Source organism: Ruegeria sp. I1, from assembly GCF_056532675.1.
Genome location: NZ_JBQFNM010000007.1, coordinates 1 through 115,343 on the forward strand (window position 1 = coordinate 1; position 115,343 = coordinate 115,343).

99 protein-coding genes, 1 tRNA gene and 2 pseudogenes (1 of these 102 running past the window's edge) are annotated in these 115,343 nt (G+C 55.4%); 55 read left to right on the forward strand and 47 right to left on the reverse strand.

The genetic code is table 11. From position 1 onward, the window contains the following. From ACR0DH_RS13725 to ACR0DH_RS13735, 3 genes are all read left to right on the forward strand, one after another. A partial coding sequence (locus tag ACR0DH_RS13725; RefSeq protein ID WP_480550253.1) for a hypothetical protein occupies window positions 1-245 on the forward strand: 245 nt, incomplete at its 5' end. Between the two features lie 76 nt (window positions 246-321). Next, the gene (locus ACR0DH_RS13730; protein WP_480852406.1) at window positions 322-588 is read left to right on the forward strand and encodes a hypothetical protein; all 267 of its coding nucleotides are present in this window, start codon (window positions 322-324) and stop codon (window positions 586-588) included. 366 nt (window positions 589-954) lie between these two features. Continuing rightward, window positions 955-1,998, forward strand: coding sequence for a recombinase family protein (locus ACR0DH_RS13735; protein WP_480550251.1), 1,044 nt, complete (start codon window positions 955-957; stop codon window positions 1,996-1,998). Window positions 1,999-2,590: 592 nt separating this feature from the next. Here the strand turns inward: ACR0DH_RS13735 and ACR0DH_RS13740 are convergent. Genes ACR0DH_RS13740 through ACR0DH_RS13750 form a run of 3 tightly spaced genes read right to left on the reverse strand, consistent with a single transcriptional unit; the run spans window position 2,591 to window position 4,888 of the window. After that, window positions 2,591-2,968: a nuclear transport factor 2 family protein gene (locus tag ACR0DH_RS13740; protein WP_480550249.1), complete on the reverse strand. Its 378-nt coding sequence runs from the start codon at window positions 2,966-2,968 to the stop codon at window positions 2,591-2,593. A gap of 37 nt (window positions 2,969-3,005) precedes the next feature. Beyond that, window positions 3,006-3,938 carry a DMT family transporter gene (locus ACR0DH_RS13745; protein WP_480550247.1) on the reverse strand — a complete coding sequence of 311 codons (933 nt, stop codon included), beginning with the start codon at window positions 3,936-3,938 and terminating at the stop codon, window positions 3,006-3,008. Next, the gene (locus ACR0DH_RS13750) at window positions 3,938-4,888 is read right to left on the reverse strand and encodes a glutathione S-transferase family protein (protein WP_480550245.1); all 951 of its coding nucleotides are present in this window, start codon (window positions 4,886-4,888) and stop codon (window positions 3,938-3,940) included. The genes ACR0DH_RS13745 and ACR0DH_RS13750 overlap by 1 nt, the downstream gene beginning before the upstream one ends. Window positions 4,889-5,001: 113 nt before the next feature. Here ACR0DH_RS13750 and ACR0DH_RS13755 point away from each other — a divergent pair, with 113 nt between their 5' ends. After that, complete coding sequence (locus ACR0DH_RS13755) at window positions 5,002-5,931, forward strand: LysR family transcriptional regulator (RefSeq protein WP_480550243.1); 930 nt, start codon at window positions 5,002-5,004, stop codon at window positions 5,929-5,931. Here ACR0DH_RS13755 and ACR0DH_RS13760 read toward each other — a convergent pair. Then, window positions 5,915-6,151, reverse strand: coding sequence for a hypothetical protein (locus tag ACR0DH_RS13760; RefSeq protein ID WP_480550241.1), 237 nt, complete (start codon window positions 6,149-6,151; stop codon window positions 5,915-5,917). The genes ACR0DH_RS13755 and ACR0DH_RS13760 overlap by 17 nt on opposite strands. Before the next feature lie 8 nt (window positions 6,152-6,159). Next, window positions 6,160-6,297 (reverse strand): annotated as a pseudogene (locus ACR0DH_RS13765) (integrase core domain-containing protein); the annotation flags it as partial. On the opposite strand from ACR0DH_RS13765, the pseudogene ACR0DH_RS13770 reads away from it, so the two are divergent. After that, window positions 6,297-6,611: pseudogene (locus ACR0DH_RS13770) on the forward strand (fatty acid desaturase); the annotation flags it as partial. The pseudogenes ACR0DH_RS13765 and ACR0DH_RS13770 sit on opposite strands and share 1 nt — an antisense overlap. Here ACR0DH_RS13770 and ACR0DH_RS13775 read toward each other — a convergent pair. The 3 genes from ACR0DH_RS13775 to ACR0DH_RS13785 form a co-directional block, all read right to left on the reverse strand. Next, entirely contained in the window at window positions 6,603-6,851 is a 249-nt protein-coding gene (locus ACR0DH_RS13775) for a ParB N-terminal domain-containing protein (protein ID WP_480550239.1), read from the reverse strand. The pseudogene ACR0DH_RS13770 and the gene ACR0DH_RS13775 sit on opposite strands and share 9 nt — an antisense overlap. 74 nt (window positions 6,852-6,925) lie before the next feature. Next, on the reverse strand, window positions 6,926-7,615 hold the full coding sequence (locus ACR0DH_RS13780; RefSeq protein WP_480550237.1) for a hypothetical protein: 690 nt from the start codon (window positions 7,613-7,615) through the stop codon (window positions 6,926-6,928). A 2,288-nt stretch (window positions 7,616-9,903) separates the two neighbouring features. After that, window positions 9,904-10,503, reverse strand: coding sequence for a TetR/AcrR family transcriptional regulator (locus ACR0DH_RS13785; protein WP_480550235.1), 600 nt, complete (start codon window positions 10,501-10,503; stop codon window positions 9,904-9,906). Window positions 10,504-10,805: 302 nt separating this feature from the next. On the opposite strand from ACR0DH_RS13785, the gene ACR0DH_RS13790 reads away from it, so the two are divergent. From ACR0DH_RS13790 to ACR0DH_RS13810, 5 genes are all read left to right on the forward strand, one after another. Beyond that, window positions 10,806-11,567, forward strand: a complete 762-nt coding sequence (locus tag ACR0DH_RS13790; protein WP_480550233.1) for an alpha/beta fold hydrolase — start codon at window positions 10,806-10,808, stop codon at window positions 11,565-11,567. 194 nt (window positions 11,568-11,761) lie between these two features. Beyond that, window positions 11,762-12,511, forward strand: coding sequence for an alpha/beta hydrolase family protein (locus ACR0DH_RS13795; protein WP_480550231.1), 750 nt, complete (start codon window positions 11,762-11,764; stop codon window positions 12,509-12,511). Between the two features lie 19 nt (window positions 12,512-12,530). Beyond that, a complete protein-coding gene (locus ACR0DH_RS13800) occupies window positions 12,531-13,160 on the forward strand; it encodes a histidine phosphatase family protein (RefSeq protein ID WP_480550229.1) in 630 nt (209 codons plus the stop codon). Next, entirely contained in the window at window positions 13,157-13,888 is a 732-nt protein-coding gene (locus ACR0DH_RS13805) for an alpha/beta fold hydrolase (RefSeq protein WP_480550227.1), read from the forward strand. The genes ACR0DH_RS13800 and ACR0DH_RS13805 overlap by 4 nt, the downstream gene beginning before the upstream one ends. A 27-nt stretch (window positions 13,889-13,915) precedes the next feature. Beyond that, the gene (locus ACR0DH_RS13810) at window positions 13,916-14,284 is read left to right on the forward strand and encodes a VOC family protein (protein ID WP_480550225.1); all 369 of its coding nucleotides are present in this window, start codon (window positions 13,916-13,918) and stop codon (window positions 14,282-14,284) included. A 47-nt stretch (window positions 14,285-14,331) separates the two neighbouring features. Here the strand turns inward: ACR0DH_RS13810 and ACR0DH_RS13815 are convergent, their stop codons facing one another. From ACR0DH_RS13815 to ACR0DH_RS13830, 4 genes are read right to left on the reverse strand one after another with little or no spacing between them, the layout of a single operon-like run. After that, window positions 14,332-15,735 carry an amidase family protein gene (locus ACR0DH_RS13815; protein ID WP_480550224.1) on the reverse strand — a complete coding sequence of 468 codons (1,404 nt, stop codon included), beginning with the start codon at window positions 15,733-15,735 and terminating at the stop codon, window positions 14,332-14,334. Between the two features lie 42 nt (window positions 15,736-15,777). Beyond that, a complete protein-coding gene (locus ACR0DH_RS13820) occupies window positions 15,778-16,674 on the reverse strand; it encodes a helix-turn-helix domain-containing protein (RefSeq protein WP_480550222.1) in 897 nt (298 codons plus the stop codon). 3 nt (window positions 16,675-16,677) lie between these two features. Continuing rightward, window positions 16,678-17,340: a CatB-related O-acetyltransferase gene (locus ACR0DH_RS13825; RefSeq protein WP_480550220.1), complete on the reverse strand. Its 663-nt coding sequence runs from the start codon at window positions 17,338-17,340 to the stop codon at window positions 16,678-16,680. A gap of 50 nt (window positions 17,341-17,390) precedes the next feature. After that, a complete protein-coding gene (locus ACR0DH_RS13830; protein WP_480550218.1) occupies window positions 17,391-17,792 on the reverse strand; it encodes a nuclear transport factor 2 family protein in 402 nt (133 codons plus the stop codon). A gap of 886 nt (window positions 17,793-18,678) precedes the next feature. Here ACR0DH_RS13830 and ACR0DH_RS13835 point away from each other — a divergent pair. Together ACR0DH_RS13835 and ACR0DH_RS13840 are read left to right on the forward strand one after the other, a co-directional pair. After that, window positions 18,679-19,185, forward strand: coding sequence for a GFA family protein (locus tag ACR0DH_RS13835; RefSeq protein ID WP_475220212.1), 507 nt, complete (start codon window positions 18,679-18,681; stop codon window positions 19,183-19,185). A gap of 49 nt (window positions 19,186-19,234) precedes the next feature. Further along, window positions 19,235-19,624, forward strand: a complete 390-nt coding sequence (locus ACR0DH_RS13840; protein ID WP_480814524.1) for a GFA family protein — start codon at window positions 19,235-19,237, stop codon at window positions 19,622-19,624. Between the two features lie 45 nt (window positions 19,625-19,669). Here the strand turns inward: ACR0DH_RS13840 and ACR0DH_RS13845 are convergent, their stop codons facing one another. Continuing rightward, on the reverse strand, window positions 19,670-20,023 hold the full coding sequence (locus ACR0DH_RS13845) for a VOC family protein (RefSeq protein WP_480550215.1): 354 nt from the start codon (window positions 20,021-20,023) through the stop codon (window positions 19,670-19,672). 540 nt (window positions 20,024-20,563) lie between these two features. Between ACR0DH_RS13845 and ACR0DH_RS13850 the strand changes: the two genes are divergently transcribed. The 3 genes from ACR0DH_RS13850 to ACR0DH_RS13860 all read left to right on the forward strand — a co-directional run bounded on the left by ACR0DH_RS13850 (window position 20,564) and on the right by ACR0DH_RS13860 (window position 22,764). Continuing rightward, the gene (locus ACR0DH_RS13850; RefSeq protein ID WP_480550213.1) at window positions 20,564-21,913 is read left to right on the forward strand and encodes a site-specific DNA-methyltransferase; all 1,350 of its coding nucleotides are present in this window, start codon (window positions 20,564-20,566) and stop codon (window positions 21,911-21,913) included. Continuing rightward, entirely contained in the window at window positions 21,906-22,271 is a 366-nt protein-coding gene (locus ACR0DH_RS13855; protein WP_480550211.1) for a DUF5681 domain-containing protein, read from the forward strand. Before ACR0DH_RS13850 ends, ACR0DH_RS13855 begins: the two co-directional genes overlap by 8 nt. Window positions 22,272-22,359: 88 nt before the next feature. Beyond that, window positions 22,360-22,764, forward strand: a complete 405-nt coding sequence (locus tag ACR0DH_RS13860; protein ID WP_480550209.1) for a DUF5681 domain-containing protein — start codon at window positions 22,360-22,362, stop codon at window positions 22,762-22,764. A gap of 29 nt (window positions 22,765-22,793) precedes the next feature. On the opposite strand, the gene ACR0DH_RS13865 is transcribed toward ACR0DH_RS13860, so the two are convergent. Next, window positions 22,794-23,762, reverse strand: a complete 969-nt coding sequence (locus ACR0DH_RS13865; protein ID WP_480852415.1) for a restriction endonuclease — start codon at window positions 23,760-23,762, stop codon at window positions 22,794-22,796. A gap of 88 nt (window positions 23,763-23,850) precedes the next feature. On the opposite strand from ACR0DH_RS13865, the gene ACR0DH_RS13870 reads away from it, so the two are divergent. Then, window positions 23,851-24,054, forward strand: a complete 204-nt coding sequence (locus ACR0DH_RS13870) for a helix-turn-helix domain-containing protein (RefSeq protein ID WP_480550205.1) — start codon at window positions 23,851-23,853, stop codon at window positions 24,052-24,054. Between the two features lie 655 nt (window positions 24,055-24,709). Here ACR0DH_RS13870 and ACR0DH_RS13875 read toward each other — a convergent pair. From ACR0DH_RS13875 to ACR0DH_RS13890, 4 genes are all read right to left on the reverse strand, one after another. Continuing rightward, window positions 24,710-26,509 (reverse strand): NAD(P)-binding domain-containing protein, encoded by a 1,800-nt coding sequence (locus ACR0DH_RS13875; RefSeq protein WP_480550203.1) that lies wholly within the window; start codon window positions 26,507-26,509, stop codon window positions 24,710-24,712. Between the two features lie 148 nt (window positions 26,510-26,657). Beyond that, window positions 26,658-28,400 (reverse strand): sigma-54-dependent Fis family transcriptional regulator, encoded by a 1,743-nt coding sequence (locus tag ACR0DH_RS13880; RefSeq protein ID WP_480828226.1) that lies wholly within the window; start codon window positions 28,398-28,400, stop codon window positions 26,658-26,660. A gap of 374 nt (window positions 28,401-28,774) precedes the next feature. Then, window positions 28,775-29,179 carry a DoxX family protein gene (locus ACR0DH_RS13885; protein WP_480550199.1) on the reverse strand — a complete coding sequence of 135 codons (405 nt, stop codon included), beginning with the start codon at window positions 29,177-29,179 and terminating at the stop codon, window positions 28,775-28,777. A 3-nt stretch (window positions 29,180-29,182) separates the two neighbouring features. Continuing rightward, window positions 29,183-29,773: a hypothetical protein gene (locus ACR0DH_RS13890; RefSeq protein WP_480550197.1), complete on the reverse strand. Its 591-nt coding sequence runs from the start codon at window positions 29,771-29,773 to the stop codon at window positions 29,183-29,185. A 77-nt stretch (window positions 29,774-29,850) separates the two neighbouring features. Here ACR0DH_RS13890 and ACR0DH_RS13895 point away from each other — a divergent pair, with 77 nt between their 5' ends. Together ACR0DH_RS13895 and ACR0DH_RS13900 are read left to right on the forward strand one after the other, a co-directional pair. After that, window positions 29,851-30,300, forward strand: coding sequence for a MarR family winged helix-turn-helix transcriptional regulator (locus tag ACR0DH_RS13895; RefSeq protein ID WP_480550194.1), 450 nt, complete (start codon window positions 29,851-29,853; stop codon window positions 30,298-30,300). A 274-nt stretch (window positions 30,301-30,574) separates the two neighbouring features. Beyond that, on the forward strand, window positions 30,575-31,492 hold the full coding sequence (locus ACR0DH_RS13900) for a DMT family transporter (protein ID WP_480550193.1): 918 nt from the start codon (window positions 30,575-30,577) through the stop codon (window positions 31,490-31,492). A gap of 167 nt (window positions 31,493-31,659) precedes the next feature. On the opposite strand, the gene ACR0DH_RS13905 is transcribed toward ACR0DH_RS13900, so the two are convergent. Both ACR0DH_RS13905 and ACR0DH_RS13910 read right to left on the reverse strand, forming a co-directional pair. Beyond that, window positions 31,660-32,289, reverse strand: coding sequence for a LysE family translocator (locus ACR0DH_RS13905; RefSeq protein WP_480550191.1), 630 nt, complete (start codon window positions 32,287-32,289; stop codon window positions 31,660-31,662). A 17-nt stretch (window positions 32,290-32,306) separates the two neighbouring features. Next, the gene (locus tag ACR0DH_RS13910) at window positions 32,307-33,491 is read right to left on the reverse strand and encodes an MFS transporter (RefSeq protein WP_480550189.1); all 1,185 of its coding nucleotides are present in this window, start codon (window positions 33,489-33,491) and stop codon (window positions 32,307-32,309) included. A gap of 292 nt (window positions 33,492-33,783) precedes the next feature. Between ACR0DH_RS13910 and ACR0DH_RS13915 the strand changes: the two genes are divergently transcribed. Both ACR0DH_RS13915 and ACR0DH_RS13920 read left to right on the forward strand, forming a co-directional pair. After that, on the forward strand, window positions 33,784-34,803 hold the full coding sequence (locus tag ACR0DH_RS13915) for an IS110 family RNA-guided transposase (protein WP_480550187.1): 1,020 nt from the start codon (window positions 33,784-33,786) through the stop codon (window positions 34,801-34,803). A gap of 756 nt (window positions 34,804-35,559) precedes the next feature. Next, complete coding sequence (locus ACR0DH_RS13920; protein WP_480550185.1) at window positions 35,560-36,570, forward strand: hypothetical protein; 1,011 nt, start codon at window positions 35,560-35,562, stop codon at window positions 36,568-36,570. On the opposite strand, the gene ACR0DH_RS13925 is transcribed toward ACR0DH_RS13920, so the two are convergent. Further along, a complete protein-coding gene (locus tag ACR0DH_RS13925; protein ID WP_480550183.1) occupies window positions 36,521-38,098 on the reverse strand; it encodes a winged helix-turn-helix domain-containing tetratricopeptide repeat protein in 1,578 nt (525 codons plus the stop codon). The two genes, ACR0DH_RS13920 and ACR0DH_RS13925, sit on opposite strands and share 50 nt — an antisense overlap. Before the next feature lie 149 nt (window positions 38,099-38,247). On the opposite strand from ACR0DH_RS13925, the gene ACR0DH_RS13930 reads away from it, so the two are divergent. From ACR0DH_RS13930 to ACR0DH_RS13950, 5 genes are all read left to right on the forward strand, one after another. Continuing rightward, entirely contained in the window at window positions 38,248-39,180 is a 933-nt protein-coding gene (locus tag ACR0DH_RS13930; protein ID WP_480550181.1) for a homocysteine S-methyltransferase family protein, read from the forward strand. Window positions 39,181-39,295: 115 nt separating this feature from the next. Then, the gene (locus tag ACR0DH_RS13935) at window positions 39,296-39,970 is read left to right on the forward strand and encodes a hypothetical protein (RefSeq protein WP_480550179.1); all 675 of its coding nucleotides are present in this window, start codon (window positions 39,296-39,298) and stop codon (window positions 39,968-39,970) included. Between the two features lie 81 nt (window positions 39,971-40,051). Further along, window positions 40,052-40,663: a GNAT family N-acetyltransferase gene (locus ACR0DH_RS13940; RefSeq protein WP_480550177.1), complete on the forward strand. Its 612-nt coding sequence runs from the start codon at window positions 40,052-40,054 to the stop codon at window positions 40,661-40,663. A gap of 28 nt (window positions 40,664-40,691) precedes the next feature. Then, a complete protein-coding gene (locus tag ACR0DH_RS13945; protein WP_480550175.1) occupies window positions 40,692-42,158 on the forward strand; it encodes a cytochrome-c peroxidase in 1,467 nt (488 codons plus the stop codon). 398 nt (window positions 42,159-42,556) lie between these two features. After that, entirely contained in the window at window positions 42,557-42,952 is a 396-nt protein-coding gene (locus ACR0DH_RS13950) for a DUF1348 family protein (RefSeq protein ID WP_480550173.1), read from the forward strand. Between the two features lie 88 nt (window positions 42,953-43,040). Here ACR0DH_RS13950 and ACR0DH_RS13955 read toward each other — a convergent pair whose 3' ends face one another. Then, complete coding sequence (locus ACR0DH_RS13955) at window positions 43,041-43,958, reverse strand: LysR family transcriptional regulator (protein ID WP_480544862.1); 918 nt, start codon at window positions 43,956-43,958, stop codon at window positions 43,041-43,043. Window positions 43,959-44,009: 51 nt separating this feature from the next. On the opposite strand from ACR0DH_RS13955, the gene ACR0DH_RS13960 reads away from it, so the two are divergent. Both ACR0DH_RS13960 and ACR0DH_RS13965 read left to right on the forward strand, forming a co-directional pair. After that, window positions 44,010-44,924 carry an NAD(P)-dependent oxidoreductase gene (locus ACR0DH_RS13960; protein WP_480550171.1) on the forward strand — a complete coding sequence of 305 codons (915 nt, stop codon included), beginning with the start codon at window positions 44,010-44,012 and terminating at the stop codon, window positions 44,922-44,924. 213 nt (window positions 44,925-45,137) lie between these two features. Continuing rightward, complete coding sequence (locus ACR0DH_RS13965; RefSeq protein ID WP_480544860.1) at window positions 45,138-46,049, forward strand: homocysteine S-methyltransferase family protein; 912 nt, start codon at window positions 45,138-45,140, stop codon at window positions 46,047-46,049. 239 nt (window positions 46,050-46,288) lie between these two features. Here ACR0DH_RS13965 and ACR0DH_RS13970 read toward each other — a convergent pair whose 3' ends face one another. The 5 genes from ACR0DH_RS13970 to cuyA all read right to left on the reverse strand — a co-directional run bounded on the left by ACR0DH_RS13970 (window position 46,289) and on the right by cuyA (window position 51,679). Beyond that, complete coding sequence (locus ACR0DH_RS13970) at window positions 46,289-47,011, reverse strand: alpha/beta fold hydrolase (protein ID WP_480550169.1); 723 nt, start codon at window positions 47,009-47,011, stop codon at window positions 46,289-46,291. Further along, complete coding sequence (locus ACR0DH_RS13975; RefSeq protein ID WP_480550167.1) at window positions 47,008-48,552, reverse strand: ABC transporter permease subunit; 1,545 nt, start codon at window positions 48,550-48,552, stop codon at window positions 47,008-47,010. Before ACR0DH_RS13975 ends, ACR0DH_RS13970 begins: the two co-directional genes overlap by 4 nt. Beyond that, the gene (locus tag ACR0DH_RS13980) at window positions 48,549-49,604 is read right to left on the reverse strand and encodes a quaternary amine ABC transporter ATP-binding protein (RefSeq protein WP_480550165.1); all 1,056 of its coding nucleotides are present in this window, start codon (window positions 49,602-49,604) and stop codon (window positions 48,549-48,551) included. The genes ACR0DH_RS13975 and ACR0DH_RS13980 overlap by 4 nt, the downstream gene beginning before the upstream one ends. Window positions 49,605-49,673: 69 nt before the next feature. After that, a complete protein-coding gene (locus ACR0DH_RS13985) occupies window positions 49,674-50,633 on the reverse strand; it encodes an ABC transporter substrate-binding protein (protein ID WP_480550163.1) in 960 nt (319 codons plus the stop codon). Window positions 50,634-50,665: 32 nt separating this feature from the next. Beyond that, window positions 50,666-51,679, reverse strand: a complete 1,014-nt coding sequence (gene cuyA / locus ACR0DH_RS13990) for a D-cysteate sulfo-lyase (protein WP_480550263.1) — start codon at window positions 51,677-51,679, stop codon at window positions 50,666-50,668. Window positions 51,680-51,873: 194 nt separating this feature from the next. On the opposite strand from cuyA, the gene ACR0DH_RS13995 reads away from it, so the two are divergent. Beyond that, a complete protein-coding gene (locus ACR0DH_RS13995; protein ID WP_480550161.1) occupies window positions 51,874-52,776 on the forward strand; it encodes a LysR family transcriptional regulator in 903 nt (300 codons plus the stop codon). A 244-nt stretch (window positions 52,777-53,020) separates the two neighbouring features. Here ACR0DH_RS13995 and ACR0DH_RS14000 read toward each other — a convergent pair whose 3' ends face one another. Then, on the reverse strand, window positions 53,021-54,910 hold the full coding sequence (locus ACR0DH_RS14000) for an SLC13 family permease (RefSeq protein ID WP_480550159.1): 1,890 nt from the start codon (window positions 54,908-54,910) through the stop codon (window positions 53,021-53,023). 480 nt (window positions 54,911-55,390) lie between these two features. Here ACR0DH_RS14000 and ACR0DH_RS14005 point away from each other — a divergent pair, with 480 nt between their 5' ends. From ACR0DH_RS14005 to ACR0DH_RS14015, 3 genes are read left to right on the forward strand one after another with little or no spacing between them, the layout of a single operon-like run. Beyond that, window positions 55,391-55,648: a DUF3489 domain-containing protein gene (locus ACR0DH_RS14005; RefSeq protein ID WP_480884731.1), complete on the forward strand. Its 258-nt coding sequence runs from the start codon at window positions 55,391-55,393 to the stop codon at window positions 55,646-55,648. A gap of 4 nt (window positions 55,649-55,652) precedes the next feature. Then, window positions 55,653-56,066, forward strand: coding sequence for a DUF2924 domain-containing protein (locus ACR0DH_RS14010; RefSeq protein ID WP_480550156.1), 414 nt, complete (start codon window positions 55,653-55,655; stop codon window positions 56,064-56,066). Further along, window positions 56,066-57,694, forward strand: a complete 1,629-nt coding sequence (locus ACR0DH_RS14015) for a recombinase family protein (RefSeq protein ID WP_480550154.1) — start codon at window positions 56,066-56,068, stop codon at window positions 57,692-57,694. The genes ACR0DH_RS14010 and ACR0DH_RS14015 overlap by 1 nt, the downstream gene beginning before the upstream one ends. A 172-nt stretch (window positions 57,695-57,866) precedes the next feature. On the opposite strand, the gene ACR0DH_RS14020 is transcribed toward ACR0DH_RS14015, so the two are convergent. From ACR0DH_RS14020 to ACR0DH_RS14030, 3 genes are all read right to left on the reverse strand, one after another. Further along, a tRNA-Gln gene (locus ACR0DH_RS14020) sits at window positions 57,867-57,941 on the reverse strand. 95 nt (window positions 57,942-58,036) lie between these two features. After that, window positions 58,037-59,026, reverse strand: a complete 990-nt coding sequence (locus ACR0DH_RS14025; protein WP_480550152.1) for an NADPH:quinone reductase — start codon at window positions 59,024-59,026, stop codon at window positions 58,037-58,039. Between the two features lie 102 nt (window positions 59,027-59,128). Continuing rightward, window positions 59,129-59,632 (reverse strand): SH3 domain-containing protein, encoded by a 504-nt coding sequence (locus tag ACR0DH_RS14030; RefSeq protein WP_480550261.1) that lies wholly within the window; start codon window positions 59,630-59,632, stop codon window positions 59,129-59,131. 156 nt (window positions 59,633-59,788) lie between these two features. Between ACR0DH_RS14030 and ACR0DH_RS14035 the strand changes: the two genes are divergently transcribed. From ACR0DH_RS14035 to ACR0DH_RS14055, 5 genes are all read left to right on the forward strand, one after another. After that, the gene (locus tag ACR0DH_RS14035; RefSeq protein ID WP_480550150.1) at window positions 59,789-60,775 is read left to right on the forward strand and encodes a 2-hydroxyacid dehydrogenase; all 987 of its coding nucleotides are present in this window, start codon (window positions 59,789-59,791) and stop codon (window positions 60,773-60,775) included. Between the two features lie 18 nt (window positions 60,776-60,793). Next, window positions 60,794-61,183, forward strand: a complete 390-nt coding sequence (locus ACR0DH_RS14040; RefSeq protein ID WP_480550148.1) for a GFA family protein — start codon at window positions 60,794-60,796, stop codon at window positions 61,181-61,183. Between the two features lie 112 nt (window positions 61,184-61,295). Then, window positions 61,296-63,089, forward strand: a complete 1,794-nt coding sequence (gene ggt, locus ACR0DH_RS14045; protein WP_480550146.1) for a gamma-glutamyltransferase — start codon at window positions 61,296-61,298, stop codon at window positions 63,087-63,089. A gap of 80 nt (window positions 63,090-63,169) precedes the next feature. Next, window positions 63,170-64,576: an FAD-binding oxidoreductase gene (locus ACR0DH_RS14050; RefSeq protein ID WP_480550259.1), complete on the forward strand. Its 1,407-nt coding sequence runs from the start codon at window positions 63,170-63,172 to the stop codon at window positions 64,574-64,576. A gap of 169 nt (window positions 64,577-64,745) precedes the next feature. Beyond that, window positions 64,746-67,253, forward strand: coding sequence for a GcvT family protein (locus tag ACR0DH_RS14055; RefSeq protein ID WP_480550144.1), 2,508 nt, complete (start codon window positions 64,746-64,748; stop codon window positions 67,251-67,253). An 82-nt stretch (window positions 67,254-67,335) separates the two neighbouring features. Here the strand turns inward: ACR0DH_RS14055 and ACR0DH_RS14060 are convergent, their stop codons facing one another. Together ACR0DH_RS14060 and ACR0DH_RS14065 are read right to left on the reverse strand one after the other, a co-directional pair. Next, window positions 67,336-67,989 carry a DUF938 domain-containing protein gene (locus ACR0DH_RS14060; RefSeq protein WP_480544790.1) on the reverse strand — a complete coding sequence of 218 codons (654 nt, stop codon included), beginning with the start codon at window positions 67,987-67,989 and terminating at the stop codon, window positions 67,336-67,338. Continuing rightward, the gene (locus tag ACR0DH_RS14065; protein WP_480550142.1) at window positions 67,986-69,053 is read right to left on the reverse strand and encodes an NAD(P)/FAD-dependent oxidoreductase; all 1,068 of its coding nucleotides are present in this window, start codon (window positions 69,051-69,053) and stop codon (window positions 67,986-67,988) included. The genes ACR0DH_RS14060 and ACR0DH_RS14065 overlap by 4 nt, the downstream gene beginning before the upstream one ends. A gap of 186 nt (window positions 69,054-69,239) precedes the next feature. On the opposite strand from ACR0DH_RS14065, the gene ACR0DH_RS14070 reads away from it, so the two are divergent. From ACR0DH_RS14070 to ACR0DH_RS14080, 3 genes are all read left to right on the forward strand, one after another. Beyond that, window positions 69,240-69,638 (forward strand): hypothetical protein, encoded by a 399-nt coding sequence (locus tag ACR0DH_RS14070; RefSeq protein WP_480550257.1) that lies wholly within the window; start codon window positions 69,240-69,242, stop codon window positions 69,636-69,638. A gap of 3 nt (window positions 69,639-69,641) precedes the next feature. Continuing rightward, entirely contained in the window at window positions 69,642-70,874 is a 1,233-nt protein-coding gene (locus tag ACR0DH_RS14075) for an HlyD family secretion protein (protein WP_480544793.1), read from the forward strand. Between the two features lie 646 nt (window positions 70,875-71,520). Continuing rightward, the gene (locus ACR0DH_RS14080; RefSeq protein WP_480550140.1) at window positions 71,521-74,868 is read left to right on the forward strand and encodes a peroxidase family protein; all 3,348 of its coding nucleotides are present in this window, start codon (window positions 71,521-71,523) and stop codon (window positions 74,866-74,868) included. Window positions 74,869-74,936: 68 nt separating this feature from the next. Here the strand turns inward: ACR0DH_RS14080 and ACR0DH_RS14085 are convergent, their stop codons facing one another. Genes ACR0DH_RS14085 through ACR0DH_RS14100 form a run of 4 tightly spaced genes read right to left on the reverse strand, consistent with a single transcriptional unit; the run spans window position 74,937 to window position 79,387 of the window. Beyond that, entirely contained in the window at window positions 74,937-76,136 is a 1,200-nt protein-coding gene (locus tag ACR0DH_RS14085; RefSeq protein ID WP_480550138.1) for a catalase family protein, read from the reverse strand. Between the two features lie 9 nt (window positions 76,137-76,145). Continuing rightward, a complete protein-coding gene (locus ACR0DH_RS14090) occupies window positions 76,146-77,615 on the reverse strand; it encodes a Dyp-type peroxidase (RefSeq protein WP_480550136.1) in 1,470 nt (489 codons plus the stop codon). Continuing rightward, entirely contained in the window at window positions 77,612-78,913 is a 1,302-nt protein-coding gene (locus ACR0DH_RS14095; RefSeq protein WP_480550134.1) for a hypothetical protein, read from the reverse strand. Before ACR0DH_RS14095 ends, ACR0DH_RS14090 begins: the two co-directional genes overlap by 4 nt. Before the next feature lie 21 nt (window positions 78,914-78,934). Beyond that, window positions 78,935-79,387 (reverse strand): hypothetical protein, encoded by a 453-nt coding sequence (locus tag ACR0DH_RS14100; protein ID WP_480550132.1) that lies wholly within the window; start codon window positions 79,385-79,387, stop codon window positions 78,935-78,937. Between the two features lie 714 nt (window positions 79,388-80,101). Between ACR0DH_RS14100 and ACR0DH_RS14105 the strand changes: the two genes are divergently transcribed. The 8 genes from ACR0DH_RS14105 to ACR0DH_RS14140 all read left to right on the forward strand — a co-directional run bounded on the left by ACR0DH_RS14105 (window position 80,102) and on the right by ACR0DH_RS14140 (window position 92,090). Beyond that, a complete protein-coding gene (locus ACR0DH_RS14105; RefSeq protein ID WP_480550131.1) occupies window positions 80,102-81,229 on the forward strand; it encodes an efflux RND transporter periplasmic adaptor subunit in 1,128 nt (375 codons plus the stop codon). A 1-nt stretch (window position 81,230) separates the two neighbouring features. Further along, entirely contained in the window at window positions 81,231-84,374 is a 3,144-nt protein-coding gene (locus tag ACR0DH_RS14110; RefSeq protein ID WP_480550130.1) for an efflux RND transporter permease subunit, read from the forward strand. Window positions 84,375-84,539: 165 nt separating this feature from the next. Continuing rightward, a complete protein-coding gene (locus ACR0DH_RS14115) occupies window positions 84,540-86,150 on the forward strand; it encodes an FAD-dependent oxidoreductase (protein WP_480544885.1) in 1,611 nt (536 codons plus the stop codon). A gap of 298 nt (window positions 86,151-86,448) precedes the next feature. Next, window positions 86,449-87,801 carry an adenylate/guanylate cyclase domain-containing protein gene (locus ACR0DH_RS14120; protein WP_480550128.1) on the forward strand — a complete coding sequence of 451 codons (1,353 nt, stop codon included), beginning with the start codon at window positions 86,449-86,451 and terminating at the stop codon, window positions 87,799-87,801. A gap of 852 nt (window positions 87,802-88,653) precedes the next feature. Then, window positions 88,654-89,838, forward strand: a complete 1,185-nt coding sequence (locus ACR0DH_RS14125; RefSeq protein WP_480550127.1) for a ferredoxin reductase family protein — start codon at window positions 88,654-88,656, stop codon at window positions 89,836-89,838. Between the two features lie 337 nt (window positions 89,839-90,175). Beyond that, window positions 90,176-90,583 carry a c-type cytochrome gene (locus tag ACR0DH_RS14130; protein WP_480550125.1) on the forward strand — a complete coding sequence of 136 codons (408 nt, stop codon included), beginning with the start codon at window positions 90,176-90,178 and terminating at the stop codon, window positions 90,581-90,583. 202 nt (window positions 90,584-90,785) lie between these two features. Beyond that, window positions 90,786-91,193: a universal stress protein gene (locus tag ACR0DH_RS14135; RefSeq protein ID WP_480550123.1), complete on the forward strand. Its 408-nt coding sequence runs from the start codon at window positions 90,786-90,788 to the stop codon at window positions 91,191-91,193. Between the two features lie 372 nt (window positions 91,194-91,565). After that, window positions 91,566-92,090 (forward strand): flavodoxin domain-containing protein, encoded by a 525-nt coding sequence (locus ACR0DH_RS14140; RefSeq protein ID WP_480550121.1) that lies wholly within the window; start codon window positions 91,566-91,568, stop codon window positions 92,088-92,090. 13 nt (window positions 92,091-92,103) lie between these two features. Here the strand turns inward: ACR0DH_RS14140 and ACR0DH_RS14145 are convergent, their stop codons facing one another. Next, entirely contained in the window at window positions 92,104-94,851 is a 2,748-nt protein-coding gene (locus tag ACR0DH_RS14145) for a cation-transporting P-type ATPase (RefSeq protein WP_480550120.1), read from the reverse strand. A gap of 405 nt (window positions 94,852-95,256) precedes the next feature. Between ACR0DH_RS14145 and ACR0DH_RS14150 the strand changes: the two genes are divergently transcribed. Next, complete coding sequence (locus ACR0DH_RS14150) at window positions 95,257-95,634, forward strand: SnoaL-like domain-containing protein (protein WP_480544892.1); 378 nt, start codon at window positions 95,257-95,259, stop codon at window positions 95,632-95,634. Between the two features lie 186 nt (window positions 95,635-95,820). Further along, window positions 95,821-97,614, forward strand: a complete 1,794-nt coding sequence (locus ACR0DH_RS14155; protein WP_480550118.1) for a PHA/PHB synthase family protein — start codon at window positions 95,821-95,823, stop codon at window positions 97,612-97,614. Window positions 97,615-97,778: 164 nt separating this feature from the next. Here the strand turns inward: ACR0DH_RS14155 and ACR0DH_RS14160 are convergent, their stop codons facing one another. The 4 genes from ACR0DH_RS14160 to ACR0DH_RS14175 all read right to left on the reverse strand — a co-directional run bounded on the left by ACR0DH_RS14160 (window position 97,779) and on the right by ACR0DH_RS14175 (window position 103,164). Continuing rightward, on the reverse strand, window positions 97,779-98,207 hold the full coding sequence (locus ACR0DH_RS14160; protein WP_480550116.1) for a phasin family protein: 429 nt from the start codon (window positions 98,205-98,207) through the stop codon (window positions 97,779-97,781). Between the two features lie 143 nt (window positions 98,208-98,350). Beyond that, entirely contained in the window at window positions 98,351-99,475 is a 1,125-nt protein-coding gene (locus ACR0DH_RS14165; RefSeq protein ID WP_480550114.1) for an ABC transporter permease, read from the reverse strand. Further along, a complete protein-coding gene (rbbA, locus tag ACR0DH_RS14170; protein WP_480550112.1) occupies window positions 99,476-102,172 on the reverse strand; it encodes a ribosome-associated ATPase/putative transporter RbbA in 2,697 nt (898 codons plus the stop codon). Continuing rightward, complete coding sequence (locus ACR0DH_RS14175; protein WP_480544897.1) at window positions 102,169-103,164, reverse strand: HlyD family secretion protein; 996 nt, start codon at window positions 103,162-103,164, stop codon at window positions 102,169-102,171. Before ACR0DH_RS14175 ends, rbbA begins: the two co-directional genes overlap by 4 nt. 241 nt (window positions 103,165-103,405) lie before the next feature. On the opposite strand from ACR0DH_RS14175, the gene ACR0DH_RS14180 reads away from it, so the two are divergent. After that, window positions 103,406-103,783, forward strand: a complete 378-nt coding sequence (locus tag ACR0DH_RS14180) for an alcohol dehydrogenase catalytic domain-containing protein (protein WP_480545029.1) — start codon at window positions 103,406-103,408, stop codon at window positions 103,781-103,783. A gap of 192 nt (window positions 103,784-103,975) precedes the next feature. Here ACR0DH_RS14180 and ACR0DH_RS14185 read toward each other — a convergent pair whose 3' ends face one another. From ACR0DH_RS14185 to ACR0DH_RS14205, 5 genes are all read right to left on the reverse strand, one after another. Then, the gene (locus ACR0DH_RS14185; RefSeq protein WP_480550108.1) at window positions 103,976-104,647 is read right to left on the reverse strand and encodes a response regulator transcription factor; all 672 of its coding nucleotides are present in this window, start codon (window positions 104,645-104,647) and stop codon (window positions 103,976-103,978) included. A gap of 100 nt (window positions 104,648-104,747) precedes the next feature. Further along, window positions 104,748-106,331 carry a sensor histidine kinase gene (locus ACR0DH_RS14190; RefSeq protein ID WP_480550106.1) on the reverse strand — a complete coding sequence of 528 codons (1,584 nt, stop codon included), beginning with the start codon at window positions 106,329-106,331 and terminating at the stop codon, window positions 104,748-104,750. Window position 106,332: 1 nt separating this feature from the next. Further along, on the reverse strand, window positions 106,333-107,862 hold the full coding sequence (locus ACR0DH_RS14195) for an ABC transporter transmembrane domain-containing protein (protein ID WP_480550104.1): 1,530 nt from the start codon (window positions 107,860-107,862) through the stop codon (window positions 106,333-106,335). Next, on the reverse strand, window positions 107,859-108,923 hold the full coding sequence (locus ACR0DH_RS14200; protein WP_480544901.1) for a P-loop NTPase family protein: 1,065 nt from the start codon (window positions 108,921-108,923) through the stop codon (window positions 107,859-107,861). Before ACR0DH_RS14200 ends, ACR0DH_RS14195 begins: the two co-directional genes overlap by 4 nt. 233 nt (window positions 108,924-109,156) lie before the next feature. Continuing rightward, window positions 109,157-109,558 carry an EF-hand domain-containing protein gene (locus ACR0DH_RS14205; RefSeq protein WP_480550102.1) on the reverse strand — a complete coding sequence of 134 codons (402 nt, stop codon included), beginning with the start codon at window positions 109,556-109,558 and terminating at the stop codon, window positions 109,157-109,159. 989 nt (window positions 109,559-110,547) lie between these two features. Between ACR0DH_RS14205 and ACR0DH_RS14210 the strand changes: the two genes are divergently transcribed. From ACR0DH_RS14210 to ACR0DH_RS14230, 5 genes are all read left to right on the forward strand, one after another. Next, window positions 110,548-110,901, forward strand: a complete 354-nt coding sequence (locus ACR0DH_RS14210; protein WP_480550100.1) for a roadblock/LC7 domain-containing protein — start codon at window positions 110,548-110,550, stop codon at window positions 110,899-110,901. A gap of 111 nt (window positions 110,902-111,012) precedes the next feature. Further along, window positions 111,013-111,690 carry a response regulator gene (locus tag ACR0DH_RS14215; protein WP_480550098.1) on the forward strand — a complete coding sequence of 226 codons (678 nt, stop codon included), beginning with the start codon at window positions 111,013-111,015 and terminating at the stop codon, window positions 111,688-111,690. Continuing rightward, window positions 111,677-113,047 carry a sensor histidine kinase gene (locus ACR0DH_RS14220; RefSeq protein ID WP_480550096.1) on the forward strand — a complete coding sequence of 457 codons (1,371 nt, stop codon included), beginning with the start codon at window positions 111,677-111,679 and terminating at the stop codon, window positions 113,045-113,047. The genes ACR0DH_RS14215 and ACR0DH_RS14220 overlap by 14 nt, the downstream gene beginning before the upstream one ends. A 237-nt stretch (window positions 113,048-113,284) precedes the next feature. Beyond that, window positions 113,285-113,464 carry a hypothetical protein gene (locus tag ACR0DH_RS14225; RefSeq protein WP_480550094.1) on the forward strand — a complete coding sequence of 60 codons (180 nt, stop codon included), beginning with the start codon at window positions 113,285-113,287 and terminating at the stop codon, window positions 113,462-113,464. A gap of 551 nt (window positions 113,465-114,015) precedes the next feature. After that, a protein-coding gene (locus ACR0DH_RS14230) for a sensor histidine kinase (protein WP_480550092.1) crosses the window boundary here: on the forward strand, window positions 114,016-115,343 show its 5' portion. Its footprint extends 37 nt past the window's final position; the window shows 1,328 of its 1,365 coding nt (coding positions 1-1,328); its start codon is at window positions 114,016-114,018; the stop codon falls past the right edge of the window.

The following is a 115,343-nucleotide window of genomic DNA, read 5'->3' on the forward strand; positions in this document are numbered from 1 at the left end:
CAATCTCTTCCGGCTTTGGTCGCTTGTTGGCCATGTGTCTCCTCCGTTTTCCTAAACATAGCGGAAGACCACTTCAGTGGGGGAGGATCACACCTCCAACACCCAGCCAAACTTGGAATTCACGCTATGGCATCGGTCGGATCGACGCTGCCAAGGCAATCGAAGAAACACAGCGGCGCATCGGCACTCCCCTAGTCGCCTCTGTGAAAAAGCCGAGAGCCAAGCGGTTGAAGAAAAAAGTCTAGAACCAGAACCACTCGCCTTCGGCAGCTGAAAGTTCTATGCTTTATGCGAATGAGGCGCTAGCGGGTAGTAGGATTCATGGGAGGTTTAAAAATTCAGGTAAACCGGTACAGCAAAATAAGCGGGATTGCCGAAGCCAGTCTCGAAAAGCTGGAACCAAACAGGCTGAGGGCAATAATTAAAGTTAATGTCCTAGGCTATGTTCCTGACAATGTGGAGGTGCGTCAAAGGATTGACAATGAAATGTTCACCGCCGAGTTCAATTCAAACCTTCTGGGTCAACTTGAAAGAGATGATCAAGTCATATCAGTCGCCGTTTCTGAGAAACTTGACATCATCAAATAGGTTTCTTCTGGCAAACACTAGTTGAGATGGTCCCCACTGCTCGTCTTTGTTTACACTTCATGCCGTCATTGAGAGTATTTCAGCGAGCCAATTTCCCAATTCATTGGTCAGTAAAAGTGATGGGTCCCGTTATCGTTACGGTCATACGCGGCCCAGAGCCGACCTTGAGCGACGGCGTCCGATGCTGCGATTGCAGCCCGCTTTCCGGACGTTCGCTGCGAAAGCAAAATACACGCAGGTCGAATTAGCGAAACGCGATCAAATCTGCCGTTGAAACGCAGCATAGCAAAGTCCGCCTTCGAACCTGGAGTTCGAATACGGAGATGTTGTTTCAAAAGATTGATTGAAACTGTCTGCTAATCCGAAATGAAGGTTCTCGATGTGAAAGAGCAGGCGGAGGCACTGGGGCTTCGGTCCCGGAGACGGGAACGCCCGGGTGGACGCGTGACAGGTGGTAAGTTCTTTGACCGCGGACACATCCATCATTTGCTCGGCAATCCGATCTATGCTGGCCGTATCCGACACAAGGGTCAGGTTTATAAGGGGCAGCATCCTGCCATCATCGACCCGGTAGTGTGGGAGCGGGTGCAGCAGCTGCTGAAAGATGGCGCAGTAAGGGAGCGCGGCGTTAAGCAGAAAGCAAAGCGATCAGCACTGGCCGGAAAGCTCTATGATGAGACCGGAGATCGGCTGACGCCCAGCCATAGTCGCAAAAATGGAAAGCGGTTGGGGTACTATATCTCTGGTCGTCTTGTGACGGATCGCAGTCAGAAGCATCCTGATGCGTGGCGGCTGCCGGCAGAGCAGCTTGAATGCCTCTTAGCTGAAGTGGTCAGACAACATCTGAGCCGACCGCACGAAGTGACATCTTTGGTTCGTGATATGTCAGCGGTCGAAATTGCTTCAGCAGCGGAGCGTCTCAGAGATTGCCAGTCCGTCAGGACATGCCTCGGCCTGATTGCGCGGGCAGATCTGCGACAGGGGTCCCTGAATGTGCAGCTGGATCTCCAGGCACTGGCCGGGATGATCGAGTGCAGGGCGGATCAGGTTGATGCCGAGGAGCTAACGATCGAAGCTCCATTCCAGATGCGCCGCAGAGGTGTGGAGCTGAAACTACATCTTGGCAATGCACCGCCTGAAATCGATCGAACACTTGTCCGCAACATCATCAAGGCGCGCCATTGGTTGGCGATGATAATAGATGGCAGAACGTTCTCAGAAATCGCGGAAGAAGAGGGCACGTCAAAACGCCGAGTGCAGGACGTTATCGATCTCGCCATGCTGGCGCCCGATGTTCTGGATGCCATCGCTGCTGGCGAACAACCTGATGGCCTGACCACGGATTACCTGATCAAGTCGGGCTTTCCGGCGATCTGGTCAGAACAGCACAAGCAGTTCGCTGCGCTCTGATTTACAGACTCTCCCAAAGTCACCAAACTCGTACCGTCGGAATCGTGAACTGAGACTGCGGCCGGAAATCGGCTATTGTTGCGCTCACCTTCGCGTCTCAGCTCAAATCATCAAGAACTAAGTCACTGAAAATTAGACACAATCTGCGACCGATTAGTCAGTGTGTGATTTAATGGAAAACCATGGCTGTGCACGCAGTTTCGAGCTATCCAATCTCGCGCAGAATTCCCTGTTAACAGGGAAAATACAGGGAAAACTCATAGATTTGGGTCAATTTCGGCGTATTGGAGCTCGAAGTTACTCGTAAAAACAGTCTCTTGTGTGGAATTTCCTTAGATCGGTTAACAGGGAATTTTTTTTCTTACGATCAGGGAATTTCTTGAGGCCAACAGGGAAGAAGAAAGGGGGAACGGGTCAATTATAAACTGATCTGAATGTCGGAAGCAGACACTCCTAAAAATGTAGCGAAGGGCTGCTAAGAGCCCATTCCAACTTATTCTGCGGAAGGTACGAACGACGACAGCATTCTGATTGCCGCCATACGTTTTGCTTTGCACAGCGAGCCTGTGAAGCCCAATGTCGTTCACAGCATTTAGAGCTCTGAGATATCCACAAAGACCCGATAGTCTGCGATCTTGCCATCACGAACGCCAAGATGTGCAGCGAATGGCACCTCATGCTCTGACTGGTCATGCCGCGTGTAATGAACCGTGCCGTCACAGATCGCGGTATCGCCGCTAGACCAAACACGGCTGATGGTGTGACGCATTGCCTTAATCGTCGTAAAGAACGCGGCGTTGCTGTCTTTGACGACCTCGCGACCCGTGATCGGCTCAAAGTTCCCGAGTTGAAACTTCACATCGTCAGTTACATGGTCGACGACACCTTGGGCATTCAACGCGTCAACGGCTGTGTAAAGCGAGGTGATCAGCGGCGAGTATTCGGAGGTGTTCTTGGCTGTTCGTATCATTGGGTTTTCCTTCCCTTGAGTGAGTGGGATGTCAGATTCAATCCGGACAGCGGCGTGCGCTAGCGGCAAACCAGGCACGTGGAGTGGACAAATGACCGTTTGTAATTGCCAAACCGGCGAAGATTAGGACGAGTGCTGCGACAAAGGCTGGCGAGATGGTTTCCCCAAAGGTGATCGCGCCAAAGAAGATGCCGGAAAGCGTCGCGAAGTACCCGACCTGAGAGAACTCCACGCCATCCGTGCGCCTCTGAACTTCGAAGGTCAGTGCGTAACTGATTGCAGTGATCAAGCCGACCCCGCCAATCGCGGCAAAGGCTTTGGGTTCAATCGATGAACTTTCAGTCAGTTGCCCAGTCATTACAAGTCCCGCGCCAATCATGACCAGTTGGAGAAAGAGCGTTCCGGCCGCGAGTGTCATTGGGTCTGCACCGCTCGGGTAGGCTCGGCTGCGGAATACATTGCCCGATGCAAGGACCAAAGGTCCGGCAAGGGCAAGAATGATCCAGACTGGTTCGACGTTCGACGTATCCAAGCCGCGCAAGGTGGCAAGGCTGATCCCAGTGAGGCCGACCAGAATTCCTAAAAGACGATGAACTGGCAACATTCGCCGCTCAGCTATCGCCGTAATTGCAAAGGTGAACATCGGGGAAAGCGTCACCAGCGCCGCGTAGAACCCGGTCGTGACATGCCCAAGGACAACGTATCCGATCAGGCCCGGAAGGCTTATGCCGAGCAACCCTGCGCCTAGATAGTAGACCATGAAACGCGGGGCTGTTGGCGGTGCGGTGCGTTTGGCAAGGAGCACGCCAAACAAAACAGCACTGGCCACGAACACTTGCCAAAACAGCGCGACATGAGGCGGCACCCCTGCCAAGGCCACGAACTTGGACAGCATAAAGCTCACACCGACAAGGACTCCAATGAGAATGATCAGGACAGTAGGCGGCGCGGATCGAACGAAGCTAGGCATCACGCGGCTCCTTTCATGGAGGCTGCAAGCGCATAGAGCGACATTGGTCCGATTGGGATAATCCCGCTCGGGTTGATGTGCCGATGGCTCTTGAAATAGTGCGCGCGAATGTGCGGCAGATCGACGGTGTCCGCTACGCCTGGGAGTGAAGCGATCTCAGCCAGGTAGCAAGAGAGTGCGGGATAATCGGCAATGCGGGCACGGTCGATCTTGAAGTGGGTCACATAGACCGGATCGAAGCGCAGCAAGGTCGGGAACAGCTTGAGGTCGACCTCGGTGAGCTGATTGCCCGCCAGAAACGTTCGATCCGCAAGTAGGCGCTCCAGATCGTCCAGGGTGTCGAATACTCGAGTGACAGCATCGCAATAAGCATCCTGGCTTGTCGCGAAGCCGGCGCGATAGACGCCGTTTCGAAACGGCTCTTGGATCAGATCGGCCATACGATCGATTTCTGGACGAAGCCCTTCGGGGTAAAGATCGGGGCCAGTTGGATCCGGGAACGCCTGGTTGAGCATCCGCATGATGTCAGCGGACTCTGTGCTGACGATCTTGCCGCTGTCACGGTCGAACAAAACGGGCACTGTGATGGCACCGGTGTAATCAGGGGCGGCGCGCTGATAGATTTCGTAAAGATACCGGGCACGGGGTACACCATGTGCCGGATCGAAAGCCTGCTGGTCGATCACCCAGCCGTTTTCGGAGGAGATTGGATCCATCCAGGTGATGCTGATGGCATCCCGTAGGCCTTTGAGCGACAGCACCAGATCGACGCCGTGACACCAAGGGCAGGCCTTGGACAAATAAAGGTGATACCGGCCTTGCTCTGCTGGAAACTCCGCATTCTTGTCGTTCTCAATCCAGCTACGGAACCGGCTCGGCTGTCGCTCGAAGCGTCCATCTGTTTGAGTTGGCTTGTCGCGTAGAATTCCGTTGATCAGCATCTTGGCCATTGGTCTCTCCGATATCTGTCGTGTTGAGCGAGAGGTAAGTGGTTTCCAGAAGCGTGATAATTGGCTATCTGGAATACACATAGGTGAGAAAAAGTTGACCAAAGGAGCCAACCATGACCGAGATTGGCGCGATACCTGTGTTTGTCGCCGTGGCTGAGAATGGTAGCTTTGCCGCCGCTGCGCGAAAGCTGGGCATCACGAAATCCGCTGTGAGCAAACGCGTTGGCGGGCTCGAGGCCCATCTCGGCGCGCAGCTCTTCCACCGCTCAACTCGCAGCATCTCTCTGACGGAAGCCGGAGAGATTTATCTGGCGCATGCCATCCAAGCGCTCGGATCAGCGCAAGAAGCCGAAGACGCGGTTGCTGCGTTGCAAGGAGACCCGATCGGGCACCTCAAAGTCAGCGCACCGATGTCATTCGGTCAACTCCATGTCGCCCCTGCGATACCGGAGTTTCTTCGCCTGCACCTTGGTATCACCTTGGAATTGTCGATGGATGACCGATTTGTTGACCTGGTAGACTCGGGCATGGACCTGGCTCTGCGCGCGGGCTCTCTGCCTGACTCCGCACTTATTGCGCGCAAACTTGCTCCTATTCACAGCGTGATTGTAGCCGCTCCCGCGTATCTGGATCGCGCCGGTGCACCTCTTCATCCCCAGGACCTCATGGATCATGACTGCTTGCACTACGCCTATTCCCGCGATCCCCTGGAATGGAAGTTCATCGGCGATGATGGTGAGATCGCGGTCCGGACCAAGGGCCGGTTTCGAGTTAACAACAGCGAGGCGCTCTGCACCACGTTGGTCGCCGGTCTCGGAATAGGCCGCCTTCCAACCTTCATCGCCGGCGCCCACTTGGCCGTGGGACGGCTTCAACGGGTGTTGCCGGACTTCTTGATGCCCGAACAGGCGCTCTACGCGGTTTTTCCTGAACGCCAGCATGTTCCGGCAAAGGTAAGGGCTTTCGTCGAGTACTTTGCCAACTATGTGGGGAAGAAGACGCCTTACTGGGATAATGAGGCCGGGGTTACTTCGGAGAGCTAACCAACCCGCGCACGAACATGTCGATCGCTTCATTGCGCATGCCGTTATGACGCTTTGCAGGAATGCTGAACAACCCTTTGTGCAAGATCATTCCGTCGGTCAGAGCGGCGATAGCACGACCAAGCTGCTTGGCGTCCGCGTTCCCTCGAATTTGTTCCACTTCTTGCAGGTGCTTGATCTGACCGGTGTAGTGATGAGCAGCCTCATCTGACTGATCCAAGTTGATTGTTAGTGCATCATCGGCCTGTGATCCATCGGGATGATGGTTTCGGGCGCTGGCGGGCGATAGCCCAGAGCACTGTGGGGGCGTTTTGTGTTGTAGTGTCTCCTCCATTGTTCGATCAGGATTTGTGCTTCACGCAAGCTGGGATCGGGAAGAGGGCTGGACTCTTCAGAACGCCGCATTCTATGGCAGTTCTCACTATGCCCTGCCAGGCATCCTGCGTTGGTTCTCTGGCAACATCGGTGTTCACCATGTTCACCACCTCGCCAGCCGCATACCGTTTTATCGGCTAAACGAGGTTTTGCGTGACCACGCTGAGTTGGAGAATTGCCAGCGTATTACTCTATATGAGAGCTTTCATTGTGCACGATTGCATCTTTGGGACGAAAAAAGTCAGCGCCTGCTGACATTTTCCGAGGCTTTATCGAACGCCAATTCCAACAAGTATTTAGTGTAATCTGGCGCGCACCAGATAGGCTTCGACCGTATCACCGCCCAAGGCGCGAATGGCCTCTAATCGGTGAAGGCCTTCAATCAGCACAAACCTCTTGTTGTCCAAGCGTATCTGGATCGGGGTCTTCTGGCCGTTCTTCAGGATATCTTCGGCCAGCGTCAGGACTTTTTGCTGATCAAGCGTTTTCGCCCGTTTCACAGGTACATAGATCAGGTCGAGCGGGTATGGTTTTTTCTCCAACATAAGCTACGTGAGCAACCTTTCGTGCATTTGTTCCGGTTCAGAGCTCGCTTCAAAAGCGGGGGCTGGAACGTACGTCATAGAACCAAACTAACAGCGCCGCGCAGTTCCTGATGCATAATCCAAGTTGCTGGCTCATCGTCACTTTCGATGTGAGAAAATGCCAGGACCTGCGCAGCGCCATCATTCTGTGCCGATCCGGCTTCGGGAAGTTCGAGTTCCAGATATTCTGCAATCAATAGTCCGATTTTCTTGAAGACCTTTATGGAAGCCTCGCGCGATTTGTAACCGGCGGCCTGAGACAGGTGACCAATGGTCAATCCGTCTTTGCCTGCGATTGTAAGTGCTTTGAGCAATGTGACCTGCGCAGGGGTGAGCCTGATCTGGCGCAATGCCTCGGCATATTCTCTTTCACTGGGAACGAGAGTGCCGGAGTTGCCCTCCAAACGGCGTTGACCGCTACGCTTCCTGTCTCGTTCTTCGAGAATTTCTTTTAAGGCTTCAATGGCCAATGCTGGTGTTTCTCCAACTGCATCGGCAATCATTGCCTGCGTTTTAGCTGGCGGCTTGGGAAATGCCCGTGCAACACTATTGCCGCTCAGAACACCAGCCTTAATCAAGTACTTTCCAAATTCTTCCTCAATTACTCCTGATACGTCAGCGTTCCGCGTCTTACGAACACTGCGGTCCTGAAATGCTCTTTGTTCCAGGCCACGAGCTGACATCTTTGAGTCCGGGAGGGTTACCTGAGGGGTATTTTTACGCATCAGAGAAACACCACTACAATTATCGCCGCAACAAACACCGCCGACGCCACAGATATTTTAATCCCATTTGACCGGCGACGAGCCTTTTCGGCTTTGAGGCTCTTACCCAGGTTTTCATCAATCGAGTTATGGTTCACGGCTTGGTCCTTCCGGATATGTCGGGCGATATTGGTTTCCATCAACCTATTGTCGCGGCACATTTTCGGTGCACGTATCGTTCTGTCGTGAGAACGGCCGATTGCATTCCCAACCATCACCTCTTCGATTTAAGTGAGCATTTGAAGGGACAAGGATCGCAACGCACCTGTCCCGGTTTGCGCGAAAACCACGCTCGCATTTCCATCCGGAAAAAGTCTCAGGTGCAAGATATGCATCCTGTGGAATTGCTATAGTTTTACAGCCGCTACCTGCTGCCCTGTAACCTCTGAGGCATTCCCAACCATCTGAGCTTCTTTTGTCGCTCAGACGACCGTTTTCTGGGATCTCTATCGCAACACAATCCTGGTTCTCCTTACGAAATCCCCAGTTGCAGTGTATTTCCTGCACGCCAAACCGGGTTTCGACGTACCCATTTTGAGGCGAAATCACTTCTTCACATTCTTCTCCAACACGCTGGAAAAGCCGATTGCACTCCCACTGATCTCCGGTTGACGCAAGATAGGCATTTTCAGGAACTCTTATTTCCTCACAGAGTTCTCCGACATTCTGGAAACCGTGATTGCATTCCCAGCCGCTGCCATAGGAGCTACCCGTCAAATATGCGTTTTCCGGTAAGTCTAATCTTTGGCAGGATCCGTTCCGGGTTTCGAAACCTTGGTCACAAACCGATCCACCGGCATTGCTTGCAACTTGGGCAGGAAGCGGGGTTCCTGTGAGCAACATCGTGAGTGACGGGATCAAACAAAGAATGCAGCGCACAAACACGATGAATGACTGATTGAAACGGAGCCTGAGAGCTGATCTATCGGGCATCAAGCACGCAAATCATGAGCCATGTGCTATTCATACGGCGCCTTCTTTGATGGGTCACGCGATGACTGGTGCATGTCAGGTGACAGTTGCGAATGCATGTGAGGAACGAGCTCACAGCGAAGACCCCGGCGAAACCCGTTCCTATGCTGGGGCACATGCTACAGTTACTCTGAAGGCCATTGGATCATCGAAGCCGGCAGCATCGCGGCGACGAGTAATTTTCACCAATGCACTTTTGTGGTTCTTAGCCGGCATAGAGTCAAGGAGGTTTCCCTGATCGCAATGGTAGCACCGCTAGAGCTAGTAGTTTTGAAACTGCCGGTGACCAATTTGCCTGGCGAACCACCGAAAGAAATTATCTGTCGTTGTGGGGGTTTGGGACCAGACCAGCAGCGAACAGAAGTTTTATTCCGCATCGCTCTTGTCGGGCCTGAGTGCGGTGAAAGAGCGGTACGCGATCAAAGTTCCTCGTGGCTATGAATGACTGTCTTGATGTCATCACCAGCAACGCAGCGACATTCGTGCCGCTCCTGCGAACTGATGCTGCGCATGCACTCGCGGCGCGAGTGAAAGGCGTGTCTGATGCGTTTCTCGGGAATTGCAAAGTCCAATTTTGAATGTCCGCTGCGGGCTAGAGACCGGACAGCAGCAACCATTGAGCCTATGGCGGCTTCGTCCCGCGTCTTACCAGTTCGCGGTCGATAATGCGGATGGTAGCGATTTCCGACATCGCGCCTTCGTGCGTCGAGCGGCGAAGGGGCCTGGAGAGCCCAGAGTACAGAATGCTGCGGTGTGCACCGACGGCTGAGAAGCCGAGCAGAGCTGCCGTTCAAAGCGACAGGTGAGTTTGTCCCGTGATGGATGGAAGCGGTTTGGTTTTAGTTTAAGTGGCTTGCGAGTAGCCGGGTATTGCATATGCTCATGTTTCGATCGCGCGAACTCGCGCATTGTCGGGTGGTCTTCGGTCCTGAACGTCAATCGGCCGGGAAAACGGCCCTTTACGATTGGCGCTCTTGCCGCGACCCATTGCACGCCTGTCTCCAATTCAAGCCGTTTGCAGTGTAAGCTGCTCCACTAAACTGTCCTTGCTTTAACGTTAGCCTATCTTCCGAATGAGGAGACTGACGATGAAGAGCAGCCGTTGTAGCGAAGAAAGGTGCGATCCGGTCAATGCGCGCCCAATACCTGTCGATGGGCCCGCGATCTTCAAGCTGGCTCATTCTGGCAGTTTTGGGGTGCAGCGGCCATTGGCTCACGGTTCGGGGTCTTTGGCTTGCAAAGCCAGCTTGACCAATCCCGAACGACCTCTTCGCGGACTACGATGCGTCCGACCGCTCGCGACGTAGCTCCATGTCGATTTGCTCGGAAACAAGCTCCGTTACAAGCTCTTTGGTCAGAGGCGCGTGGCCAATGGTCATGATCCCCATCAACCCATCGAAAAGGGCCGAGATTCGCCAAGCAGCGTGTTGGGAATTGACACTACCCACTGCCTTAGCTCCGATGGATCGGTCGAGCATTTCCATAATCGCGGCGTGCCATTGAACATGGCCGTCCTGAACAATCGCTGCCAGATCGGGGTCGCGGCGCGCTTCTTCGATGGCGTCCAGCCAAAGTCTCCAGAACCGCAGGTCAGGATCAGAGGTCATCCAGTCGATGAAGCGCTCAAACGCGCGGTCTGTTGGGCAGTCAGACAGGGCCTGGCGCAACGCGGTGATCTCCTGATGGATGAACGTCTTGACGACTTCTGCGCGCAGCTCTCCCCATGTCTTGAAATAATGGTGCAGCAGCCCTGATCCGACGCCCAGATGACGCGTGACATCCCGGGTGGCTGTCCCGGCAAGGCCCTTTTCCAGGATGATGGCGCGCGCGCCTTCGACGATTTGCGACCGCCGTTCCGGCCCTGACAATCGACTCATGTCCGCCCCCCTTGACATCTATCCGGTTATTGAGCAAGCGCTCAAAACGATGAGAAGCATGATGGCAAATGAAGTCAAGATCGCCGTCGAGTTAGACGGCGCTACCAACTTGGCCGCCGCTGCGGCGGTCCAAGGTCGGGTGGTGCTCCATAGGTTGCCAAAAGCAAACCCAAGATTTGGTGCGCGCGCGCATTGGGCGGGGTCTGTTTTGGCCACAGACGTTGCAGATGACGCACAGAGGGCCAGCCGCAGCGGGCGCCTTGGTGCAAGGCAGGGCGCGCGCGCTGATGCTTGGAGAGACCATGACCAATAGCGAAGATGTTCTTAGGGACGCAAACAGCCTGTGGATACACGGCGCGGGTCTGGCGGGCGAAACCTGGCGTGACCTCACCTCCGATCTTCCGCGCGCGCAAACGCCGGATTTGCCCGGGCATGGCGATGCCGATGCGGTTTCGCCGCCAACGGTCGAACGCTTCGCAGACACGCTATTGCCACGTGTTGAAGACAACATGGTGCTGATCGGGCACTCCCTTGGTGGCATGGTTGCGCTGGAATTGCTCGCGCGGACGGTACTGCGCCCAAGGGCGCTGGTTTTGGTGGAATCGGTGCCGACCGTCACCGACCGCTGGATCGGACGTGCCGGACCTCGTTTGGCGCGCCCCTTTCTGCAACACCTTCCAAGGTCCTGGCTCAATCTGATGAGCGGCGCCGGTCAGTCCCCTCTTGCGGCGAAAGAGGCGCGCCGCTTCCTGTCCCGAATGCCGCGTGATCGTATCCTCGACGCCTTCGATGCGGCCCGGATGTATGACGGGCGCCGCCACCTCGCGCAGGTCAAGGTCCCGACCCTTGTCATCGTCGGCAGCGAGAACAGGGCCACACATCGTGGGGCGCGACTAAGCGCCGACAGGATCGCGGGTGCCGAGTTTGAGATCCTTACCGGCGGACACTTTCTGCATATAGACAACCCTTACGGGCTCCGGCGGTCTATCTCGGCGTTCCTGGCGCGTACTTCGCACAGTGTGGGCCCAACCGACACACCCCCAAATATTCGAGGCCTTCCATGAAACGTAAAGAGCGGTCTGCTCTCGCAATTCTCATTGCTGTGGCCGTCGCCGTCTTCGTCGCGATCACGCAAGGCCATTGACCTTTCGTCGCCCAAACCGTCGCAAAAGCACGAACGGGAAAGCGGCGCTTGCGAAAAGCCCTCATGCGTCGCGCGTGTCGAACACACGAGATTAGAATAAGACAAGGCAACACCATGAATCTCTCTCTTTTCCGTCGCCGAGCGGGCGTCTCGCGGCTGGTTTCCGCTATCGCGCTCTTGCTTGCGGCCCCAAGCGGTCACGCCCTTGCACAAACCGTCTTGCACACCCTGCCCGAACAGATCAGCGCCGATACCCGTTACGTTCTCTATGTCCATGGGCGTATCATCGAAACCGAAGGCCCTGAGGCCGTTTCGGAACGATTCGGGCCTTACGATTTCAGGGGCATCACCGAGGCGCTGGCCGCGCGCGGCCACGTCGTGATCGCGGAGCTGCGCGAACCTGGCGGGTTGGAATATATCGATACAATTGTCGACCATGTGCGCACTTTGCAGGGGTCCGGCGTCCCAAGCGAAAACATCACGGTCGTCGGGTTCAGCAAGGGCGGTTACATGACGCTCAGCGCGGCGCGGGCGTTGCGCGATCCGGAGGTCAACTATGCGATCCTCGCCGGTTGCATCGCCGAGGCGATCGCGGGTGATGACCTGTCCGCCGACGGTCTCGACGGTCGTTTGCTGTCCATGGCCGATAGCGCCGATGACCTCGGCTTCCCCTGCACCCCGATTTTCGAGCGCAATACACAGCTTTCCAGTCCGATCTCCATCGTCTTCCACGAAGGCACCGGACACGGGCTCTTCTACGGCGCCGATCCGGTTTGGCTCACGCCGCTCATGGACTGGATCGACGTGGGCACGTCGGTCGGCAGCGCGCCCGACGGGCTGGTGGATGCGGAGCGCACAAACTAAGTGATTGTCGGAACCTGCCATGACGAAATGCGCGAGATATTTGACCCACCCGCAGGTGGTCATTGACCCGAGGGTTCCGATCCCGCGATGGGGTTTGTCGCAGAGCGGCCTTGCCCGTGTGGAACGCCTTGCGCGGGCGCAACCTTGGCCAAACACAACGCGCATCGTCTCAAGCACGGAAAGGAAGGCGATTGAAACCGCAGTGTGTTTGGCCGCGGCTTGGCAGGTTCCGATGGAGGTCAGACCGAAGATGCACGAGAACGACCGCTCAGCGACGGGCCACCTTTCTCCTGCCGCGTTCGAGGCCGCGGCAGACTGCTTCTTTGCCAAACCAGAGGCCAGCGTCTCCGGTTGGGAAACCGCCAAAGCGGCACAGGCGCGGATCCTGAGCGAGGCTTTGGACTACGTTTGGCATCATCTCGACGGGGATGTGCTGTTTGTCGGTCATGGGGCGGTGGGCACGTTGCTCTATTGTGCGTTGGCCGGGCGTCCGATCGACCGGCGATACGACCAGCCCCCAGGCGGCGGAAACTGGTTTTCGTTCGACATCGAGAACCGGCAGGTCAACCACCATTGGCGCGCTATGGAAGACGCCATTGGCACCGAGCATCCGGCGGACCGCACCCTCCAAAAGGCGGTGCACGCATGAGCACGGCGCTTCACTGGACCAAACGCGGAGAGGGTCCGCCGCTTTTGCTTCTGCACGGGTTCACCGGGGTTGGCACCGACTGGGACGCGGTCTTCGGAGACGTGCCCACCGGCTACACCCATCTGATGCCGGATTTGCCGGGCCACGGCGCATCCCCGCCCCTCGACGAGTTCACCTTTCGTGAGGCCGCGCGGATGGTGGCGGACGATCTGCAGGACATGGGAATTGGGACGCTTCCTGCGATGGGCATGAGCGGTGGTGGCCAGGTCTTTCTGCACCTTGCAACAGGGGTGCCGGAACTGATTACTGGCGCCGTCCTCATCAGCACGGCCGCCTACTTTCCTGCAACAGCGCGCGCCCTGATGAAGCAAGCGACAGCTGATGCGCAATCGGATGACGCCTGGGCCGAGATGCGCTCAAAACACCCCGGCGGAGATGCTCAGGTGCGGACCTTGTTCGAAACGGCGCACGGCTTTCACGCAAGCTACGGCGATGTCGCGTTCACGCCTGACCTTCTGGCACGCGTCTCTGGCCCTTGCCTTGTGGTGCACGGGGATGCGGACCCGCTTTATCCCGTGACGAGCGCGATGGAGCTTTACACGGGCTTGACCAATGCCAGCCTGTGGGTCCTGCCCGGAGCCGGGCATTGTCCGGTTTTCGGGGACCAAGCGAAGCCGTTCGCCGAGGTCGCGCTCCAATTTCTGGCGGATGTGGAACACCGCCGATGAGACTCTCCATCCGAAAGGGACTTCACAATGATTGGCTATGTAACACTCGGCACCAACGTCCTTGAAAAGGCTGGTACGTTCTACGACACGCTTTTGGCACTGTTCGGAGCGAAGCGTGCCTACACGCTTGAACGTATGATCGCCTGGAGCAGCGATCCAACCCAACCCATGTTGGTTGTCACGCACCCGAGCGATGGCAATCCAGCACAGCCGGGCAACGGGGTCATGGTCGCGTTGATCTGTCGCGACGCCGATCATGTACGCAGCGTCCACGCGAAGGCGCTGGATCTGGGGGCAGAAAACGCTGGTTCACCGGAGTCTTTTGGCGAACAGTTCTTCGGGGGCTACTTTCGAGACCTTGACGGCAATAAGGTCTGCGTTTTCGTTATGGCCTAGGGCATTGTGGCCTGGCGCATCGCCGGGCCACGCCCCGTTTTCAACGATTACCGTAGTGCGCTTTGGACGCGAGTGGCCAAGTCCAGCAATCTCCGATCTTTGCCGGGTTTGCCGATCAGCTGCGCCCCGATGGGTAGGCCGTTACGATCCCGGCCGACCGGCATTGTGACCACCGGCCAGCCGAGAACGGTGAGTGGCAGGGTAAAATGGGTCAGAGCGTCGAAATAGCCCATCGGCCCGGCTTGCGTGTCGAACACGGTCTCATATGTCCGAACCCCGCCTTGATCTCGGAGCGGCGCGATATGCCTGAACGCGCAGATCGGGGTCACGGGCAAAAGCAATGCGTCGAAGTCCGACCAACGCCGTTCGGCATCAGCGCGCAAGGCGGCAAGCCGATCCAGGTTGTCCCGATACCGCTCTGTGTGGCGGCGGTAGCCCTTGTGGACATGCGAGACAAATCCCGGTGATGCCTCGGCGGCGCGTCGATCCCGCCGCATCAACCAACGGATCAAACCCGGGATCAGCGCCCCGGTCATATGCCCGATCATCTCGCCGCCGAGCTGGTGGACGGACGGGTCCAAGAGGGCCTGCAAGTCGTCGCCGGAGATCTCAATGCCGTCACCGGGCAGGGTTTGGGTCAGGGTCTGCCAGCCATCACGCGTGTCCGCATCGCAGCGGGGTTTTGCCCCGAGCCGCCAAATGGCAATGCGGGCCGCGCCGGTATCGTCGCTTGCGGGGCCAACCTCGGCTTCGAGCTTGTCCCAGACAAAGGCCAGGTCCTGCGCTGACGCCGCGGTCAGGCCAATCCGCGCGAAATGGCTGAGGCGCTGCGCCCCGGGGAGCAGCCCGTCATTTTGCCAGAACCCTTCAGTTGGCACATAGGAGCATACCCCACACCACGCGGCCGGGATGCGGAGCGACCCGGACAGATCCGCGCCAATGTCGAGCGGGCTCATCCCGCTGGCAACCGCTGCCGCGCCGCCGCCTGTGCTGCCGCCGGAGGTGAATTGCAGATCATGCGGGTTGCATGTCGGCCCACGCCGGGCGTTGCCGGTCTGAAAGTCCATGGCATTCGGTGGCAGGGCGGTTTTGCCCGTGACCACCGCGCCAAGATCGGACAGGCGGGCAACCAGCGATGCGGATGTCCCGTCGGGCCGTTTCGAGGGTTTTTCGAGCCCGAAGGATCGCGGCCATCCGGCAACCGCCACCTGGTCCTTCACCGTGACCGGCAATCCATTCAGCGGACCTGTGACGATGGCCGGACAGGTTTCCTTGCGCAGCTCAAAAGCGTTGACCGAAGGCTCGGTACGGTCGCGCCGCTCTTTCAGATCGTCATAGATCCGGCGCCGTTCGACAGGGTCCGCAAGGGCGCGGACGGTGTCTTCAAGCGACGGGCGCGGTGTATTGGCCAGCAAGTCGCTACCAGCGTCGATTTTCTTTTGCGGCGTCATGTGTCTACCCTCAGGATTCGTGGTGTCCCGATGGTATCTGCGTCACGCGGCTTGCGTTTTTCCGATCGTGCCTTTTGCGATGGGCAAATAGATCAGCGCCGACAGTTGGTCTGGCGCGGTCTCCGGGGTGGGGCTCAGATAGGTCTCAAACATCCACCCAGGGCGAAACCTGGCACCCAACTGGTCGAACCCGGCGCACACGCAGCGGTTCCATGTCAGATGCAGCGCGGTGAACGGGCCGTAATGCGGGAACACCGCATAAGACCCGGCCTCCAGCCTGTTCCAGCTCAAGGACCATACCAGATTCGCCCGTTCGGGCAGGATGGCGCCGTAGAAAGCTCTTGCGTTGAGGTCGCGGAAGCCCGTGGGCGCTTTGCGAAACGCAGTCGAGAGCATGGCCTGTCTGCCATCCAGCTCTTCCAGCAAGTCTGCAAACTCCCAGTGGATTTGCGCCGGGTCCTCGAAGAACCGTCCGTCGCGAACGCCTTGTGTCTCCCGAGCGCAGAGCCAACTGCCGGGGATTGTGACCTCGTCCCAATGCACGCGGATGCTGCGGGACGTCAGAGACAGAAGATACGGACGTGCGGGTAGGTCAGAGCGACGCGACAGCTTGCCAGTTGCCCGAAACTGCTGCGGGCTGGTCCCGAAATGACTGCTGAACGCGCGGGTCAGGGCGGCGTGGGTTTGGAACCCGGCGTCAAGCGCAATGTCGATCACCCGTTGCTCGGTGTCTCGCAGAAGTAGGGCCGCGCGTTCCATCCTGCGCGCCCGAATGTAGCCCGCAACGGTCTCTCCGGTTACGGCTGCGAATTGCCGTTGGAAATGGTGCTGCGCCATCCCCGCCATCCGCGCCAGCATCGCAGTGCGCCACGGCGCCGCTAGGTCCGCTTCGATGCGGGTGCACACATCGGAGATGCGCAAAGACGGGGCGCGTGGCATGGGTCAATCCGTTCTCGGAGCGCTTGCAGCAAGCGATGCGACATCACCCGCTTCCAGGGCTGGAAGGGCCGCTTCGATGGCCGCCTTCGGCCAATCCCACCAGCGCAGGTCCAGCAGGGTTTCGATGTCCTTATCGGTGAACCGCATGCGGAAGACCTCGGCGGTGTTGCCCCCGACGACCGCATAATCGGGAACGGTCCCCCGGACAACAGCATTGGCCGCGACAATGACGCCATTGCCCAGTTTGGCTCCAGGCAGCAGAACCGCGCCACGTCCGATCCAGCAATCATGGCCAACACTCGTATCGCGGCCCCGGGGTAGGCTGGAGCGATAGCTGCCAAAGCGGGGCGGATCGAACACTGCGAACGGATAGGTGGAAATCCCGGCCATCGGGTGGTTTGCCGTGGCTGTGATGAACTCCACACCTTCGGCAATCTGGCAGAAGCGCCCGATTTCCAAACGTTCGGGGGCACCGGGAAACAGGTAGGGGGCAAGCGTTTCGGCATAGTTTTCCGGCAACCGTCTGTCGTTGTAATAGGTCCAATCCCCAATCTCGATGTTCGGGTGATCGATGACCTGATTCAGGAACACGGTGGCCGGGTCGTGTGTCCCATCGGGGAGGATGAGCGGGTTGCGCAGCGTTGGATCGGGGAGAGCGAAAGGCATTGTGTGCGTTCCTTTTGGGGTGTTGGCCTCGGTCGGTCAGCCGAGGGGTCTCAAGCGGGTGTTGGCTGGTTCAATAGTGTTGCTGTTTCGACCGCCGGTATGTCCCAAATCTCGGCGATCTTACCGTCGACCACGCGCCAGACCACCACCACGTCGAATTCGATTGCCGACGCCCCGTCGCCAAGCCGATTGCGGCTTTGCACCACGACAAGCTCGTCACCCACGGCCCAGGCGCCTTTGGGGTGGATGGAAAAATGTCCGCCGCCAAAACCGCGCACATTGCTGAAGAACGCCTGGATGCCCGCAATCCCTTCATAGGAGCCCGCCAGGTCCGGCGCTTGGGGGTTGAAGAAGTGCCAGATGACGCCCGGATGAAACGCGTCCGAGTTCAAGACAATGTCTGTCGTGTCGATGCTGGAAATCAGGTCGATGTTGGGGTGTTCGCTTTGCATGTTTGGCCTTTCCCTGCAGCGTCCGCCGAGGAGAAACACATGTATCTAGCCTTCCCCGTTCCTTCGGTCCTGAAAGGTCGTTCTTCCATGTCCCAGTGGCCGGGGTTGGTAGAGAGGCGGACAGTGCCTCGTATCTTGCAGCAACGTGTTGAGCAAGTGCTCAATTGAGCGGGTGTTCAACAATTCTCTTCTGATCGCAGGCCCCCACGGCACCCGTTCTTGAAAGCCGACGGACCCCGACTCTTGAAACGCCCATGCGTCTGGTTTCGTTTTGCCTGGATCTGAGGTTGACTGCACCCCCAGCCGTTGGATGAAGACTGCTTCCTCACTATGCTCGATCCCCTTCTCGCGGCAAATCTACTGGCTCATGATTAGGGGGCCAAGACAGTGTGCAATTCAAAGTGAAGGTCCGGAAAGCGCGCAAAAGCAGCCTCTTACACAGCCGCAGCGAATGAGCCCTTTGTCCCGCGACTCGGACATAGCGCCATTCTTCACCAGCGTCTGCTCTTAATAGAAGCAGTCATTCACCTTTGAATTTTGAAAATCTTACCGTGAATGTCGGCTACTCGGACCTAACCAGTCACCTGAGAAAAAGACTCAGATGACCGAGTCGAGCCCAATATTTGCAGGATGCTGCACCCTGTACCAATGTCCGCTCCCTGGGCCGAGGCCAAAAACGTGACAAAATCAAACCGAGTTTTGCCAAGGGTTTGTGGCGCAATATTTTTCAATGATAACGGCCGCATCTCCGCGGGTGTCAAAAACGACCGTTTTTGACACTCGGGCCGTAGCGACGCAAACGCTTGAATTGTGGTAGGGCTGCCGGTTCAGTCACAGAAGCCAAGTCGGCGCAGACAAACTTGCCGTGCGATGATAACTTCAATGGATGACACAAGAAGACGTTTCCAAGCTTGGCGGCTGCATGTGCGGCGCGGTCAGGTATGAGGTTTCCGCCGAACCATATTATGTGGCCGTTTGCTCCTGCACCTTCTGTCAACGGCTCACTGGCTCCGACTACAATGTCGAGAGCATGTTTCGGGAGCATCAATTTCGCCTGACCGAAGGCCAAACCAAGAAGTACACCTACATATCCGATGGCAGCGGACAACAAGTTCACATTCATTTCTGCGGAGACTGTGGCACCTCGATGTTTCTGAGGCCAGACAGGTTTCCAGATTGCGTGGGCGTCTTCTCGGGCTCATTCGATGACCCGAACTGGTTTCGCCGCGATCCCGAAACGGTTGGGTATTTTTTCACCTCCGAAGCCCCGCGCGGGATGCTCATTCCAGCAGGGTTTAATGCCTATTCAGGCCATGCAAAGGCGCTTGATGGGTCGATGAACGAAGCCACACGTCATGCGGAGACATTCATGGTGGGACGGCCAGAACGCTGAGGCGTTTCGGGGCGCGCGGTTCGTACCACTGTTGTCATTGGGGGTTGGTATGCCGGATACATTTCTTGGAGGCTGCAAATGCGGGTTGGTCCGATACTCAGGCATGCGTGCGGACGCACCGATGTTTCGCTGCCATTGCCGTGATTGCCAACAACTCACAGGCTCGGGTCACTCAGAAATGGTGCCATTGATCCGGGAAAGCTTTGAGATCAGTGACGCCTGCAAAACGTATGAAATGACCGGAGGATCGGGTAGATCGACGTATAGCGGATTTTGCCCAAACTGCGGGTCGCAACTAACCCGGCGCAGCGAAAGAATGGAAGACCGGATATATGTGCATGCGGGATCACTGGATGACCCGTCGAAATATGCTCCGGAAAAATCGATCTACTCTGACGCGGCACAATGCTGGGACGGTACAGTTGTCGAAAGCGATTGATCCTGGCTCGCTTATGATTTCGTTCCTGTGCGCACCAGAATCCCTCTAGAAGCCGACAAGTTCAGCGACGGTTCCACCGGGCAAGCGGAAGTGCACCCAATGGCGACCGTCTTCCGACTGGATGTCGGTAATCTGTTCAACGCCAATCCGAGTCAACCGCTCCCAGGTTGTTTTGAAATCCGGAACGGAGAATCCGACGACGGGGCCAGTTGTAAAGAAGCTGTGGAAATCGTTGCCGTGGCTGTAAGCCTCCAAACGCGTCCCGTCTGACAGAAAATACCCGACCTGATCCGAGGATGAATCTGTTGGAACCATTTCGAGACCCTCTTCAAAAATCTCGCGTAAGGAGTCCAGATCAGTCGAACGAAATCCGACGAAACCGACTTTTTCAACGGGCATCGCTCCCTCCAAAAAATGCAACTCAAAGCCTACATCAATCACTTTTCTAGGACGAGGTATTCCACGGTCAGATCACATAAGCTGCCATTGGCGCAAGTGCAGCGAATTGGCACTTTAGTCCGCATAGTGGCAATTGCAAATCTCTGTGAGGAAGTTCGGCTTTGGATCCTTCTAGATCGTTTGATGGGCTCTGATATTTGTAGCTCGATTCTAGCAGTAACAATGCTTTTTGAACGAGAGTGTATCGGGTTCAAGTTGGGATTTTCGACGTGCTGAACCTCTTCGGTTTGCCTGGAGTTCGACTTAGATGCATCGGTGGATATTGAATCTTTCACAGCGATAGTTACATTGATCTTAACTACAAAATGGCCGGAATGATCTTGACGTTGTCTGAGATTGAACCGGGACAGCGCCCGGCTGAAACAAGTGCCCAGACATATATCACGTTAGAATGCGCTTACGTGGACCCGAAGTGAAAACCGGGGCCGCATTGTATCTGACGTTTTGAATTCGGCTCCGCTTAAGTGAGGAGCCAGATCATTGACTGCGCTGAAGATAGTTTATCAATCTCCCAAGACGCTGAAGCCGCGGGACAGGAATCCCCGAACGCATTCGAAAAGCCAGATTCGGCAGGTGATGCGCTCGATCGAGCACTTTGGGTTTACCAATCCTGTTCTTGTTGATGAGGATAATCGGCTCATCGCGGGGCATGGCCGTGTCGAGGTGGCCAAACATATGGGTCTGGAGCAAGTCCCAACGATTTGTCTGTCACGCATGAGCGAAGAAGACATTCGTGCTTATGTCATCGCGGATAACAAGCTTGCCGAAAATGCGGGCTGGGATGCTGGTCTTCTGGCGCTGGAATTCCAGTACCTCGATGAGTTGGAAATCCCGTTTGACCTTACACTCACCGGTTTCGAGTTGCCTGAAATCGATCTGAGAATTCAGTCGCTGAGATCGGATGGTGAAGAAGGGCAGGATCCATTGGATCAGGTTCCGATCCCGGTTGGGAATTCACCGGTAACCCGCGGGGGTGATATCTGGCACATTGGCCCTCATCGCCTGATCTGTGGAGACAGCACCGACGCGGAGACCTATGCTGCCTTGCTTGGGTCGGAGCGTGCGCAGATGGTTTTTACAGATCCCCCTTACAACGTCCCCATAAAGGGACATGTTTCGGGCTTGGGCTCGGTACAGCATCGAGAGTTTGCCATGGCGTCCGGTGAAATGTCGCCAGAAGACTTTCAGAGTTTTTTGACATCTGTATTCCAACACCTTGCCTCTTATAGTGAAGACGGTTCCATTCACTTTCAGTGCATGGACTGGCGTCATATGCGTGAAATCCTCGGGGCAGGGGAGGTGGCTTACTCGGAGCTTAAACATCTGTGCGTCTGGTCTAAGACAAATGGTGGGATGGGATCGCTATACCGGTCACAGCATGAATTGGTGTTTGTATTCAAATCGGGGACCGGCAAACACATCAACAATGTCGAGCTGGGAAAGAATGGCAGGAACCGGACAAATGTCTGGACCTATGCCGGGGCCAATAGCTTTGGTGAAGGGCAGGGCGACCTTGAGATGCACCCCACCGTTAAGCCCGTGGCCTTGGTGAGGGATGCCATTCTGGACTGCTCGCATCGCGGCGGGTTGGTGTTGGACCCTTTCTGTGGTTCTGGATCCACGCTTATCGCGGCTGAGCAATCGGGTCGGCGCGGATATGGGATCGAGCTTGATCCAGCCTATTGTGACGTGATCCTTCGCCGCCTGACGGATACATTCGGCCTGATCCCGCGTCTTGGTGAAGACGGGCCGACATTTCAGGCGGTAGCGGCAGAACGCGAAAGTGAAAGCGTCACTGCGGCGGCACAGCAAGAGGTGGCCAATGTCTGACAAAAACTACGAAGTTGGCTACGGTTGTCCTCCTCGGGATACTCAGTTCCAAAAGGGACAATCCGGAAACCCGAAGGGTAGGCCCCGGAAAGAGGGGTCCGTTGAACTAGATCTGGATCAGGTCCTAGATCAGCAGGTCAGAGTTCAGTCGCCAGGTGGCAGCAAAAACATGGATACGCGCGAAGCCGCTCTGCGGGTGCAGGTTGAGAAAGCGCTTAAGGGAAACATCCAGGCGGCAAAGCACGTGCTAAAGCAGTTTGAAAAATATGATGCCATAAAGCCCCCGCGATCGAAGATACAAACGGGTGTGGTGATCGCACGTATGGCCCATGTGAAAGAACATAAGAACGGCACCTGATGGCTATGTCACCGTTCAAAGACTGGGCGCATGCCGCGAGGTGCAAAGTGTGACCAAGCCCGCAATTAACGTATCAGGAAACTAGCCTATGACCGATGGTACTGACCCGCTTGAGGAGTTCGATCCTCTTTATCCCAATAGGTTCCAAAAAGGAAAATCTGGCAATCCCAAGGGAAGACCGCGGGGCGCGAAAGGGATGAAGTTTATTGTCCAGAAAGTTGCGCATGAAACGCATGTCATAACTGAAAACGGTGAACGCAAGCGCGTCTCAACCGTTCAACTATTGCTAAAGATGATTCAGCGCGAAGCTCTAAAGGGCAACTTGAAAGCCAAAGTTCTACTTGACGAACTGCAAGAAAAATACAGCCCGCAGGAAGCCGACAATGCGGGCTACGGCTGTCTTGTTGTGCCTGAAGGTTGCACGCTGGAGACCACGCTGCTCAGGGTTGAAGACGTTGAGGACGATGAAGAACCCTGGCGCCGTCTAACATAGGCAGCACCGAAATGGCGCAGGGAATAAAGTCAGACCATCCTTTCGGACAGCCACTTGAACAATCCGGACTCCACAGTTTGTGAAGCCAGCACTTTGCCTGTCCAGAGATCCAAGTTCAATCCGCTTTGTCGTGGGAGCGCCAGTGCGCCGCGTGGATTGGCACATGCAAATATGAAACGGCTGCAGGACCCGTCAGCTAAGAACCGGTCAATGTAGCTGTCGAGTTCAGCCTGACTTGACTGGCTCTTGACCTGAACCCAGGCCGTTTCTCCGGTTAGGGGTTGCTCGAGCACTAAGTCCACATCAGGCATGTTTCCACCTAGTAGGCTGGTGCGCCGCCAACCGTTTCTTAGGAAAATGAGATCAATCAATGTTTCAAATTCTGCCCAATGCAAATTCCCGATCATTCGCTCTGTCAGACTATGCATCTCGTCGGTGATTGCGCAGGCGCGATGTTGTAGTGGATGGCGTTCTCCCCGGACGGATCGTAATAGGTAGTCCTCAGCCTCGACACGACATATCGTCCGCCTGTATGAAGCTGTCTTTGTAAGTGCTGAACTCAGGGTGTTTAGTTGAAGAGGAGTGCCAGCAAGCGACATTTTGGACCAGCCACTTTGTGTGGTTCGCCAACGAACTGGGCTTGACGATGGTACCTTGGATACTTCGATCGTATCGCCCGCAAGTGTCCACCACAGATGCCCATGTGCCATCGTGATCCAAAGTGATCCTTCTGGCAGGTCATAGAAGTCCTTTAGCTCCCGGATGTCTTCTTTTGCAGCCTGAATTCTGCGCCCGGCCTGGGTCATCGTTGCTAGCAAGATATCCCAATCACCTGCCAGACACAGCGCATGATCGGCTAGGTCAAAGTCGACAGGAATGACCGCGTTCTCCAGCGCATAATCAACATGTTTGCCGCCAGAGCCTAGCTTTACATATCGAACATCTGGTGGGTTCAACTGGTCTTTCATCTGCCGCGCCTTGTCGTCGATCGGTGACATAGAAGCGCTTGGTTTGCGAGGGAAGTCAACTGAATATGTCACTGATCGTCTGTAGACCGATCATCTGCACCATTGTCCAAGAACCAATATGGATGTGCAGAACCGCCTGGCAAAAAACATGCGACGCTTGCGCCAGAAACAAGGCTGGTCGCAGGAGGAGTTCGCGCATCGGGCGGATATTCACAGGACCTATATTAGTGACCTTGAACGTAGTGCGCGCAACCCGACGATCACCGTTGTTGATAAACTGGCTACCGCGCTTGGTGTCTCGCTGGGTGAGTTGTTGGACTAGTTCTAAAGACTGACTTCCGATCCAGTGCAAGCCCGTACGCCCGCTTTTGCGCAATCCAAAGTTGGTGTTTTGCTCCAGGTTCACCCACTCTGACGGGCTAAGAGCTCAATCGCCCGCATACGCGCGGCGGCGTGGTGCAGCAGGACCTGGAGGGACTGAACAAGCTCTATTGCTTCTCCTGGGCTAATCTTCGATCGCTGGCCTCTGAGAGCTTGCGAGGCCGCGTCCTCCAAACTACCCGTTAGCTTTGCAAAAACGAAATTGAGCTGTTCCCGGGTTGTGTCGTCCATGCTGGCAGTACCGCTTGCCAAGCTATGGAAGTCGAGCAATTTCTCTACTATCAGCGGATGTACGACAAAAACGCTTTGGGCAACCCGCCTCAATTTATGGTGCATGGCACAATTATTTGAGGTCGCAAACTTGCGGACCTAAAGTCCCATGTCATGAAGCATCAGTCATTGGCCAAGAAACGGCGACGTCGGAAACGGCCCAAAGCCGCCTTCCAGCCGCTACTGTTGATGCTGCGGTGCGGCCCGTAAAACCGGCCGTTCGCTGCAACGCCAAAAAATAGATTGGTTCGAACTCACAGTCTGCGGACAAAGCGGACTTTCAATTTTTTCGATTGAAAGTCCGCTTCTTGGTGGTAGCGCATGCTTTAATTGAGGTGATGCACATCTTGAAGGCCGTAGATCGGCGTCGGGATGCCCTCCATCCGGGCCTTTATTTGCAACGCTAGGAACTGTGAATAATGCCGGGACTGATGCAGGTTTCCACCATGCATCCAAAGGTTTGGAACCTGTGTCGGCTTCCACATATTGCGTTGCTCGCCTTCCCAAGGCCCCGGGTCCTTGGTTGTGTCAGAGCCCAGACCCCAGCATTTCCCAAGCCGATCTGCCATATCCTGACCCATCAGGTCCGCGACCCAGCCGTTCATCGAGTTATACCCGGTCGCATAGACCACCAGATCGGCATCCAGATGCGTGCCGTCATCAAGGATAACTCCGGTTTCATCAAGCGCGGTGACCTGACCGCGTTTCAGCTTGATCTCGCCATCAATGATCAACTGGCTGGCCCCGATATCGATGTAGTAGCCCGATCCGCGACGCAGGTATTTCATGAACAGCCCGCTGTCGTCATCGCCCCAATCCAGCCAGAACCCGGCCTTTTCCAGGCCGTCATAGAACTCTTTGTCTTGCTCTTTCATCGCGGCATAGGCCGGAATCTGGAATTCATGAAGAATGCGATAGGGCAGAGAAGCAAAGATCAGATCGGCCTTTTCGGTCGTCATACCAGACCGCACCGCACGTTCAGAATAAAGATCGCCCAGTCCGATTTCCATGAGGGTGTCCGAGCGGACAATATGGGTTGAGGACCGCTGCACCATTGTCACATCGGCATCGTTTTCCCAAAGCGCCGCGCAGATGTCGTGGGCCGAGTTGTTGGACCCCACCACAACGACCTTTTTACCAGCCCATTTGTCGGGACCTTCATGTTCCGACGAATGCACCTGTTCGCCTTTGAAAACATCCATACCCGGAAAATCAGGCATGCGTTTCTTGCCGGACATCCCCGTCGCCATGATCAGTTGCTTGGGCCGCAACACCACCTCTTCGCCATCCCGGTCCACCGTGATGGTCCATTCGCCCTTGTCTTCATCGAAGGTGGCGGATTTGGCCGTCGTGCGCGTCCAATAATTCAGCTCCATCACTTTGGTGTACATCTCAAGCCAGTCGCCGATCTTGTCCTTGGGCGAGAACACGGGCCAGTTTTCCGGGAACTTGATATAAGGCAGATGGTCATACCAGACCGGATCATGCAGGCAGAGGGATTTGTAGCGATTGCGCCAACTGTCGCCAGGCCGGTCGTTCCGTTCGACGATGATCGTCGGCACACCCAGCTGACGCAGCCGCGCGCCCATGGCGATCCCACCCTGACCACCGCCAATGATGACGCAGTAGGGCTGTGTTGCGTAGCCCAATTCAGCCTCTTCCTGGGCCCGTTCTTCTGCCCATGTGGTCCTGTGTTTGCCCGCACCATGCTTGGCCCCAAGTGGGCGGTTGAACCCTTTGGGCTCTTCATGACCTTTCAGCTCGACCATCGTGGTCAGCAAGGTCCATATCTTGCCATCCTTGAGGCGGATTAACCCATAGCCGCGTGCCACTTCGGTTTCGAACTCGATCCATGCGGTGGTTATTCCGCCGTCTTCAGTGGGCACTTCACCTTCGGCTATTTTCCAACCGCTCGGTTTGGTTGTGGCCAACTGATGCGCGAGCATATCTGCCACCTGCGCCTTGCCTTCGACCGTTTTGATATTCCAGGTAAAGCTGACCAGATCGCGCCAATAGCAATCGTCCTGAAACATATCGCAGGCGGCATCGATATCGCCTTGGGACAAAGCCGCACCGAAGTCATCCAAGAACCCCTGCACCTGATCCGAGAGTGTTGTGTCGAGCATGTCATCCTCCCTATCTCCACGGTGCAAAAGGCTGGCAAATCCGCGGCCCTTCGGGCAAGTCGATTTGGCGGCTCAACGCTTGACCTAGGCCAAAAACACCAAGACTTGTTGCGCGCGCAACAAGGGCGCAACACGAAGGCATGTGCGTTTATGCAGGTGGAGTAAGCCCGGCCTTTCGCACACGGCGCAGAATTGTCGACCGGTTCACGCCAAGGCGTCGCGCCACTTGAGACATGTTCCAATCGCAAGCACGCAGCAGTGCTTCGAGATCATCTGAGTCCAGCTTTTGAGCAGGGGCGAGCGCCGGGGCTGGCAAATCCGTCAAGTCGATGATGTTGTCCTGACACAGGGCGACCGCGCTGTGCAGCAGATGTTCCAGTTCACGAATATTGCCGCTCCATAGTCGTGATTTCAGGTCGGCGCGCGCGACTGTCGACAGGTGAATATCATGGCTTGCAAACCGTCGAAGCAGACGATCAATTAGCCAATCCAGATCCGCTCGGTGGCGCAAAGGCGGCAGAGAAAATGTGGCCCCCGCAATCCGGTGCAGCAGATCTTCACGCAGACCGCCCTGCAATCCCGCCGGGGGCTGCCGACATGAGGCAATGATCCTCAGATCAGCCCGCCGCTCAAGCACTGCTAAAAGAGAGGCCTGTGCAGGCTCGCTCAGGTCTTCAACACCGCGCAGGAACAGCGTGCCGGGGTCGATGGTTTGGCAGAAATCGAATGTCTCGGTATCGCAGCAGATCACTGTGTGGAAATCCTGTCTCGCAGGATCGGCCATGTGGATCGCACGCGCCAGTTTGGTCTTGCCCGTGCCGCTTTCACCGGTCAGCAAAAGCGGCAGGCTGGTCGGTGCAAGACGTGCAGCATTGTTCAAAAGCTGCTGAAGGTCCGCATCCGGCCCCGCAAAACTGCCAAGAGCTCCGGGCAGAACCTGTTCTCGCTTGCGCAGGGCCGCCGTCATCTGCGACGTCTGTGGCGCAACGGCATGACCATAGAGCGCGCGCCCGTCCTTGAGGTGTAGAACCCGTTCTTCGGACGGTCTGCCGCGCATGAACTCCGGCATGTCATCAACACTGATTTCAAGCCAGTCCTGCAATTGCGACCCGATCAGGTGGCCCGAACCGTCCGGGTCCAGTGCCCGTCGGGCCCCCGAGGTCATACCAATGATCTTGCCGCTTCCGTCCACTGCAACCGCCGCTTCAGGATCGACCTCAAGAAATTCGGGGCTGGCTGAAAAGCGCAGGACCCAATCGCGCCGGGTCGATGCCATCAGGTTTGCCATCTCGACGCGACGGGCGGAATTCGTCACCAGTGTCATGGCCAGATTCTGCGACGCCTTAGGCGAAGGTCCACGCAACAACGAAACATCCAGAACAGCCGCAAGACCACCTTTGGTGTCGAAAATAGGCGCTGCCGTACAAGACAGCGGCGTATGCGTGATCGAAAAATGATCCCCCTGATGGATCGTCACCGGCTGACCTGTAACGATGCACGACCCTACCCCGTTCGTTCCTGCCAACTCTTCCGTCCACTTGAATCCCAGATGAAGACCGGCAGTTCTGAGTTCGTCCTCAAAGTTCCGGTCGCCAAAGAAATCGACGCAGACGCCATCTGAATCCGCAAGCAGCAGGACGTAGTTCTGCCCTGCAACCTGCGCAAACAACGATTGCAGCCCCGAGCGCGCTGTTGCGATCAGACGTTCGGATTGCTCCAGATGTTCACGGAATTTGGTGTCAGGGAGGATGTGCGCGGGTTCCTGTCGTGAGGGATCCATACCGTAGGTTTCAACACAGCGCTGCCAGCTGTCCGCGACAAGCCGGTCTCTCCCTGTATCGAACCCGCTTAAGACACGGTCAATCTCTTTTGTGTGCTGGCGATCCAACAGCTTCCCGCCCTACAAATCCTCTCTAAAATTAGCATGAGGATGGCTTCGCGCCTATGTTCAAATTTCGTCTGGCAAACGTTTTGGCGCTTTGCCTCGTCAAGCTGAGCTTCGTTGAACGCGCAGCATTGGGCCCTTTCGGGCTCTAGGCAGTCGTTAGGGACATCGCAGCATCTCGCCATAAACCCAATGCCCGCCCTTCCGAAGCGGCCCAAACCTGCCCTTTGCCGACTGACCAGTACGCTGCGGTCGCAGCCCGCTTTGCGGCCATTCGCTGCGACCGCGAAATCCGGGCTTCGTCAAACTCTTAAATGATAGGAAGTGCCCCGCTACGAGGCCAGAAACTGCCTCTATTTCGGTCAAGACATTTGCAGAAGTCAGGAGTTCTTCTTCCTGGTGAGAGTGCTTTGCGCCGCGAAGAACAGCATCCCACCGGCGATAGATACATTCTTGAAGAACAAGGATAGCTCCACTTGCGCGATCTCGCCGTCCATCTCCCAGAACTGGTGAAAGATCAGATTGACTGCGATGGTGTAGGCGAAGAGGACTGCTGCACTGATAGTGGCCCCTGACAGGCCGATGGCGACAGCCAAACCTCCCCCCAATTCAAGAGCAATCGTGGCCGTGAGCACCAGCGGCACAATCGGGAAGCCCATATCGCTCATCGTCAGGGCTGTGGCCTCAAAGTTCAGGACTTTGTTGATACCGCCGAGAATGAACAAGGAGGCAAGCAAAACGCGCCCGGAATGAAGAGCGGTTGAAAGGAGGGTGTCACGTGTCATTGCCTACTCGCCGGCGACCGATGCGTTGGCGGCGGCTGCGAAACCTGCGAGGCCGCCGGAGATATAGGTTTCGATCTCATCCATACTTCGACGGACAAACTGCCGTGTCACGAAGTTGGTTGGCAGGACGTTGTAGGTCCACTCAAACCGGGTTCCGCCCTTGACAGGGACAAATCGTTGCTCGCCCACTATCTGCTCGACCCCCTGCCCGGTCGTATTGGTGAAAATGAAGACCTGATACTTGAAGAAGTCGAGTTCGTTCTCGAGAATGCGCTCAATGACGTAGTGCCCGTCTGCGAGCTTGAGCCAACGATAAGCATCTGGGTTTGGCCAAACGCCTTGGATTACCTCACTCTCGACTGGGTTCGCGATGTTCGCCGTTGGTTCGAGGAAGCTGGTCAGAGGCTGCTCTTCCATGAACTTCCTTACATCGGTGACCGACATCGCGATGGTTTGCTCCGCGTAAGCGGTCAGAAAGCCAGCCGTTGCAACCTCTGGCGGTGGGGTAAGCTCAGGGGGTTCGGTCGGAATTGAGGGATCGCTGCAAGCTGCTAGGATGAGCGTGAGGCCAAAGGCAAGAGAAGGAAGTCGCATGTTTCGTATCCGCCAATATAGTGCATATATTGCACTAAGTAATACGAACATTGCACTAATCAAGTTTGGCAAAGGAAATGACTGACAACCCAAGCGAGGAACTCGCCAAGCACATCAGCACCATCATCAGAACTCTGTTGGTCACTGGCAGGCAGGGGGCACCCGCGGAAGGACGGCTGGCCTTCAATCCCCTTCACTTTCAGATGCTTCGTATTGTTGGCGCAAATGAGACAACGCGTCCTTCGGATATCGCCGGCGACCTGGCTGTGCCGCGCACGACAATTTCGGCAGCAGTAAAGGCCCTGCAGACCAAAGGGCTCGTTTCAACGGCCGCTGACGAAACTGACGGACGCGCCATCACAATCAGCCTGACGCCTGATGGAAAAGAGGTTCTTGCAGCGATCGAAAGACAGGATAACCGCAACGCAATCGCGATGCTCGACGCGTTGTCTGAAAAAGAAAAACCGACGTTCTTGAAGGCAATGGGCAAGATTGCGGCAGCCATTGGCCAATCGGCGAAACACTAAAACTCGCCCGGTAGCAGAAGTTTTCGGATATGGTCCAAACCAGACTTTGGATGTCGCCCAGCAACGGACGGCCCATTCCGGACTTTTCTCCGCACATAAAGCTCTGCAGTGCAGCGTCACCATAGCGGCCATTCGTAAACCACGTAGCGATCTTGGTAGCGATCTTGGTTTGGCATGGTCGTGTGCAGCAACCTGCGCCAATGTCGCTAATGAGTGATCAAAGCTCTGGCCAAGACACTAACCTTGGCGAAGTAACTTCCATGATGAGCCCAACATGACATCCAATGCGCCAGCCTCTTCCAATGCGGATGCCCACAAGTACGGTGTGCTCTTCGTATTTGCGGCCGGTCTGCTGTGGTCGACGGTCGGTCTTGGTATTCGCCTGATCGATGACGCGGTCGTGTGGCAAATACTGCTCTACAGGTCGATCAGCCTGTCGCTGTTTCTCTGCGTGCTTATCCGCGTGCGGTCTGGAGAAAGCCCATTTGTTCAGATCCGCCGCACCGGCGCCCCTGCCATCATTGCGGGGCTATCATTGGTCGCGGCCTATTCTGGCGGTATCTACGCGATCCAGAACACGTCGGTTGCAAATGCAATGCTTCTGTTTGCAACCGCACCGTTTATGGCTGCGGTGCTCGGATGGATCGTGTTGCGAGAACCCGTCCGCACCGCGACCTGGATCGCGATCGCCGTCGCAATCGGCGGGATCGGGATCATGGTCGCCGACAAGTCCGGAAGCGTCGCTTTGAAAGGCAGCCTCGCCGCGCTTGGGTCGGCATTCGGTTTTGCTGTCTTCACCGTGGCGCTGCGATGGGGGCGCACAGGGGAGATGCTGCCGGCGGTCTTCCTTTCAGGCCTTTTCGCGATCTTCATCACTTCAGCCATATGCTTGGCCCTCGGTCTCTCCTTCGTGCTAAGTCCTCGTGATGGCGGAATTGCGATGGGCATGGGCGTGTTCCAGGTCGGGGCAGGTCTCATCCTCTACACATTGGGATCGCGCAGCCTACCCGCCGCAGAACTCGCCCTGCTGTCTTTAGCCGAAGTCCTGCTCGGTCCACTCTGGGTCTGGCTTTTTCTGGGGGAAACCGCGACCGAAAATACCCTGATTGGCGGCGCAGTTCTGCTCGCGGCGATTGCGGGCAATGCGATGTCAGGAAAGCGAAGAAAGCCACCGCCCATCACCGCACCATAAAATAGGAGCCAACGGCCCTTTCCGGCCCTTCTCCTTGACAAGCCACCGCTGCAGTGCGGCCCGTCATTCCGGACTTTCGCTGCAAATGCAAAATTAAACCGACAGTGAACTGGTCGTATGTGGAGGGAGCTGCCGTTGCGGGTTATCTGGCGAATGCCCTCTCTCGGTTATTGGCGCGAGATTGACTTCAACCCGAGTAGCAACGCTGCGCCAATCATAAAGCCACCGCCGATCCGTTCGATCCAGACCCGTGCGCTGCCCTTGAACCGTTTGACAATCCAACTCGACCCGAGGCCATAGGCAGACAGGAAGAGCCCGTCCATGACGATGTAAGTTGCGGACAATATCAGAAACTGAGGCCAGAAAGCGGCGTCGCTCGTGATGAATTGTGGGAAGAGCGCCGCGAAGAAAACAACGGCCTTAGGGTTCGCAGCGGACGTCAGGAAGCCTTGGAGCCATAGGGTTCGCAGCGAAGCTCTCTTCTGTTCAGAAAGCTCGGCTGTTTCATCCGGTCTGGCGCGTCGGATCATGCGGATACCCAACCAGATCAGATACGCAACCCCTGCCCACTTGATAACAGTCAGGGCTGTCGCAGAGGCCGCGATAATCGCGGCTAGCCCCAGACCCGCCGCCAGCATCTGCAAGGCGTTTGCTGAAAGGTCGCCTGCGGCGGTCGACAACGAACGTTGGAAACCATGAACGCCGCTGTTGGTAAGCATCAACAACTGGCTTGGTCCAGGCGTGCTCATCAAAGCCAGAACTGTCAAAACATACAAAGTCCAAGTTTCAATTGGCATACGCTGGTCTCCTTTTCCTAAGCCGGCTCAGGTTGCGTCCTTCGGTTCTGAACTGCCCTGCGCAGCGCCATTGTCGCTTCTATCGCAGCCAAAACGCACACCACAACCAGAAGAGTTGCGATGCCTTGTTCAACGATCATCCAGCCTGCCAAAAGCGGGAAGCCAAAGATGCCCACGAAATAGGTCAACGCAAATAGTTGCAGTGTCTGCGGAACCAGGGCGCTTTCAGCGTCGTTTGCGGCCATGGCTGTGAGGATCGGATAGGACGCGCCATATCCGATGCCGAACAGTGCCGCCACAAGCCAATAGCTAACTTCGCTATTGCCAGAGAAGATAAACAGCAAAACGCTGCCTGCCATGACATATTGGAGCGCAGCGATTGTCAGGTAAGGATTGGCCCCACCTTTGAAGCGCGCCAGGGCAATTCGGCAGATCACGACGGTGATTGTGTAGATTAGGAAGAAGGCGGCGTAGTCCAGCCCCCGCGCATCCGCGAAGACGGTCTGAAAATTGCTCATCCCTGCAAAAACACTTGCCCCGATGAAGACCATGATCACAGGCAAAACTGCTCTTGAGCGAAGAATGCGGCGCACATTTGAAGGGTTCAGCCGTGAGCTTGCTTCGGGGCCCGGATTGACGGCGTGACGGCCCACTGGAGCGACCAAAATGAAGAACAACACAGCGCTGATGAGCGACAAGATCGCGACAATCATGAACGAATGGGTAATCAGACCGCCCGATTTCTCAATTTGTGCGGCCATGACCGGCGAAAGCCCAAACCCTGCCATCAAGACGACCGAATTGATTGCGAAATAGCGGACACGCTCTTCCGATTTGGCCAGCCGGGTCAGGACCACCGGAACCAACGCATAAGTCAGACCCCAACCTGCACCCAACAATAGACTTGCGGCGATTGGCAAAGCACCCATGGATGTCGCAGCACTGAACAGAGCCATTGACGCAGCAATGGACAAACAGGCGACGGCCAATGTCATCACGCGACCAAACCAGTCAGATAAATGGCCCGCATAGTAGACGGTTATCAACGTGGAAATCGTCGCGACGGTCAGCGTGACGCCAACGGCTTTTTCATCCGCGCCAAACCGGTCAAACAGCCGCGGTAGCAAAAAGGTCAATCCATATGCGCCTGCTTGGAGAAACACGGCGAGGAAAAAGACGAAAAAAGTAGATATCCGGGACAAGGGCCACTCGCTTCAATGAGTACGATTGTTCCGATCTCACTAAGCGGCCAATCGCGGCAACGCAACAAAATGGGCGGTATGGGCTCAACAACCGGCCTCGGAGGCAACGCAGCATCGGTTGAAACCTAGCCCTTATACCCCTCGTGAACGGCCCAAAGCCGACCTCCATCGGTGATTGGTGATGCTGCATCGCGGCCCGTCGAACCCGATGGGGTGGATAGCTCCTGCTCCAACCGGCGTCGCAATGCGCCATACTGCAGTTGTGTATCACTGCTAGGAAAGGAGCTACCCAATGCAAGTTACAACAGTCGGCATCGATCTGGCCAAGCATGTTTTTCAAGTCCATGGGATCACTGCGGATGGCACCGTCGTTTTCAATCGAGCGATCCGGCGCGCCCAGCTTGTCGCCTTCTTTGATGAACTCGAGCCATGTTTGGTGGGGATGGAAGCATGCGGGTCCAGTCATCATTGGACACGAGAACTCTCAAAGCTGGGCCATGATGTTCGGCTGATCCCGGCCAACTACGTGAAGCCTTATGTGAAACGCGGCAAATCTGACGCGGTTGATGCTGAGGCGGTTTGCGAGGCAGTGACGCGCCCAACAATGCGGTTTGTAGCGCCGAAATCGGAAGCGCAGCAAGCGGTCCTATTCCTCCATCGTGCTCGCGATCTGATAGTCCGCCAACGGACACAGCTCAGCAATATGTTACGCAGCCTGCTGGTCGAGTTTGGCATTATCATAGCGCAGGGTACAGGAAGTGCCGTGAAGTATGCCAAGAGCCTTCTGGATGGAGACAAACCAGACCTGCCTGAAATTGCGATGGATGTTCTCAAGCAGCTGAGTCATCAACTCGTTGCCATGCATCTCCGCCTCCGTTGGTACGAGGTGCGCATGCGCCTGCATTCGAAACTGGACAAGCGCGTGATGTTGCTGCGCACGATCCCAGGAGTTGGACCCGTGACAGCATCGGCAATTGTTGCAACCGTCGGTGACGCGAAGCAGTTCAAGAACGGCAGACAGTTTGCAGCCTGGCTTGGTCTGACGCCGCTCAACCGATCCAGTGGTGGTAAGGAACGATTGGGGCGGATCACGAAGATGGGCGACCGATATATCCGGCGCCTCTTGGTGACCGGTATGACGGCGCGATTGCGGCAAATGAAGGTGAACCCCGACCGTGTCGATCCATGGGCCATAGACCTGCTCACCCGCAAGCCTCCCCGTTTGGCGACAATTGCCATGGCCAATAAGACGGCGCGGATCGTCTGGGCTGTGCTGACCAAGAGCGAATACTACCGTCCCCACACGATCTGAGAGAACAAGAAGGGAATACTCGAGACAGCAAGACCCTTGAAATGATGGAGTACAGTCAGCCCGCCAGCCAAGACACCCCGTCGAACGGCAAGGACACTAGTTGTCCGCAATACCCGTATGGGACTTGGTCGCGGAAACCATCAAGGCCAGCAGCCGCGTGTGCTGCGCAAACAGGCCGGACACACGTCTGCTTCTGACCAGTGCGAAATTACTTTCAAAAATGTCTTGCTATGCGGGAGCTATCCACACATGCCGTTCGCCGCGGGCGCAAAATCGATCCGATTGTGAACTCACAGTCTGCGGGACTTTTCCGACATTGGATTTTCGCGCTTCGCTAATGCAGCATCAGTTTGCGGTCGCAGCGCGAGTGTTGTTGCAGAGCGGCGTGGGTCGCCAATCCGGTCATTCGCGTGTGTAGATTTTGCCCGAACCGATACCGTTCTTTCGCCGCAGCTTGATCCGACAACTCAGACGCGGACGAAGCCGCCTTACGCACCTGCGGCTATTGCTGGTGCAGCATTTGTTCGTATGTGCAGCGCGCTGAGCGCTGCTGATCCGCGATCGCATCCAAACCGGTCATTTGAAGGGTAAGATCTGACCGAAGTCGATACAGTTCTTTGGTTTCGGCTTGATCAGACCGGGAAGATGGTGAGCGACGCCCACAAACGCAGACGCCTGAAATTGAACACCACGACTACAGACATGACGCTAAGCTTTCCGGTGTTTTGGTGTAGGTTCGCAGTGTATCAGGAGAGAATGAGCAAACTACCGATCTTTCTGCCAATCGTTTTGGGCGCGGTTGTTATCAACACAATGCCCATGTGGCTGGCGGTGCTGGCGAGCGGTCCAAACCACTCGCAGACCCTGGCAGGCGGCCTTGCTAGCTGCGTGCTCCTTGCCGCTGCAGTAGCATGCGCTTTCCGGCTGCCGTATCCAATACCCGTCATGGCGCGCATTATTGTACCGCTCGCTTTTGCAGTTTTGGCAGCAGATGTGGATAAGCATCCGGTTGTCTTGGTGGTGACCTGTCTTGTTCTGGGCCTATCTTTGGGCGTGTTGACGCGATACGCACTTGTGCGCATGCCTGTAGGTAAAGTCTTGCAAGTATTGAGCACGGCATTCGCTATCGGGCTTTGCGTGTCCCTAATTGTCTATCTGGCGTTGCCGGTCATTCAGTTATCCCCGCTCTGGGTGCTCTGGACGTTGTCGCTGACTCTCTTTTCGGTTCGGCTCGACCGTCGGGAAGCAAACACCCTTTCGGGTTCTAAGCTATCGGGGTTTTCATTTGGGTATTTGCCTTTCTTTGCGCTGATGGGCGCGTATTGGAGTTTTATCGAGATTTATGCGACGTCGCTGGGGGACGATGGCAGCGTGGTCAATTGGCTTCTCGGCAGCTTGCTTGCGAGTGCTGTGGCATCTGCCTTGGCGTCCAGGGTTTCCAATCCGCTAATGCAACCCATCTGTCGATTTGCCTTGATCGCCGCCGCGCTTACCGGTGCCGCCAGCTATTGGGTGGTCACACCGATTTTGCTAGGGATGAGCATCGTTGCGAACGGGTTTTTCCTGTTTCTGTTCTTCCCGCTCTATCTCTCCTCACAAGAAGACCGCGCATCACAAGCGATGGCGCTCTATCTTCTTGGATTTGCATTCGGAGGGCTCTTGGGTGCTGCCCTAGTCGCGATCGGTGGCTACACGGCACTTGCTTTGGCAATCTTGCTTAGCCCACTTGCGGTTTGGATAGGTCGACCATTTCGGGTGGCAGGTTGACGACCAGCCCTGCTTTCTTCCAGCCGTCAAAAGCTTTGCGAACAAGCGGGCCCGCAAAGTAGTTGAACACCATCTCTTTGGGGATGTCCGCCTCGAAACTCGGAAGAATATCGAGAAGCGCATGTTTTGCCTTTTCTGCCGCGTCGAAGTTCCCCAACTCCGCATGAAACCAAACCTGATGTGCATGATACCACGGGAAGCCCGGCATCGGCACTTTCTCGATCTCCAGAAGTGCTGCTTGCCAGAAATCACCAAGGGCAAATCGCCAAGCGTGGGCGTAGTGATACCAGCCCGGGTGAATGGGACTAAGTTCAATAGCCTGATCGAGCAGCGGGATTGCGCGATCAAAATCGCCAAGAAACGCATGACAATGGCCGATCTCTGCGAGGATATCCGCATGGCCGGGATTGAGTTGCAATGCGATCTTGGATGTTTCCCTAAACCCGGACAGATCACCGGTATGGAACTGGCACAGTGCCAGCGCCATTCTGGCAAATCCGTTTTTTGGGTCACTTTCTGTGCCGCGTTGTGCGGCTTCAAGACCGAGTTGCGGTGCGTTCACGTTAGAGCGTTCGTTGACGTGATAGCGCCCCTCCTCCAGCAGAAGAAGGGCGAGCGCCGCCCATCCATCCGACGCCCGTGGATCGGCTTCAAGCAACACCGGCAAGCGCTCTCGCAATTCGAGGTGAATGGCGGGGTCATAGCTCCTGTAGAATTCGTAGAAGCGCGCGACCGCCGCATAGACATCCCAAGTTTGAGGCTGACCTGCCAATGCGCGGTGTTGGAAGCGCGTGGCCACTCCTTCGTGTGGCGTAGCAAGGCGACCGGCGATCAAAAGACCAACCTCGTCCTGTATATCAAAGATGTCGCTTGGGTCGGCTGCGCGGTCAAACTGCTCCATCAGCACAATCTCACCTGTTGCCACATCGGTGACCCGTACGGCGACACGCAGTCGCGCCGGCGACCGCCGCACACTTCCTTCAACAACAAAATCTACGCCGAAGCTTTGCGCAATGGCATTGTGATCCATTTTATGCGCCTGAACATGCATTGCTGTCAGATGCGACAGGACACTCAGACTGCGAAAACGGGTGAGGTTTGATGTTACCTCTTCGCTGAACCCGTCAGCTATGTGTTGATCGGCGCGTTCTGGGTTGAGACTGCGGAACGGAAGGATCAGAATGGTCGGCTGTTGTTTCTGATGGCCCGGCTGGGCATTTGTGCTTTCCGCCGTGGCAGCAAGCCGAAAGCCGACGCCATGCACGGTCTCTATGATACTCTGGCTAGTGCCTGTGTCCCCGACCGCGCGCCGGGCTTCTTTGATGGCTGTGGACAGCGTGGCATCGGTGATTATGCGGCCGTCCCAGACATTTGCAATCAGATCGTCCTTGCTGACGACCTGGCCATCGGCATCGACTAAAGCGCGCAGAATTCCCGCAGTCTGACGAGTCAGTTTCCGCAGGTCCGAGCCCAGCGAGACAGTCATCCGGTCAAAGTCGATCCGGGCATCTGAAACTACGATTTCCATACATCGATAGCTATCCGATCTTTGCTTACCCGAAAAGCTCTGCAAAATCTCAGGGTTTTCTCAGGTCAATCTCAAGCGATGCCCTCTTGGGTCCCTTAGGTCTCCGGTCAACGAACATGACCTGACGCGCCTAACCGAAAGGACACCAGATGAAATACCGCAACGCACTGCCGCAACTGGCCGGAAAACAGATGATCACGGATGGAGGTCTTGAAACCACGCTGATCTTCGATGAGGGCATCGACCTCCCGCTATTTGCGGCCTTCAAGGCGCTGGAGACAGACGCCGGAATGTTGGCCATGGAGGCATACATGGATCGTTTTGCCCGGATCGCTCTGGATGCAAAACGCGGCTTTATCATGGATACGCCGACATGGCGGGCAAGCGCCCGATGGGCCTCTGAAATGAGCATGTCGCATCACGATCTTGAGGCCGTTCATCGCGAGGCGGTGGCCACATTGACAGCGTTGCGGGCACGTTTTGAAACGGACCAGAGCCCTTTTGTCATCAACGGGGTGATCGGACCGCAGGATGATGGCTATGCTCCGACCCGGGTGCTGAGCGCCGAACAGGCTGAAATCTATCACCAAGCACAGGTCGGCTGGTTTGATCGGTTTGGCGCCGACATGGTGTCAGCCATCACCATGACTTATGCCGACGAAGCGATCGGGATCGCAAGTGCGGCCAAGTCGCTGAACATGCCGGTCTCCATCGCTTTTACGGTTGAAACTGACGGGCGTTTGCCATCTGGCCAATCACTTTCAGACGCGATCCGTGAGGTCGATGAGGCAACTGACGGATATCCCGCTTACTACATGATCAACTGCGCGCACCCCGATCATTTTGCCCATGTGCTGAACGGAAATTGGACAAAGCGAATCATGGGGTTACGCGCGAATGCCTCCCGGATGAGCCACGCCGAACTTGATGCAGCAGAGGCCTTGGACGACGGCGATCCGCAGGAGTTGGGTCAGCTTTATGCCGGTCTTTCAGTCCTTTTGCCAAACCTCACCGTGATGGGCGGATGCTGCGGAACGGACCATCGCCACGTGGCTGCGATCTGTGAGGCAACGACCTCCTGAACCCCAATTCCCGGACGCTACAGCGTTCCAAAACCAACAGCTGCGCGAGGGCACATCCCCCGCGTGATCTGTGAATACGACCTAAATCATAACTCAACTCCCGAAAGGAAAACACATGTTCAAATCAACTCTCTCCGCACTGGCCCTTCTGGCCTCAACTGGTTTCGCAATGGCCGATGGCGCGCCCATGTCCTTTGACGTTGCCGAAGATCTGACGCGCTTTGTTTTCGCAGCCGAGCCTGTCTTTGACGACGGCATGCCAGCGTATGGCAACTCTTTTGTCACCCAGGGCTACATCTACGAAGATGGCACGTTGGATGGTGGGGCCGAAGGCACACTTGCCGACGGCAGCCCGGCCTTTCCTGAAAAAGTCATTGGGCGCTGGACCTGTGATGGCTTCTTTGTCGGTGACGGCGCGCGCACGCTGACCGGTGCATGGGTCATCTCCCGTCAGGTATTCGAGTTCGACAGCGGAGAAGTGCTGATCAACCAGGGCGCAGAGATTGCCGATGTCGACCTGGCAGCGCCGCGTGCCATCACCGGCGGCACAGGGGCCTACGCGCATGTCGGTAGCGAGATGACGCAGACACTTCTGGGTATGACCGATGGCTACGGGGTGCGCCTGTCCATTGATATTCCAGCCAGAGACCAAGCGTCAGCCACGCCGCAACCCCAGCCCGAAAGCCGGGACAATGCCTATTCCGGGCGCATCGACGAAGGTGACCATACCGAATGGGATTCCGGGGTTCCGGTTGGACCTATCGACGCCAGCGTAGCGCCTACGTCCTAAGGCCTGTGCAAATCATCCCTGACCGGCACGCAGACGGTCAGGGACCTTTCCAATTGCTTTCAGGTGAAAAGGATCAATTCAATGAAAGACTTGCTCGAACATACTACGCGACTGGCGCAGCCCGATGATGCGGAAGACCTGGCCCGCCTTATCGACATCGCAGGAGAAGGCATTCCGTCATGGCTTTGGGCCAAAAACGCCGATGTTGGTCAGTCACCGCTCGATATCGGGATCAGCCGTGCCCGGCGCGAGACTGGCGGTTTTTCCTACAAGAATGCCTTGATTGCAGAGCGCTCAGGCGATGTGCTCGGGATGGTGCTGAGCTATCCGATAGATGTCGCAGCCGAAGACGATTCTGACGACCTGCCACCACCTATCGCGCCCTTCGTCGTGCTTGAGGCCCAATCCGTTGGCACCTGGTATGTAAACGCACTCGCCGTCCGCGCCGGTTCTCAAGGCGGTGGGATTGGCAGCGCCTTGCTGGAAGCTGCCGAAGAACACGCTGCCGAAGCGGGATACACCAAGCTGAGCATTCAGGTTTATGCCCAGAACACTGGTGCGGTCAGGTTGTATCACCGGCTTGGTTTCAAAACAGTCAGCCGTTCCCCCGTGCTCATGCATCCATGCCAGCCCTATTATACCGGCGATGTGTTGCTACTGCTCAAAACGATAGACGCCAGCGTTCTGGCCTAAGTCCTTACTTTATCGAAGGATACTATCTATGTTCTCCATGCGCTTTCTGATTTCATCTTCACTTTTTGCCCTAGGTTCGATCACGGGCGTCGTAGCAAAAAGTGACAACATCCCGGATCTTCCCGCTCCGCTGACAGACGACAGCTTTCTCCATAACGGCGCGCCAGATGACGCCATCTTCGATCTTGGCCGCAATCTCTTTTTCGACCCGATCCTCTCTGGCAATCAAAATATTTCCTGCGGCACCTGCCATGATCCTGCACTGGGGTCCGGCGACGGCCTCGCGCTTGGCATCGGCGAAGGTGGCATCGGCGCTGGCTCGGAACGGGAAACGCTCGATGCGGTGACGGGGCGCGTGCCACGCAATGCACAACCGCTTTGGAACATTGGTGCCCGGGAATACGTGTCGCTGTTCCACGATGGGCGCGTCGAGTGGCTGGACGACATGACCCGCATCCGCAATCCGGCAGACGCTGACCTTCCCAAAGATGTCACAAGTGTTCTGCAAGCCCAGGCCTTCTTTCCCGTGACGTCCCCTATCGAAATGGCCGGACAATATGGCGAGAACGCTGTCGCAAATGCTGCGTTCGTTGAAGACCGGCCAGAAGTCTGGGATCTTCTTGCCGCGCGTGTGGCCACCGTGCCGGACTACATGCGCATGCTCCGCACCGCTTATCCGGAAATTGGAGGGACTGAGGATGTGAAGTATCGCCATCTCGCCCAAGCGCTCGCGATGTTTCAGACGGTCGCTTTCCGGTCGGATGCGAGCCTTTTCGACGATGTCCTGCGCAGCGGAGATCTGTCGCTCCTTTCAAGCGAAGCGCAGAACGGGCTGTCCCTGTTTTATGGCAAAGCCAATTGCGCATCCTGTCATAGCGGCCCACTTCTTACTGACCACGCGTACCATGCAATCGCTGTCCCACAAATCGGCCCGGGAAAGGGACATGGGCGAGATTTCAGCTATATCGCCGCAACTGGTCTTTCCGGTCGTACCGAGGATGAGGGGCGTTATCGCGTCACTCGAGACGCCGATGATCTCTTCGCATTCCGGACACCGTCGCTTCGAAATGTCGAGCTTACCGGGCCGTGGGGTCACAGTGGTGCGTTCACCGATCTAGAGGACATGCTCCGCCATCACCTCGATCCACTGGCAAGTCTGGAGAAGTTCGATGTTGAAGGTACATATTTACCCCAGCTTGACCACGTTCAACGCCTCGCGGGCCGGGGGTCAGAATTTGGCTTTGCACCGCTCGATGAGGACAACCGCGAAGCATTCGATCTCAGGGACGGTTGGGTGATGGGGACACCCGCTCTCAGGGCCCGCATCGCTAGAGAAAACCAACTTTCGTCGCGGGACCTTACCGATCAGGAAATCCAACAACTGCTTGCGTTCCTTGCAGCCCTGACCGACCCAAGTGCAGAAGACCGTTCCCATCTCATACCGGAACATCTCCCATCAGGATTGCCTCCGCAACCAACCAAGCGTGATCCTTGAGCGCTCAATGCTCGCTGCGGCTTGTTGGTATGACCGCTTTTCCCGCAGCGCTGTCGCAGCAAATTCCGCGCTGCGAGCGCGCGCAGCGAGAAATCGAGACTTCTGCTGTGGGCTCTAGGCAGTCGTTAGGGACATCGCAGCATCTCGCCATAAACCCAATGCCCGCCCTTCCGAAGCGGCCCACAGCCGACATTCGATATCTCTCAGAGTTCACCCATCGGCTTTCCGAGAACTGCCGTTCGTTCAAAACGCAGAAATTTCAACGAGCGGATAGCCGTGAGGCAAACAAACCTGCGAACGTTGAGAAGCGCTGTTAAGCAAACTTGATTGCTTTTAGAGACCCGACCAACGTTTCTGCAACCATGTATTTTCGCGATTTTTAGGACATGTAGATATAGATGACACCTGATGTACAAACCGCCCGCCGCTTAGCTCAAGATCATTGCGCTGCTTGGACCAACCGGGCGCCCGACGATGTCGCCGAAAGATATGCTGAACATACAATCATGATAATGAACGGTGGCGACCCAATGAAGAGCCGGACGGAGATTGGCGACATGGCGGCGGGATTTATGGCTGACTTCCCTGACCTCGTTCTTAACCTCGACACGGTTCTCGTCGCCGATCACCACATGGTCTATGCGTGGACTTTCGAAGGCCATCATAAAGAGACTGGTAACCATGTTCGTTTCTCGGGCTGGGAAGAATGGGACTTAGACGACAACCTGAACGTCACCAAATCGCTCGGTTGGTATGATGGTGTGGATTATGACCGCCAAGTTGCGGGAACATGACCATATCCGGCGCCAATTCGCGCATTGTACGCACAGTCGTATACGGCAAGTCAGATCCAATTTGACTCTGGTCGATGCTCTTTACTGCCTACAGCAAGTGAGAGGGCGTCCATCGGAAAAGACTTTTCTCATATTCGGTAATTGATTTCGAGAGCCACTGTACGAACAGCTTTGCCGCTGGTCGAACCGGGCCCGGCAACGTGACAAGGTAGTAGCCGATCTGCGGTATTGGATCATCGAATAGCGCCACAAGTTGCCCCGACTTCAACTCGTCAGAGATAAAGGCTGGTACCGTCGCTCCGACACCATCTCCGCGGCGGATGCCATCCAGCAACATATTGCCCGGCATCCGCACAACTCTTCGTTCCGCGTCGGTGGGAATCCCCACCTTTTCCAACCACAGGTCAAACTCGACCGAAGCGTGCTCTTGGAGAAGTGTAAAATCGAGCAATTCCACAGGGTGCCTGAACACACGGTTTCCGATCAGTTCGCTTGAGGCGACGACCGTCAGACAGCCTGGCAGCAGCATCTGCGAGACAAGCCCTTGCCATTGACCCGTTCCGTATCGGATGGCCATATCAATTCCGCCCGGCTTGAGGTTGACAGCCTGGATCGTTGAATCGATCCTCAATTCGATATTGGGGAATTCGTCAACAAACGTTGACAGACGCGGCATGAGGAACGCGCTTGAAAACATCGGTGTCGCGCTAACCACTAACGGTCGAACCGATTCTGCCTTCGACACGCTCTCGGTCACTGAGGCCATTTCAGCGAAGGCGTCAAGCAGGCCAGCCGACAAGAATTCGCCTTGCGATGTCAGAGAAATGCCGTGCCGGGTACGAGTGATAAGCCGGGTGCCGAGCTGTTGTTCGAGCCCGCGGATCTGCTGGCTGACTGCGGAATGTGTCACGTTCAGTGCCTTTGCCGCCCGTGTCAGATTTCGAAACTCGGCAGCGGCGGCGAAGGCTCTGAGAGATGTCAAAGAGGGAAGCGTGCGCCAATCCATAAGTTAGATCATCTAACAATATAGAAGAATTTACAACTATGTGATCCCCCAATGCCGGCGCATGTTGGTGCAAGAATTTATTGGCGGATACAGGAGACCAACATCATGAAACTTGCTGTATTGGGACTGGGCAATATGGGCTCAGCGCTGGCGCATTGCCTGCTCAAGGCGGGCCACGAAGTCAGCGTTTGGAACCGCACGTCGGAAAAGGCAGAGGTTTTTGCTGAGGCTGGAGCCACGATCTGCTCTTCACCGAATGATGCCATCGCAGCTGCTGAATTTGTCATCATCTGTATCAAGGGCCACAAGGAAACTGTTGAACTGGTCAACGGGCTGAGTGTTTCGCTAAAGGGTAAGACTATCTGCGACATGAGCACGGGCGATACCTCGGATGCCGATGGACTGGTCGCCATCCTTGAGGGACAGGGGGCCGACTACATGCTGGGCATGATCAATGCCTACCCTTCCGGCATTGGTGGTGACGAAACCACAATCCTCACGGTGGGCAGTGCCGGAACCTGGGACCGTTATGGCAGCATCATCAGAGAATTGGGTGGAAAGTCCGCCCATGTTGGAGAGAAACCAGCGGCACTTGCCGCGCTGTTTGCCGGCCTTTTCACGGTTCGGCAGGGGTTTATGTTCGGAATGATCTACGGTGCACTTGTCTGCCAAAAAGCGGGCATCCCGATACAGGTTTATGCCGACCAACTCCCTACCACGATCAAACTGGTCAATGACTACCATGAGCTCTTTGCCAGCACTGTTCCGTTTGAGGATTACGACAGCGCGGAAGCCTCCCTGAAGGTTTACGCGATGGCGCAAGAGGATGCGTTGAAGACCTATCTCTCACTTAATGCTCCCGCTGATTTCATCCAGTTGATGCATGACCGCACCAAAACGGCTTGGGACGATGGCCACGGCGACAGACAGCTGACCTCACTGGTCCAGCATATGGCGGATGCCTGACGCAAAAAGGCTCCGGTCCAAACCTGCCATTGGCTAAGGCTTGATGACGCTGCAGTGTGGCCCGCCGAAGGAGAATTTCGCTGCGGTTGAGAGATGCCCGGGAAAATGAGGTCATGCTCACGGAATACACTCTGTCGCCGCACTAAGGTTCACAGGAGACCCGAGATAATGTAGGTATCTATGAAGACTTGACGTCAATAGGTGTGGATCAGAATGGCGCGACAGTTCCCGCTCGAAGGTGACAAAACCTTTTTGGTTTATGCCGGCACTGGCACCGACCTGATATTCAATCATGGCGTTGATTTACCCGGTTTCGCATCGTTTCCATTGCTGGAAGAACCTGGCACCAGGGCAATACTGGCCGGTCAAATGGAGGCACTTGTCGATCTCGCCCATGAAATGAGTGTCGGATGCATCCTTGATGCACCCACATGGATGGCGAACGCCGATCGGGCAGCGCCGTTGGGGTACGATACAGACCGGCTCGTTGAGGTGAACAAAGATGCGGTCAGTCTAATGGAGGAGGTGCGCCAGGCTGCCGCTCGCGATGATGTACTGGTGTCGGCCTGTATCGGCCCGCGCTATGACCCTTACGCCGACATCCCTCCGGTGACGGTCGAAGATGCACGCCAATACCACGCCGCTCAAATGCACAGCCTGAAAGACACAAGCGTCGACCTGGTCACCGCTTATACGTTCAACCGTCCAAGTGAGGCTGCGGGATGCATCCTCGCTGCCCGAGACGCAGATCTGCCGATCATCATGTCTCTAGTTGTCGAAACGGACGGGTGTCTGGCGGACGGGACCAAACTTGTGGACGGAATTGATCAGATCGACGATGCAACCGACTCGGCGGCGCTGTTTTTTATGGTCAACTGCGCTCATCCGACCCATTTCGCCGGAGCGCTTGGCAACCACCCCCGACTTAAAGGCATGGTGGCAAACGCTTCGAGTTGCTCGCATGCGGAACTTGACGAAGCAGATGAGCTGGACGAAGGCGATCCAGCTGAACTTGGTAAACAGATTGCCTCGATTGCGAGGCAGAATCCGTCGATCCAAGTATTTGGAGGGTGCTGCGGCACCGACATGCGCCACCTGAAATCGATGGCCAGCGAATTGGCGTAGCCAACTTAGTTCAATCTGAGCGATAGCGCTGATATCTAAGGTGATACCGTGATTTCTTTCCGCCACTTGTTATAAGCGGCCCTTTCCGGACCTTCACCCTATAATCTCAATGCTGCGGCGCGGCCAGTCGAACCTGCTGTTCGCTGCGAGCGCAAAATCAAAGTCTGCCTGAACCCGCGAATTGCGGACAAAGCTGACTTTGGCTGCCGCCCGACAAAAGTCCAAGTTGTTGGCATTGCTCAGCGGTCCAAAAAGTCGGAGACTAAACGTATGAATAAGTCGGGTCTTTCGGCATGTAGAGCATGAGCGCAGCCTGGCACAACTGCTAGTGATGTATTGGGAATTGTTTCCCAAAGTACTTGAATTTGGCTCCACGTATAGGTCCGATCTCGATCGCCCCAAAGCACAAGTGTTTCCTGCCGAATCCGGCTAAGGTTCTGTTCCCCTGACCAAGCTTGCATCGCGTCAAGGCCGGCCTCCAGGGCCGGCAGCTTGGCTTGAGCGGCAATCGCGGCGCAGTGTTCATATCCGGTTGCAGCTTCGCGATCTAAAAACCAAGTTGCTGCGATCCGACGCGCGGTGGCTACCGGGCCGTCTTCTACAGCGCGCTTTTTACTTTGTTCAATGGTTTCGAACCGCCCCGGCAAAACACCAATGGCGCCAGTTGCGTAAAGCACAAAACGGTCAATCCTTTCTTCGTCGAGCAAGGTAATTTCCTGAGTGATCATGCCGCCCATGGAATGACCAAGCAGATGGTATTTCTCCACCCCAAGGCTGCGGAGGTGCCGGACGACCCAATCCGCATAACCGCCAATACTGTCGATTGGCGGCAGATGGGCATTTGCTCCGAACCCGGGCAGGTCGACTGCAATCACATCAACATGCTGCTGCAGTGTATCGCGACACCCATCCCATTGTGCGCTGCCCCCCATGAAACCATGAACAAGGACAAGGGGGGTCACTTTCGCTGACCTTGAACGATCCGATCAAGGATCATCGCGCAAAAGAGAATGGCAAAGCCTGCGAGGATACCCTGGCCTACATTGGCGTATTGCAGCGCCTCGAGAACGTCTTCTCCCAGCCCTTTCGCACCAATAAGCGAGGCCACGACGACCATGGCCAGGGAAAGCATGATTGTCTGGTTGATACCGGCGCGAATGGAGGGGCTGGCAAGCGGCAGATCGACCTTGGTGAGAAGGTACCACTTGTTGGCGCCAAAACTGATCGCGGCTTCACGTACGCTTTCAGGAACACCACGCAGGCCCAAAACGGTAAGGCGTACCACGGGTGTCCCGCCGAAGATCATCGTAACAATGACTGCCGCTGGCTTGCCGACCCCAAAAAAGGCAATCACAGGCACCATGAAGACAAAGGCAGGCATTGTCTGCATGAAATCCATGATCGGTTGGATGACCGCGTAGAACCGCGGTCGACGCGCAGAGAACATGCCCAAAGGAATGCCAATCACGATGGAAAGCAGCGCCGCAGTGCCGAGAAGCGCCAAAGTGGTCATTGCTTTTTCCCAGAAGCCGAGAAGGCCCATATAGGCCAGAAAGGCACCTGACCAAATAGCCATACGCAAGCCAGCCGTGAGCCAGGTTAAAAGAACGATCAGCGCCGCCACCACGATCCAAGGAGTCTGAACCAACGCAACCTCCATGGCATCCAGCAACCAGCGAATGGCCGCAGTGAGCCCATCAAAGAACGCCACGCTGTTGGCGACGCACCAGGCGATAAATGCCTCTACGCTGTCAATACTGGCCAGGCGAATTGAGTTATCTGTCGGGAATTCGCTAAGAAATGAAAAACGGCCAGGGAAGCTGTAGTGGACCATTGCAGTAGCGACCAGCAGGATCATGAAACCCGCGCTGAAAACAATCTGGCTGACCGGCATGCCGGAGCGAATGGTGCGGTCCGATAGCCAGTCGGAAAACCGGGCCTCCAGCGCCCAGTTGGCGGCCACAGCCTGTATGAGCTTGGCCACAAGCAAGATGACAACACCGGTGAGTGCAATCGACGGACCTTGCGCAGCGAGCAACTCTGCCTCGGCGCGGAAGCCTTCAATATTGGCCTCCAGCCCTTCGATCTGGCGCTGGATGGCTGCGGCTCGATCCGAGCCGCTCTCTTGAGCTGCCGCAAGCTGCTGGTAGCGCAAATCGAGGGTACCTTCGATCGAGGTCACACGGGCCAGCGCGTCTGCTCCCAAATCTCCGAATAAGCCCCGCGCGATCTGCACAAATCCGATTGCTTCGACGACAAGAAAGGCCAACGCCCATGACCAAAGTCCGCGCGCGCCGAACCAGATCGGACCGAAGAGCCCGGCCATTGCGTTGAAAGTTGCCGTAAAGCGCGCGGACGCCCCGATCTTGTCGAAGTTGCGGATGTAATAGTCGGGGCTTGTGCGCACAAAAGTGCGGATATTCTCGCGGCGTTCCTCGGCATAGGCCTGCGCGGCTTCGCTTTCTGTGTCTTCAAGGGGGTTCACACCAAGATCTTCGCTCATGACATTTCCGTCCCTTCAATCACGGTGCGCAACAAATCTGCTCGTGTGATGACACCTTTGTCTTCGCCACCTTCGGACACCAGAACCGGCCGTTCGTCGTCGATGGCACGCGTAATTAATGCGGAAAGCGTCTCATTGTGGTCCACCCGGTCGATGTCAGCCGGCAGTGGGCCGTGCGTAGCGAGATAGCTGTCCAAGGGCTGCATCGCCGCATGAGCATGCACCACCTTCAGGCGCGAGATCCCGGCCACGAAATCAGCGACGTAGTCATCAGCGGGATGCATCACAATGTCCTCAGCCGAGCCAATCTGCACCATCTTGCCGTCACGCATGATCGCAATCCGGTCTCCAATGCGGACGGCCTCATCAAGGTCATGGGTGATGAAGATCGTGGTTTTCTTAAGGATTTTGGACAGCCGGATGAACTCATCCTGCAACTGCCGCCGGATGAGGGGATCAAGCGCGGAGAATGGCTCATCCATCAACAGAACATCAGGGTTGGCCGCTAGCGCACGGGCAAGCCCCACACGTTGCTGCATTCCGCCAGAGAGTTCGTGCGCGAATTTCGACCCCCAGGCCCCCAATTCGACAATGTCGAGAATGGCGGCCGCCTGCCGCATACGCTCGTTTTTGGCGACCTGGCGGATTTCCAGCGGCATTGCCACGTTGTCGAGGACCGAACGGTGGGGCATCAGAGCAAAATTCTGGAACACCATGCCGATTTTCCGGTTGCGGAAAGCCTGTAGTTCCTTTGTGCCGAGTGCCATGACGTCAGTGCCCTCGATCTCGATCTTGCCGGCGGTTGGTTCGAGTAACCGATTGAAGTGGCGCACGAGTGTGGATTTGCCGCTCCCTGATAGGCCCATGATACAGAAGATCTCACCGCGTTTGACGCTGAGGCTGACATCGGCCACGCCCACCACCGCGTTGAACTCAGCAAGGACTTCAGCCTTGGTCAGCCCCCGCGCACGAATGGCTTCCAGAGCGGCCTCAGGTTTTGCCCCGAAGATTTTCCAGATGTTGGAAATTTCGATTACAGTCTCGTCGCTCATCCGCCCACCCGTGCGTGCCTTCAAGTGGGGCGGCACCGCTAGGTGCTGCCCTTTGTTTTTTGGTCTGGCTCAAAGACCCAACATCGTGTCTACGCGCTCAGAATTGGCGTTAACCCATTCGGCCGCAACTTCCTCAGCATCGCGCCCTTTGGCACTAATCTCGAAGGCCAGCGAACTCACGTCATCGGCGGTCAGGGAGAAGTTTGCGAAGAATTCCGCAATCGCCGGCGAGCGATCCCCAAGCGAGTTGGACCAGGCGATCTGAACTTCCTTCAGAGCGTCCTTACTGGCTACCATCGACTTGTTGTACCAGTCAGGGTCGTCGGAGGGCTGCACCATCACGTATTTTTCAGGGTCATAAGTCGGTTCGGTCAGCATCACCACGTCAAACATGTACCAGACGGCATGCGGCTCATAGCAGTAGAAGGCATATCCTTCCTTTTTGGCGATACTGTCCTTGATGCGCGCGGTCTTCACAGCTTCTTCGGCGCGAATTGGATCAATGAAGTCCAACAGGCCGTAGTCGCGCACCTTCACCTCGTTCACATTAGCCGAGGCCCAGCCGGGTGCACCGATCCACATCTCACCCTTACCATTGCCATCGCTGTCCATCGCAGCCGCCACATCGGGGCGTCCAAGATCCGCGATGTCGGTGATGTTCATCTCTGCGGCAAAGTCTTTGGAGACGCAGAAACCCTGATTGCCCTGATAGGGGTTCGATGACAACGTCACGGTGCCAGCACCATCAACATATTGCTTGGTGAATGCTTCCTGATTTGGCAGCCATACATCGGGGTGCACATCGATATCGCCCCTACCCTGATCCATCGCTTGAAAGATCGTGGCATTGTTTCCGGGCACATACTCCACCGTGCCGCCAATGCGGGTGGTTACGATCTCACCCAAGACATGGGCAATGGCCTGTGCGCCTGTCCATGTGGGAACGCCGATCTTAACCTCTTCAGCGGCGAGTGGTGCGCCGAGAGCGGAAAGCAAAGCCGCGCTGATCAAGTACTTTTTTAGTTTCATTTGATATCTCCTTGTTGGTTTGTTGTTTATTTTCAGGCCACGTAGCCAGGAAGTTCGAAAGTTTCGGGATAGCCAAACAGGGCTGCGCTTCCGCCGGTATGCAGAAAGACGACATTGTCCATACCAACGAAATAGCCTTTGCGGGTTTGGTCGATGAGGCCATCCAGCCCTTTACCCGAATAAACCGGGTCGAACAAAAGTCCTTCGGTGCGGGCCAACAGCTTGAGCGCGTCAATCATCCCTTTGGTCGGAAGACCATATCCTGCACCGACGTAGTCGCAGTTTGCGCGCACATTTTCTCGCGCAATGGGCGTACCCGTCTCCATATATTCGACAGTGCGCACAGCCAGATCATGGACCATGCCTTCCTGTTTGTCTTGTGGGGCCCGCACGCCGATGCCCAGAAGGTGAATGTCACTTTCTAGGGCGGCAAGACCAGCGACCAATCCGGCTTGCGTGCCTGAGCTGCCGGTCGCATGTACCAACGCATCAATTTTCAACCCGGCATTGGCGGCCTGTTCGCTTAGCTCGCGCGCGCAATTTACGTAGCCCAAAGCCCCGATCGGGTTCGACCCACCGCCCGGGATGATGTAAGGGTTTTTGCCTTCTGTCTTCATCTGCGCAGCGCATGCTTCCATCTCAGCGTTCATGTCCGCACCACTGGGACGCTTAGAGACACTGGCGCCATGCAATCGATCCAACAGGACGTTTCCATTCAGAATATAGTTCGGGTCATTGGAACCCGTGCGATCCTCAAGCAGGATGTGACACGCAAGGCCAAGTTTTGCGGCCGCCGCTGCTGTTTGACGCGCGTGATTGGATTGCGTCGCCCCTTGCGTGATGATGGTATCTGCGCCTTTCTGGACTGCGTCAGCCATCAGAAATTCCAGCTTACGGGTCTTGTTCCCACCCGACGAGAGGCCGGTGCAATCATCTCGTTTGACCCACAGACGCGGACCACCCAAAACCTCGCTCAGGCGATCCATCGGTTCTAAAGGCGTAGGAAGATGACCAAACGATACCCGGGGAAATTTCGCCAGCGTCAGCGATAGCTCCTTGCACAAACTCAAAACCATCTCCGGCGCGACCATCGCGTCACCGCCGGTCATCTGAATTGTCTCAGCCACCACACTCTCCCTGCTTTTGCCTACAGCCAAACACTTTCAAAAGAAAAAGAATAAAAACAGTGCATATTTCGCAGGCTGCCCATACGTTTTCTTTGGGTGCGATGGAGGTGCGCATGAATATGCTTTGGTTTGACGATGTTCTGGCCCTTCTGGAGGAGCGGAATATGACGCGGGCTGCAGCCCGCAGAAACATCACGCAACCCGCGTTCTCAAGGCGTATTCGCAGTTTTGAGGAGTGGCTGGGGATTGAAATTCTCGATCGCAAATCGAACCGGGTCGAGATCAGTCCAGCACTGGCCTCTAACGAGGCCGAAATCCGCTCTTTGATCGCTAGATTAAATGACCTTCGCACAAAAATTGCGCAACATGGCCCAACCGTTTCGATTGTAACGATCGCCGCGACACATGCATCGGTCGTCTCCACCTTCCCTGATATGGCACTGCGTGCACATGCCAAGTTCAAGGGGCTCCGGTTTCGTCTCAGAACGGCCAATCTGAACGATTGTGTCACTCTGTTCCTGCGCGGCGATACCAACATGCTGCTATGCTATGAGGCGCAAACCGTCGCCCCAATGCCGTTCGGCTCGGGCATTTGTCGCGGCACATGGGGGCACGACTACCTCATTCCGGTCATCGGTGGCGGATTGAGGTACGCAGTGCGCGGAAACGGTGACGTGCCTTTGGATACGCCTGCCATCGTCTATCCCGAAAACAGCTATTTCGGCGAAGCACTGAACAAGAGCAAACTCCCGTTCGGAACCGCCGATTTTAGCAAAAACCCCGTTTGCCAGACGGCCTTTTCAAGTGGGGTAAAGGAAATGATCCTGAACGGTCTCGGTGTTGGTTGGCTTCCATTCAGCATGGTGCACAAGGAAATTGAAAGCGGCGAGCTAATCTCCCTACGCAACCAATTGGGTCAGGAAAAGCTTGACGTGGTGGTATATGTCCACCAACAGACCGAGATAGCGAAAACTTTGCTTGATTTCTGGACTAAGAATTTGTTTTCAAAGTCTTGAGCCGATAAAAGTGCCAATCAGCGCCAAAGACCATAGCCATCTGACGGCAACAAGTTTTGATTGCCGAAGGCTGTACAAAATTGCAGCGTTTCTCGCGGCATCCTATCTCCCAGTCGTCCGGATATCTTAGATATTCAATGACCGCTTTGGGCAGAAAGCAGACATGGCGTACCTGCTGAGCATTCGGCTTCAAGGGTCCTGAGAGCGGCTATTAGGGATGCATCTTTGATCACCGAGAAAAGGTTCAGAAGAAAAGCGCAAGTCCAATCATTGAGACAACCAAGAAAAGTAGGGTCATGATTCCGCCCGAGCGAACAAAATCTACCACCCGGTAGCCTGCTGGGCCCATGATCAACGCGTTCACCTGGTGTGTCGGGATCAAAAATGAATTGGACGTTGAAATTGCTACGGTGAGAGCAAACACAGCCGGGTTACCACCCGCCGATATGGCGATGGAAACTGCTAGCGGCACCAGCAGGACAGTAGCGCCGACATTGGACATGACCAGCGTGAAAGCAGTTGCCAGAACGGCTATTCCTGCTTGCAGCGACCATATCGGCCAACCCTTTAGGAGCGCCAACACGTGGGCTGCAATCCAATCCGCAGTACCGGTGTTCTGAACTGCCTGGCCCAACGGGATCAGCGAAGCGAGCAGAAAAACTGTACTCCAACTAATCGACTCGTAGGCTTCGTCTATCGAGAGCACCCGGCTCAACACCATTCCAATAGCGCCAATCAATAGGCATAATGACAAGCGCAGATCGGAAAACAGGATTAAGCTCAACGCTATCAGGAAGAAGGCGAGGGCCCATCCAACCTTGTGTGGCCGTAGCTCGTCCTGGGGAAAGTCCGAAGTTACGACGACAAAATCCCTGTCTGACTTCAGTAGTGTCAGACGGTCCCACTGCACGTGCACCACACACGTATCGCCAGCTTGCAAAGGAACTTGCCCGATATGCGTGGCCGAATGATCTTCGGTTTCTACATGGCTCAGTGTTTCTTCGCCGCGCTGAATGGCCAACAGAGACAAACCATGTGTCTGACGGAGACGCAAATCAATCGGAGTCTGGCCGATCACCGAAGAACTGGGCGGAATAACGACCTCTGCAACCCCCGATTGGGTCGCGGCGAAATCATCTGCAAAGACATCTAGTTGGGGTAGGATCTCTAAACCGTAGGGTTCAGCGAACTGATACTCAACCACACGGCGCAGGCCAAGCACTGCAAGCCGTGCTGGGGCTTCGATCTTGGTATCAGCCATCGGTGCGATGACTTTGTGGCCGCGATAGGATGTGCCAAGAATGTACATGTTATGGGCGACCATTAGATCCGCAAGCGTTTGCCCGATGATTATAGAGCCTTCAGGAACACGTATCTCGAACATATCGGCCCGAAGCCGATAGGTATTTTCGACATATGTTTGCATGGACCGAGCTGAGCTTGCGTCTTCTCCACGCTCCCGCTGCGCTGGGAGGACCCAACGACCAAAGAGCACAAAGTAAAGCACCCCTGTCAGCACCAGCATCACACCGATAGGCGTGACTGAAAACAACCCAAATGTCTCCATTTGTTGGTCAGCTGGAAGGGATGAGTTTGCCGAAACAATCAGGTCATTCAGCAGGATAAGGGGCGACGACCCAACTAATGTGATGGTACCACCCAGTATCGCGCAAAACCCCATGGGCATTAGCAACCTACTCATCGGGATTTCTGTACGTGCAGAGATGCGGCTAACAACAGGCAAAAAAAGCGCTGCAGCTCCGACGTTTTGCATGAAGGAGCTGATGATACCAACCGTTGTTGATATAATTGGGATGATCCGGGCTTCTGTCGTGCCACCATTCTTGAGGATCAAGGCCGCAACCTTTGACATAAGTCCGGTCTTATCAAGCCCCGCCCCTATTATCATAACTGCGATGATGGACATCACAGCGTTCGAGGAAAAACCTTCAAAGAGCCTGGAGACATCGGCAAGATTGCCTAGCCCCGGTAGATAACTCAGTGCGCCAAGCAGCACCATCACAAGAATTGCTGCGACATCGATCCGTATTATCTCGGTCACAAAAAGTAAGACCGTGAAAGACAATAGACTCAGTACGGCTATCATTTCGTACGTCAGTGTTGGCAATTCCATATCGTACTCCCAATCTAACGTTACCTGACTACCAACAAATACGAAGGACCAATTCTGCGCGACAGATATGGCCAAAACCCAAAAAGCCGATGCTCACCGCACGTTCATGGAATGACGAGGCGCTCATGCTTGTCCACCTTGTCGCCCTGGGCGCAATCACTGCCGGAATGGCAAGGGTCTGATGAGCGCAAGCAGCCATTCGGGTGTTGCGCAGCATATGGGATGTGCGGGCTCCGAGCCGCCATGCGGCGTTGCAGAGAATTTCCCTGTTTCAGCTCAAATCGAATGTCGGCTTCCACTGAACTCCCCTGACCAACTCGCGGTTGCAGAGAATGACTGGTTTCCGCCCTTTCTCCCAGAAACAACTGGACTTCCGCGTAACTTGGAGCGGTAGTGTTTGTACCGTCCAGGTCGCCCGGGCTCGCCGGGCTCCACTCAGTACAAGGCGAGGGATTGGCCTTCGTCAGAAGAGTGGAGAGAATGATGACGACCGCAACGAGGAAAGTGCTCAAAGTCGCAGGGACCAAAGCTGGTAATGCAAAGCCCACCCGGCAGGAACAACTGGCCAGGCTGCTGAACCGCAAATCCGGCGCTTCGATCGCACAGATCCAGAAAGCGTTTGGTTGGCAACCACATACGGCGCGGGCCGCGATATCGATGCTTCGCAAAGCCGGGACTGGGGTCGAGCGCTCCGATACGGACAAAGGTGTGGTGTATCGCATCGCCGATAAGGGTTGAGGCCATGGCGAATGCAAGCGCTTCCAAGCTCGACCATGCTGTGGCAGAACTTGAGCAGCTGGGCCGGGCGGGCTGCCTTGAGCGCTGGCGGCAGGTCTTTGGCCGACCCCCTCCCAAATATCTGTCGCCTCAGTTCATGAGACGGGTCCTGATCTGGGAGCTGCAAAACAAGGAACTGGGCGGCTTGTCTGCCAAGACCGATAGACGTCTGAAACAGATCGCGGCGGGAAGAACCCCAACTGCTATGGCGAAGCCCGGTTCTCACCTCGTCCGGGAATGGAGCGGGCGCACCTATCAGGTTGAGGTGGTCGACGGCGGCTATGTCATGGATGGAAAGACGTGGCGGTCTTTGTCAGCCATTGCCCGGCACATCACCGGCGCCCGGTGGTCCGGACCGCGCTTCTTTGGGGTTCAGTGATGCGCCGGATCCGTTGTGCAATCTATACCCGCAAGAGCTCGGAAGAGGGGCTGGAGCAGGATTTCAACTCGCTGGATGCCCAGCGGGAAGCGTGTGAGGCCTACATTGCCAGCCAGAGACACGAGGGCTGGGAACTGCTGCCCGATCACTATGACGATGGCGGCATATCGGGTGGTCATCTGGATCGCCCGGCGCTTCAGCGCCTGATGCAGGTGGTGGACGAAAAACGCGTTGATCAGATTGTGGTCTATAAAATCGATAGATTGACGCGTTCTCTGGCTGACTTTGCCAAACTGGTCGACCGTCTGGACGCGGCGGAAACTTCCTTCGTATCGGTTACCCAGTCCTTCAATACGGCCACCAGCATGGGACGCCTGACGCTTAACATGCTGCTTTCGTTTGCTCAGTTTGAGCGTGAGGTCACAGCGGAGCGTATCAGAGACAAGATCGCTGCGTCCAAACGCAAGGGCATGTGGATGGGTGGCAGTGTTCCAATGGGCTATCAGCCGCATGGACGGACGCTGAAGATCGACGAGACTGAAGCCGAAACAATCCGGACGCTTTATGATCTATATCTGAAACTTGGCACCCTGCGGGATGTGAAGGAACGAGCGGAGAACCTCGACCTTAAGTCCCGGCGCCGTGAACGGGTGGGTGGTCGGCTATCCGGTGGAAAACACTTCGACCGCGGCCACATCCAGCATATCCTGAGCAACCCTATCTATGCAGGGAGGATCCGGCACAAAAAGCAGACCTATGATGGACAGCATCCAGCCATCATTGATCCGGCGGTTTGGGACAAGGTTCAGGGGCTGCTGCAGACTGGGGCAGCGGTTGCTCGCGGTTCCAGACAAAAGGCGACAAGATCACCTCTGGCGGGCAAGCTCTTTGATGAAACCGGCGATCGCCTGACGCCCAGCCACAGCCGCAAGAACGGCAAACGACTTCGCTACTATATTTCCCGCAGACTGGTCAAAGATCGCAGCCGGAAACATCCGGATGCCTGGCGGTTGCCTGCAGAGCAGGTGGAGGGCTTGCTGGCTGAACTGGTAGGGCAACATCTGACCAGACCCGGTGCCGCGGCAGTGATGACCGAAGGTTTGACGGCAGCCGAACTGACAGACGTATCGAAAAAGCTTCAGGATCAGTGCGATGCAACGGAACGACTGGCTTTGATCGAACGAGCCGATCTGCAACAGGGTTGCCTTACGGTACGTCTGGACAAGTCAATGCTTGCTGAACGTCTTGGCAGCAAACCGGAGCAGATCAATCTGGTTGAATTGACAATCGAATCTCCATTCCAGATGCGTCGGCGTGGCGTGGAATTGAAACTGCATCTTGGGGATCCACCAACAGAGATCGACAGAACGCTGGTGCAGAACATCATGAAGGGACGCAACTGGTTGGCAATGGTCATCGCGGGCAAAACCTTCTCCGAGATAGCCGATGTCGAAGGTGTCTCGAAACGCCGTGTACAGGACGTGGTCAACCTGGCGTTGCTCTCGCCTGACGTTCTTGACAGCATCGCTACGGGTGAACAGTCCGATGGTCTCACCACCGACTACCTGATCAAGACCCGCTTCCCTGCTGTCTGGTCCGAACAACGCGAGCAGTTCGCCACTCTCTGAAGCTTCACATCCCAAACTCGTACCGCCGGAATCGCAAACAGAGACTACGGGCTCAAATCCGCCCGGTTCGTGCTCTTATCCGCGTCTCTGTTGAAAACCCTGTCTGCCAAGCGCCCGAAAACACGCGACAATTGCGCGGGAAACTTACAGCGTCTGAAAACAGGGAAGTGTGTGGCTGGGGTGGTAGGATTCGAACCTACGATACACGGTACCAAAAACCGCTGCCTTACCACTTGGCTACACCCCAACGGTGAGCGGCTGTCTACGATTGTTGCTGGCGGGGTTCAAGAGGTTTTTGGGCAAAAAAACCGGCTCTGTGAAAAAATGTAACCGTGGTATGTATCATCGCGTTTCCAGCAAAACGGCCCCTGTGCGGTGGCCGGTTTGGACAAGGTCATGGGCCTGTGCACAGTCGCTTAGAGGCAGCACATCCTGAATAGGGCATTTTAAAGCATCATCCGTGAGTGCTGTGTGCAACCGTTTGATCGCTGCGTTGCGGAGTTTTGGGAGCAGCAAGTAGATCAAAACGACCTCCAGCGTGACCGCTTTGAACATCAATGGGTAGAATGGCAGTGTCGGGGTCATATCTTTGGCAGAGCCGAAGGCATTGATGCGACCGTTTTCAGAAATAACGGCGATGTTGGTTTCAACGTTCTGGCCGAACTCGACATCGACAATGCGATCTATCTGCTGGCCGTTATTTGCATCAAGGATGTGTTCAGCCAGATCGGCGTTGGCATAGTCGATCACGGTGTCGGCGCCTGCTGATTGTACCCTGTCAAAATCGCGGGGGCTTGCTGTGCTGATGACCTTGGCACCGCCCCATTTTGCCAGTTGAACGGCCAGGTAACCCACAGTTCCTGCACCACCGTGTATCAGCACCGTTTTGTCTGAGATTTCTCCGCCCGAGAACACGGCATGACTGGCGGTCAGCCCGGGTATACCCAACACAGCGCCGGTTTGAAACGAGACAGAATCGGGCAGTGGCACCGCCTGGTCTGCGGGTAGGGTAATCTGCGTAGCCGCAGTCCCATAAGGGCGCTGCCACTGGCCGTTCCAGACCCAGACCCGCTGCCCGATACGCGTGGTGGGCACGCCGTCCCCGATCGCGGAAATGACACCAGCCCCGTCGCTATGGGGCACGATCTTAGGAAAGGGCGGTTTGGTTACGCCTGGCCTGGTCCCGGCGCGGGCCTTGATGTCGGACGGGTTCACCCCGGAATAAGCCAGATCGACTGTGACGTCTCCGGGCCGCGGTACCTCGGACGGCAGGTCTTCAAGCATAAGCACGTCTGCGGCTGGTCCGAAGGCGGAGTAGGTAATGGCTTTCACGGTGATTCCTCTGACTTTGGGGGCAGCTTAGCCGCACCGGATCAGAGTTCCAGAGGATTTCCCCAGATGAGTGCCTGCCTAAACCAGTTGGAAACAGCCCGGCTATTCCCGGATCTCTGCCGGATCAACGCCCCACAGGTTCGATTTCAGCGTCCAGCCGCGATAGCCGCCTGCCGAGATTCGGCACCAGTCCAGCGAACAGCTGCCAAGGCGCGCGACCACCCCGGTTTCGAAATGGGCGTTGATCGGGGCGCTGGGGTCGGGCCGGGCATATATGGGCAACATTTCGGATTCGATCAGCACCGTGCGTACCCCAGACAGCAGCGCATAGTGAACCCAGCCACCTGCACCATCGCGGTCCTGAACCTTGCGCCAGTTGCCATATTCTGCGGTGATTTGCAGGGGCATCCCGCGTCGTTTGAAGACCCAGTCAATGCGGTGGGTCAGCGACGGCCCCCGGCGTACATTGCCTTCGGCTGCTTTCATCGAGACATAGCGCGGCAGGGGCAGGTTCGTCACCCTGCCGCGATTGTCCTCTGCTGCGGCCACAATCGGGCCGAGCGCTACGAGGAACGCGGCTAGGATCGCCAAATAACGGCGTTTCACCGGTAGAGGACCACTCACTGACTGCCTGCTCTTGTGCCTGTTGATCTGCTTTCGAAAAAAGGTCGACTCAATGCATTAGGGGTTCTTGTGCCCCGCCTTATCCTGAGCCACGATGCCACGGAGCACGCGCGAATGCAAAGCAGTGGGAGGGCCGAAGTGTCAAGAGAACGTCTGAGTGTTGTTGTAACGCGACGGTTGCCTGAGGCGGTCGAGACCCGGCTGAGTGAGTTGTTCGATGTCCGCTTGCGCGATGATGATACGCCCATGACCCGGGATGATCTTGTGGCAGCCGTGAAAGAAGCGGATGTGTTAGTGCCGACCGTAACCGACACGATCGATGGCGGCGTGTTGGGGCAGGCGGGGGATCAGCTGCGCCTGATTGCGAATTATGGCGCGGGTGTCGACAATATTGATGTGGCGACTGCGCGTCAGCGCGGCATCCTGGTGTCGAACACGCCAGGTGTTCTGACCGATGACACGGCAGACATGACGATGGCCCTTATTCTGGCGGTCACACGGCGCATTCCCGAAGGTTTGGGTGTGATGCAGCAAGGGGATTGGACCGGCTGGGCGCCAACGGCCCTTCTGGGCGGTCGGATCGGTGGTCGGCGTCTGGGTATCCTGGGCATGGGCCGGATCGGGCAGGCGGTTGCACGCCGCGCCGGTGCCTTTGGGATGCAGGTGCATTATCACAATCGCCGCCGCCTACGGCCCGAGACCGAACAGGCGCTGGAGGCGACCTATTGGGAAAGCCTGGACCAGATGGTGGCACGGATGGATGTGATCTCGGTCAATTGTCCGTCGACCCCATCTACTTTTCATCTGATGAATGCGCGGCGTTTGAAGCTGATGAAACCTTCTGCCGTGATCGTGAATACCTCTCGGGGTGAGGTGGTGGATGAAAATGCCTTGACCCGTATGATCCGTTCTGGAGATATCGCCGGGGCTGGGCTGGATGTCTATGAACATGGCACGGATGTGAATCCGCGTCTGCGGCAATTGCCGAATGTTGTCCTGCTGCCGCACATGGGCTCGGCCACGCTGGAAGGGCGGATCGAGATGGGCGAGAAGGTGATCATCAACATCAAGACGTTCGAAGATGGGCACCGCCCACCGGATCAGGTTGTGCCCGCGATGCTATGAGGTTTTGGAGGTTGGCCAGTGACCGAGATCCATAAAGCCGGTTGCCGCTGTGGCGCGGTGCGGGTCACTGCCAAGGGCCCTCCGCTCCGGGTTGGCTTATGTCACTGCCTTGATTGCCGAAAGCATCATGGTGCCTTGTTCTACGCCGCTGCCATTTTTCACCATGATTGTGTGCAGATCAGTGGAGAAACTCGTAGCTACGAAGGGCGCTTTTTTTGCCCGGTCTGTGGGTCGCCGGTGTTTGCCAGAACAGATGACGAGGTAGAGGTGCACCTGGGCAGCTTTGATGAGGTCAATCAGTTCAAACCAAGCTATGAATGCTGGGCGATCCGGCGTGAAAGCTGGTTGCCAGAATTTGAGGGCTTGCAGCGATACGACACGGATCGCGTGGATGTTGGTTCGGATTGACAAGACCTGATACGGCGGGACTCTGCCATTGGCTTGCGTAATCTCAACCTTTGGTTGCGGCTTTCCGGTCGTCTGTACAGTGTTGAAAGCAATAGTAGAATTGGAGGATTAGATGCGTTTCAGTCGAATTTCAGGTTTGATCGTTTCAACGGTTGCGTTAACCGCGCCCGCATTCGCGCAGGAAACGGCAGATGCAGTCGCACCAGAAGGGGCGTCCGAAGGGCAGGTTCAGGCCTTGACCGAGGAGGTCATCGCTGCCCTCGAGGCGAAACTGGCAGGTGTTCCGGTACAATCGGAAAACTGGATGGTTGCTGCTGCCAATCCGCTGGCGGTCGAGGCCGGGGCCAAGATCTTGCGCGCCGGAGGATCAGCAGCCGATGCCATGGTTGCAGTGCAAGTTGTGCTGGGACTGGTCGAGCCTCAGTCATCCGGTCTGGGCGGCGGGGCCTTCTTGGTTTGGTACGATGCAGCCTCGGGTCAGATGACCACTTTGGACGGGCGCGAAACGGCGCCGCTGGCGGCTACGCCAACACTGTTTCAGGACGAAAACGGTGAGCCCCTCAAATTCTTTGATGCGGTTGTCGGCGGGCTGTCTGTTGGCACACCCGGAACGCCCGCGTTGCTGGAAGAAGCGCATCGCCGCTGGGGGCGGTCACCCTGGCCCGGGCTGTTTACCGATGGCATCCGATTGGCGGATGAAGGGTTTCTGGTCTCGCCGCGCCTTGCCGCGTTGGCTGCCAATGACGCTGAACGATTGTCACGTTTCCCTTCTACGACAGAGTACTTCTTGCCGGGTGGTGAACCGTTGCAGCAAGGCCATCGGCTGATGAACCCCGACTATGCTGAAACGCTGCGGGTGCTGGCCGCAGATGGGGCAGCAGGGTTCTATGGTGGTGATATTGCGGCAGGAATTGTAAACACCGTTCGGACTGCCCCGGGGAATCCGGGTGTTCTGTCAGGCACGGATCTGGCGCTCTATCAAGTGATCGAGCGTGAACCAGTCTGCGCCACATATCGCTCTTACGAGGTGTGCGGCATGGGGCCGCCGTCATCCGGAGCACTGACCGTTGGGCAAATCCTGGGCATGCTGGACAGTTATGATCTGGCGGCGATGGGGCCAGAAAGTGTCGAAGCCTGGCGGCTGATCGGTGAAGCCTCACGCCTCGCCTTTGCAGACCGGGGGCGTTACATGGCCGACAGCGATTTTGTCCCGATGCCAACCGAAGGTCTGGTTGATCCAGCCTATCTGGCAGAACGTGCCGATCTGCTGAACGCCGAAAGCGCGTTGATCGATGTTGCACCCGGCAATCCCGCCTTCGATCACGCGGCAAACTGGGCGGACGATGTTTCGCTGGAACTGCCCTCGACCTCGCATATCTCGATTGTGGACAGCTATGGCAATGTTTTGTCGATGACCACGACCATCGAAAACGGCTTTGGTTCGCGCTTGATGACCAACGGTTTCCTGCTCAATAACGAACTGACGGATTTCTCGTTCAGAACTCACACCAACGGTGTACCCATCGCTAACCGGTTGGAGCCTGGCAAGCGTCCGCGCTCGTCCATGAGCCCTACTATCGTGATGCAGGACGGTGCACCGGTTCTGGCCATCGGATCACCCGGAGGCAGCCGGATTATCGGCTATGTGGCCAAATCGATCATTGCCTGGGCTGATTGGGGAATGGACGTACAACAGGCGGTGTCCCTGCCGCATCTGGTCAACCGGTTCGGCACTTATGATGTGGAATTGGGCACTGTAGCCGAGGGATATGTGGACGCATTGACTACATTGGGGTTTGAGGTGAACCCGCGTGACCTGACCTCGGGCCTGCATGCCATCGAGATCGGCGAGCAGCTGAGCGGTGGTGCGGATCCACGGCGCGAAGGGATTGCGCTGGGCGAATAAGCTCGGGGCTTGTACGGATCGTTCAGGCCTTTTAGTCATGGCTAAAAGGCCTGATGCCTTTTCATGAGAAGGGGTTAGATATGGTGCAGGCGACAGCTTTGCCGCGCAACGAAGCTGGTATTGAAACCGCAGTTGGAATTCTGAAACAACGATTTGGCGACCGGCTGCAAACCGGGGCCGCGATCCGTAAGCAGCATGGTCACACCACGACCTGGATCCTCAATCAGAGCCCAGATGCGGTGGTCTTTCCCACCTCAACGGCTGAAGTATCCGAAATCGTCACAATTTGCGCGACGCATAAAGTGCCCGTGATCCCCTTCGGCACCGGCACCTCGCTGGAAGGTCATGTGAATGCGCCTGCGGGTGGAGTTTGCGTGGACCTAATGCAGATGAACAAGGTGATCGCCGTCAATGCCGGTGATCTGGATTGCGTTGTTCAGCCGGGCGTAACCCGTGAGGACCTGAATACCCATCTGCGTGATCAGGGCTTGTTTTTCCCGATAGATCCGGGGGCCAATGCCTCGCTCGGAGGTATGGCCGCAACGCGCGCTTCGGGCACAAATGCGGTGCGCTATGGCACGATGCGGGATAATGTGCTGAGCCTTGAGGCGGTTATGCCTGACGGGCAGGTGATCCGAACCGGCAATCGCGCCAAAAAATCATCCGCAGGCTATGATCTGGCCCGATTGCTGATCGGGGCGGAAGGGACGTTGGGCGTTATCACCGAACTCACCCTGCGCCTGCACGGCATCCCCGAGGCGATCAGCTCGGCCCGGTGTTCCTTCCCAAGCGTTGATGCCGCGTGTCAGGCCGTGATGATGACCATCCAGTACGGCATCCCGGTTGCGCGTATTGAATTGCTGGACGAGATGTCCGTGCGCGCAGCCAACGCCTATTCCGGCCTGACCCTGCCTGAAACACCCCTGTTGTTGCTCGAATTCCATGGCTCAGAAAACGGGGCTGCCGAACAGGCGGCGACCTTCGGTGACATCGCAGGCGAATTTGGTGGCGTGGACTTTGCGGCAACGTCCACCACCGAAGAACGCAACAAGCTATGGCAAGCGCGACATGATATGTACTGGGCCTGCTTGCAGTTGCGCCCTGGCGCACAAGGCATATCAACGGATGTTTGCGTTCCGATCTCTCGGCTGGCCGAGGCGGTTGGCGCAGCACAGGACAAGGCGGCAGAACTTGGTCTGATCGCCCCGATTGTTGGTCATGTTGGTGATGGGAACTTCCACACCCTTCCTTTGATCGACATGGACAATCAGGCCGAAGTTGCCAATGCTGATCAATTTGTCAGTTGGCTGAACGATCTGGCGATTTCGATGGACGGCACCTGCACCGGCGAACACGGGATCGGGCAGGGCAAACGCCCCTATCTGGTCAAGGAGCTTGGGGCGGCAACGCAGTACATGTCGGCGATCAAGGCTGCGCTGGACCCAGACGACATCATGAACCCCGGAAAGATTGTTCCGGGCCAGTAAGTGGATTGACGCCTGGTTGGTGGCCCAGCCCTAGGGACGGATCGCCGTTTTTCGACCTCGAACTGATCTGCGGGTCGTTTTTTCCTTATCACCGGTCGGATGAATGTCGCGCTGCCCCTCTGAACTGCGCCATATGGTGTCAACTGAATTCAAGGGGAGACGCCCGGTTATGAAAACCCAAGTCAAAGCACTGGTTGTTGGCGGCGGCGCCGTTGGGACCTCGATTGCCTACCATCTGGCCAAGGCGGGCTGGGACGATGTGATGTTGATCGAACGGGATGAGCTGACGTCCGGATCCACCTGGCACGCGGCTGGCCTACTGCCGTTGTTCAACATGTCCTATGCGACGACCCACATCCACAAATACTCGGTCGATTTCTACAAGACGCTTGAGGAAGAGACCGGCCTGAACGCTGGCTTCGCCGTGGTTGGCAACCTCCGCATGGCGCAGACGCAGGAGCGGATGGATGAATACATGCTCTATGCGTCCACCGCCGAGACCTGTGATGTTGCTTACGAGTGGCTGACCCCGGACCAGATTAAGGAACGCTGGCCGCTTATCGAAACTTCGGACCTGAAAGGTGCGATCTATCACACCGAGGACGGTTACATTAACCCCGCCGATGTGACTCAGGCCATGGCCAAAGGGGCCCGTCAGCGCGGCGTTGATATCGTTCGTAAGATGCAGGCCGACGCCTTTCACTGGAATGGCACCCATTGGGAAGTCACCTGCACCAAAATGGTGGAGAAGGGTGGTAACCTCATCCCGTCCGATGAGCAGGTGGTGATCACCGCCGAGCACGTGGTGACCGCATCGGGCAACCACGCGCAACGCACCGCCAAGATGCTGGGCATCAAGATGCCCGCGATCCCGGTCGAGCATACCTTCATCGTCATGGACAAAGACCCTGAATTGGTCAAATGGCGCGAAGCGGGCAACCCCGAGCACCCGGTTGTGCGTGATGCTGATAACGAGTCGTATGCGCGCGAAGAACGCGGCGGATGGATTCTGGGTATCTACGAACATGGCGCTCCTGCGCAGTTCGAACACGGCGTGCCGGACAGCTTCCGCGCGGACCTGTTCCCGCTGGATCTGGACCGGATTGCCGATCAGTACATGGCGATGGCCGAACGCGTGCCTTCCTGCGCTGAATCCGGCCTGAAAGACGATTTCAACGGCCCGATCTGCTATACTCCGGACGGCAACCCGCTGGTTGGTCCGGCTCCGGGCCTGCGCAACATGTGGCTTGCTGAGGGCTTCTCGTTCGGGATCACTGCCGCTGGCGGCACCGGTTACTATCTGGCGCAGATGATGGTCGATGGCGAAGCCGAGATCGACATGGCCTCGCTGGACCCCAAGCGTTACTCGTCCAACTGGATGACCACCGAATTTGCGGCGCGCAAGAACGAAGAGTGCTATGAGCACGTCTACATCCTGCACCACCCGGATGAAGAGCGTGAAGCCTGCCGTCCGCTGCGGACTGTTCCGGCCTATGACCGCCAGAAAGCCCGCGGTGCGCAGTTCGGTTGGGTCAACGGCTGGGAACGTCCTAACTATTTCGGCCCGTTGGATGCGTCGGACAACTTCGACAAAGAAAGCCGTTCGTTCCGCCGTGGTGGCTGGTGGCAGTATGCCGTCGAAGAAGCCAAGGCGATCCGTGAAGGCGTTGGCCTGATCGACGCTTCGGCCTTCACCAAGCACGTCGTCAAAGGCCCCGGAGCGACCCAGTTCCTGGATTGGTTCACCTGCAACAAGCTGCCCAAGGTCGGTCGGATCAACCTGACCTACGCGCTGACGTCGCACGGCACCACACGTACCGAATACACCATCGTCCGCAATGGCGAGAACAATTACTACATCGTCTCCGCCGGTGCATGGACTGAATATGACGCCGACTACCTGCGCAAGGCGGCCGAGGACAAGATGGAGGAGTTTGGCTACATCGAAATCCAGGACGTGACCACCCAGTGGGGCGTCTTCGCCATCGCCGGACCCAAGTCGCGTGATGTTCTGAAAGAAGTCATCAAAGACGCCGATCCGGAAACCGCGCTGTCCAACAAACGCTTCCCGTGGCTGTCGGCCCGTCAGATCGAACTGGGCATGTGCCCGGTCAACGCGATCCGCGTGGCTTATACCGGTGAGCTGGGTTGGGAACTGCACCACCCGATCGAAATGCAGAACTACCTGTTCGATCTGCTGGAAAAGGCGGGTGAGAAGCACGGTATGAAGCTGGTCGGCGCGCGCGCCCAGAACTGGTTGCGGCAGGAGAAATCCTATCGCGCTTTCGGCACCGAACTGGGCCGCGACGCGACCCCGCTGGAAGCCGACCTGCCGCGCTTTGTCGACCTGTCCAAGGAGTTCCACGGCAAAGCCAAGCTGGAAGAGACCGGCGTACGCGTGAAATGCTGCACCCTGCTGATCGACGGACCGGACGATGCCGATCCGTGGGGCCGCGAGGCGCTGTACACCCCGGAAGGTGAGCGTGTGGGGCGTCTGACTTCGGGCGGGTATTCGGTAGCGTTCGAGAAATCCATCGGTATGGGTTATGTGAAGCCCGAGCTGGCGGTTGAAGGTACCAAGCTGCAGGTCAAAATGCAGGACAAGCTGTGGGATGCGATTGTAACCTGCGACAGTCCTTATGATCCGAAGAACGAAACCATCCGCAAGGACGGCTGAGCGGCCCAAGAAGAGTGGGGCGCCTTCAGCGCCCCGCCGGAGGCAAGACTGCGTATGCGGGCTTTCAGGGCGATCTACTAGATCATTCAGCCTGCTTTTGAGCGACAAAGGCCAGGTTATTGGCGGGCATTTCTGTTACTTCGATCAGGTTCAGATCATTAGCTGCGAGCAAGCGTTTTATATCTGCGTCGCTTTTATACCCAACCTCGGGGTCCTGCTGAACAAGCGCTTCATGAAACCGCTTGTCTCCATCGCTTGTCAGCATGCCATCCCGCATAAAGGGGCCGTAGAGAATAAACCTGCCGTTTGATGAGAGCGTCTTGGCTGTCTCAGAGACAAGCGTCACGGTTTCTTCCCAACTGATCAGATGCAGCAGGTTGATCAAAACGATCAGGTCTTTTGGCCTAAATTGCCGATGCCATCCGGAGGTGGTCGCGTCCAAATGTTGGGCGGGCTGAATGTTCGGTTGATCACTGGCATAGGCATCTATGCTCTGCCGCCGATCCGCGTCGATCTCTGTCGGGTGCCAGGACAGCTGAGGTAGCTTCTGCGCAAACGCGCAGACATGCTGACCCGTGCCGCTGGCGATCTCCATGGCCCGGCCTTGTGGCGGTGCCCAACGCGAAACCAGCTCACATAGGACGGCAGCGTTGCGGCTGGCAGCGGGGGCAACCAGCTTGCCATCGGTTGATGGCGCGGCGACGCTGGCATTTGGGGGTGGTGTACGTTTGCTCATTTTCGCAGCCGATCCGGTGTTAGCATATCGATTATCGCCTGCTCAAACGCGGGTCTGTTTCCGACAATAAGGTCGGCCACAAACTCAGACGCGCCCGGCGCGCTTTGGAACCCATATCCGCCTTGCCCGGCGCACCAGATAAAAGACCTGTCCTGCGGATCAGGACCCAGCACCAATGTTCCATCTGGTGAAAAACTACGCAGCCCTGCCCAGTTTGTTTCAACCCGCGTCACGGGTTCGCTGACCATCTCTTCATAGCGTGCCAACCCCTCGGCCAGCACCATATCGTCGGCATAGGCATCATGCGGGGCAACCAGGTCGGCATCAGCCGGAGATACAAGCAACTTACCCGCATCCGGTTTGGCATACCAAGTCTCACCAGCACCAATCATCATTGGCCAATCTGAAACATCATGCCCGCCCGGCGCCGGTATGCGCGCCATTGACCGGCGGCGGGGTTGCAGGCCGATTGGCGCTATCCCGGCCAGTTGTGCGACCTCGTCCGCCCAGGCACCGGCCGCGTTGATCACGTGTCGTGCTTCAAAAACATCCCGCGCTTCGACCTGCCAGTTGTTGGCTTTGGTGATCGCAGTCACCGAGGATTTAGTGTGAACAACCCCGCCATTCTTGCGAATGACCCGCGCAAAATCCTGCAGGAGGCGGTCGGTGTCGATGTCAAAGGCGTCGTGGCTGATCCCGGCGTAGCCCAGCCTCTTGGGATGCAGGATCTGGATCAGGCTGCGCGCATGGTCAACCGATATCGCTTGCATATCCAGACTGTTGAGGTCTGCCTTAAACAAATCTTCTTGATCTGTGCGCGCAACCAGCATCAAACCGCGTTTTTGCAGATAGCCGCCATCCTGAAGAAACTGACTGCCTGCCTGATTTAACGCGACCACTGATCGGGGGCCGTAATTTTCCTCGAACAAAGCTGCAGATCGACCTGAGGCGTGATAGCCCAGCCCATCTTCGGCTTCGAGCACGGTAACCGATCCATGCGCGGACAGTCTTGCACCAGCGCTCAGCCCGGCGATCCCGCCGCCGATGACGAGGAAATCAATCATGCTCTGTTTTCTAACAAAAGCGGGATCATTGCGGGCTTGGGGGAATTCATGGGCGCTCCTTAAGTTCCAACGCGTCTTGTTGTCAGTTCCATGGACTATAAGCAGCCTTGAATTTGTGCTTCAACCCGGTCAAAGAAGTATCAAAATGAAAAGGAGGGTACAGTGACTGCAACGGATCTTCATCCAATGGCCACAGGACATATCCCCCGATATGTCGTCGCAGCTGACGGGAGCGACTATCTGTTCTCTGCTATGGTCGTGTTCTTTGTGATCATCGTGGTGCTGATTGGCGTGGGGTATCTGACTCTGCATTCGGTTCCGGAAAAAATGGCGCATGAAAACAACCACCCTCAGTTCCAGTTGGTTGGTATTCTGGCGCTGCTTGCCTTGTTCACACATAATGGATTGTTCTGGATTGCGGCCATTTTGGTTGCAGGGTTCCAGTTCCCGGATTTTGCAACGCCGATGAAGAATATCGCAGATGCCATCCGATCTTTGGGGCGGTCACAAGTGCCGGACGCTGTGCCCGAAGCTGTGCAAGCCGAAGCACCCGTTGCAGAAACTAGCGAAACGCGGGAGCAGTAGGCAATGATCGAAACAATGCTCTGCGCCCTGATCACGGTGCTGCCCGATTATCTGTTCCGCCGCTTTGTGCAAGGCAAACGCATCGGGCATGAAATCACCCTGTTCACAATGTGGTACGAATTGCGCTGGGGCTTGACCACCTGCGCCATCCTGGCCCTGACGGTGATTACCACGCTGTTCTACTTTCATCCGGCCAGTTCCAGTGCCGCATCCTACTTCCGGACGGTTACCATCCTGCCGCAACTGGGCGGTCGTGTGGCAGAAGTTTACGTGCGCAACAACGAACAGGTGATCGCTGGTCAACCGATTTTCCGGATCGAGGATTTCACTCAGCAAGCGCAGGTTCAGTCGGCGCACGCGCAAGTGGCTCAGGTCCAGGCCTCACTGAAAGTGGCAGAAACTGATCTGGCAGAAGCCGATGCAGGTATTGCCGGGGCCCGCGCGGCGCTGGCGCAATCGCTGGAAGACCTTGAGCGCAACACCACGCTGCGTGACGAGGGCTCTAGCGCGGTTCGATTGGCCGAGATTGAGCGGTTAGAAAATCTCGTGGCCGAGCGCGAAGCGCAGGTAACGGCAGCCCAGTCCAAGCGGGCAGCGGTTGTTCAACAAATCGAAGAATTGATCCCGGCCCAACTTGCCAGCGCAAATGCGCAACTCGATGCCGCGATGACGGAACTGGACAAGACTGTGATCAATGCCGGTGTGACCGGACGTGTAGAACAGTTTGGGTTGCAGGTGGGGGATTATGTCAGTCCACTGTTGCGACCCGCAGGTATTCTCGTGCCGTCCCATTCCGGGCATGATCGGTTTCAGGCGGCGTTCAATCAGCTATCTGCACAGGTCATCAAACCCGGCATGATCGGAGAGCTGGGATGCATGACCAAGCCCTTCACCGTGATCCCAATGGTTGTGGTTGAGGTTCAGGACGTCATCCCCTCGGGTCAGATCAGACCGTCGGACGAGCTGCGCGATGTGCAGAACAACAAGGTTCCGGGGTCCATTCTGGTTTATATGGAGCCGCTTTACAAAGGCATGGCCGACGACATTCCGCCGGGCAGCAACTGTCTGGCGAATGTCTATACTGACAATCATGAAAGGCTTGAACACGAAGACCTCGGGTTCTGGGAAGGCGCTTTTCTTCATGTTGTTGACACCATAGGTGTGGTACACGCGGCGGGGCTGCGCCTGCGATTGATCCTAATGCCGGTCAACACCCTGGTTCTAACTGGCCACTAGGCCTGAACCGGCCCCGGTCGTTCTCCGGGGCAGACCCGTATCTGACCCTTAGGAGGAGGCGATTCTATGGTTGGTATGCGCGACGCAGAAATCTGGCCCTCAAATGTCCACTTCGCATTTGGCGCGCCCAGACGCATGTCCTAACCCGCGAAAACCGTGAGAGGGCATTGTGTAGTGGTAAGACCTTAGCCTTCCAAGCAATGATGATCGGTTTCACTGAGTATCGTGTAGTTGCTATATATTTCATTTAGTTCAATAATATATTGGGCGATTGTCTATTTGACAGACCCGCAGCCAGCCGCAAGATTATCCGGGGCGTAGCTTAATCGGATAAAGCGCATTGGTTTCATTCCCAAGCGGATCATCGCAGACAAACAGCGCTAGTGTCGTGCTGCTGCAAAGCGTGAGGTCGCACAAGGGTTGAATCAATGGTCACACAAGGGCATCTATAACCAAGCCTTTGGGAGTCGAGGTTTAAGGCTCCACGGTTATGCCAGAAAAAACAGTCGCCCTGAGAAGCCTTGTAAATTAGAATAAGCCCTATCCAGCCGGCAAATTTTGGCTGGCAGGTGTCACGTTTCTACATCTCATTCAGGGTTTTTGGTATCTTTTAGCACCTCAACCCAAATTATTGTTGGAGGTTGAAATGAATGTCGTTTCCGGGTGTCCTGTCTCTGCAAAGCACAACCAGCGGGTTGATCTTCTCTCTGATGATCCGCTGGAAAACATAAACGCAGGTAATTTTTCGACGGCAATAAAGCTATACGTCGAACGCCACGAAGAGGGCCTTGCGACTGCGGAGGACTATGCCCTCGGCGCGCACGCCTTCCGCAACGTGGGAGACTTTCTCTCGGCAGCGGATTGGTTCGAGAAGGCCGCCAAGAAAGACCCAAACCACAAGCTTGCGGCATTCTGGACCCAACAGATCGATAAGAACCGGGTGGATGGACAAAACGGTGCGGGTATCCTTCGACCTAACGAACTGACGGAAGAATATCTAAAGGCCGACCCCGCCAAGGCGTATGAGGGCCACAAAGATGCGTGGGTGTTGTGTACAGATTTCAAACGTCCAGGAGATCATATCCCCGAAAAATCGCTGCTGGACAGGGCACGAAACTTCAAGGATTCTCTGGTTTCTCTGGCGCTGGGGCCGGTTGGTGCCTGGGCGAATTCCGGCGCGACGCCTGGCAATGCGGGCCGTTGGACGCAGCGCAAGCTTGGCATTCTGCGGCTCGCGGCTTTGGGCGATGCGCGTACGCAGATGGAAAAGGGCGAACGCGACCCTGACGGAGAGCGCGGTGACATCGTCGGTCAGCTGCCCAAGGGCGACATACCAAAATGGGCGGATTCTGGCTTTTCCCCCGATGGCGCGTATCTTGATACACAATTTGGGCCAGGCGAAGGCCGTGTGGGCCAAGAATTTGTCGATCACGGTCTTCAAAAAGGCTATCGCCCGCAAGACCAGTCCCAAAATCCAAAACTGCCAAGCGAAGCGGATGTTGCGAAGGTTTTTGGCTATCGCAATGGCCATACCATCGAAGCCATGACAGCCAGCTTTCATGCCGCCGCTCACCTGCAGCAGCTAGTCCATGACGTGGCACAAACCGCGCCCGACAATGCGTTGAAACACGCGATTCCCATCGACCCGGACAGTGAATGGGCCGCGCTTGGTGTGAAGTATGATTGGAGCCGGTCAGATGCCCCGCATGCATTGCGCGAAGATGGCGAAGGCATGCATGGCACCACGGTCTGGTGGGACATGAGCCACATTTACGGCAGCGATATCGAAACGCTGGCAGAAGTGCGCTCATACCCAGACGGCACGCCAGTGCCCGGCGGTAAGCTTTATCTGGAAGACACCGAAGAAGATGGCACCGGCGGATTTCTCCCGCTGAAAGACGTGCCTGTCAGCGAAGATGGCCCGCTGCAAAAACAGATTGTTACCGGCTTTGGGCGCAATATGACGGCCCCGTTGGAGGCCGAACATACGCTCTATGCGCGCCATCACAATTGGGTCGCGGAGGTCCTGAAAGAGCGTTATCCGGACTGGTCAGACAATCAGATTTTCCAGATCGCGCGGCGCGTGGTCACCATGACTTATGTGAAAATCCACACTGGTACCTGGACGCACACTCTGTTTGCCAATGAAGCCGTGGTCAACGGGCTGAACGCCAATCTGTTCGGGCGCGCGGAACGCAAGCTGCCGCATTTCGACAAAAAGATCTACCGGCCTGAGCAAGGCACGGATCCTGTGGCCCACGGCATTGCCGCCGGGAAGGTTGAGAAGAGCAAGCCCGAGATCAAAGGAAACTTCTTCAGCAAGGCCTACCGTTTTGGCCACCAAATCTGGGTCGATCAACTGAAATGCCCGCCTATCGGAGAGACCGCCAAAGACGGTACGCGCGAAGTGAACATGATGAGCTTGCGCGAGCTTGATGGCCACCAGTTCCTCAAGGATGAGGGTCTGGGTGCGGTCTACTATTACATGATGAATACCCGTCTTGGCGCACCCGTTGCTGGCAACACGGCCGATTTCTTCCGGAACATGGCGACCGAAGAAGGTGTCATGAACATGCTGGAGCAGGAAATCCGCAAAGACCGCGAACGTGGCACGCCCTTCTGGACAGATTATCAGCGGGCCCACAACATCCCGCCAAGCGAGAAGTGGGAGCACCTGTTCCTTGATCCATCAAGCGAGGCATCCAAAGCGACGATTGCGAAGCTCCAAGAACTCTACCCCGAAGGCATTGAAACACTGGATGCGATCATCGGGCTGACATTGAATGAGCATAGGCCTGAGGGTCTGGCCATTACCAATGAAGGCTTTCAGACCTTTGTGCAGGAGGCTACCAGTCGCATTCGCAAAAACCCCTACCTCACTGAGAAATGGCGCCCAGACGAAGTCGGTTGGACAGCCATAAATCTGGTGGAAGCGGTTGATAAGGAGAAGATGCTTTACCTGCACTGTCCAGAACTGCGCAATTGGCTGGAGACACGAAAGACGGTCAACACCTACGAATATGTCGGCACCTCGGCAACTGAGGCGCCGGACGAACATCCACTGGAATCCAATGGTATCATCACCTGGGGCGATCAGCATATTCGCGACATGGGTCTTGGTGATCCGTGGAAGTACTCACATTTCAAAAACAATGTGCCCAACCAACTGATCCGCGTGGCACATGGGGACACGGTTTATATCGTCGACATAACGGATGGTGTCGTGTTTGCCGACTTGGAAGGTAAGGGCCGTGTCTTTGCCCGCGATATGCTGACCAAAGATCCCGATGACGTCACTCGCGCCGATTTGATTGCCGCGGCCAACGCCATTCTGGACGAGAAAAAATACCCTTGGCCCGGCTACCAATCGCCTGATCATCCCGGCTTTGCGAGCGAGTGGGTTCTAACGCAGAAAGAAGTGAACCAGCTCAGAGGTTATCGCAAGGACGAGAAACGCGAAGGCGTACAGCTCAAGTTGACGGATATGGAAAAGCATATTCTTCCCTTCAATCTGGGTAATGACATTTCGCGTGCCGGGTTGCCGGAAAATCTGAAAGGCTGGCAAACGTTTGAAACAAGCGGATCTCGGGCGATTTTTCTGACCCTTGGGTCGACCTTCAAATTTGGTGGATTAAAAAACCTCCTACTTGGTCGCGGCATTCCGCTGAAAGAGATGGCGAAACGCCGACCGGGCAAACGCACTATGGTCTACGACAAAAACGGCATGATCGATGAAGACCTGTTGACGGACTATATGGGGGCACTGACTGACATGGCTGCCAAGCATGACGACGGTCTGATCCCCGAGGAAGAGTTCATGGCGCTGTTGGAGGAAAAGAACGCTTTGGATGATCTCACCACCAAGCAATGGGAGTCATTTTTCCGCATGCTCGCCCGTGCGGGCCAGCCAGCTGCCATCCGTCCGTCAGACTTTAAAGGCCTTTACCGCAATACGCTGTTGCCGGAAATGTTTGAGCGGTTCGCATCACCTTAGGTGTTTGATCCTGAGGGGAAACGCTGCATCTTGCCGTTCCCAAAACTCGCAACAGATCGGTGGTATTGTCATTCGAACGTCTCTGTCCCATCGGGTTCGACGTGGTCAGCTTTATTCATTTTCTGGCGAAACGCCGCTAGTTCTTGGTACATTCGCCGCCGCGCACGGCTTTGGTTGCCCAGTGGGCGGTGTTCGGGCAAGGAATGCCAGGGGTTGATTCGCAGGTTTCGGGCAAAAGACATCTGGGCAGGCGTGTCGAAATCCTGCTGAGGGATATGGATGCGCGCGACCGGTATCCAAGGCGATTTGTCTTCGGGCCACAGCACCGAGGCATCCTCCACGGGCATCAGATGCGGGTCGGTCTGAATCTGAACCAGCATCTCGAACTCGGCAGGACCCGCGCGTAGCGCGCGTGCCATGTTGTCTCGTAGATAGTTCGGGGGCACGCGTCCGAAGGGGACACCGGGAATATCCATCGGCACATCCGTTAAAGGCCTGTAGGAGTAGAGCATGGCCTGCCCGTCGCCCAGCAGATACGGCACGCAGCTAAAATAGCGTTGGCCCAGCGGATTATATTGTGTTTCGTTCCACAGACCTTGCATGAGAAAGTCGATCAGGTGCGTGTCCTTGGGGTTCAGAAAATACCAGATCGGCTCGTCAATAGTGCTCCAATACTGCAGCTTGGCATTCTCGCGCACGTCTGGCGTGACAAATGTCGGCGTGACGACAGCGGGCCAGTCCTGGGTGAATTTCTCTTCTTCCATAAGCTTCGGGCCAGGCACGTCCATCAGCTTGACTGACATCGACCCGAAACCGACATCCCGGATATCTTCGGGCACATCGGGGCCGGGCCCGGCAAAGCGGATATAGGCCGGATAGCTTCGTTCAGTTGCGAATACGCCTTTGCGCAGGTGCTCGGGCAAGTCGGCATTCACAGTAAAGGTCGCGCGCACCAACCCATGGGTTTTTGTATTGCCGCCGCGCTCATAGGCGCCGGGCTGAAAATGCAGGTTCATCTGCTCGCGCATCTCATCGATGATTGTCTGCAGCGCCTCTTCTTCCCAGTCGAATATCTTCTCCTCGGCCAGGCCAAGCCCGTGGTTGGGACGCTTGCGGTTCTTGACGCGCTGAAGAAGCCGCGCCGCGGGGTCGCGTATGAGGCGGTTTAACTGCGGGCGGAAAAACGGCTCGAGCCTGCGTTCGAAGTGCAACCCGATCTGAAGCAGGGAATGCAAGAAACGGCGAATGACAAGAAGGATGGTGCGCATGAGTATCTCCTAGTCCTTCCGGCCTGCGAGAAAGCGTAACGCGCGCATGCTGGGCAGGAAGAAATAACCGCCGCCCTTGACGGTTACGAATTGGGGCAGGCCTTCAAGTCGCTCTGCAATGCCGGTCGCGCTCTGGATACTGAAACTGTCTGATGGTACACCACCGACGGGTTCGCGGCTGCCAACAATCGGATCGGCCTCGCCATGCAGACCATCGAACGTAGGGGAGGACATCCATGCGTTCTGGACGAATTCGAACTGACGCGTGATGTCGGCGCAAAGGCAGATGAAATGCAGCCCCCTCGTCCCTTTTCTATCAGCTTTGCCCGAGAGCGCCTGTTCGGGCGACAGCGGCAAGCCATAGGCACGTCCACGACGGGCAAGACGGTGAAACCGTGTCGAGGCGACAAGATCGTGCCGACCCGGCAGACCATCACGCCTACGCCGGAACCCGAGGGTGCTGGTAAGCCAGGCCCATCGGCTATCAACGCCGGGTGGCTGGTCGCCGGTTCGTGGGTTGGCCCGCCGGATATGGGCGCCCACAGGGCAGACCACGCCATCGACGTCATCTTCGTATGTGAAATCGTTTCCCTTTCGCCCACCCTCGATCTCGCGCCGGCCCCGGATCAAAGGCGTGCCGTCCCGCGCGCGGCCCACCAGGGCGGTCGCCAAGGCCTCGCGCCGCGCTGCGTCCCCGTTTGCCGCCATATCCAGATACTGCCAGAACCCCGCCACGTCCTGCTCCAGTTGGCGCAGGATCAGATAGCTACCGTTGCGCCCGAAGTCGCGATCCCCGTCGTCAGCATTGATCTGCGGCGCAGGTGAGACTTCCTTGTATTCATTGACATGGCCCAGAACGATCTCGCCCGGTGCGATCAGGTTGGCGTATTTCTCGCGCCCGTGCTTTGGCGGCGGGCTTTGCTGATCCCAATCCACTTTTGGTTCGCTGATCCCGTCAGCAAAACCGAAAGGTTCAATACCATCATTTGCGCGCGTTGGAAGGGCATGGGTGATGTCGAACGCATCTTTGAAAACGCCTTCCAGCGCGGTCGATTTCAGGGGCTCGAGCCCGCCCTCGCCCGCATAGAGCATCAACAGAACGTGGAGCTCGCCACCATCCCAGACCCAGTTTTCCGGTGCGTTCCCGCCGGTGTCGCCAAGCCGCCTGGTGCGGCTTGCCTCGCCTGCCATCCCCGCCAGAAACGGTTGTGAAAATTCTGAAAGAACCTCACCCGGTAACCCAAGCGCCTGCAATCCGCTGGCTGTGAACGCGACGTGCAGTGCAGTCTGCGGGGGGGTGTCCATCCACTCGGCTGATGTTATCGGGGCAGCCGCCAACCAATCCCGCGCGGCTTGCACGTCCGAGATGGTCAGCAGCAGGAACTCGGCTTCGGTCAGCTTGCCATGACCAAACCGGACCAAGCCCTGCATGTCGGAAAAGTCGGGCTTCGTGACCGGGATATCTCTGTTTTCATTCATATTTTCGTCAGCCATTTTCGCAATGCCCGCAGCCCGAGCGGCCGCCGCTCAAGCCCGGCGCGTATCTGAGAATGCCTGTCGAGGTCGATAGCCGTCAGACCGGGATAGGCCTTGTACCATACTAAGGTGGCTTGCTGACGGTTTCGCAGGAACCGCTTGAACTTGCTCTCTTGTTCAGCCCCGTCCTTGATCAGAAACCGTGTACTTGGATACCCGACACCATTCGAAAACACGAGGTTGAGCCCCCAGGCCACCTTGTTGACGAAATCGTCCATGTAGCTTTCCAACGCCCCATCGTAGTTACTGCAGAACATCACGCGGCGCTTGTTGTCGAAATAGACCCACCTCGCGAAATGGATTGTCTGCACGCGGGTCAGATAACCGCGCGAAAAGATGTGCTTGGCAGCGTAATTCAGCAGATACAGCGCGATCGTCGTGATCGCGCGCCGAAAACCACCGGGCTTTAGATCGCCAACCGCCGAAAAAGGGTTGGTCACATCGTGATCTTCATAGGTGCCCATTTCAGAAATATGTGCGTCATCCGGGCGTGGCAGGATTTCGGGGTCCGACCGTTCAAGCCGACGCAACCACCACAGCAACAACGGCGACGCCAGCAAAACAACGGGCGAAATAACCAGCAGCACCATGGGCACCGAGATCTTTTCGATCCAATCGGCGGCAACCTGTAACAATGGCGCTGGCTGCGGAGGCGTCAGGCGGAGACGCCCTGCCCGCTGTTCGGTCGAGACGAATTCCTGCAAACGCTCGTGCAGCAGAATGGCATCATCCATACCATGCGCGTCTACCAGCGCGCGCAATTCCGTATTCAGTGCTCGGGCAAGTGCCGCTTCTTCGTTAACCTGCTGAACGGTGCGGCCACGCATGTTCACGTAGTTAGCGGCCTCAACCACGTTGTGTTGGACCATCCAATCGCACAGGTCCGTGTCTCCGTGGAAACCCTCGCAATGTGAAAAGATCCGCCGCAATCCTTCACCCGCCTGATCTGCCAACTCGTCCAGAAAGCTGTCCCGATCTCCGTCCACATCACCCAAAAAGGCCAGATGCGGTGGAAATGGGCGCGGTTCCACATTGTAGGCTTCGATGTCGCGCCATGTGTCGACCTGAGTAAGAAAGAACCGTGCGACATGCAGACGGTCAAACTCTGCAAAGGGCACAATCGGGTTCTTCGGGTCCGCAAGCCCGGGTTTGACGACCATTTCGGACAGCAGCGCGCGCAAATCATCAATCCGCCCTTCATCGACAGGGGCCAAAATCAGAAATGTGCTTTGCTGCGTCATGGCGGGACGAGTCTACCACATTCAGGGCGATGACGTATCGACATTGAAATCCAGCGCAAAATCGATCAGACGATTGTCGTCCCAATAGACTTTACCCAGATAAAGACCGGGACCAATGGCACGTATTTCGTCGCGAATCCATTGCGCGAGCAGCGACGTATTGGAGTAGTCCAGTACGATGCACTCCTTTCCATCAAGCCAGCTTGTGTCCTTGTAGACTTTGGCCAAAATCGCATTGAGCCCGAACGGTAGGATGCGGTTGCGTAATACGCCCTTCTGCTGATCAAAAACTTTGCCCTGCCAGGCAAAGCTGTTGATGAAGCGCGAGATCAGTGGTGTGAACCTGGTGCCCGGAGCCACGATGGCAGTCCCTTCAGCCTCGCCGTCGGGGATATCCCCGGCCGCAACGCTGGAGAATAATTCGTCCAGTTCCTCCTGACTCAAGTCCATGAGGGATTCGACGCTGTGTGCCATGATGGCCTCCTTCCATGAAAGTGTTTTGTTGGGCGTCCTCCAGAATGACCTGCACGGCCTTTTCGTCGACCATGTAAACGGAAGATGGGCGGTATCGCAAACTTTGGTACGTTTCCAAGCTATCGCTATGAGCGGGTGGATTTAACAATCGACATCTGAAAATTGACGGAATCTTCTTGTCGAAGGTCCAATCTGCCCCTAGCGGATCATGTTGATTGTCTTGATTCCCGCGAGTTTATTCCGCAAACGGGTGGTCGTAATATTTTTTGGCTGTACTCGCGAACCTTCATGGAGAAGAGATGGGCGAAGAGACTGCTGTTGGCACGGAGTATTCGCGGCACCGAGGCCCAAATGTGACCCGCTCGCAAAACTTACCCGGTTGCTGTGATGGTTCAGGCGAACTCGCTTCAGGTCTCCCAATCGCAGTTCGAATACTTAAGCCAAAGACGAACTCGAAATCCCGCAGGCACGCGGCAAATGTCCGCTATACGAGCTGACGATGGGGCATCCGAGTGGTGCTCTGGATGTCTCCTCTGGGCCGAACCTAAACTACACTTATTGCTAACAAGTTAGTCGCATTTCGCTGCATGTGATCCAGAAATCGAGCAGAATGATCACTGACATCAAATGAACTAGACCCTTTGTGCTAGAACGCTCTAAAGTGTTTGGTGGCAAATTTGACCTTAGGGCATCTTCAATCGCGGGGGCATGAAAATGAGCATCAGGGTTTTCCACATCGCCAATATTCTGTTGATCGCCCTCTCCAGCGCTCTTGTGGCTCAGCAGAGTCCTCCACCCGTGACGGTGGCAAAACCGATTGTGAAGTCCATAGTTGAAGATGATGAATTTGTCGGTCGCTTTGGCGCCGCGGCTGACGTTGACGTCCGAGCGCGGGTTTCAGGTTTTCTGGATCAGGTGCATTTCAAGGACGGAAGTCTCGTCGAAGAGGGTGATTTGCTCTTTACGATTGACCAGCGTCAGTTTCGCACTGCATTGAGACAAGCTCGGGCACAGATCAGCATCGCCGAGGCAACAAGTGCCTTCACGACTGATCAGTTGGAACGCGCCGAGGCTTTGATCAGAAATGGCAATATCGCGGAGAGCGTGGTGGACCAACGTCGCGAAGCTTTTCTTGCGGCGCAGGGTGCGTTGGAACAAGCGCGCGCTGCACTGGAATTGGCCGAGCTTGATCTGGAGTACTCGGAAATCCGAGCGCCAATGTCAGGACGTATCGACCAGGCCCGGATTGATCCAGGAAACCTGATCATAGCCCAAGACACCCTGTTGACATCGATCGTCTCGACCGACCCGATTTATTTCTATTTCGACATAGATGAACGCTATTTTCTGGCATACGCGCGGGACGCGCGTGCCCGGGGGTCTGTTCTGCAAGAAGGCGCGGACAATCTTCAAGTTCAAGTAACAGTCGCTGACCGAAGCATACCGCCTCAGAACGGAATATTAGATTTCTCAGAAAATCGCATTGATGATGAAACTGGTACGATGCGCGTACGCGCAGTTCTGCGCAACCCAGATGAGCTTTTGACACCCGGTCTATTCGGACGCGTCAACGTTCCGGGGTCGCTTCCCTATGAAGGCATCCTGATCCCGGATGAGGCGATTGCTTCCGATCAGAACCGAAGACTTGTGATGACAGTGGATGCTGAAGGCAATGTCATACCAAAGGAAATCCGACCGGGACCCAGAATAGACGGCTACAGGGTCGTGCGTGAAGGTTTGGACGGCTCAGAGACACTGGTCATAGAAGGTCTTGTTCGGGCCCGTCCGGGCAGCGTTGTTGCCGCGGAATTGGTCGAACTGCCGTTGGTTGCAGAAAACTGATATGGGACGTTTCTTTGTCACTCGCCCCATCTTTGCGATCGTTGTCGCCGTTGTTACAACCATCGTTGGGTTGCTCGCGTATTTCGAACTGCCCGTCGAGCAGTACCCGGAAATCGCGCCGCCGTCGATTGTGGTCAGGGCGAGTTACCCCGGAGCAGACGCTGAGACAATTGCCGCCACGGTCGCGACCCCGTTGGAGCAAGAGATCAATGGTGTCGAGGGCATGCTCTACATGTCGTCATATTCGACGGCTGACGGGTCTATGTCGCTGACGATAACATTTGAACTGGGCACCAATCTCGATGCTGCCCAGGTTCTTGTCCAAAACCGCGTTGCTATCGCTGAACCGCGCCTTCCGCAGGAGGTCAGGGCGCTCGGCGTCACGACCAACAAGTCTTCACCCGATCTCATGATGGTCATTCATATGCTCTCGCCCGATGAGACCTTTGACCAGCTTTATGTATCCAACTACGCCCGTTCGCGTGTCAGAGATCGACTTGTGCGTCTTGATGGTGTTGGCGATCTAATTATTTTCGGTGAACGGGAGTTTTCCGCGCGCGTGTGGTTGGACCCGGACCGGCTTGGCTCACTTGGGCTGACGTCAGGAGATGTCGTTGCGGCGCTGCGCGAACAAAACGTTCAGGTTTCGGGTGGCTCCTTGGGATCACCGCCCAATGCCACCGACAGCGCCTTTCAGGTAACGCTCACAACGCAAGGTCGATTGGAAGATCCACGCCAATTCGGTCGCGTTATCGTTAAGTCGACTGACGACGGGCGCGTCGTACGAGTTAGGGATGTGGCGCGGGTTGAGATCGGAGCGCGCTCCTACGTGACCAACTCGTACCTGAACAACAAACCGGCTGTGGCCCTAGGTATTTTTCAGCGACCGGGATCGAACGCATTGGCGTCGGCGGATGAGATCTTAGCCGTTGTCGAAGAGCTGTCACAGGATTTCCCATCCGGGCTTGAGTATCAGGTAGTCTACAACCCTACAGAATTCATCGAAGCCTCGGTGAACGCGGTCTATCGAACTTTGTTCGAAGCGGTATTGCTGGTTGTTGTCGTGATCGTTGTTTTTCTTCAGAGCTGGCGAACGGCCATCATACCGTTGATCGCTATTCCCGTATCGCTCATCGGGACATTTGCTGTGATGCTGGCGCTTGGATACTCTTTGAATTTGCTGACGCTTTTCGGGCTCATTCTGGCTATTGGTATCGTCGTGGATGATGCCATCGTTGTGGTCGAAAACGTTGAACGAAACATCAAAAACGGCATGTCTCCGAAAGATGCGTCCGCCCGAACCATGGATGAAGTCCAAAATGCAATCATCGGAACGACACTGGTTCTGATTGCTGTCTTTGTGCCAGCCGCTCTGGTGCCCGGTATTACCGGCCAGTTCTACAGGCAATTTGCTATCACGATTTCCGTCGCAACAATTATTTCGACTATCAACTCACTCAGCCTTTCGCCGGCGATGGCCGCCGTGATCCTTAGGCCAAACTCCAGTGCACCAACACGAAACCCTTTGGCCTTCGTCACAGACCCGCTCAGCAATGGGTTCAACAGAGGGTTTGATGCAATGGCGTCCGCTTATGGTCGGACCGTGCGCGCACTGTCTGGTTCAACCGGGATCCGCAGCATTGTTCTGCTGGTCTTTGCCGGATTGATGGGCGGAACATACTGGATCACGACAAAAGTGCCGACCGGGTTCATACCGGAAATGGACCAGGGGTACGCCATCGTTGTGGTGCAACTGCCAGATGGTGCAGCACTGGACCGGACCGACGATATCATCAAGCAAGCGACTGAGATAGCATTGGAAACGCCCGGGGTCACAAACGCCGTGGCATTTGCGGGCTTCTCCGGGGCGACGTTTACCAATGCAAGCAGTCAAGGTGTGATTTTCACCACCTTCGAGAGCTTTGAAAGCCGACAGGAAAACGGGCTGACAGCAGGTGCCATTGTGGGCCAGCTTTTTGGCCGGATGCAGGCCCTGCGCGAAGCCTTTATCATCGCCATTGCACCTCCGGCGGTCCGTGGGGTTGGCACTGGTGGCGGTTTCAAGCTTCAGCTTCAGGAACTTGAAAGCGCAGACATGTCCCGCGTGTTGCAATCTGCCTATGCTGTGATGGGCAGTGCCAGCCAGTCGGATAAAGTTCAGGGCGTTTTCACGACCTTTTCGTCCGGATCACCACAGCTGTATCTTGAGATCAATCGCGTTCGGGCACAAATGCTCAACGTCCCGATTGGCGAAATATTCGAAGCCCTCTCAATCAACCTCGGGTCTGCCTATGTGAACGATTTTAATGCTTTCGGACGTCTTTTTCAGGTGCGTGCGCAGGCGGACGAACCGTTCCGTCTGAACCAAAGTGATATTCGAAGTCTACGAGTCCGTTCCGCAACAGGAGCTTTGGTTCCGTTGGGCACCTTGGTTACCGTCCGCGAAACCGCGGGGCCCGCCTTGGTTCAGCGCTATAATCAACTGGTGTCTGTGCCGGTTCAGGGGTCGCCAGCGCCCGGTGTGTCGACGGGGCAGGCATTGCTTGAAATGGAAGCCCTTGCAGAGGCAGTCATGCCACCCGGTCTGGAATACGAGTGGACCGAACTCGCCCTGCAGGAACGCAATCAGGGCAACGCGGCAGCTTACATTTTCGCCTTTTCGGTGCTGTTTGCCTTTCTGTTTCTCGCGGCGCTCTACGAAAGCTGGACGCTTCCGATGGTTATTATTTTGATTGTTCCTCTCGCAGTGCTGGGCGCAATGCTGGGGGTTATGTTCAGAGGTATGGACAACAATATCCTGACGCAGGTTGGATTGATTGTTCTTGTGGGGCTTGCTGCAAAGAATGCCATTCTGATCGTGGAGTTCGCCAAGCAAGCGCAGGAAGAACGTGGGTTGTCAGCCATTGATGCCGCCGTCGAAGCCAGCCAATTGCGCTTGCGGCCAATACTGATGACTGCATTCGCGTTCATTCTCGGCGTTGTGCCCTTGATGATCGCAGTCGGCCCCGGTTCTGAGATGCGACAGGCGCTTGGAACGGCGGTGTTTTTTGGCATGTCCGGCGTAACTTTGCTCGGGCTGTTCTTTACACCTGTTTTCTACGTTGCCATGCGCACGCTATTCCCGATGCGACAAGCCACGACGTAAGCCAATGGTGCAGTGACAGACGCACTTGAAACGTTCAGTGCGCGGGAAGCAGGATACAAAACGTCCGCAGGTCTGTGGCGGAAGCGTCAATGTCGAATGAATGGGTGAAAATCTTGAAATAGCCGCTAGGTCTTGTAACAGCGCCGATCATCAGGAGAACTGCACATGGAAAGCCTAGCTGCCGACCTTCGCGAAATGACGCGAACGCCTTTGCACCAGAGCCATGTCGAAACCTTGAAAGCGTTGGGCACCGAAGTGAGTTTTGAAGCAGGCCAGATGATCGCCGAGGTCGGTGATCCAATGGACCAGTTTATCTACATTGTCGACGGTCGGGTTGAGGTAATTGATCCACAAACGCGAGAGGCTTATCTACCGACGTCTCTTGGGCCGACGCAGTTTCTGGGAGAGATCGCGTTTCTCAGCGGCGGGGTTTACTCGCTGCCGATGCGGGCGCGAGAGGACACGCACGCTATCTCTGTGCCGCGCGAGAAGATGCTGGACGCTATGTCGCGCATTCCGGAGATGTCAGATATCATCATCACTGTTTTTTCCGCACGTCGCCGACGTCAAATCGAAGACAACGACAGTTCACTGAAACTGATTGGCGCTGACCTGAATCGCAATATCCGTCAAATCGAAGAGTTTGCGATCCGAAATAAGATCCCATTCCAAACGATGGATTTGGGTTCTGAGACCGCATGTGAGGTCGCGCAGTCCTGTCACCTGACAGGCCATCAGCCCGCGGTTATCTTTGGTGACAGCCTGGTGGTTGACAACCCGACCCCAGCCAAGGTCGCCCGATTGCTCGGGCTCGAACAGTCTTACGATTGTCGAGAGGTCATAGATGTTTTGATTGTTGGAGGTGGTCCGGCCGGGGTCGCGGCTGCGGTCTATGCTGGTGCGGAAGGGCTGTCTGCGATTGTTGTGGAGGACCTCGCGGTTGGGGGGCAGGCTGGGACATCCAGTCGGATCGAGAACTACATGGGCTTTCCAACAGGCATTTCGGGTGCAGACCTTGTATGGCGAGGGGAAGTCCAAGCCATGAAGTTTGGCACCCGATTTGTTCGCCCAAAACGGGCTAAACAATTGCAACGTCAATCCGATGGCGTGTTTTGTGTAACGCTGGATGATGGGCAAAAGCTAAGGGCACGCTCGGTCGTAGTCGCCACGGGGGTCCAGTACCGGCGTCTGCCGTTGGAAAGACTGAAGGACTTTGAGGGTTTGGGCATCTACTATGCTGCAACCGAGATGGAAGCGCGCTATTGCAAGGGCACCGATGTCGTCGTGGTTGGGGGCGGAAACTCTGCGGGGCAAGCAGCGATGTACCTGTCGCGATCAGCAAAACATGTCCATGTGCTGGTGCGAGGAGACAGCTTGGCTGCATCGATGTCCGATTACCTGCTGTCAAGGTTAGAGGCGGATCCGGCGATCACCATCCACTACAAGTCCCAGCTAAAGACACTTCTTGGGGACAAATCCATGTCCAGGGTCATCATTGAGCATGACGGATCAGACTGGCCACTCGATTGCAGCGCCGCATTTGTGATGGTTGGGGCTGCACCCAATACCGAATGGCTGTCACAGAGCTGCCAGTTGGACGCACGCGGCTTTGTGGTCACGGGCAACGAGGCCAATGCCGGATCAACTTTCGCGACGTCTTGTCCCGGCATTTTTGCCGTGGGCGATGTACGCGCCGGGTCGGTCAAGCGCGTTGCCTCTGCGGTGGGTGAAGGGTCAGTTGTCATATCTCAAGCTTGGGAATACCTGCAAAACTGAGTGTTTTTCTCCGCATAAAAGTTACGTCGCTGTCCTGCCTTGGTTAGCCCGGTTACAATCGCACAGAGGCTATTGTTTCTCAACGCGGTCTCAAGTCAGACTTTTTTGCTAGGTTGTTTTGGTCCTCAGAGGAGTTTGGGTCAAAATGGTTGCGCTTCATCTGCGTTTTCTCGTGCGTTGATCGGGAATGCATGAATGTCAGTCACGATACACTTTGGTATTATTCACATTGGAAACAGAAACCTCTGTAACCTGCGACGAATGTATTTGACTTAACTCCTATTCGGCGGAGCCAGATTTGACCGAAATCGACGCGCAGAAATTCACACTGGAGTCCGAAAGAAGACTCACAAAGGCCGAGCAGCGCGGACTACGCTTGGCGATTGCCTGTCGCACCTCTATCACCGCTGCAGCATTTTTCTGGTACTTGGGTTCAACACTGTTGTTTCCTGAATTCAGTACGCGCCAAGTCACGACTTTCGCGTTGTTCGCGTTCACTGCAATTGGTGTCACCCATCTCGTGTTGATTGGTACCAGCTATGACAGGCCGTGGATCAAATATGCCGTTTACGCACTGGATTCACTGGCGATCTGTTCACTTTTTGCGCTCGTCCCCATCAGCAGGGCCGACGACGTGCCACAGATCATCGCGTTCCGCGCTTATGGAATATACTACCTCTTTCCGATTGTCGCATTGGCTTGCCTCAGCCTTTCCTGGCGTCTCGTGCTCTGGACTGGGGGCCTTTGCGTGCTTGGATGGTGGGCGGCATTCTTTTGGGTCACGTTACCAATGGAGCGGACGCTGTCATGGGCAGATATGTCTGCGATGGCCACCCGCCAAACCTATGAGGCTGTATTTCTTTCCATTGACTTTATTGGTCGCGGCAATCGCATCGAAGAAACCGGAATGCTGCTGTTTGCGACGTGCATTTTAGCAATTGCTGTATTCAGGAGCCGAGCGGTCTTCTTTGCGCAAGTTGAAGCTGATCTGGAGCGCGGTCGGGAACGCGCAAAGAGACAACACGTTTCGGACCTTCTTGGCAAATACCTGCCAGAAGAAATCGCAAAGAAGCTCATTGACGACAACGCTCCGCTGAAACCTCAGAAATCATTTGGTACGGCGCTCGTGATGGATATTGCTGGGTTCACCAGATTTTCCTCGCAACATTCCCCGGACGAAGTGATTAGACGTCTGGATGCCTTCCTCACTGACGCGACCGAGGATGTTTCAGCCGAAAATGGGATCGTGATTTCTTATCTTGGCGACGGGTTTCTTGTCACATTCAACGCACCAGTCAAAGTCGAGAGGCCTGCGGACGCGGCGGTAAGAGCTGCGGAAGCCTTGCACTTGACCGCTGCCAGGCATGGGCTTTCAATCCGAATTGGCATCGCAAGCGGAGAGCTGGTGACAGGCACGATCGGGTCCGACACCCGCCAGTCGTTCACGGTTTACGGAGATCCCGTCAATCTTGCCTCAAGGTTAGAGGCGAGGTGCAAATCGCTCGGTGCGGCGATGCTTTTGGATGCCGCGACCAATGACGCTCTTTCGGGTATCGATCGACTAAAAAGTTTTGGTTCAGTTGAAATCAGTGGTCTGGCCGAACCTGTCGCCGTGTTTGGCGCACTGCTTAGGCTTCGGATCAAGACATAACCTCTGATTTTGAGAACTTGTTCTTGAATTTCTGTTTTTTTAAACCACAGGCAAATCACCGAATCCATTGATCCAAGTCATAGAACCTTTCGCGGTTCTGGGTTTTCTTGAGAGAGCAATAATGGAGGTCTGTTATGCTAAAAACTGTTGCCGCCCTGTTCGTTTTGACGTGTCCCATTCCGCTTGGTGCTTGCGAAAGAAGCAGCGACACCTATCCGATAACCGGGGAGCAATGTGGTCCGGAAGACCCAGTTAAGACGTTGGATGCCACAGATTGCTACATTCCACCTTCCGCGAACTAAGGAAGAGTAACTGGTGCTTCGCAGCAACTGTAAGGCTATCTGTTGAGGCAATTGAGTCTCTTAACAAAGCGTACTCAATTGTGACTGGTCTATCGCGCCTAACTCAAAAAAAATACTCGGCTCGGTTAGTAGGTTCGGCTTTCCTAAGCATGCGATGTGGAAGAATTCAATCGTAATGGACAGAAATGCATAGATTGGCTGAAGAATGGAGGCCCAAGAATAACTCGCGTTCCATTCTGCACGTCAAGTCGTTGCGAAATTTATGTGAAGTTTATGTGTTATCTACTCCGGGTATCGGGGGGCTTTGCAAGGATTTTTCTTTGTCTTGTATTGCGGATTGTAAGTGCATGAATGCCCAGTTTGTCAGAGCGGCATTGTGGCGAAGTGATTTCGTTTCAATAGGCTCCGCTGTTCTAAGAACTCAGCTTCGATGAGGGTCCTGGTCCTAATTTCTGCCTATTTGGCCGTGCTCCTGTTGCCGCTTGGGCTTTCTTACGCGCTTAGTTGGCCCTCCCGGCGGTGGCACCAGGAAATTGCCTCCGGACTGGGTATGCTGGCCTTTTCAATAATACTTGTCGAATTCATCCTATCGGGTCGTTTCAGACGCATTTCGTCCGGTATTGGTATGGACGTTACAATGAGGGTTCACCAGGTTATGGCGCGCGTCGCTCTGGCCTTTGCCATTGTACATCCGCTGTTCTACCAAGGCTCAGTTTCTGGGGGCCCGCGCCCCTGGGACGAAACACGGCAACTGACACTCACAACAGACCTGACGGCCCTCGCAACAGGGATCTTCGCGTATCTTTTGTTACCCGCTTTGGTGTTGTCCGCTGTCAGCCGAACGAGCCAAGGATGCAAATATGAAGCTTGGCGCCTCGCTCACGGGATCGGTGCTTTGTTGCTAGCAGGATTGCTACTACATCACACCATCGCCGCGGGACGCTACACGTCACATCCGCTGATAATTGGTATGTGGGTTGTTATGACAGCGATTGCCGTGGGTTCACTTCTATTTGTTTATCTGGTCGAACCGCTAAGACAGCGCCGCCGGCCATGGAAAGTGGAGGCGGTACGCAGACTGACCCCTAAACAGTGGGAACTTGTGATCAGTCCTGTTGGCCACGATGGGCTGATCTTCAAGGCGGGCCAGTTTGTCTGGCTGAATGTGGGTAACAGTGTCTTTTCACTGCAAGAAAACCCTTTCTCGATAAGCTCCGCTCCGTCCGGAGGGCAAGATATTTCTTTCATAATCAAAGAGCTCGGAGACTTTACGGGTTCACTGGAACAAATAGAACCGGGTACACTCTGCTATCTGGATGGTCCGCATGGTAGTCTCACTATCGATGGGCGACAGGAGCCCGGAGTCGTGCTGATCGCGGGAGGCGTCGGAATAGCTCCGATGCTCAGTATCTTGCGTCAAAACCGACTGGCCGTCGGCTCAAGAGATGCCCAATTGATCTACGGCAACCAAAAGGTAGACCAGATCGTGAATCGTGACGAGTTGGCTGGGGAGAACGTGGTGTTCACGCTCTCAGAGCCGCCTGAAGACTGGGACGGTGAAACCGGCGTGATAGATGGTCCATTGCTTGATCGTGTATTGACTCTTGATCAGTACTCGCAATGGCTTTTTGTGCTCTGCGGACCGGCGACCATGATGGACGTTGTCGAAGATCATCTGATTGCGCGCGGCACCGCCTCGGACCGCATTCTTTCGGAAAAGTTTGACTATGATTGATCCACTCAACCGAATGCCATTGCGTCGTCGGGTCTCCCTAGCAATCTGGATCGTGGTTGCAGCAATATGCGTTGCGGTACTGTGTTTTGGGATGCGATAGGAGAGAGCTTGTAGTTCATCAGACTGGGTTCTGCTCAGGCCATTTGGATCGCAGTGCAACCGGTCCGTTTCGCGTATTGCGCCGAGACATTCAACGTCGTTGGACAAAGCTAGTCGCATAGCTAAATCAGCTCCAAAAAATCGTAGGTGACGCGTCCACAATGAGCGAAATCAAAGCAGCGTTTGGGCGATATCGCTTAAACTGCTGTTGAGTAAGTCATGTGCAAAGGAGGAGGATTTGCTGATCTTACGAGGGATTGTATTGGGGCTCATTGCTTCTGGTGCCGTTCAGGCACAAGAAGTCAGCGTTCAGAGCGGAAACGACCTGTATCGAACCTATTGCTGGCAATGCCACGGGTTTGAAGCGACTGGGAACGGACCGATGGCAGAAATGCTAGCAATCAGAACACCCGATCTCACCAAATTGTCGGCGCAAAACGACGGTGTATTCCCAACAGAGTTGATCGCCCGCATGATTGATGGACGGTCGCCCCTGCTCGCTCATGGAGGAGAAATGCCTATTTTCGGACCGGTATTCGATTCCGATCAACATGTTGCGCTTTCTCTTTCGGATGGCCAGCAGATGATTGTCGGTTTGCGACTGGCGAATTTGCTGTCTTTTCTCGAGACGATACAGGTGGAGTAACTCGTAATAAGTGGTTCGGGACCACTTTCCGCCTCCTTGCGTGGGCTACCGACGGGGAGAGCTATGCGTTAAAAAAAATAGATTGGTGATAATGAAGTAGTTGCATTGAAGGTCGGAAAGTTCACGCACTTAGAGCCAATCTGAGAAGTTAACAACCAAGAGGTCGATGAGCAGTCATCGCTGTTAGTGGAGAGGAATTCAAATGTATAAAAATATCCTGATCCCTGTGGCGCTGGATAGCGACCACGAAACTCAGTCCGCCTTTGAAGCCGCACGACTCTTGGCTGATGCAGATGCTGAATTTACGATACTTCATGTGCAGGACCCAATTCCTGCATACGTCGCATCTCAGATTCCAGAGGAGGTGCTGCAGAGTACCCACCGCGAGCTTCAGGAAAAGTTGCATCAGAAAACACTGGAACTGCCGGGAGCAACAGCCCAGCTGATTTCAGGTCATCCGGGCAGAGCAATCGTCGACTTCGCGAGCGACAATGGCATAGACTGCATTGCCATAGCCTCGCATAAACCTGGCTTTGAGAACATCTTTCTCGGTTCGACTGCGAATAGGGTTGTTCATCATGCAAAGTGTGCGGTTCACGTAACCCGTTGAGTGTGTCTTGTTTGACCTCATTAGTTGTCGGTTCTGCAGACACAGACAACAAGTTGATACTCTTGCCAGACGGCCAACAGACCTCTGATTGACCGGCTTCTTTTCCCAAGAGTTACTCAAAACAACGCTTTTGACTGCAAACTTGAATGTGCTGCTGCATCCACTTCCGGATAATCCAAACTGATTTTGAAACTCATTGAGTTGGCAAGCCGTTCCTGTCTTGGGGACGAAACAGAGCTTTTCACCGCAAATTGTTCTTAGAACGTCGGTAAATTCGAACGCCATCAACTAGGGCCCATTGATCAAGATCAACGCTAATAGCAAGTAGTACTGATATTATCCATGCGTTTCAGACCGTTTGGGGAGGTCGGTATGACCGTGCTTGTTGCTTACGGTACCGTAGAAGGCCAAAGTGCCAAGATTGCGCATTTCGTCGAAGGAATTGCCAAGGAAGCCGGTCTTGAAACTAAGCTGCTTGATACCGGCAAAATGATGGGTGATGTATCCTTTGAAGGCGTGGATAAGGTCGTTCTTGTGGCCTCAGTCCACGAGCGACGGCATCCCAAGCCATTCGAGACATTCATAGAAGTACAACGGGAAGCTCTTGGAGCCCGAAAGTCGCTTATGCTCTCGGTGAGTCTTAAGGCTGCCTCTCCTGAGGGTCTGGAGGAGGCTCAGGATTATCTGGCTGAAATGCTGCTGAGAACCTTCTTTAAACCAGACGTGACCGCCCTGGTCGCCGGCGCGGTGCGTCCCGATAGCTATGACTACTTTGAAAAAGAAATCATCCGTCATGTCGTTTTGAAGGACCGGAATGTTGATCCGCGAGATGGCACACAGGAGTTTACGGATTGGGCCGCATTGGAAGCATCTGTGACGACGTTCTTGAAAGAGTAAATTTGTCTGCGCACTAGCGAGCCCGATGATTGCACATCTTCTGATTCCGCGCACCCAAGGTGAGGGCGAGTTGTTTCTCCAACTCAAGCAGTACAAACAGCGCGATACCCAAGCCAATAATGAGGAGGCCATCCTTAAGACTGACGGCAGCGGTCCCCAGTACGTTCTGAAAACCCGGAACGTATGTTGCAGCGAGTTGAGCTGCAGAGACGGTTACCACACAGGCCCAAACGATGGGCGTGCCTCGGATTGCCTTCCAAGTCAGAGACGTTCCATAGATGTTGCGCACAAAGAAAAGGTGGAAAATTTCCATTACCACCAATGTGTTTAACGCCAGCGTTTGCGCCAGCTCCAGCGAATAACCCTGCTTTTCGGCATAGGTAAAAATGCTAAAGACCCCGGCCAAAAACAGACCGGAGACCAGCATGATATGCCAGACCAACTCGCCGCCCAGGATCGGTGCATCTCGTGGCCGGGGCGATCGAAGCATTGTGCTTTCTTCGGTCGGCTCAAAAGCGAGTGCAATGCCAAGTGTTACGGCAGTTATGAGATTGATCCACAGTATCTGTATTGGCGAAACGGGTAGTGTAAGTCCCAGCAAAAGTGCGACGATAACAACCAGTGCTTCACCTCCGCTCGTAGGCAGCAGCCAACTGATTACCTTTTTTATGTTGTCAAACACCGTGCGACCTTCGCGTACCGCTGCAGCGATCGTTGCAAAGTTATCATCAGCGAGAACGACGTCGGCGGCTTCCTTCGCGGCTTCGGATCCTTTTCTGCCCATGGCAATGCCAACATCAGCGCGTTTCAGCGCCGGTGCGTCGTTGACGCCATCGCCCGTCATGGCAATCGTCAGTCCGTGAGCCTGCAGCGCATGGACTAGGCGCAACTTATGTTCCGGGTTCGTGCGGGCGAAGATATCCGTCTGCAGAGCCGCGACTGATAATGCGGCATCGTCCAATTTGTCGATCTGTGCACCGCTCAGAATGTTGTCGGTGTGGACCAGACCAATGTCCTTGCCGATTGCTGCAGCTGTCCCGGCGTGATCACCGGTTATCATTTTGACCGCAATACCTGCGTTCTGACAGGCGGCAATCGCATGTTTCGCTTCTTTGCGTGGCGGATCGATCAGGCCAACAAGCCCAAGGAAGACCAGATCCCCCGAAAAGTCCTGCGACGTTAGACATGTCTCACCTTCGTGTGCAGGACGGAAGGCGAACGCCAAAACCCGGCACCCTGCCGAGGCAAAGCGATCTTCGATCGCGGACCATGTTTCGTGGTCAATTGGCTGCGCGCTGCCATCGGCGTCGAGCTGTGTTTCGCAAAGAGACAGCAGTGTCTCGGGCGCGCCTTTGACAAAAACCTTACGTGCTCCGGCCTCACTCTGATCCAGCGTCGCCATAAAACGCCTTTGCGCATCGAAGGGTAGCACATCGCGGCGGTTCCAAGATGCCCGCGCCGCGCCCAAAGGGCCCAGGACCTTTGCGGCGAAGGACAGAAGCGCACCCTCCATCGGGTCACCGTTTGCATCCCAAACACCAGACCGTTGTTCAAGTGTTGCGTCGTTGCAGCAGAGCGCGACGGTTGCCAAATCCCGCAGGGTCGGCGGCAGAGTCTGTATCGGTTCCGAACCATCGTCGACAATAGCACCGGCGGGATCATAGCCGTCGCCCTGAATGTCAAAGAAATGACCTCCTACAGCAACATTGGTCACCAACATTTCGTTGCGGGTCAGGGTGCCGGTCTTGTCTGTACAGATGACCGAGACTGAGCCAATCGTTTCGATTGCCGGAAGGCGTCGCACAATAGCATTGTGGCGTGCCATAGACTGCACACCGATCGCCAGAGTGATGGTCAGGACCGCAGGAAGTCCCTCGGGAATTGCGGCAACCGAAAGACCAATAACTGCCATGAACAATTCAATGAAACTGTATTCAGCCACGAAATAACCGAAAGCCAGAAGGATCGCGGCCACGGCGAGTATGAAAAGTGTAAGCCAGCGCGCAAAGGTATCCATTTGGCGTACCAGAGGCGTTGAGAGTGACTCGACCTCAGAAATCATCCGGCTAATGCGCCCGATCTCGGTCCGTGTGCCGGTTGCTGTCACAACGCCGCGTCCCTGACCGGCCGTGATCAACGTGCCGCCAAACACCATGCCGCGCTGGTCGCCAAGCGTTGCGTCCGCGTCAGTTGCTATGTCTTTTTTGTCAACGGCAACGGACTCGCCTGTCAGAATAGCCTCTTGTGCCTTCATGCCATGCGCTTCGATCAGGCGAATATCGGCAGGGGGCTTGTCACCAGCTTCGAGCAGAACGATGTCGCCGGGAACAACTTCGGCACCATCGATAGCGATCCGTCGCCCATCACGTAAAACTGCAGCCTTTGGGGCGAGCATCTGATGGATCGCATCCATTGCCTTTTCAGCCCGACCCTCTTGCACGAACCCGATGCAGGCATTGGCCAGAACAACGGCAAGAATGACGACAGTGTCCACCAAATGCCCCAGCAAAAAGGTTATAGCTGCTGAGCCGACAAGCACGTAGATCAGAACGTTGTGGAAGTGTGCCAGGAACCGTAGGATCACATTTTGTCTGTTTGACGGCGGCGGCTCGTTGCGTCCGAATTCCTCAAGACGGAGTTTAGCTTGTTCTGATGTAAGCCCGGTGGACATTGTTTGCAGGTTCTTCAGCACATCAACACTTTCTTGCGTGTGCGGCAGGGCCCCAGATGTTCCAGGCAGAACTTTAAGGCGTTCTGGCATTTCAGACTCCTTTTAAGACACGTCTGCGCGATGTCGTTGCTGCAGTGAACTTGGGGTTGATGCGCCCTCGCAGCGATGGCCTAGTCGCACCGCCACGACAGACTCTCATAGTTGAGCGATTCCTTTGTACGTGGTCCTGCCTTGGCCGTATTTGATTTGGTTCAAATCAAAGATACGGGTTTAATGTGCGCACGTTTTTTCAGCTTCCATTGTGCAATTCGGATTGCGTGCGTTGTGTCGCAATGCGTTGACGTTCCGGCTCCAAAGGCATCCTTCGATTCCATCGCGTGAATGGAGGGGGCGCAGGCCGTACAATCCGATGCTCAGGGTTGTTCCATTTTGATCTTCGTCAAGGTTGAACACAGCGCACAGAGGTACAGTCATCAACACAGCAGGAGATCTCTCATGGAAGCGCTAGTTGAAATAGGCCGGGCATTTGTTCAGTCGATGCGTGATCGCAAAGGCTTAACAAGCGTTGACGCGATGTACGCTGAAAACGCTCAATCCGTAGAGGCGGTTGTGCCTCCGGTACGGCAGTTTCGGATTTCAAAGGGTCGCGATGCCATCAAAGCGAAGCGAGAAGACTGGCTGAAAACGCATGAAATACAGAATCTTACTGCAGACGGCCCCTATGTTCACCCTCCCAATCGCTTTGGGGTGCGTTTCCACGCCGAGGTCGTGCAGAAAGACACGGGACAAAGCATGACTCTTAGCGAGATTGCCATTTATTCCGTTGAGGAAGGCAAGATTGTGCTGGAAGAGTTCTTTATGCTGCCGAAATAGAGAAAGATGCATAGTAATGCGGTTTGCTGGACGCTTGCCGCTACTGCAAGAGGGGGCGCCGCCTCCGTGCGGCGGCAACAAATACGTCCAATGAAGATGGGCGGTTGCCTGGTCGCTCCGAGTCTGGTGGCCGCGAAGGTTTAGGATCGCAGCTTCATCGCATTTTGCCCAGATTGGAGAACCCAGATGACAGAAGTATCTCCTAACAAGCTGTCTGCTAAAGGCAAGATTCCTGCGGCAGACACTGGGCAGAATACCCCCCGACACCCCTATGAGAAACTTGACCGCGCTACGCGTGCGGCGCTTGCCCGTGCCACCGCCGGTGTATCGCCGCATTCGATTATGGCCACTTGGATGGATTGGGCCCTGCATCTGGGTCGTTCCCCCGGGCGCCAGCTTGAACTGACAGAGCGCGCCGCGCGCGATACCGCAAAACTCTGGATTTATGCCTGCGAGATGGCGATTGGAGCAAAAGCTGCTCCGCCGTTTCAGCCACGCAAGCAAGACCACCGCTTCAGTGCACCCGGCTGGCAGAAGGTGCCATTTTCGCTATGGCAGCAAGCTTTTCTGAGCGCACAGGATTGGTGGCAGGCAGCAACGGAAGAAATGCCGGGCATCGCGCCGCGCGACGCGGAACGAGCTCAGTTTCAGATCCGCCAGGCCCTTGATCTTATCTCCCCATCTAATTTCCCGTGGTCAAACCCGGAAATCATCAATCGTACCATCCAGACCGGTGGTCGCAATTTGATAGAGGGCAGTACTCATTTCCTTGAAGATGTTGCCCATACCATAACGCAACAACACGAACCTGCCCCTCAGGGTTATGAGGTTGGCAAAGACCTTGCCGCAACTCCCGGCAGGGTCGTTTTTCGCAATAAGCTGTTCGAACTGATTCAATACGCACCGCGCACCAAGAACGTGCAGGCCGAGCCAATCCTTTTTGTGCCTGCCTGGATCATGAAGTACTATGTGCTCGACCTTTCTCCGGAAAACTCCATGGTGCGTTATCTCGTCGAGCAAGGCTTTACCGTGTTTATGATGTCCTGGGTCAATCCGATGGCCGATCAAGCTGACCTTAGTCTGGAGGATTATCGTCTCAACGGAGTGATGGCCGCGATCGACGCCATAGAAAGCATCGTCCCGGGTCAAAAAATACATACCAATGGATATTGTCTCGGCGGCACACTATTGGCGATCGCAGCTGCGGTGATGCAACGTGATGGCGATGACCGGCTTGCCAGCGTCACACTTATGGCAGCGCAGGTTGATTTTGCCGAGGCCGGTGAATTATTGCTGTTTATCGACGACAGCCAAGTCGCTTTTGTTGAAGATCTGATGTGGTTGCAGGGCTGTTTGGACCGCCCTCAGATGTCTCGGACTTTTACAACAATCCGCGCCGAAGACCTGATCTATGCGCGGGCAGTAAGGCGCTATTTTTTGGTTGAAGACGATCTTCCAACAGACCTGACTGTCTGGAACAATGACACAACCCGGATGCCTGCGCGGATGCATTCCGAGTATCTGCGCGGACTGTTTTTGGAAAACCGGCTGAGCGCCGGACGGTTTGCTGTCGAAGGACGGGTTGTCGCGCTCAAAGATATACGTGTACCCATGTTTGTGGTCGGAACAGAGTCGGACCATATCGCTCCGTGGCGCTCAGTTTACAAGATACGATTGTTTACCGACGGCGACCTCACCTTCGTGTTGACCAATGGCGGTCACAATGGCGGTATCCTGAGCGAGCCGGGGCACAAGAACCGCCACTATCGTCAGGGCCACAGACCGTCGGACGCGCTGTATACCTCACCAGATGATTGGCTGGAAGCGACGGAAATAAGACAAGGGTCCTGGTGGCCCGCGATGGCGGATTGGATAAAAAACCGTTCGTCTGGTGAAGTTGCGCCCCCGCTGATGGGTGGGAAACGAAAGGGGGTCGACAAACTGCCCAAGGCGCCGGGCACTTACATTCATCAGACCTGAATGCTAGGTCCCTGCTTTGCACGTTCACTCACGTTTGGATAAGCACGCAATATTGCCAGCGCGTTATCGAAATAGTGATCACTCGCCTTGGCCAGCGACACGTGAAGGGTCAGATAGTACCGCGCCTGTCGAAGACAGGTTGCATCAAACGGGTTTAATCGGTTCTAGCTTTTGGATTTGCCCGCGCCCTTGAAGGCAGCTTCCACGCTTTCGCCGATGGCGTCTGCTTCTGTTTCGCTCACGTATTTTGCACAACGTGACACCATTTCGAACCACTCACGTGCATCTTCCACCATTCGTTCCATGGAATGCCGTTGCCATTCGGTGACCGCCCGCATCGTTTTGGCCGGATCTGGGTTTTCGCCACTCGTGGTTTCCCGGGCTGTTTGCAGCGCAGTACGTGCAGCGTCGTGGCGGCGTTTGAACCAAAGACGGGAATATTCCTCCGCCTCGCTCAGCAGATGGTCCTGCGCTTTCCAAAACTGTTCGATCTGTGGCGCGACCGCGGGGTTCATAGACATCATGCCCCGCATGGACTTCAGCACGTCGGTCAGGGCTTTCTGTGTCTCGGGTTTGACTGATTTTGTGGGCATTTGAACACTCCCTAGAAAGAAGACGGTGAACCAATTTTACCATGCCCTCAGGCGCATTCACATTAACCGAGATCAAATTCGCGCGGTATTTGCCCACTGTCGTTCCCAATATACCTGAAGACGGCGTACGCGAATGGTTCACATCAGCTCATCTGAGCGACCGACCTTCGGAACATAAACAGGCTTGTCATTAACAGTGCCAAACCCAAAACAGTCATCCAAACGAATTCCGGCCAGACCGTTTCAACGCCAGCACCTTTGAAAACGATTGCTTGGCTGGCTGACATATAGTGGCGCGACGGCAGAAACAACGTTCCGGCTTGCAGCCAAGCTGGTTGCCCTTCGACAGGTGTTTCCCCTCCGGATAGCATAAGCATTGGCAGGACAATCAGCATGACCAGAAGCGCAAACTGCGCCATCGAGCGCGCGATCGTAGCCAGAAAGACCCCAAGTGCGGTAGCGGTAAACAGAAACAGGGCTGTTCCAATCAGGAACAAGGATTTTGACCCGACAATGGTGATATCCAGCGAGCCCTGCATGACAAATGTCAGCGACAACCCTGCTGCGACCAGCACAACCGCCGCATTGGACCAGATTTTCGCCATCGCGATGTCAAGCGGGGTTAGGGGCATGGCCAGCAGATGCTCAATTGTTCCGTGCTCTCTCTCCCGGATCATGGCGGCACCCGTCAGGATGGTCGTGAGCCACATGATCTGACCGATCAGCGCAACGATGCCTGCAAAACGCACTGTATCTCTGTTTTGGTTGAAGGCGCTTCTCAGAATGACATTGATTAAGGGGGGATCGACGAGATCGACCCCGATTGCAAAGCGATGGATCTCGGCGCTCAGAATATTGGTGATGTAGTTGGCGCCGATACCTGCCTGCTCCATGGCCGTGGCGTCTATCAGAACCTGAATCTCTGGCGTGCGCCTGGCACGCAGGTCTTTTTCGAACCCCGGCGGAATGGCGACAATAAAGATAAACCGCCCGGCATCCATATGCGTTGGGCCAGTCCCCGGTTCAATTTGCACGACCGGTTGAAACTCCGGCGGGAAAAACGCCGTGGCAAGGGTGCGCGACAAGGGAGAGTTATCCTCATCTGCAAATGCGATCGAGGCGTTGTTCACCGAGCTTGCAACGCCTGTTGCCTCCATGATCGGAGCCAGCGTGAACGACCAGACCAGCAAGGCCATCATCACCCAATCGCGGCGCAGGCTCATCATTTCCTTCAGCCCCAGCCAGAATATGCAATAGAGGCGTTGCATTCACTTCTCCTGCGCGCGGAGGCAAAGGGCGGCGATTAGTGTGAGCACCGGCCCGAAACAGGCAAGCGCCAAAATGTCCGGTGCAAGAGCTTCCCAACCCAAGCCCTTGGTGAACGCACCGACGTTCAAGTGAAGAAAGTAAGAAGACGGCCAGAGCGAGCCGATGAACTGCGCGCCCCCTTCCAAAGTCGAAACGGGTTGCAACAAGCCCGAGAACTGGATGGTCGGCACAACCGAAGCGATGGCCGTCGCAAATGTCGCCGCCACCTGGCTGGATGTCATTGTAGCAATCAGCAATCCGTAGGACGTCGTAGCCCAGACATATAAAAACGCACCAACAGCCAGCGCAATTGGGTCGCCTTTGAGCGGAACACCGAAGACGAAAATGGTCATCGCTGCCAGCAACAGGAAGTTAGCGAACGCAATTACAATGTAGGGGATTTGCTTACCGATCAGGAATTCGAGCCGAGTCGTCGGCGTTACGTAGAAGTTCACCACAGATCCCAGTTCACGCTCACGCGCGACGCTGACCGCCGTCAAGACGGCTGGCAACATGATAAGCAGAATCGCCGGCATGGCCGGGGCCATTGCTGCAATGCTCTCAAAACTCTGATTGTAGCGAAATCGTGGTTCTATCCGGGCAATCTCGAAGTCACGTTGCCCGGTGTTACGGGCGTATTCATCCAGAAAGGTCTGATGCAGCCCCGCGACATATCCTTCAACCGTCTCGCCTTTGAACGGAATGGCACCATCGACTGTCGCGAGGACCTGTGTCGGCTCTCCTGTGCGCAGCTTACGGCCAAAGTCCGGCGGCAACTCTATGACCAGCGAAACGTCTCCGGCTTTTAGCCGATTGCGCCCTTCCACAGCGCCGTTCAACGGGGGCGTGGGTTTGAAGTAGGATGACCCCGCTAACTCAGTCGCATAAGCCCGGCTTTCAGGACCCTGAGAAAGGTCCAGAACTGCAAAATCCAGCTCTTCAATGTCTAGCGTAATGCCAAAGCAGAAAACTAACATCAAAATGGCAGACCCAAGAAACGCAAAGGCAAGGCGAACAGGATCGCGCGCCACTTCGACGGCCTCGCGTCTTGTATAAACCAGTGCACGCCCGACACTCCCGCCCACATGTTCGGAACTGGTCGCTACATCAACTTTCGGCGCTGCAACTGGCGCTGGTTTTTCCGCCGCCTCTAGAATTGAGATGAAGGCCTCCTCAAGGCTGTCTGCACCTTCGGCGGCGATCAGTTCGGCTGGTGCGCCTTCGGCCAAGACCTCGCCTGCGTGCATGAACGAAACCCGGTCACATCGTTCTGCCTCTGCCATGAAGTGGGTGGAGACAAAGATCGTTACAGCGTCTTTTCGCGACAATTCAACGAGCAATGCCCAAAACGTATCTCGTGCCTCGGGGTCCACCCCGGAGGTTGGCTCATCCAAAATCAGCACACGCGGGCGATGGATGATTGCAACAGCCAGAGATAGGCGCTGTTTGATCCCAAGGGGCAAAGAGGTCGCCAAGGTATCACGATGTGCGGCCAGTCCGAAGCGTTCCGTCAACTCCGAAATGCGCGCATCACGGTCCGGGATTGCAAAAATGCGACCATGCAACTGCAGATTCTGGTGTACCGACAATTCGCCGTACAGCGAGAAAGCCTGGCTCATATACCCAATCTCGCGGCGCACCTTTCGATCCCGGGCGTCAACGGGTTTGCCGAACAGCGATGCCTCACCTGAGCTGGCCGGCAGCAACCCGGTCAGCATCTTCATCGTCGTGGATTTGCCGCAGCCGTTTGATCCCAGAAATCCAAAAATCTCTCCGCGATTGATTGAAAAGTCGACGTTGTTCACGGCGGTGAAATCGCCAAAGCGCCGTGTCAGCCCGCGAGCAGTGATCACCGGATCCGTTTCGATCTGTCGAACGGTTGTCTGGTCTGGCTCTGAACCAGACGCCCCATCGGCCCGCAGGCGTCGGTATGCGGTTTCGAAATCCTTATCGTTGCGCTTCAATTCGGCGGGTTTGCCCTGAAAGATGACGCGACCTGCGTCCATGGCAATGATCCGGTCAAAGCCTTCGGCCTCCTCCATATAGGCCGTTGAAACCAGGACAGAGAGCTTAGGGTTTTCCGCTCGGATCGCGCTAATCAATGCCCAGAACTGTTGGCGTGACAACGGATCGACCCCGGTTGTTGGTTCGTCCAGAACCAGGAGCTTGGGGTCATGAATCAATGCACAGCATAGGCCCAGCTTCTGTTTCATCCCGCCAGAGAGTTTGCCCATCAAGCGATCCTCAAAAGGCGCAAGCCCCGTCGCCGATAGCAACGCGGCGATCCGTACATCACGTTCATTGTGCCCCTGGCCGAACAGGCCCGAGAAGAATTCCAAGTTTTCGCGTACCGACAGTTCTGAATAGAGGTTCCGACCCAAACCTTGCGGCATGAATGCGATCGCGGGACATATACGTCGACGATGAGCAGGTTCATCTATTGCACCGCCTAGAACGTTGATTGACCCGGATTGCAGTTTCTTTGCACCAGTGATCAACCCAAGCAATGTGGACTTACCTACCCCGTCCGGTCCAATGAAGCCGACAAGCTGTCCGGTCGGTAGTTCCAAGGATACAGAATTCAGCGCGATGTGTTTGCGATACCTGTGCGTCACACCGGCGATGCGGAACTCTGACGCGGCGACTGTAGCATTCATTCGAACAGCTCTTGCGGGATGCGCTGTTCAAGCACCTCGGGCCAAGCGCTGGCAGGGTCGATCCGGACAACGGCAATCCCACGCAGGCCCGTTTTTACATGTTCGATCCGGCTTTCAACCAGGTCCTGAGGGATACGGACGCGGACGCGAAAGACCAATTGCTCGCGTTCATCAAGGGTTTCGACCTGTTTGGGCGTGAACTGTGCCTCAGGAGAGACGAAGCTGACATATGCGGGCGTGGCGTATTCGGGTAAAGCGTCAAGCACGATGCGAGCATCGGCGCCGATAGGCAACAGTCCGGCTTCGCGCGCTGGAAGAAATATTTCCATATACACATTCTCGAGACTGAGAAGGGTCAGGATCGGCTCGCCCGAACCGACGACTTCGCCGGGTTCTGCTAATCGATAAAGTACACGCCCCGGCATTGGTGCCAGCAAGGAACTGTCTTCAATCTGCGCCTCAATCCGGCGAACTTCGGCCTCGGCAGCGGCGATCCGGCTTTCTGCGGTTGCAACGCGTGCCTTGGCGGCACCCAAAACTGCGGTGGCAACTTGATGGATGGTTTCGCGTTCTTCAAAAACGGTTTCAGAGATGTTTTGCCCCGTTAGGAGTGCTTTTGCGCGTTCGAGTTCTTGGGCGGCACGGCGATGCTCACTTTGCCGTTGCAAAACCAGCGCCTCTGCTTCTGCCCGCGTTTGAAGCGCAAGGGCCACCTCTGCCTTGGCCCGATCCAGCGCAGCGGATAGCTCATCTATATCCATCTCTGCCAGGACATCACCGATGGCAACCATAGCGCCTTCAGCCACGAGGACATTCTCGACACGACCAGCAATAGTGGGTGCAATCTCTACCTGCTCTGCTTCAATCCGCCCATTTCCTTGAACGAATCCAACCGGCAATTGGTCACCGCTATTTGAGACAATGGAATACAGCAGCGCACCTGCGATCACGAGCGCAGCCAGTGCCAGATAAACGAATGAGTACTTCTTCATGATTCGGCGCGATGTTATTGGGTTCGACGGTGAGTCTATTGGGCGACCGGGCCGAGGGCCTTGCGTTGGATCAAGCCACGCTCTCATTGCCGCGTGCTACAATAACCTTAGTCCGAGAGGCGGTTTCACGTCAGCGCTTATGTGGATTTGTATTAGCCTGGTTTCTAAGTAATTCTAAACATGGGGACTCTCGAATGTGATCGAACGGTCCATTACAAGGAACAGTATCATGACACTTGCAATGGTTTTAAGGGGTCATAGTTGCTCACTTCATCCTGAAGACATTGATATCCCGCCTTCAGGCAAACATGAAATTTTGATCAAGATTGAAGCCTGTGGTGTCTGTCGGACTGATCTGCACGTGGTGGATGGGGACCTGAAACCCCCTAAACTTCCGTTGGTTCCAGGGCATGAAGTTGTCGGACGTATCCTGGAAAAAGGTGGTTCTGTTACCGGTTTAGAGACCGGACAGCGAGTCGGCGTACCTTGGCTTGGATCCACGTGTGGACAGTGTCGGTACTGCCAAAATGAACAGGAAACGCTGCCTCTGGCACTGATGCCTGCACAGAGTACTCACAGCAGCCGTTGGAGCAGACAAGAGAGTTTTGAGCAGCACTAACGAAAGTAGTCTGACTCGCCACTTTTTGCGCCTTTTTTTAGCGAGGTGGCGATGAGTCCAATCGCAGGAGGGCGATGCCTTAACTCGTCTGATTGCCGGGAATGTCAGTTCTGAACAAAAAAGTGACCATCTTCTGGCTGCGGATCTTGTCGAGGCCAACTAAACTTACAGTCAAAGCTCTCGGTGTGCTATTCAACTCATCCTATACCCAACATTTCTGAGGGTGACGATCCGCTGACCCTCCAGTCCAATTTTGCGCCGTAGGCGGCCAACGTAAACGTCGACGACGTTGGTTAATGGATCTTCGTTCATGCCCCATACGGAATTGAGGATACGCTCTCGGGACAGAACCCGACCCGTATTGGTCAAAAAAAGCAGAAGAAGATCGCGTTCTTTTTTAGATAACTGAACCTCCTCACCAGCCACGGTCACGTGGAGGGAGCGTCTGTCAAAGCTCAGGGTTCCGCATTTGATGACGGTGCCTCCGAGATCGCTGGCATAGCTATTGGCGCGCCGGTGCAGCGCCTCAACGCGAGCGATGAGCTCGTCAAAATCAAAGGGTTTCGGAAGATAGTCGTCAGCGCCGATTTTCAATCCTTCGACCCGTTCTTCGGGGCTGTCCAATGCGGTCAGCATAAGGATGGGGATTTTGGATTTACGGGCGCGCAACTTGCGGCAGACATCCTGCCCTTGAATTCCCGGCAGCATCAGATCCAAAAGGATGACATCGTATTCGCCTGTGGTCGCGTGCTCAAGCGCATCTTCGCCACTTGAGGCGTGATCGACGGTCCATCCTTCTGCGGACAAACCGCGACGGATGAAGTCGGCAACGCGAATCTCGTCTTCAACAAGTAGTATATTCATGCCATGCCTCAACTCACTAGCCGTATCAATCCATCACAATGCCGAAGGGATTATGGCTTCCTCAGCTCTGAAGACAGAAATTCAGAAAAACAAAAGAACATCAGCCCGTCTCTCGCCACGTATCGGCTTGTACTACTTTCATCCTGGGGCCTTTGGGAAGTGTTAAGACGATTTTTAAGCCACCCTCGGGACGGTCCTGAAGATCAACGGTTCCGCCATGGGCCTCGACAATTGATTTGACGACGGGAAGACCAAGACCGCTGCCCTCGATCCCTTGGCCCGAGGCGTTCGACCCCCGATAGAAGCGGTTGAATGCCTGGGACTTTTCTGCGGCGCTTAAACCGGGCCCGTTGTCTTCGATCGTAATTGTGCAAGAAGCGAGGCCTTCATCCAGCTTGGCTTCTATCGTTGGTCCGCCATAGCGCCGTGCGTTCTGCAGCAATGCGAGAAGCGATTGGCGCAGGCGGACTTCGTCAACGGATGCGAGAACTTTGTCGTTGGGTGTTTCGACTTGGACCGGCTCAGGGAACATGGCGACTGCATCGTGCAATATCTTTCGCAGGTCGATCTTCCGGCGATCAAGGCGCAGCTGACCCGCCTCGAACCGGGCCACGGTCAGCATATCGTCTACGATCTGATTGGTGTGCTTGGCAGAATCCCGGATACGGGCGAGGGAATCTGAGACTTCTTCGGACAGCTCATCAGATGTCCTTAATGTGACATCGGCCTCTCCAAGTATGATAGCCAGCGGCGTGCGCAATTCGTGGCTGATATCGGCCATCAACTGTTTGCGGTTCTCTTCCCCAGTTTCAAGTTTGTCGATGAGCTGTTGAAGCTCGGATGTTCTTGCCGCAACGGTTTGTTCAAGTTGTTTTTTTTGTTCCGCGCGGCTGGCTTCACGTGCGGCCAAACCTTCGGCCATGCTATTCAGAACAGTACCGAGTTCCCTGAACTCGCGACTCCCACCAAGCCTCACAGGCTTAGAGTAATCGGCCCTACGCAGGTGGCCAATGCCTTCGGCAAGCCGGATCAAAGGCTTTCTGATTTGGCGATTGAAAGACACGAGGGCCACCAGAAGCACTCCGATTGCGGTCGCTACAATCATGTAGACCAATCGTTTGTTCCATTCCCGGAAGGCTGCGGCCTCAGCCAGAACGTCTTCGACTTCCTCGACTTCTTCGTCGAGCGCGGATTTGATTTTTCGATCAAGTTCGTCATCGATATCCCCATCCAGAAGGGCTGCCAGGCGTTCGATGCGGACAAAAGTTTCAATCGGGCTACCTTCTGCCGTAAGACTGGCGATGGCTGCGTTCACGGATTCAATATCATCTTCAATCTGATCGAGCAGATCCAGTTCTTCGATTTCCTCGTCACCAACCATCTGGATTTCGCGCGCGATGACATTTCGAATGTCTTCGAGAGTTTGTGCGATTTTGACTTGCAGCTCTGCTTCCCGAGCGCCGTCATCCCGATCGCCGATCAGGAGCGCGTCGCCATGTTGTTTGAACAGGCGATAAAGGTCTGCCTCGAGCCGGAGATGGAGTCCATAAGACTCTTGGGCCAGCAATATCCGAGCATCCCACCAGCGGGTTTTTTCCAGACTGTAGAGGGTCAGCCCCGCAAGCCCGCCCAGAAACCCGACAAGAACAGCAGCGTACATTCCAAACAGGGTGGAGGAGCGCATATCAAATGACCCTTGAGTTCTCATGCATATTAGAAGGGGCGGAGGCATCGGCCAATATGATCGTTGCCGAGGAAAGCCTTTGAAAAGTTGCGAGCAGCTCATCCTTGTGATGTCGGCAGGCAGCCCATCTGATCGAGGCGATCACAACAACTTCCGCCTTACCCAGAATAGCGCGCGCAAGATCCAGCCGCAAAGTCTGATCAGAGGTCAACCCGTGGCCGTTTTCCGAAATCCGCTGATCGAGACCTTCGGGGGTCATAAGCAAGTCGGAAAGGCCAAGCTCCTGTATCACTTTCGCGATCCTGCTGTTGCTGGGCCGCTTTTGGCACATCAGGGTTGCGGATCGGCGCAGACTGCCCTGAAGCCCGATATGGGCGTCTCCAACAAACGCGATCTTCGGTAGAATTTGCTGCTCACCATATCGCACTTCGATGCCCTCACAAGTGTCAAATCCAGCGATACATCGCGCGAGCGTGTTGGCACTTGGCCCCGTCAACTCTGAGATATTGTTCGATCTGGCAACAAATGTGACGGGCGTTTCGTCAATCTTCCCACTAACCTCAATGACCTTGGCATTGGTCTGTTTTGCAAAACCTCGCTTGACCGTCGGTTCCGAAAGAAGCCGTTGCGCTTTCTCGCGCGCGACGCGCCAAGCGCAGTAATAATCCCATGCGCTGGCGAGGTTCTGCAACGGCAGAGCGATCAGCGCCATCACCGCAAGACCGGCCGCAACGATCGCAGGGGCATTGTCTGTTTGGCTGGCTTGCCAAAGCATGCAGAGACTCGCGAAAGCCACACCCGATTGCAGAATCGCCTGAAGGCTGACCACTCGACCGCGGCGCGCCAGCGCGTCATTGCGCAGTGACGCACCTTGCTTGTCTAGCTTTTGCAATTCGCGGTCAGTCCGACCCATCAGATCGAGTTCGGGGGCAATCGCAATCCGTTCGATCATGGAGATCGCGATGTTGGCCCGGCGCCGGCGCAGCCTTCGGTGTCTATGCTCAAGATGCCAGGCCATCGCCGCTGCCAGCAGAAGTGAGAAAACAAGCGCTGCCAGACCACTGACCGCAATCGCCGGATCAAGACTATAAAGAATGAATGCAGCGCCCGGGATCACAACTGCTGCAGAGCAGACGCAAGGTAAACCGCGCCCAAACCACAGCCGGGCTGCTGACAAATCACCAACAAACCTGAGAGATAGCGCACCAACCCGGCGTTTCTCATGGCGCGACTTGGGAAGTTGCGCGATTTGCTGATACAACGCACGCCGCAAGCAGATCGCATAGCTTTGGCCGAGCGCTTCCGCGCGATATCGAGAAAGAAACAAACACGCGGCGCCGATCACGCCAGAGACGGCCAATTGCAATATGGTCTCGATGGCAAGCACATGTCCCGCGTGAATCGCCCCAAACGCGTCCCGCGTTGCGAAAGCAGCATAGGCCAGCGCGATCGCCTGAAAGACGCTGCTTGATACCACGAGGACCGCATCAATGATGCGGTCCCGAGTGGCCAGTCTGGGGAGGGGGGTCATGCGGCCACGTTCTCTGGTTCATGCCGCATCAGGGGTGCAACATGCTTGGCGATCATTGCAGGCGACCACAGGTCTTCACGCGAAAGGATCGGGCACCCGGTAGCTTCAAGCGCTTCGGCCGATGCGAGGGGTGAGCAACTTACTTTCCCGGAAATCGCAAATGGACTTAAGCCAACCCGTTTCAGCACGGTGACGCCACCTAATGCGCTAAGCGCGTCTGGCGCTGCAAACAGTATGCCGTCCAAACGGTCCCGGATGCGCGATGATCGCAGAATTGCGCGCGTTTCCTGCTGGAAAACACCGTCCGCGATTTCAACGACCACCACCTCAGACCCTCGCGATGCAGCTGTGGCAACCAGAGTGTCGAAACCAATTTCGATCTTGTCCAGAGGCATCCGATAGGTTGTCGCCATTCCGACATCCGTAAAATCAAGTGCGGGCGCGCCTGCGTCCTCAAAACTGTTGAAATCACCAAATGCCCCGGTACCTGTGGCTTTGACACCCGACGCTGAGTAACCCGAGCGCATCAAGCCATGGCCCAGGCTTGATGCAGCGGTTGTCTTGCCGGAATTCATCGATGCCCCAAAAACGCCGATAACAGTTACTTGGTCATTCGCTGGCAATTGGGGCAGAGCGTAGTCCGCGATATTGATCACCCGGTTTTGGGCGTTGGTAAGAAGGCCTAGGGGTTTCAAACGCGTGGGGTCCTCCATGCGGGTATGTGCGGCATCCACCCGACCAACAACACCGCCACCTGCGACCAGATCTATGTGATCATCGTCGACAACAGCACTCGCAAGGAACTGGTCCGGCGCATATCGATCGCCCAGGCATAGAACTACAAAGTCACCCGGATAGCTGGTTGAGACCCGCCGCTCGGCCAACTGTATTTTCTTATGGTGCCCGATCTCGACGATCTCGCAAAGGATCAGATCACCTGGTTTAGCACTGTTCATCTGTGTGCTGAAGCCGTGGACATCCGACCGATCAACGCGGCGAGTCGTGAATGCCCATTTTGCGATTTCGCAGGCATTGAGGGGGATTGGGGGAAACTGTTTCATGCTTTGCTCCGTGGCTGACGTGTCCATGGTTTCACTTTGTCAGCACCGTGTGAGAAAGGTTGCAAAGGCGTATGAAGGGACCTTATGCGATTGAATGAACAGCAGATGAAAGCATTGTTCGGGCGGCAGTTTTGTGCGCAAACTTAGCTTAGTGGTAGCTTCACCCAGGATTGAACCCGTATTGAGAGAGATGGGTGGGGTGAATTTAACGTTTGGCAATGGCTCGTCGATGATCAATCGTCATCGCCTCCATCATCCCCATCGTTGTCATCGCCGTTATCATCTCCTTCGTCGTCATCACGGTCGTCGTCTCGCTCTCCTCCGCGTCCGTTTCGATCATCATTCTTGTCGTCCGAGCTTTGCCGCAGTTCTCTGATTGAAATCCGGTTGTCACCATCTCGGTCGATATCCTCAATCAACCTGCGTGCGCCTGCTTCCCCGAATGCAGCGACGAGTTCATTGAAACTGAGAACGCCATCGGAATTTGTATCGACAGAGCGAAAACTTGCTGTCTGTGCAGAGGCCTTCGCCGATAAACCAATGCCGATTATCAGGATAAGGGCAAAAACGAACGAGCAGTATATATGGTTGAATGTCCTTTTTCTGCACGTCGCCGCCTCGCGTCGATCTAACAACAAAGATATCCTTTTAACCGACGAGTGTTCCTTGAGAGCCAAGTTTTTCTATCTCAGTAGAACAAGTTAGCGTGCTCGGATGAAACGCTGATATTCTTCTGATGAACGTCAGATGAATTTTGGCGACGCTATGTAGTGCCTTGCAGGCATTCGGCGTGGAGTCCACGCCATCGCGTAATTTGTCAGGAAGCCTAACGACTTTCTTCAATAGACCAACAGCTTGCTTGCTCTCACCCTTAGGGGGCCTACCAAGTTGTTTCAACGTTGAGCCACAGTCGGCGTCTGAATACTCGCAAGGCCGGTTGATGAACCATTTGCGCTGAAGCTTCTATTTTCCGTCAACGTAAAAATCAATTCTTACAAATGTTTAAGCTTTCTGAAAGGTTGGTTAAAACTCTGGATACTCTACGGACCACTTAGTCGTTTGGTAACGAGGCGAAGGTCTGATGCTGAGTTCTGTTCTACCTGTTTTGGCTGGCGTTCTTTTCGAACTCGGACATTTGTGGCCCGCATTCCTTATGGGTCCGGAAAGTGTATTGGCTCTTTCAACCAACACTGCCCAATACATGGCCCCAGCCTGCGTTATCGCGTTGAGTTTTTTGCACAGAGGCCAGAACAGCTCCCGAGACCCAAGTGCAACAATTTTGAAAGTCACATCAGAACCCAAGTGTCTTCCCCATCAAAGAAAAAGAGATCTCCCTTGTTTGGATGAAAGATTGGTTGATCAGGTGTTTCTTCACGCCCAAGCAGTTCGAAACAACAGTCACCCAGTTCGACGTTCTACTTCCACGATCACAACGAGAATTGGATTGTAAATGTCGAGACCCAAAGATGAGGCCACCTCAGTGCTGGCCAGATTTAACGAGAGATTTGGCCTGGTTCAAAGGCACGTAATCACCATTCCACCCGCAAACAACGGAGCCAGCCCAGACAATAAGGCGTCTGGTGTGGTTCAGACCAACAATTCCAAGGCCAAAAAGGAGCCAAACATGTCGTTGGACATTTCCAAACTAAGTGAAATCAAAGGTCTTCTGGGTGCGTGCCTCGTCGACAGTGATACTGGCCTTACTCTGGGTACAGAGGGCGGTTCCAAGTTTGATCTTGAGACCGCAGGGGCAGCAAATGTTGAAGTCGTCCGTGCCAAACTTCAGGCAATTGAAGCTTTGAAGCTTAACGACACTATCGAAGACATTCTGATCACGCTTGGCAAACAGTTTCATCTGGTTCGTCCACTGGACAAAAACCCAAACATTTTTGTGTACGTCGCGCTAGACAAGAAGACCGCCAATCTGGGTCTCGCACGACTACAAGTAAAAGCCGTCGAAGAAACGCTCAGCCTCTAGTCTGTAACGAAATGCCAAATGGACTTAGCCATCCCGTTATGGCTGAGTTCAGTTAACCCCGCATTGGTAATTGCGATAAACGGGTTCAACGATAAAGTCGGAGGTCTTAAAATGAAAATACTCGTCGCAGAAGACGACAAAAAGACCGCCGATTTTGTCAACTCCGGGCTGAGAGCGAACGGCTTCAGTGTGGAGTGGTATGATGATGGCCGAGATGCTCTTTCGTATTGTTTGTACAACGAATGTGACGCCATAGTCTTAGACCGTATGTTGCCTGGAATGGATGGTCTATCTGTTCTCAAGGCCCTGAGGGCAGCGAAGAAACAGACTCCAGTTTTGTTCCTCACATCGATAGGCGACGTTCAGGACAGAGTTGAGGGTTTGACCGAAGGGGCGGATGATTACCTGGTTAAGCCTTTTCATTTTTCAGAACTTCTGGCGCGCCTAAACAGCATTATCAGACGACAGCCGACCAGCATTGCCTCAACTGAGCTTCACGTCCACGATCTAACGATGAATCTGCTTAGCAGAGTGGTTAAAAGGCAAGACGTTACAATAGAGTTGTTACCTCGTGAATTTGCGCTGTTGGAAGTTTTGATGCGGAATGCCGGTCGGATCGTGACACGCAACATGCTTTTGGAGCAAGTCTGGGACTACAACTTTGATCCAAATTCGACCGTGATCGAGACGTATATAAGTCGCTTGAGGTCGAAGATCGACAAACCCTTCGAGACGCCACTTTTGCACACGTCTCGAAACGTTGGATACAGCCTTCATGGGCCGCTTTAGCATTCTCTCAGGTGCCCCGTTCCGATCAGCTTGTTTCGCGGCATTGATAGTCTGGATCATAACTGCTGTGTTTGGCTATGCTGCCTACTTAGCGCTTGCAGACAGGCTTCGCAGTGATCTCCAGCAACAAATCCTCGACGAAGAGCTCCTGCTTCATGAGATCTTACAGGACGGCGGCTCGGACGCAGTTCAGCGAGCAATTGAACATTTGAATAGTCCCAATCGAACTGGGCTTCACGTCGTCGCGCTGTTTAACCAGAACGGTTCAGCACTTGCTGGATCAATTGCGAAAACACCCGAAACGATAGGTTGGCACGAAGTCGATCCAGATTTTTTGAAAATCGGTGGGACCGCCCCTGTCTATCTTCTCCATGTATCAGAGTATCTTGGGTATCGCACAGTGGTCGCCCGTAGCCTGACAACACTTAATCAGGCTTTGAAAACCCTTTGGGGAGGGTTGTTGCTGCTGACGCTTTCGATAACTGCCGCTGTCCTGGGTCTTGGCTACTACTTCAGTGCTCAAAACATCCGAAAACTCCAATGGATTGAGCGAAACCTCGACCAAGTCTTTCAAGAAGATGTCAATTTTCGTCTTCCCGTGTCAGATACAAGCGACCTATGCGATCGAATTTACCATATGATCAACCGACGTCTCGATTGGATTTCGAGCTCACCCAACTGTTCTCAAACCGCTGCAGTCACAATTGCCCGCGATTTGAGGGGCCCACTAACGAACGGGTTCATGGCGCTACAAAAGGTGTATAGCGAAGTTGAATATGGTGGCGACCCGCGTCCAGGCCTTGGTGATTTAGAGAAAAACCTTAGGCGCATCAGAACTGTCTTCGACACAGTACTCAAAGTATCTCAGATCGAGGCAGGCGGCCATGAAGTAAGCTTCCAAACCGTCAATTTAAGTGCGCTCGTTGAGAGTGTGGCAGAGGCGTTTCATCCGGTTGCGGCAGAAGCAGGTAAACACATCACCGCAGACTACAACGCCGACACGATTTTGATACGAGGCGATGAAAACATGCTTAAACGGCTGCTCGTCAATCTTGTGAATAACTCACTCCGGTTTTGCCCTTCTGGGTGTTGGATCAGGATTTCCCTTACGGCCACGACTGAAGCGATACAGCTGGTTGTTGAAGACAATGGACCGGGGGTTCCAGACCCACAAATCAACAAGATTTTTGACGCGTTTTTCCGAGCTGACCACCCAAAAAACGACGCCGGAAATGGACTTGGCCTATCGCTTGTTAAGGCCATCGCGATGCAGCACGGCGCACTTATCACCGCAGAAAACAACAAACCGGGCCTGCGGGTATGCGTGAGCTTCGGGAAGCCTCCGATTGCGGCCTGAACACAAGCGGAAGATTTGTGCAGCTCAGAATTCTAACCATCACCAGGACCACTCAGGCCTGAAAGCTCAACCTCTTTGATCGGAAACACAATGATAAATAATGCAATATTCCTAATGGCGCTCTTGCCTGCGAGTGCCGCGACGGCGAACGAGACAGTATTCCAATGCACGTCAGAAACAAACGGAGAAGTAGTTCAGGTTTTTCAGGATACTGACCTCTCAGAAGCGCGACTAATAGTGCAGGATACAGAAGGCATAGCCTCGGTCGCACACGGTCTGGACGGCGTGACATTCATTCACGTCAAGCCTGACGAAGTCTGGACGTTGGTGCTCCACTTCCCAACCATGACCTATGAGTTGTCCACTCATGGTGCCACACCAATCGAAGATCATGGACACTGCACAAAGAGTGAATGATCAACGCAAATCACTCGGTGTTCGCAGGGAAGATCGCAAAACCCTTTCAAAAACGTAAGGATGGTGAAAACCCGCTGGAAAGACCACGTTGCAAAAGATGCCGTCAGGTTCGGAACTGAATGCGAATACCCGACTGAGGAAGCACTCGTACCCCTCCTTGAGGGTGTTACCGGTACCGTGAAGACACGGACCACTCACTCGTAAGCACGCTTCTCTCAGTCAAAGCACCGCGCCCTTCCTCCCCCTCGGAAGGGCGCGGTGTAAGTTCGCCTAAACTTGGCTTTCTGTTGCTTCCTGAAGCCGGCCGTGAACTGACTGTCAAAAGTGGCTCGCTGTGCGCAATCGAGTGCAGCTTGTATGGACGCCAACGCATCGACTTTACTGAACTTCGTTGGGTCTGCATCGCTAGTGTTGCAACACATTCGGCCAAATTCCCCATTTTTCGACTGAAAATGCAGCTAAAACCCTCAGATCACATGCTTGATCCGCCAGAACAGGTTCGTCGCTAGCCGAACCAAATGGTGACGACACAAAAACCGGACTGAAGAAAAATGAAACGCTCAAACATTGTATCTGGAGCAGCTTTTACTACCGCGTTGTATGCAGCGGTGGTCATACTTTTTTCGGTTGCAGCATTGGCATTTTTAACCTTTGAAAAAATTCGTGGCGATTTGCAGCGTGAAATGGACTCGTTGTTAATCGATGAAATGCGTTTCATTCAGGAAATTCTGGACGACAACGACAACGATTCCGACGTTGTACAAGCGATTGATGACGCGACACTCTGGTTGCCGTTTGACACGAGTTTGATTGGCCTGTTCAACAAACAGGGGAAGCGTCTGGCAGGAAACATCGACGAATACCCATCCTTTCGCGGCTGGGGAGAAATTGAGGATGATGGCATTAACTTGGGGGGTGAAAAACGTAGCCATCGGGTAAATGTGCAATCCTACCGTGGCTTTGTAATCGTGGTTGGTCGCGATCTTGCGTTTGTAAAAAGCACACTTCGATCGTTGGCTTGGTCGTTGATAGTAATCGGGCTTGTGGCAACGCTGTGTACTCTGTTGGTGGGCTACATCACCAGCATAAGAACTTATCGCAAGCTCGATCAAATGGCGAAGACGCTCAACAAAGTCTCAAGAGGGGAAGTCAAAGCGAGACTCCCTGTCGGCAAGAATAACGATCAGATAGATCGAGTTGCGCAGCTGATGAACGGTCATCTCGAGAACCTAACATCCTTGATGTCCACGACGCGATCAGCCGCCGCTGCCATTGCACACGATTTGAAAAACCCGCTCACCCATGCATACATCGCACTTCAGAAGGCGAAGGATTCACTGCAATCGGACGGTCAATCTGTCGAAGCTATAGATCAAATTCAATCTGAACTTGATCGTCTTAAATGGACATTTGAAACAGTTTTGCGGATCAATCGCATCGAAGAAGGCAACAGTTCCAAGGCGTTCAGCTATCTGGATTTGAATAGACTAGGTAGAGAAGCTGTTGAGAACATGATCCCACTGGCGGAAGTGAAAGGACAAAGCCTTAGATTTGCGGAGAACCAAGCAGGGCGCACGCTTATTGAAGGCGATGAGGGTATGCTGAAACAGCTCTGTGCAAACCTCTTGCAGAACTCTATTGATCATTGTCCGGAACATTCCAGAATTCTCCTAACTGTAGAACAAGAAGAAAGCACCACTACGCTTTCGGTTGTTGACGATGGCCCTGGCGTCCCCGAAAACACACTGGGCAAGCTTTTTGTTCCCTTCTATAAACTAGAAAGTGAACGGAATAGTGTTGGGAATGGTTTGGGTTTGGCGCTGGTGAAAGCGATCGCAGACCACCATTCATCGCTCTTAACGGCCACAAACAATTCACC

Coding starts and splice junctions, on each gene's coding strand:
- ACR0DH_RS13730 (WP_480852406.1), top strand. CDS start 322: ATGGGAGGTTTAAAAATTCAGGTAAACCGGTACAGCAAAATAAGCGGG.
- ACR0DH_RS13735 (WP_480550251.1), top strand. CDS start 955: ATGAAGGTTCTCGATGTGAAAGAGCAGGCGGAGGCACTGGGGCTTCGG.
- ACR0DH_RS13740 (WP_480550249.1), bottom strand. CDS start 2,968: ATGATACGAACAGCCAAGAACACCTCCGAATACTCGCCGCTGATCACC.
- ACR0DH_RS13745 (WP_480550247.1), bottom strand. CDS start 3,938: ATGCCTAGCTTCGTTCGATCCGCGCCGCCTACTGTCCTGATCATTCTC.
- ACR0DH_RS13750 (WP_480550245.1), bottom strand. CDS start 4,888: ATGGCCAAGATGCTGATCAACGGAATTCTACGCGACAAGCCAACTCAA.
- ACR0DH_RS13755 (WP_480550243.1), top strand. CDS start 5,002: ATGACCGAGATTGGCGCGATACCTGTGTTTGTCGCCGTGGCTGAGAAT.
- ACR0DH_RS13775 (WP_480550239.1), bottom strand. CDS start 6,851: ATGTTGGAGAAAAAACCATACCCGCTCGACCTGATCTATGTACCTGTG.
- ACR0DH_RS13780 (WP_480550237.1), bottom strand. CDS start 7,615: ATGCGTAAAAATACCCCTCAGGTAACCCTCCCGGACTCAAAGATGTCA.
- ACR0DH_RS13785 (WP_480550235.1), bottom strand. CDS start 10,503: ATGAGTCGATTGTCAGGGCCGGAACGGCGGTCGCAAATCGTCGAAGGC.
- ACR0DH_RS13790 (WP_480550233.1), top strand. CDS start 10,806: ATGACCAATAGCGAAGATGTTCTTAGGGACGCAAACAGCCTGTGGATA.
- ACR0DH_RS13795 (WP_480550231.1), top strand. CDS start 11,762: ATGAATCTCTCTCTTTTCCGTCGCCGAGCGGGCGTCTCGCGGCTGGTT.
- ACR0DH_RS13800 (WP_480550229.1), top strand. CDS start 12,531: ATGACGAAATGCGCGAGATATTTGACCCACCCGCAGGTGGTCATTGAC.
- ACR0DH_RS13805 (WP_480550227.1), top strand. CDS start 13,157: ATGAGCACGGCGCTTCACTGGACCAAACGCGGAGAGGGTCCGCCGCTT.
- ACR0DH_RS13810 (WP_480550225.1), top strand. CDS start 13,916: ATGATTGGCTATGTAACACTCGGCACCAACGTCCTTGAAAAGGCTGGT.
- ACR0DH_RS13815 (WP_480550224.1), bottom strand. CDS start 15,735: ATGACGCCGCAAAAGAAAATCGACGCTGGTAGCGACTTGCTGGCCAAT.
- ACR0DH_RS13820 (WP_480550222.1), bottom strand. CDS start 16,674: ATGCCACGCGCCCCGTCTTTGCGCATCTCCGATGTGTGCACCCGCATC.
- ACR0DH_RS13825 (WP_480550220.1), bottom strand. CDS start 17,340: ATGCCTTTCGCTCTCCCCGATCCAACGCTGCGCAACCCGCTCATCCTC.
- ACR0DH_RS13830 (WP_480550218.1), bottom strand. CDS start 17,792: ATGCAAAGCGAACACCCCAACATCGACCTGATTTCCAGCATCGACACG.
- ACR0DH_RS13835 (WP_475220212.1), top strand. CDS start 18,679: ATGACACAAGAAGACGTTTCCAAGCTTGGCGGCTGCATGTGCGGCGCG.
- ACR0DH_RS13840 (WP_480814524.1), top strand. CDS start 19,235: ATGCCGGATACATTTCTTGGAGGCTGCAAATGCGGGTTGGTCCGATAC.
- ACR0DH_RS13845 (WP_480550215.1), bottom strand. CDS start 20,023: ATGCCCGTTGAAAAAGTCGGTTTCGTCGGATTTCGTTCGACTGATCTG.
- ACR0DH_RS13855 (WP_480550211.1), top strand. CDS start 21,906: ATGTCTGACAAAAACTACGAAGTTGGCTACGGTTGTCCTCCTCGGGAT.
- ACR0DH_RS13860 (WP_480550209.1), top strand. CDS start 22,360: ATGACCGATGGTACTGACCCGCTTGAGGAGTTCGATCCTCTTTATCCC.
- ACR0DH_RS13865 (WP_480852415.1), bottom strand. CDS start 23,762: ATGTCACCGATCGACGACAAGGCGCGGCAGATGAAAGACCAGTTGAAC.
- ACR0DH_RS13870 (WP_480550205.1), top strand. CDS start 23,851: ATGGATGTGCAGAACCGCCTGGCAAAAAACATGCGACGCTTGCGCCAG.
- ACR0DH_RS13875 (WP_480550203.1), bottom strand. CDS start 26,509: ATGCTCGACACAACACTCTCGGATCAGGTGCAGGGGTTCTTGGATGAC.
- ACR0DH_RS13885 (WP_480550199.1), bottom strand. CDS start 29,179: ATGACACGTGACACCCTCCTTTCAACCGCTCTTCATTCCGGGCGCGTT.
- ACR0DH_RS13890 (WP_480550197.1), bottom strand. CDS start 29,773: ATGCGACTTCCTTCTCTTGCCTTTGGCCTCACGCTCATCCTAGCAGCT.
- ACR0DH_RS13895 (WP_480550194.1), top strand. CDS start 29,851: ATGACTGACAACCCAAGCGAGGAACTCGCCAAGCACATCAGCACCATC.
- ACR0DH_RS13900 (WP_480550193.1), top strand. CDS start 30,575: ATGACATCCAATGCGCCAGCCTCTTCCAATGCGGATGCCCACAAGTAC.
- ACR0DH_RS13905 (WP_480550191.1), bottom strand. CDS start 32,289: ATGCCAATTGAAACTTGGACTTTGTATGTTTTGACAGTTCTGGCTTTG.
- ACR0DH_RS13915 (WP_480550187.1), top strand. CDS start 33,784: ATGCAAGTTACAACAGTCGGCATCGATCTGGCCAAGCATGTTTTTCAA.
- ACR0DH_RS13920 (WP_480550185.1), top strand. CDS start 35,560: ATGAGCAAACTACCGATCTTTCTGCCAATCGTTTTGGGCGCGGTTGTT.
- ACR0DH_RS13925 (WP_480550183.1), bottom strand. CDS start 38,098: ATGGAAATCGTAGTTTCAGATGCCCGGATCGACTTTGACCGGATGACT.
- ACR0DH_RS13930 (WP_480550181.1), top strand. CDS start 38,248: ATGAAATACCGCAACGCACTGCCGCAACTGGCCGGAAAACAGATGATC.
- ACR0DH_RS13935 (WP_480550179.1), top strand. CDS start 39,296: ATGTTCAAATCAACTCTCTCCGCACTGGCCCTTCTGGCCTCAACTGGT.
- ACR0DH_RS13940 (WP_480550177.1), top strand. CDS start 40,052: ATGAAAGACTTGCTCGAACATACTACGCGACTGGCGCAGCCCGATGAT.
- ACR0DH_RS13945 (WP_480550175.1), top strand. CDS start 40,692: ATGTTCTCCATGCGCTTTCTGATTTCATCTTCACTTTTTGCCCTAGGT.
- ACR0DH_RS13950 (WP_480550173.1), top strand. CDS start 42,557: ATGACACCTGATGTACAAACCGCCCGCCGCTTAGCTCAAGATCATTGC.
- ACR0DH_RS13955 (WP_480544862.1), bottom strand. CDS start 43,958: ATGGATTGGCGCACGCTTCCCTCTTTGACATCTCTCAGAGCCTTCGCC.
- ACR0DH_RS13960 (WP_480550171.1), top strand. CDS start 44,010: ATGCCGGCGCATGTTGGTGCAAGAATTTATTGGCGGATACAGGAGACC.
- ACR0DH_RS13965 (WP_480544860.1), top strand. CDS start 45,138: ATGGCGCGACAGTTCCCGCTCGAAGGTGACAAAACCTTTTTGGTTTAT.
- ACR0DH_RS13975 (WP_480550167.1), bottom strand. CDS start 48,552: ATGAGCGAAGATCTTGGTGTGAACCCCCTTGAAGACACAGAAAGCGAA.
- ACR0DH_RS13980 (WP_480550165.1), bottom strand. CDS start 49,604: ATGAGCGACGAGACTGTAATCGAAATTTCCAACATCTGGAAAATCTTC.
- ACR0DH_RS13985 (WP_480550163.1), bottom strand. CDS start 50,633: ATGAAACTAAAAAAGTACTTGATCAGCGCGGCTTTGCTTTCCGCTCTC.
- ACR0DH_RS13995 (WP_480550161.1), top strand. CDS start 51,874: ATGAATATGCTTTGGTTTGACGATGTTCTGGCCCTTCTGGAGGAGCGG.
- ACR0DH_RS14000 (WP_480550159.1), bottom strand. CDS start 54,910: ATGGAATTGCCAACACTGACGTACGAAATGATAGCCGTACTGAGTCTA.
- ACR0DH_RS14005 (WP_480884731.1), top strand. CDS start 55,391: ATGATGACGACCGCAACGAGGAAAGTGCTCAAAGTCGCAGGGACCAAA.
- ACR0DH_RS14010 (WP_480550156.1), top strand. CDS start 55,653: ATGGCGAATGCAAGCGCTTCCAAGCTCGACCATGCTGTGGCAGAACTT.
- ACR0DH_RS14015 (WP_480550154.1), top strand. CDS start 56,066: ATGCGCCGGATCCGTTGTGCAATCTATACCCGCAAGAGCTCGGAAGAG.
- ggt (WP_480550146.1), top strand. CDS start 61,296: ATGCGTTTCAGTCGAATTTCAGGTTTGATCGTTTCAACGGTTGCGTTA.
- ACR0DH_RS14050 (WP_480550259.1), top strand. CDS start 63,170: ATGGTGCAGGCGACAGCTTTGCCGCGCAACGAAGCTGGTATTGAAACC.
- ACR0DH_RS14055 (WP_480550144.1), top strand. CDS start 64,746: ATGAAAACCCAAGTCAAAGCACTGGTTGTTGGCGGCGGCGCCGTTGGG.
- ACR0DH_RS14060 (WP_480544790.1), bottom strand. CDS start 67,989: ATGAGCAAACGTACACCACCCCCAAATGCCAGCGTCGCCGCGCCATCA.
- ACR0DH_RS14065 (WP_480550142.1), bottom strand. CDS start 69,053: ATGATTGATTTCCTCGTCATCGGCGGCGGGATCGCCGGGCTGAGCGCT.
- ACR0DH_RS14070 (WP_480550257.1), top strand. CDS start 69,240: ATGGCCACAGGACATATCCCCCGATATGTCGTCGCAGCTGACGGGAGC.
- ACR0DH_RS14075 (WP_480544793.1), top strand. CDS start 69,642: ATGATCGAAACAATGCTCTGCGCCCTGATCACGGTGCTGCCCGATTAT.
- ACR0DH_RS14080 (WP_480550140.1), top strand. CDS start 71,521: ATGAATGTCGTTTCCGGGTGTCCTGTCTCTGCAAAGCACAACCAGCGG.
- ACR0DH_RS14085 (WP_480550138.1), bottom strand. CDS start 76,136: ATGCGCACCATCCTTCTTGTCATTCGCCGTTTCTTGCATTCCCTGCTT.
- ACR0DH_RS14090 (WP_480550136.1), bottom strand. CDS start 77,615: ATGAATGAAAACAGAGATATCCCGGTCACGAAGCCCGACTTTTCCGAC.
- ACR0DH_RS14095 (WP_480550134.1), bottom strand. CDS start 78,913: ATGACGCAGCAAAGCACATTTCTGATTTTGGCCCCTGTCGATGAAGGG.
- ACR0DH_RS14100 (WP_480550132.1), bottom strand. CDS start 79,387: ATGGCACACAGCGTCGAATCCCTCATGGACTTGAGTCAGGAGGAACTG.
- ACR0DH_RS14105 (WP_480550131.1), top strand. CDS start 80,102: ATGAGCATCAGGGTTTTCCACATCGCCAATATTCTGTTGATCGCCCTC.
- ACR0DH_RS14110 (WP_480550130.1), top strand. CDS start 81,231: ATGGGACGTTTCTTTGTCACTCGCCCCATCTTTGCGATCGTTGTCGCC.
- ACR0DH_RS14115 (WP_480544885.1), top strand. CDS start 84,540: ATGGAAAGCCTAGCTGCCGACCTTCGCGAAATGACGCGAACGCCTTTG.
- ACR0DH_RS14125 (WP_480550127.1), top strand. CDS start 88,654: ATGCTGGCCTTTTCAATAATACTTGTCGAATTCATCCTATCGGGTCGT.
- ACR0DH_RS14135 (WP_480550123.1), top strand. CDS start 90,786: ATGTATAAAAATATCCTGATCCCTGTGGCGCTGGATAGCGACCACGAA.
- ACR0DH_RS14140 (WP_480550121.1), top strand. CDS start 91,566: ATGACCGTGCTTGTTGCTTACGGTACCGTAGAAGGCCAAAGTGCCAAG.
- ACR0DH_RS14145 (WP_480550120.1), bottom strand. CDS start 94,851: ATGCCAGAACGCCTTAAAGTTCTGCCTGGAACATCTGGGGCCCTGCCG.
- ACR0DH_RS14150 (WP_480544892.1), top strand. CDS start 95,257: ATGGAAGCGCTAGTTGAAATAGGCCGGGCATTTGTTCAGTCGATGCGT.
- ACR0DH_RS14155 (WP_480550118.1), top strand. CDS start 95,821: ATGACAGAAGTATCTCCTAACAAGCTGTCTGCTAAAGGCAAGATTCCT.
- ACR0DH_RS14160 (WP_480550116.1), bottom strand. CDS start 98,207: ATGCCCACAAAATCAGTCAAACCCGAGACACAGAAAGCCCTGACCGAC.
- ACR0DH_RS14165 (WP_480550114.1), bottom strand. CDS start 99,475: ATGCAACGCCTCTATTGCATATTCTGGCTGGGGCTGAAGGAAATGATG.
- rbbA (WP_480550112.1), bottom strand. CDS start 102,172: ATGAATGCTACAGTCGCCGCGTCAGAGTTCCGCATCGCCGGTGTGACG.
- ACR0DH_RS14175 (WP_480544897.1), bottom strand. CDS start 103,164: ATGAAGAAGTACTCATTCGTTTATCTGGCACTGGCTGCGCTCGTGATC.
- ACR0DH_RS14180 (WP_480545029.1), top strand. CDS start 103,406: ATGGTTTTAAGGGGTCATAGTTGCTCACTTCATCCTGAAGACATTGAT.
- ACR0DH_RS14185 (WP_480550108.1), bottom strand. CDS start 104,647: ATGAATATACTACTTGTTGAAGACGAGATTCGCGTTGCCGACTTCATC.
- ACR0DH_RS14190 (WP_480550106.1), bottom strand. CDS start 106,331: ATGCGCTCCTCCACCCTGTTTGGAATGTACGCTGCTGTTCTTGTCGGG.
- ACR0DH_RS14195 (WP_480550104.1), bottom strand. CDS start 107,862: ATGACCCCCCTCCCCAGACTGGCCACTCGGGACCGCATCATTGATGCG.
- ACR0DH_RS14200 (WP_480544901.1), bottom strand. CDS start 108,923: ATGAAACAGTTTCCCCCAATCCCCCTCAATGCCTGCGAAATCGCAAAA.
- ACR0DH_RS14210 (WP_480550100.1), top strand. CDS start 110,548: ATGTCGTTGGACATTTCCAAACTAAGTGAAATCAAAGGTCTTCTGGGT.
- ACR0DH_RS14215 (WP_480550098.1), top strand. CDS start 111,013: ATGAAAATACTCGTCGCAGAAGACGACAAAAAGACCGCCGATTTTGTC.
- ACR0DH_RS14220 (WP_480550096.1), top strand. CDS start 111,677: ATGGGCCGCTTTAGCATTCTCTCAGGTGCCCCGTTCCGATCAGCTTGT.